Origin of the sequence: Nonomuraea turcica (genome assembly GCF_030718205.1) — a bacterium.
Classification (GTDB): Bacteria; Actinomycetota; Actinomycetes; order Streptosporangiales; family Streptosporangiaceae; genus Nonomuraea.
In genome coordinates this window covers 398,670-501,340 of the sequence record NZ_JAUZQF010000005.1, presented here as the reverse complement: position 1 = coordinate 501,340, position 102,671 = coordinate 398,670, and the positions used below count along the sequence as shown (strand labels likewise).

The window sequence follows — 102,671 nt, the reverse complement described above, 5'->3', positions numbered from 1 at the left end:
GCCCGGCCCAGGACGTCCACCCGGGATCCCCAATCGCCGGCCCGCACCCCGCTACGACGTTGGCAAGACCGTCAAACGCGGCCGCACTCTCGCAGCCCTACAACAATCCGGAGGATAAAGAACAAGCTAACGATCAGTGAGGAACTCCGTGGCCAGGGCGCCGGCCAGCGGGCGGCATTCCTGGAAGTAGGCGTGTCGCGCTCCCGGAAAGAGGTGCGTCCGGCTGTCCGGGATGCGCGAGGCGAGCAGCGGAGCATTGTTCGGCGGGGTGAGCCGGTCCTGGTCGCCGTGCAGGATCAGGGTGGGAGCGGAGATCTGAGGCAGCGCGTCCCAGGCGTCGTGCTCGTTGCTCGCGATGAGGTGGCCGCGTCGCGCGTGCGGGGGCATGCCCGGATCGCCGAGTGTCGTGTACGGGCCCGGATGCCCGGCCAGCCAGGCGGGTGTGTACATCAGGTGAAGGAGAGCCTCGCGGGCCGCGGCGAGATCGGGCTGGGCCAGGGCGCGGCGCACGCCGGCGTCGCGTTCGAGCGCGTGCGGGCCGCCGGGCGAGGTGCAGCCGAGGATCAGGCGTCCGACCCGGTCCGGATGGCGGATGGCAAGCCATTGGGCGACGCGTCCGCCCATGGACGTGCCGTAGACGTCCGCGCGGTCGATCCCCAGGTCGTCCAGGACCGCGATCACGTCATCGGCGAATACCCGCGTGGAGTAGGGCCCATCGGGCTTGCCGCTGTCACCGGTGCCGCGGTAGTCGAGGGTGATGGTGCTGTGAGTGGCGTGGAAGTCCTGGCGCACGCCGTCCCACCAGTGATGGTTGTTGGCCTGCCCGGCCAGGAGCACCAGCGGTCTGCCCACGCCGTGGCGCTGATAGGCCAGCACGGTGCCGTCCTGGGCACGGGCATGGGTATGCGGCAACTGCTCTGTGGTCATCGTGTGTCCTGGTCGGAGGTCAGGGAGCGTCGAGCACGCGCACGCGGGTCAGGGCTCACGGTCACGTCTCGGCAGGTCGTAGTACTCAAGGGTGGTCACCCCACGTCGGATCGCCACGAGCGCACGCCGCTCCGCGGCGACCCTGGCGTCGGCCCGCTCGAGCGTGATATCCACGGATTCGGCCGGTACGACGACCACGCCGTCCGCATCGCCGACCACGAGATCGCCGGGCCGGACGACGACGCCGCCGACGCGCACGGGAACGCCGAACCTGCCCGGGTGCTCCTTGCCCGTGCCGACCACCGTCACGTGACGGGCGAAGACGGGAAAGCCGAGCGCCGCCTGCTCGGCGACGTCGCGTACGCCACCGTCGAGGACGAGCCCGAGGATTCCGCGCTGCCTGGCGGCGACGGCCAGGATCTCGCCCCAGTGGCCGTGCGCCGCCGCCTGCAGGTCGGCCACCAGGATGCTGCCGGCCGGAGCAGTCGCCACGGCGCGGTGCAGTGCCAGGTTGTCGCCACCGATTCCCTGCACGGTGAAGGCCGGTCCAGCCAGCCGCGCTCCGGGCCAGACGGGGCGAAGGGCCGGGTCACAGGCGCGTCCGCGGGGAGAGGCCTCGTAGAGGGTCGCCGCGCTGTGCCCGCGTGCCGCGTCCGTCATGACCGCCTCCGCTGGAGGCGGTGATAGCCGAACATCTCGCGGGCCTCCCGTAGGCCGCTCCCCGCGCGTACGGCCGCCACGATCTGGTTCTCCACCTGCTCGATCCGTTCGGCGACCTCGGCGATGCGCTCCGCGACGGTGTAGGGGACGGCGACGGCGCCGTCGGCGTCGGCGCACACGATCGTGCCCGGGTGGATGTCCACGCCGGAGACGGCCAGCTGTTCGCCGACGGAGACGAGGCGCACCCGGTCCTTGCCCGTTCGCATGAACCGCCCGCGACTGAAGAGGGGGTAGCGGTGCGCGAGTGACGTCGCGACATCACGGCAGACCCCGTTGATCACGGTGCCGGCGACGCGGCGGACCGAGGCCACCTCGGTCATGATGCCGCCCCACACCGTGACGTCACTGCGGCCGTCGTTGTCGATGACGATCACGGACCCGGGTGGTACGTCGTCCAGGAAGTCGCCGACCGTGCCGCTGGTCGTGTCCATGGGCGCGTACCGTACGGTGAAAGCCGGCCCAGCCACGCGGAAATCGTTCGACAGCGGGGTGATGCCGGCGAGGGCGCCCGGGATGCCCTCCCGGTCGAGTGCGTCCGAGATCGCCGCCGTGGGCAGTCCGCGGAGCCGGCTCAGCACCGCCGCTTCCTGTTCGGTGGTCACTGTTTCTCCACCCCGGCCAGGCGAGCGTCCCGCATGGCCTGAGGCAACGGCGTTCCCGCCCGCACGTCCGCTTCGATCCTGGCTTCGCGAGCTCGCACGCGCCGGGCCTCGGCCAGGACCTCGGCCACCCGCTCGCGCGGAACGACGACGACACCGCCCTCATCCGCCATCACCACGTCGCCCGGCTCGACCATCACGTCACCGAGGCGGACCGGACCTCCAGCGGATTTCTGCCGCAGCCGGCCGCGAGCCGTCACGGGGGCCTGCGCTCGCGCGAACACGGGAAAGCCGAGCTCCCGTGCTTGATCGACATCCCGGCAGGCACCGTCCGTGACGACCCCTCGGATGGAGCGCAGTGCGGCGCCGACGCTCACGATGCCGCCCCACGACGAAACGTCGGTGCGGCCGGCGTTGGCGATCACCATGATGTTCTCGGCGCCCGCCACCGCGATCGCGTCCGTGAGGATGTGGGCACCGGCGTGTACTCCCGCAGTCGGCTCGAGCTCGACGGTCGCGGCGAATCCCGCGATCCTGGGCCTGCCCCACATCGGCGGCAGCCCGCCCTGCCCCGGCGGCAGGCCACAGTTGTCCAGAGCATCGGACACGGTCGCGCTGTCCAGCGCCGTGAACTGCTCCAACAGGTCGGCATTTCCGGTCATGCGCCCAGTCAACCAAGCCCGAGTCATATGCTGAAGGTCTGATTTCCTCTCAAAGTGATATGCGGAGCGACTGATGATCGAGGTTCGCGAGGCGCGCTACTTCCTAGCCGTGGCGCAGACGCTCCACTTCGGACGTGCCGCCGAGCTGCTCGGGATGTCGCAGCCGCCCCTGAGTCAGGCGATCCTGCAACTGGAACGCCGGCTCGGCGCGCTGCTGCTGGACCGTACGCACCGGAAGGTCGTACTCACCGAGACCGGCCGGGTGTTCGAAGGGGAGTGCCGCAACCTCGTCGCGGCCGCCAAGCGCGCTCACGAGGTGGCCGTCCAGGCGGAGGCGGGGCTGATGGGAACGCTGCGGATCGGCGTGGTGACCTCGGCACTGGGCGAGCCGCTGCTGAGCACGATCGGCACATTCCGGCGGATGCGGCCCCAGGTCGATCTGCAGGTCGTGGAAGTGGACACCCGCGTGGCCCGGGAACGTCTCCTGCAGCGCGACATCGACGTTGCCGTGGTCCGGCTCAGCACGCCGGTCCCGCACCTGCGCACGCAGGTTTGGCGCCGGGATTGCTTCGTCATCGCGCTGCCAGGTGACCATCCGGTCGTCGCCGAGACCACGGGCCCCGTCGATCTCGCACGATTCGCCGAGGAACCGTGGGTCTGGTTGACGCGCGACACCTCACCGGACTACTACGACCAGCTCATGGCGACCTGCCGCGGGGCCGGATTCAGCCCGGCCGCACGACACCTCGCGAACTCGATCACAACTCAGCTGGCGATGGTCGCCTGTGGCCTCGGCGTGACGCTGGTGCCGAACGTCGCGACCCGCTCCATCCCCGCGCCGGCCACGTACCGCCCCCTCACCAACCAGGCCGACCTGGTGGAGCTGTCGATCGTCACCCGGGACAGTCCGCACGAACCGTTGGTACGGGAGTTCCTGCGCATCGCCTCCGCGTACCCGCAGGGTTAAGACGTCATTCGTCTTGTTGGGAGAGTGAATCAGACTTTGAGTCTATGAGAGGCCTCTGGTGGACTGTCCCTGTGTCATCAGGAAGTGAACTCACGAACGAACACTTGAGTCTGCGCGTCGACGGCGTAGGCCTCGACGTCGCCACGGTCCGTCGCGGCGGCGCACTCGCCCCGGTTGTCTTCCTGCACGGATTCGGCTCGACAAAGGAGGACTACGTCGATTTCGCCCGCCAGGCCGCCCTCGTGGGGCGCCCGTTCCTCGCCTACGACGCACCGGGATGCGGGGAGACCTCCTGCGAGGACTTGTCGGCGATATCGATACCGTTCCTGGTGAAGACCGCCCAGGCGGTCCTGGAACGCGCGGGGATCCGGCGGTTTCACGTTGCCGGGCATTCCATGGGTGGCCTGACGGCATTGATGCTGGCACACCAGGATCCGGGCCGCGTCCTCAGCTTCATTGACATCGAGGGAAACCTCGCCTCGGAAGACTGCTTCCTGAGCCGGCAGATCGTCACGCATCCGGCGGGGGACGAGAGGTTTTTCGACGACTTCATCGAGCGGACTCGCCGGTCACCCTTCTCGTCCAGCGCCCTCTACGCGTCAGCCCTCCGCCATAAGGTACGTCCCGGTGCGGTACGCGGGATCTTCGAGTCGATGGTCCACCTGTCCGACCACGGTGACCTGATGGCGAAATTCCTTTCGCTCCCGTGCCCGCGGATGTTCATGTACGGCGAGCAGAGCTCCTCCCTGTCGTACCTGCCGAAACTGCACGCCAATGGTGTCGAGCTCGCGGAAATCCCGCACAGCGCTCACTTTCCGATGTACTCCAACCCCGTCGCGATGTGGGAACGGATCGCCAGGTGGCTTCTTCCGCGGCCGTCGCAGCCGTGTCGGCAGGGATCGACCTGGTAGAGGGCCCTTTTACCTGGGGGCGCGTGGGAGGACCATCCTGGCCGGGTTGACGAGGAGGAGGCCTGCGACGCCGACGATGGGGAGGAGGGTGAGCTGCCAGAGGCCGGCGCCATCCCAGCCGAGGGCGCCTACCAGGCGGGCGAACAGGAGGCCGGAGAAGGCGGCGGCCACGTAATAGGACAGGATGAACAGCCCGGCGCCGCGGCCGACGTGGTGCGGGCGGACGGCCCGCTGCATGGCGGTGGAGCAGTTGGTGAACAGGAAGCCGCTGGCGAACGTGCCCATGAGGAAGGACAGCAGATACTGGGCCTGCGCCGAGGTGGCGACCTGATACATCAGGTATGCGGTGGCCGAGGTGGCGACCATGGCGAACATCAGCAGGCGGGGCTGGTTGAGCCGGTCGCCCAGCCAGCCGGCCGGCAGGGCCATCATGGCGCCCAGTCCGCCCATGGACACGGCGAAGGCCGCCTGATCGGGGGCGAAGCCGAGCCCGTCGCGCAGGAAGGTGGGGTAGAGGCCGAGGTAGCCGTAGAAGACCAGCCCGGACACGGCGCACGCGATGCCCACGCCGAGGGTGTTGCGGTTGTAGGGGGAGGCCGGCACATGGTCGTAGGACGCGGCGTCGCGCTCGGTGGTCGTGCCGGTGACCGCCTCGGTCATCGTGCGCGACACCGTGGCCGCGATGAGCAGGCTCATGACGAGACCGGCGGCGGCGAACAGGAAGAACGGCGCCCGCCAGCTCCCCCAGCTGCCTGCCACCGACGAGCCGAGGAGCGGGCCGAGGAAGACGCCCAGGCCGAAGGCCACACCCACGACGCCGGCGGCCAGCGCGCGGCGGTGGAAGAAGAACGCCCCGATCACCGCGTACAGGACGGTGGCCTGGACGCCCTCACCGACCCCGGAAACCAGGCGGTAGACGCTCATGTCGACGAAGCCCGCGGCCAGCGGGATGGCCAGCGTGCCGAGCGAGTAGACGAGCACGCTGACGAGGATGATGGCCTTGCGTGAGAGCCGGTCGGCCAGATAGCCGGCCGGAGGGCCGGCGAGCGCGAGTCCCAGCGTGAAACCGGTGGCCAGCAGCCCGCCCTGGTCAAGGGAGAAGCCGAGCTCGGCCCGGATCTCCGGCAAGAGGGGATAGAAGATCTGCCGGTCCATCGCGTTGAGCATGTACGAGGCGCACAGGACCGCGAACCCGATCGCGATGGAGGCCTTCGTCACCTGCTGGGAGCTCACGGGGGAGGTGCCGCCTGGGGGACGGTCGGTGGCGCTGCTCATGGAGTGCTCCTAGGTGCTGGGGGAAGTGAGCCAGCGGCGGACAATCGTCCGTATGCCGGTCGCACGGCTGGCATCAGAATGATGTGCGGTGCGATTGCTGTCAAGAGTGGGGCAAGCGTGACGGTACGCAGCGTCACTACATTCGCGGACAGTCGTCCGTAGCATGGCGAGATGCCGGCCGAGCCGGCCACACGGTCGCGGGGGCGCCGAAAGCGCCAAGGAGCCGGATGGGACGTGGGGTCCCATCCGGCTCCGGACGCACGCCGCGAAGGAGCGGAGGTCAGAAGGCGAGCTGCCGCCAGTTCTTCACCTCGTCGGCGGTCAGCGTCCTGGCGATGATGGCGGCCCTGTCCAGCCCGCCGCTCAGTCGCTGGCCGCCGCCCTGGTCGGCGCCGAAGCGCAGCGGGCGCGAGGTGCAGCCGGTGATGCCGTCGGAGGTGGCCTGGCCGGTGGCCTTGCGCTCGCCGTTCACATAGGCGGTGAGGGCGCCGCCGCGGTCCAGGGTGACCACGAGGTCGATCCAGCGGCCGGTGGGCAGGGTGGTGTTCAGGGTGACGTTCACACCCGCGCCGATGAAGCGCAGCGTGTTGCTCGGGGTCACGTCGAGGAGCACGCCGTCCGTGCCGGGGTCACCGGACCGCTGGGAGTCGAACAGCCGGCGGTAGCCGCTGCCCGCGATCTTGACCTCGGCGGCGAAGGTCGCCTCGCGTACCAGTCCGAGTGTGGTGTCCGCGGTGGTCAGGTAGGTGGTGCCGTCGAGGACGAGCCCGCTGCCCGATGGGGCCGTGGCGTCGTACGCGGCGGCGCCGGTGACGGTGGCGTTGCGGCCGTTGCCCGAGGCGTCGGCGACCGTGCTGCCTTCCTGCGGGTCCCAGGCGACCAGGACCGAACCGCTCTCGGGCGGGGCGCAGGGTTCCAGGGCGAGCACGGCGGAGGCCGCGCCCTTCCAGGAGTCGCCGGTGACCGCCGTGGACAGCACCGCGCGGCGCGAGCCGTCGGCCGGTCCGGGCGTGACGGTGAAGGCGGCGGTACGCCTCTCGCCGGGCGCCACGGCCACCAGGTGGCGGGTGGCCGGCTCGACGGTCCAGCCCTGGGGCACGGTGAGCGTCACGGCGGCGGCGGGCACCGCACGCCGTCCGGTGGCGGTGACCGTGACCTGGGCCTCGAAGGCGGTGCCCGGCCTGGCCGTGGCGGGCGTCTTCAGGGCGACGGCCGCCTCGTTCTGGATCGTGTACGCCTTGCCCGCGCGGGCGTTCCAGCTCAAGGTGTCGCCGTCGCGGTGCGGGCCGACCTCGTGGCCCTGCTCGTGACGGTCGAGGAGTCGACCACCGCCGGAGGTCTCGGCGGGGCGGTCGCGGAGATCGTCGTCCGGCATCACCCGACGCGGGTCAGAATCCTCGGCCCCATCGTGGTCACGACCAGCGGCGGGCGAGCAGGCCACCCGGGGGTCACGGCGGTGTCCTCCGGCATCTCCACGATCCTGGCCGCATCTGGGTAGCGGAGCGACGCCGGCACGCCGAAGATGACGGTGGAGGCATGCGCGGTAGGGAGGAGGCGCTGTCGTGGCGCGGAATGAATCCGAGGGCGTGCGCCAGAAGAACGCAGCCGTTGTTCGGGCGATCGAGGGCCTGCTCGCGCAGGCGCAATCGCGGTCACGATGGAGCGACGACGCCCTCGATAGCGCGCGAGAAGCAGTCATCAAAAGCCGCGACTTGGTGTATCGCTCTGAGGAGCATGTGCCGCTCCTGGCGCGCAGCCTCCGCACCACGGCCCGGCTCCTTCTTCGACGGGACCGCGCGGTGGAAGCGTTGCCCCACGCACAAGAGGCGGTAGCGATCACCCGCCTGATGGGGGGCGCCCCCCTCATCGTGTCGCTGGCCTGTTTAGCAGAGGTCTTCGAAGCACTTCACCGCTACTCGGACGCTGCCGCGGCGATGAACGCGGCCGACGCAGCACGGACGACGAGAGACGCCCAGGCAGGTGGCGAGGCGGCGGCCGTCGTGTACATCCTCGGTGAGATGGACCGCGACCATGGGGGTGGCACTGACATCCGGAGCCCCGGCTCTCTCGATGTCCTGGACGCCGACACGTCGCCGCTGGAGATGTACCGCCACGGGGTGACCGCCTACGAGAATGGTGACCCCAGAACGGCAGGGGAATGGTGGCGACGTGTTGCCGACGCCGGCGACGCCGATGTCTCGCCGCGGGCGATGTATCGGCTCGGGCTGCTGGCGAACGAGAAGGCCGACGTGGAGACTGCTCGCCTCTGGTGGGATCGTGCTGCGGAGTCCGGCCACGCAGATGTCGCTCCTCAGGCGATAAGACTCCTCATAGGCGACGTACAAGCGCCCGCCACCTTCCTGGAAGGCATCCTGACGTCCTGGCTGCAGGAGCACCTCAGCGACCGGCCGTCGGCCGTGATCTACCTTGTGGACGAGTCTGGCTCGGACGAGGTTGAACGTGCCGCTGTCGGCGTGCTGCGCGCGTTCGGCATGGAGGTGGAGCAGCGGCTGCCGGAGATTCGCGGGTCATGGCTGCTGAGGCTGCGGCTGGCGGTCCGGGCATGGTCGGGCTCCGACGAGGCCAAGGCGCTCCTGGCGGAGCTCGAACATGCTGCTCGGGTGCGACTGCTCCATCAGCCGATCGCAGAGGTGGATGAGAAGAAGAGTGCCGCGGTCGCCGCGCTGATCACCGCGTTGGAGCCGCATCAGACGGCGGTCGTCATGCTGGGCTCCATCCTGATTTTGAAGGTGGACGGGGTGCTTGCCGTTCGCGACCTGTCCTCACGGGAGCTGGCGTTCATGGCACGCAACCCGGGCATGGTCAAAGACCCCGTCGCGCTGCTCTCGGGGTTGGACACGGTCGTCGGCGCGGAACGTGCGGTCTCACCTGCAGCACACGAGCCGGGCGTAGACGCCTGAGCAGGCCTGCCAGGGGTGCCCTCGGCTGGGGTATGTGGCGCTCGCACGCCACATACCCCAGCGCAGGTGCCGCTGCTAGGTGAAGGAGCGGGCCACCTTGCGCCAGTCCACGAACTTGAAGTTCGTGACCTCACGGTCGCCGTCCGGCGGGCTGTCGGCGCCATCGTGCACGACCAGCAGGCCCTTGGGGTAAGCGTGGCCGAGCGGGGCGCTGGTGGCCATCGCGCCGTCGCTGGCCTCGGCGCCGTCCGTGCGGTCGCCCGGGCCGACCCGGAACTGACCGAGGTAGGCGTTGCGTCCTGCGCGGTCGTAGACGGCGAAGGTGTCGTCCCCCTGGCTGGAGGCCAGCAGGTAGCCGCTGTCGCGGCCGGTCTCGTACACCGTCAGGCCCTCGGCGTCGGCCGCCAGGTGCTCGCCGCCGTAGCCGCGGTCCTGGCCGGGCACGCACTCCTCGGTCGCCGGGTCGTAGGTGTCCTGCCTGCCGTATTCCTTGACGCGGTCCATCAGGACCGGACGGCCGGTCAGGTCCGCGCGCAGGCGCCAGATGCCGACGTCCTCCTGCGCGGCGTACAGCACGTCGCGGTCCACGACCATGCCCTCGACCTGCGGGAGCTCGCCCGGCTCCAGGCAGGGCGTCCAGGTGGAGCCGTCAGGCAGGGCGAAGTTCGACGGCAGGTCGAGGGTGCGGACCTTGCGGTAGGTGACCTTGCCGCCGGGCGCGGCGACCAGCTCCAGCAGGCCGAGCCTGGTCTCGTGGCGGCGGCTGACCAGCACCTGCGTGCCGGTGACGGCCAGGCCGTAGGCGGTCTCGGCCGCGTCGACCTCCTCCTGGGTGCTGTTGAAGACGAACGGGACCGCGGGGTCGGTGACGTCGGTGAGCGGCGGCTGCCCCGCGGCGGCCTTCGCGGGGTCGATCGCGTAGACGCGCAGCTGGTCGCGCCCACGGTCGGAGGCCACGGCCAGGTCCACCTTCGCGCCTGTGGACAGGCGGAAGCCGCGGACGAGGTCGACGTTGTTGAGCCGGCCGGGCTCGTGGTCCGGGCCGGGCGGCGGCTGGGCGGGAAGGTGCTGGAGCTGGGCGCCGGACAGGGCGTAGGCGTACAGGCCGCCCTCCTTGGCGGTGGCGATCACGACGCTCTGCCCGGGACGCGTCGGGTGCACCCAGATCGCCGGGTCGTCGCCGTTGGCGTTGCCGCCCGCGTCGTCGTCGTACAGGGGCGGGGTCTCGGCGGTGGCGGTGACGGTCGCGACGCCGGGGGACAGGGGGGTGAGCAGCATCAGGACTGTGGTGAGGAGTGGTCGCACGATCACCTCCGTACGGTCGCCGCCTCACGTGAACGAGCGGTGTCGGTATTCGTCCTTATGTCTATACAAAGAGTTGATATTGAGGTACAACCAGACCAAGCCCGTTGGTCTTGGAGGTGTCCTGTGAGACGTACCCCGATCGTGCTGGCCCTGCTCGGCGCCCTCGCCGTGACCGGCTGTTCCTCTGGAGGCCAGAGCGCGCAGAGCGCCTCTCCCGCAACCTCGGTGGCCCCGCAGGCGGGTGGCGCCAGGTTCGCCGTCATCACCCACGGCGCGCCCGGCGACTCCTTCTGGGACGTGGTCAAGAACGGCGCCGAGGCCGCGGGCAAGCAGTACGGGGTGAGCGTCACCTATCAGGGCGACGGTGACCCCGCCAAGCAGTCGCAACTCATCGACCAGGCCGTCTCCGGGAAGGTGGACGGCGTCGTGGTCTCCATGGCCAACCCCGACGCGCTGAAGGAGGCCATCGGCAAGGCCGTCGCCGCGAAGATCCCGGTGGTGACCATCAACTCGGGCGCCGACTCCTCCAAGGCGGTCGGCGCCATCACGCACGTCGGCCAGTCGGAGGACGTGGCCGGGCGGGGCGCGGGGGAGCAGCTCAAGGCCGCCGGCGTCACCAAGCTGCTGTGCGTCATCCACGAGGCCGGCAACGTCGGTCTCGACCAGCGATGCAAGGGCGCCGAGGAGACCCTCGGCGGGACCGTCGAGCGGCTGCAGGTGGACGTGAGTAACCTGGCCGACGTGACCTCCAAGGTCACCGCCAAGCTCCAGTCGGACCAGCAGGTCAACGGCGTGTTGTCGCTTAACCCGGCCATCGCGATCGCCGCCAGGGACGCGATCAAGGACTCGGGGTCGCAGGCCAAGCTGGCGACGTTCGACCTGTCGGCCGACGTCGTGGACGCGATCAAGGCCGGTGAGGTCCTGTTCGCCGTGGACCAGCAGCAGTACCTGCAGGGCTACCTGCCGATCACCTTCCTCAACCTGTACAAGGCCAACCTCAACACCGTCGGCGGCGGCCTGCCGGTCAACACCGGGCCGGGGTTCGTGACCAAGGACAACGCCGAGCAGGTGGCCAAGCTGGCCGAGGCCGGCACCCGATGACGGTCACGGCCGACGAGCGGGTCGCCCAGGTCGGGCTGGCCCGCCGCCTGCTGATCCGGCCTGAGCTGGGCGCGGTCGTCGGCATGGTCGTGGTGTTCGTGTTCTTCGCCGCCCAGTCGCCGGTGTTCCGGTCGCCGGACGGCATCGCGAACTGGCTCGACCCGGCGGCCACGCTCGGCATCATGGCGGTCGCGGTCGCGTTGCTGATGATCGGCGGCGAGTTCGACCTGTCGGCAGGCGTGCTGACCGGCACGAGCGGCCTGATCCTGGTCACCCTGGCCACCCGCTTCGGGTTCAACGTGTGGATCGCCATGCTCGTCGGCCTGGTCGTGGCTCTGTCCGTCGGCCTCGCCAACGGGCTCGTCGTGACGCGGACCAAGCTGCCCAGCTTCATCGTCACGCTGGGCACGTTCCTGATGCTGCAGGGGATCAACCTCGGGGTCACGAAGGCCATCACCGGGACCGTGCAGGTCAGCGGCCTGCGCCGGGCCTCCGGGTTCGAGGGCGCGAACGCCGTCCTCGCCGGCACGATCCAGATCGGCGGGACGTCGTACCGGGTGGCGATCCTGTGGTGGATCCTGGTCACCGCGGTGGCGACCTGGGTGCTCATGCGGTCCAAGGCCGGCAACTGGATCTTCGCGGTGGGCGGCAACGAGCAGGCCGCCCGCGCGGTCGGCGTGCCTGCCGCCCGTACGAAGATCGCCCTGTTCATGACGACGGCGTTCGCGGCGTGGCTGGTCGGCTCGATCCTGGCGCTGCGTTACACCTCCGTGCAGGCCAATATCGGCATCGGGCAGGAGTTCATCTACATCATCGCGGCCGTGATCGGCGGCTGCCTGCTCACCGGCGGGTACGGCTCCGCCATCGGGGCCGCCATCGGCGCGGTCATCTTCGGCATGGCCGACAAGGGCATCGTGTTCCTGGGCTGGGACGCCGACTGGTTCACGTTCTTCCTGGGCGGGATGCTGCTGCTGGCGACGCTGGCCAACCGCCTGGTCCGGCGCTACGCCGAGGAGGTGCGGCATTGATCCTCGAGACCCGGGGCATCGGCAAGACGTTCGGCTCAGTGCTGGCGCTGCGCGAGGTGTCGATGGGCGTGGCGGCCGGGCAGGTCGTCTGCGTGCTCGGCGACAACGGCGCGGGCAAGTCCACGCTCATCAAGATCCTCTCCGGGGTGCACCAGCACGACGCGGGCACGCTGCTGGTGGACGGGGCGGAGGTGCGCTTCTCCAGCCCGCGCGACGCGCTCGACCGCGGCATCGCCACCGTCTACCAGGACCTGGCGATGATCCCGCTCATGTCGGTGTGGCGGAACTTCTTCCTCGGCTCCGAGCCGACCAAGGGCCTGGCCTTCGACGTGGCCCAGGCCCGCCGGGTGGCCCGCGAGGAGCTGAAGGCGATGGGCATCGACATCCGCGACGTCGACCAGCCGGTCGGCACGCTGTCCGGCGGGGAACGCCAGTCGGTGGCCATCGCCAGGGCCGTCCACTTCGGCGCCCGCGTGCTCATCCTCGACGAGCCCACCTCGGCGCTGGGCGTCAAGCAGGCGGGCGTGGTGCTGCGCTACATCGCCCGGGCCCGCGACCGGGGGCTCGGCGTGGTGTTCATCACCCACAACCCGCACCACGCCTACCCGGTGGGGGACCGGTTCCTGCTGCTCAACCGGGGGACCAGTATGGGCGAGTACGCCAAGGCCGACATCACGCCGCAGGCGCTGACCTCGCTCATGGCGGGAGGGGCGGAGCTGGAGGAACTGGCACACGAGCTGAAGCGACAATGACCGGATTTTGAGGGTTTCGGGCGATACATGGGAGGAGTTCGGAGGTACGAAGGGAGCTGACGCGAAAAGCCGGGGGGTCAGCTTTGATCTACAAAGTAAAGGCATCCGGCCTGTTGGTGGACGGGCCATTATTACCCAAGGCACGCCGAGGCCCGGAGGAGCAGATCCTCCGGGCCTGTGCCATGTCTCAGTGGTCCCTCAGCGAGGCGAGTCGTTGCTCTCCTCGTCCCCCGTGACGCTCACGCCGCCGCCCACCGCGACCGGACGGTCCTCGGAGGCGGGCAGCGCAGACCGGGGCAACATGGCGGCGACCTCCCGCGACAGGTGAGGATCGGCCCGGAAGGCCGCCGAGATGGCGGACTTCAACGCCGCGTGGCTGGGCACATCGTCAGGCTTCCCCTCGGCCACCGCCTCGATCACCGCCTTGGAGGAGGCGTCGCCGCGGCCGAACACGCGCTGCAGGATGCGGGCGCCGCGGGCGACGGGAGTGTCGGCGGCCAATTCGCTGGTCTTGGCCAGCACGCTCACGCCGTAGGCGCCGATCGCGGAGATGATGAAGGGCATGACGTCGTTCGCAGTGTCCATGGAGACGCTCCCCGAGGTCCTATCGAATGAACGCGATGGTAGCCCGGATGGTTCCGGCGGCGACGGCATTACTCTGTCGGATGTGCCTGCTCCGTACCTCACTCTCACCACCACCGTCGAACACGAGACCGAGGTGCGGCGATCGCGTTTCCTCTGCGCCGTTGCGCCCGCGCGCAGCGTGGCGGAGGCGGCGGCGTTCATCGCCGGGCGGCGGCGCGAATACGCCGACGCCACCCACAACTGCACCGCCTACGTCATCGGGCAGCGCATTCAGAAGGGCGACGACGACGGGGAGCCGGGCGGCACCGCGGGCACGCCGATGGTGCAGGCCCTGGTGGGGCGGGGGTTCAGCAACGTGGTGGCGGTGGTGACCCGCTATTTCGGCGGTGTGCTGCTGGGGGCGGGCGGGCTGGTGCGGGCCTACGGGTCGGCGGTGACGGAGACCCTGGACCGGGCCGAGCCGGTGCGGATGGTGCCGGCCAAGCGGGTCCGCGTCTCGGTGGCGCACGACCAGGCCGGGCGGGTGGAGAACGATCTGCGGGCCTCACGTTACGCGGTCGAGGACGTGGTGTACGCGAGCGACGTCACGTTCGCCGTCGCGGTGGGCGAGGACGAGGTGGCGACGTTCGCCGACTGGGTGGCCACGCTGACGGCCGGCCGGGCTCGGGTGGCCGTGGGCGAGGACGTCCACGTCCCCGCCTGAGCGGCGCCGGCCCGGCCCCTGAGCCGAGCTGGGCTCAGCCCTCCAGCGCGTACTGCATGACGCGGAACTTGGCCTGCGCCTCGGCCAGTTCGGCGGCCGGGTCGGAGTCGCCCATGATGCCGCCGCCGGCGAACAGGCGGGCGCGGCGGCCCTGGATGAGCCCCGAGCGCAGCGCGATGCCCCATTCGCCGTCGCCGTGGGCGTCGATCCAGCCGACCGGCCCGGCGTATCCGGCCCGGTCCATGCCCTCCAGCTCGCGGATGACCTTGATCGCGGTGTCGGTCGGGGTGCCGCCGACGGCCGCGGTGGGGTGCATGGCGGCGACCACGTCCAGCACCGACGCGCCGTCGGCCAGCCGGCCGCTGACGTGGCTGGCCAGGTGCTGGACGTTGGGCAGCATGAGCAGCTCGGGCTCGTCCGGGGTGGTGAGCGACGAGCATAGTGGGGCGAGGGTCTGGCGGACGGAGGCGATCGCGCATTCGTGCTCGTGCCGGTCCTTCGCCGAGGCGAGCAGCGCGGCCCCGCGGGCGACGTCGTCGGCCGGTCCGGTGCCGCGCGGGGTCGTGCCGGCCAGCACGAGCGACTCGATCTCCTGCCCGGTGCGCCGGATCAGCAGCTCGGGGGTGGCGCCGACCAGGCCCGCGACGGAGAACGTGTAGCACTCGGGGTAGCGGCGGGCCAGCCGGGCGAGCAGCAGCCGCACGTCGATGGGGCGTTCGGCGGTGGCGACGAGGTCGCGGGCGAGCACGACCTTCTCCAGCTCGCCGTCGCGGATGCGCTGGGCGGCGCGGGCCACGACATGCTCCCACTCGGGGGCGGAGAGGCTGCCGTCGCCGTAGCTGATGCGGCCGGGGTCGCGCAGGGGCGAGAAGGTCTGCAGCGGCGCTTCCCCGATGGTGGTCAGCCAGGCGTGGCCGTCGCGGCGGGCGAGCACCGCCTGCGGCACGACCAGGACCGAGCCGTCGGCGTCCTCGTCGAAGGTGAAGCTGCCGAAGGCGACGGGACCCGAGCCGGGGGTGCGGACGGCGTCGTCGACGTGCGCGTCGCCGAACACGCCGGCCAGCCACTGCCGTGCCCAGGCGAACCTGCCCGGCCCCGGCGGCACGGCGACCCTGGCGGCCTGGCCCCAGCCGACGAGTCCCTCGCCGTTCCTGATCCAGGCGTACGGCGCCGTGCTTGGCAGAGAGGCTAGCCCAGCCGACAGATTGCCGGGGTCGACCACGGGGGTGGTGCGAACCGGCAGCGGGCGGATTGTTCCGAGCGCGACACTCACTCAAGACATGCTATTCGCGACCTGAACATGTTCGACTCGGACCCCCGTGAATGGCACGTTACGGCCAGCGAACTCGGAAAAAACCGGACACCATGCGGGATTGGTCACAGCCTGATCATCTTCGGGCTGTCAAGCGGCCATATGAAGACGGTCCTGAAATGGCAGACCTTGCCTCGACGCCATAGTCCGCGCATGATCGGCTCTCTACCTTGGGGCCATGATCGCTCGCCTGGGCCCCATCCTCGCCGCGGCCGTCGTCCTGTCCGGTGCAGCTCCGGCGCAGGCCGCCGCGGAGCCCGTACCCGAGATCATGGTCGCGCTCGGCGACTCCGTCTCCAGCGGCTTCAACGCCTGCGGCTGGTACGTCTCCTGCACCTCCCGCTCGTGGTCGGCAGGTGACCACCGGGAGATCACCAGCCACTACCTCCGCCTGTCGAGGCTGTCTGGAACGCTCCACAAGCACAACCTCAACTACGCCGTCCCCGGCTCCACCAGCGCCGACCTGCTCGGCCAGGTGAAGAAGGCGGTCGCCGCCAAGGCCGACTACGTGACGATTCTCATAGGCGCCCAGGACGCGTGCGCGCGCACCGAGCAGGCCATGACTCCGGTGGCGACCTACCGGCAGCGCCTGGAGGCGGCGCTGGCCGAGCTGCGGGCCGGCATGCCCAGCGCACGGGTGCTCATCGCCAGCATCCCCGACCTGCGGCGGCTGTGGCAGGCGGGCCGGCGCAACCCGCTGGCCAGGACGTTCTGGACACTGGGCCGCATCTGCCCCACGATGCTGGCCAACCCGTCCTCCACCAAGCGGGCCGACACCGAGCGCCGCACCCGGGTGCGCGAGCGGGTGATCGCCTACAACCGGGCCGCCGCCCAGGCCTGCGCCGCCTACGGTCCCCGCTGCGACACCGACGGCGGCGCCGTGTTCACCTTTCCTTTCACCCTCGACCACGTCAGCAAGTGGGACTTCTTCCACCCGAGCGCGGCCGGGCAGCGGGCATTGGCCGAGCTGACGTTCACGAACGGCTTCGACTGGATCGACCCGCGTTAGCGGCACTGCGCCAGCATCGTCTTCTTGTCGGCCGCGGTGACCGGCACGTTGTACTTGAACGCGACCTGCGCGAAGCGAGTCACGTACGCGCAGCGGATGCGCCGCTGCGGCGGCAGCCAGCTCGCCGGCCCGGAGGCGTCCTTCTCCTCGTTGGCCTCGCCGTCGACCGGCAGCAGGTTGAGCGGGTCCTGGGCGAAGTCGAGCCGCTTGGACATGGGCCAGCGTGGCGCGCCCATGCGCCAGCCGTAGTTCAGCGGCACCACGTGGTCGACCTGCACCTCGTCGGCGTTGTCCTGGTGCCAGAAGATGGTCCTGCCCGTGTAGGGGTCGTCCAGGGTCATCGACACGACCTCGCAGGACGAGCCCTCCCGGTACGTCACGTCGCGGCCGTCGCGGGCCAGCAGGTCGTCGCGGGTGCGGCACCCGTTGCCCGCGTACGGCACGCCGGTCGCCGTGTCGGCCCAGTTCTCCCCGTACCGGGTGCGTTCGTAGCCGGTGTTGGGGCCTAAGCTCTTGACGCGCAGCCGCTGGATGAGGTCGCGCGCCTTGGCCTTGTCGGCGTCGGAGACGATGGGGGCCAGGCCGGGCAGCGTGCCGCTGACGTTGCCCAGCGGGCTGGCGGCGGTGGCCGGCGGGGTCTTGGTGGTGCCGACGAAGGAAACGACGATGACGGCTCCCGCGAGAAGGGCGATGGCGTCCTTCGTGCTCAACCGGTCCTCCGTGAGCTTGCCAGTTGTCTAGAGAAATTCCCGGCTTCCACCGTTTTGACACGGGGAGAGTTGTGTGACTGATCGACTCGGACGCCGATCTTCACGTTCCCGCGCAGCGCCGGTGACGGTCGCCCGCCTGGCGGGAGGCGGAGTTAACGTGTAATCCTGTAAGCAAAGGAGGGAAGCACGTGATGGCGGATCCCCTCGACGCCTACTCGCGCGTCGTCTCTTCCGTGGCGGCCGAGGTGCTGCCGAAGGTGGCCAGCGTGCGGGCCGGCCGGGGCAGCGGGTCCGCGGTGGTCTTCACCGCCGACGGGTTCCTGCTGACCAATGCGCACGTCGTCGGTTCCTCTCGTGCCGGCACGGTCGCGTTCGGCGACGGCACCTCGGGTGACTTCGTGGTGGTGGGTCGCGATCCGCTGTCGGATCTGGCCGTGATCAGGGCGCAGATGGCCACGCCGGCACCCGCCGTGCTCGGCGACAGCGACGAGCTGGTCGTCGGGCAGCTGGTGGTGGCCGTGGGCACGCCGCTCGGGCTGGCCGGGTCGGTGACGGCCGGGGTGGTGTCGGGGCTGGGCCGGTCGTTGCCCGCACGCAGCGGGTCCAACGTCCGGCTGATCGAGGACGTGATTCAGACCGACGCGGCGCTCAACCCGGGCAACTCCGGCGGGGCGCTGGCCGACTCGCGGGCGCGGGTGGTCGGGATCAACACGGCCGTGGCGGGGATCGGCGTGGGGCTGGCCGTGCCGATGAACAGCACGACCCGCTCCATCATCGCCGCGCTGATCAGGGACGGCCGGGTCCGGCGGGCGTTCCTCGGGCTGGTGACGTCGCCGGCGCCGCTGCCCGAGCAGCTGCGGCGGCGTACCGGGCAGGACGGGGCGCTGCGCGTGGTCGAGGTGGTGCCGGGCTCGCCCGCCGACCAGGCCGGGCTGCGGGCGGGCGACCTGGTGCTGAGCGCGGGCCGCAGCCCGGTGGGCGATGCGCAGAGCCTGCAGCGGCTGATGTTCGCCGACGCGATCGGGCGGCCGCTGCCGATCACCGTCTATCGCAACGGGGCGCTGGTCGACGTCATTGCCGAGCCGGTGGAGTTGACGGGCTCTGGAGTGTGAGGTCGGACTCGGACATGGTGCCGGACTCGGGCGCGTCGGACATGGTGCCGGACTCGGGCACGTCGGACATGGTGCCGGACTCGGGCTCGGCCGGTGGCTGGGGTCTGACGTAGGTTCCGTTCCGGCGGGCCAGGAGCTCGGCCAGCAGCGCGTCCCACTTCTGCCCGATCACGTCCGGGTCGTAGGTGTGCGCCGTCTCCAGCGCCCGCGCGGCCAGGTCCCTGCGCAGTTGCTCGTCCTCGATGACCCGGTTGATGGCCTCGGCCAGGTTGGCGTTGGTACGCGGCTTGACCAGCAGCCCGTCCACCTCGTGCGTGATCATCTCCTTGGGGCCGTGCGGGCTGTTGAAACTGACGATCGCCAGTCCCTTGGCCATGGCCTCGAGGATCGTCATCGGGAAGCCCTCGTGGCGGGAGCTGAGCACGTAAATGGAGGCCTTCTCGAGCTCGGCCCCCACGTCGGAGGTGGGGCCGGGCAGCTCGACCTTGCCCTCGAGCCCGGCGTCGATGATCTGCTGGCGCAGGTTGTCCTCCTGCGGGCCGGCGCCGAAGACCCGCAGCTTCCAGTCCGGGTGGGCGGCGGCGACGCTCTCCCAGGCGGTGATGAGCCGGTGGAAGCCCTTGATGCGGGTCAGGCGGCCGACCGCGATGGCGACCTTGGCGTCGAGCTTGGCCACGTCGCCCGACATGGGCGGCACGGCGTTGGGGATGCGTGCCAGCTTGCGAGGCTTCTTCGGCAGCGTCTCACGGTAGTCGCGCAGGTCGGCCTTGGTGAGGGTGACCAGGGCGTCGAGGCGGCGGTAGCGCCACTTGATGAGCTCCTGGATCGGCTCGGCCTGGGTGCGCAGCGCCACGTGCTCCTGCCCGATCGTGATGACGCCGGGCGGCGTCAACTGGGCCATCGCCAGGTTGAGCCCCGGCCGGGTGGCCATCAGCACGCCGCTGTCGAGGGAGCGGATGTAGCGGGCCAGCTTGAGGTCGGTCCACAGGTTGAAGCGGTGGAAGGCCGACTCCTCCTTGGGGATCAGCCTGCTGGGCAGCTTCGACAGCACCGCGCGCAGCGGGTCGGGGCTGGGATTGAGCCGGTCGTCGAGGAAGTGGAACCTGACCCGCGGGTCGATCGGGAAGAACGGCTCCTCGGCCTCCTTCAGGATGCTCACGATCTCCACGTCGTGCTCTTTGGCCAGATAGCTCGCCAGGTTGAACACGGTCCTGATCGTGCCGCCCATGCCGTAGGCGTGCAGCAGCAGGATGCGGATCCGCTGCGTGGAGGGCGGCGGCGCGTTGCGCGCCCTGCGCCGGTTGTACCCCCGATAGAGCCGGACCGCGGCCGACTTTCCCTTGCGTGCCAGTGCGCGCACCTGACATGTCCCCCTTTAGGACCAAGAAGTGAACAACACACGTGGCCGGCGACAAAAGTCATGCCTTTGCCACCGGCCATTGTCTCGCGTCGGCGGAGTGCACCGTTCATCCCCTATGCGCTTTCCCCACCTCTGATCGTTAGACGCCCGCTACGCACCTAAGGTTGCATTCGCGGCCTATGTGAGGGATCGGGAGTGTGCGGGGGTCGCTCGGCCAGCAGCTCGAGCGCGATGTCGATGGCCTGCTCCAGCTGCGTGTCCACGCCCCGCGCGTAGTCCTGCGGGGTGATGTCGACCTCGATGTCCGGGTCGGTGCCGTAGTTCTCCACCTGCCAGCCGACGTCGTCGAAGGCGAAGGAGAACTCCGGCTGCGTCGTCACGGTCCCATCGGCCAGCTGGTGCCGCGGCCAGATCCCGATGACCCCGCCCCACGTGCGCTTGCCGACCAGCGGGCCCAGCTTCAGCACCTTGAAGGTGTGGCTGAAGATGTCGCCGTCGGAGCCCGCCCATTCGTTGGTGATGGCCACCAGCGGACCACGCGGCGACTGCGGCGGGTACGGCTCCGTCGCCCCCCACCTCGGGTAGTCGTAGCCGAGCCGGCGCCGGGACAACTTCTCCAGCAGCAGCGCCGACACGTGCCCGCCGCCGTTGAACCGCACGTCCACGATGAGCGCGTGGCGGTCGTACTCGGCCAGGAACCCGCGGTGGAACTCGCCGAACCCGTCCGTCCCCATGTCGGGGACGTGCAGGTAGCCGACCCGGCCGGCGGAGCGCTGGTGGCATCGGGCGCGATTGAGGTTGACCCAGTCGCGATAGCGAGCCGGCTGCTCGTCGGCGATCGCCCGCACGGTGACCGTGAAGACCCGTTGCTCGCGGCGCAGGGTCAGCTCGACCTCCTCGCCGGCCTGGTTCACCAGGCGCTCGTTCGGCGTGGCCGCCGTGCCGATGGGCGCGCCGTTGATCGCCAGGACCGCGTCGCCCGGGCGTACGTCCACGCCGAGCCGGCGCAGCGGCGAGGTGGCCGCGGGATCCCACGGGTCGCCGGTGACGACGGCGCGGATGTGGTAGACGCCGTCGCGGTAGTCCCAGTCGACGCCGAGCTTGCCCTGGGTGTATTCGGGGCCGGGCCGGTATTCGCCGCCGCTCTCGTAGGCGTGGCTGGTGGCCAGCTCGCCGTGCAGCTCCCACAGCAGGTCGGAGAACTCGCCCCGGGTCGTGACCCGGTCCACCAGCGGATGGTAGCGGTCGTACACGGCCGGCCAGTCCACCCCCGCCATGTCCTCGCTCCAGAAGTTCTCCCGCTGCAGCCGCCATGCCTCGCGGAACATCTGCCGCCACTCCGTCTCCGGGCACACCGACACCTTGACGCGCGACAGGTCGACCCAGCCGCTCGCGCGCCCCGGGCGCTCGTCGTCCCCCTCCGGCGCCTCGCCGGCCTTGACCACCCGCAGCCTGGACCCCGCCCGGTACAGCAGTGTCTTGTGGTCGCGGCCCAGCTCGAAGTCGGTGACGCCGTCGGCGAAGGTCTCCTTCTTGCCCTTGGCGAGGTCGTACAGATGCAGCGTGTTCTCACCCTCCGGGTGGCTGGCGAGGATCAGCACCTTGCCCTTGAGCCCGGCCAGCCGCTCATAGCGGCCTTCGGCCAGGGGGAACGCCGTGACGCGGCGGGCCAGCCCGTCGACGTCCACATGCAGCGGTCCCGGCTCCTCGCCGTCGTCCTCGTCCTCCTTCTCCTCCAGCGGGCGCGGCTCGCGCACGAACGGGTCCGGCGCGTCCGCGCGCAGCGCCACCGCGTACGGGCGGGTGCCCAGCGGGAAGCCCAGGTCGAACTGGAGCTGGTCGTAGACGGGGGAGAAGGTCCGCTGGCCGATGAAGTACAGATAGCGGCCCCGCGGGTCGAACGCCGGCCGTGAATCCTTGAGCACCGGCTCGGTGGCCTGCACAGTCAGCCCCGTCTCCGGGTGGTGCAGCTTGATCGCGGTGGTCTGGGCGTTGAGCGGGGCCGCGTAGGCCAGCCACCGGCCGTCGTGCGACCAGGCCAGGTCCTCGGGCGAGCCGTGCGGGTTGGCCTCGACCAGGTCGGAGCGGCCCGTGACCAGGTCGAGCAGGTGCAGCTCGAGACGGTGGTTGACGATCGCCATCCGGTCGTGCGCCGGGTCGGGGACGAGGGCGTTGATCCGGCCCAGCCGGGCGACCTCCGTGCCGGGGCCGCCCTCGCCGCCCTCGAGGATCACCAGTTTCTCCTCGTCGCTGTCGTCGCTGGCCGCCGCGATCAGCCGCGCGCCGTCGTTGAGCCAGGTCAGGCACCGGTAGCGGACGCCGTCCTCCGCGCCGTGCTGGTGGACCGGGCCCTCCCAGTTCGCCATCGCGTACGCCTTGCCGCGCGCCGTGATCGCCAGCGCGCTGCCATCCGGACTCAGCGTGGCGTTGTCGAGGTAGTCGGCGGCCTCCACGAAGCGGCGGTTGCGCTGCGTGCGGGAGCTGGCCAGCCGCACGTCGAGCCGGCGCGGCCGCTCGCCGGGGTCCAGCAGGTACAGCTCCGCGCCCGCGTGGTAGACCAGCCGGTGCCCGTCGCCCGACAGGTTGCGCGCGTAGTAGTCGTCGTGGTGGGTGTGCTTGCGCAGGTCCTGGCCGCCGGGGTCGCAGGAGTAGACGTTGCCGACGCCCTCGTGGTCGGAGAGGAAGCACACCCGGCCGTCGCTCCAGCAGGGCGAGGCGAGGTTGCCGGGCAGCCTGATCAGCCGCCGGAACTCGCCCTCGCCGTCCGGGTCGATCCACAGGTCGCCGACGGTGCCGCCGCGGTAGCGCTTCCAGCGGGCGGGGTCGGCGGTGTTGCGGCCGAGCACGATCATGCCGCCGGGACCGTACGCGATCGAGTTCGCCGGGCCGTACGGCAGCCGCTCCGGCACCCCGCCGGGCGCCACCCGGTGCAGCCACTTACGGCCTTCGAACGGCTGGGCGGCGTCGCTGGCGTACAGGACGCGGCCCTCGGGGTCCCAGCCGGTCACCGTGCAGCGGGCGCCGTGGAAGGTCACCCGGCGGGCCGCGCCGCCGTCGGCCGGCATGACGTACACCTCTTCCGGGCCCTCCTCCCGGCCGACGAACGCCAGCTGGTCGCCGCGCGGCGAGATCCGCGGATAACCGGCCTCGGCGAGCCCGGCGGTCAGCCGGAAGGCCCGCCCGCCCTGGGCGGAGACCATCCACAGGTCGTCTTCGGCGGCGAAGACGACGACGTCGTGGAAGACGGCGGGGAAGCGCAGGTAGGCGGACATGGCAGCAGCTCCACGGTCGATCGGACAGCTAGGGGCGCCCCCCGGTTGTCCGATCATGTCACCCGGCGGGGGGGGGGGGGGGGGGGGGCCCCCCCCCCCGCCGGTTCCAGGTCATCCCTCGTCCGAGGGCTTCCTGGTCTCCTTCTTCGTCTCCTTGGCCTGCCTGCTGGTCTTGATGGCCTGTCGCTTCGACTTGCCCGACTTGGCGGCGGGTTTCTTCTTCGTGTCTGCCATGGGAATTCCCCCCTGTACGGACGAGGTGCCCAATTGGTACACCAAGCTCGTTAATACCCATCTAACGTCGAAAATCGACCGTCTAGCGGCGAAAAGCGACATACCGCCTATCTGGTGGGCCGGTCGCCGGCCGGCTCGGACCACCACACGCCCTCGCCGTGCGACAGGCCCGGCAGCCGCTGCTCGAACGCGTGCACCACGGCCGCCGGGATCTCACCCGTGATCACCCAGGTGTCCTCGCGTCGCGCCGTGCCGTCGAGCTCGCCGCCGAGCGCCGCCAGCGCGCCCGTCACCGCGCTGAACGCCTCCAGCGGGATCTCGACCTCGAAGCGATGGCACGGCTCGTACACCGTGGTGCCCGACCGGCGCAGCGCCCGCATGAGCACAAGCGGGGTGCGACCGCGGAAGTCGGCCGCGACGGTGGTCGGCGCGTCGTAGCCGGTCCTGGTCAGCGTGACCACGACGTCGGTGACCGGCCAGCCGTGCGGGCCGGCGCGCAGCGTCAGGCGTACGCTCTCCTCGATCGCCCGGTGGAAGGCCTGCGGCAGCGACCCGAGATCGACCTCCAGCCGGTAGCCGACGCCCGAGCCTGGCGCGGCCGGCTCCACCCGCAGGCCGACGGTCGCCATGAACGGGTTCGGGCCGTGCCGCTGGATCTCCTCGACGGCCTCGCCCGCGCCCGAAGGGCGCTCGAAGTAGACGGGCCGGCTCGGCTCGAACACCGCCTCGACGCCGAACTCCCTGGCCAGGGTCTCGCCGATGACCTCCTTCTGCACCTCCCCGTACAGCAGGACCGACGTCTCGCCACCCGCCAGCGTGCGCGTGCTGATCAACGGGTCCTGCTCGGCGAGGGTCACCAGAGCGGCATGCAGGCGGGGCTCGTGGCCGGGCACCCGGGGCCGCACGACCGTCTCCAGGCTGGGCGGGCTGAAGTGCGCCGTCCCGCCGGTGCGGGGTGGCTCGCCGACGTGGTCGCCGACGCGGATCTCCGGCACGCCCCACACCTTGACGATGTCGCCCGCCCTCGCCTGGCGCTGCTCCGGCGCGCCGGCGACGGTCAGCGCGGTCAGGCGGCCCTCGTAGGCGCCGCCGCGCTGCCGGGCGCGGTGGAAGGTGAGGTGCTCGCGCGGCCGCAGCACCCCGGCGCGTACCCGCAGGTAGGCGGCCTTCTCGCCGGACGGGGCGCGCTCGATCGCGAAGACGGTCGCCGTCCCTGGACGGTCGTCGTCGCCGTCCGGCCGGCGGACGGGCGGCAGCAGGCCGGCGATGGCGTCCAGGAGGTCGCCGACGCCCTGGCCCGTGATCGCCGATCCGTACACGACCGGATGCGCCACCCCGTCGGCGCACTGCCGGGCCAGTGCCGCGCGCACCTGCGCCAGGTCGGGGGTCTTGCCGTCGACGAGCGACTCCAGCAGCCCGTCGTCCCGCTCGGCCAGGACCTCGGCCGCCTCCTCCACCCGCTCGGCCGGCAGGCCGTGCGTGGTGGCGGCCGTGCGGCCGATGTCGCGCACGGTGTTCAGCGCGACGCTGTACGGCGAGAGCCGCCGGCGGATGTCGGCGAGCACCTCCCGCTCCCTGGCGCCCATCCGGTCGATCTTGTTCACGAAGATCAACGTGGGCAGGCGCATCTTGCGCAGGGTCGTCATCAGGACCCGGGTGTGCGGCTGGACGCCCTCGACGGCCGACAGCACCAGCACGGCGCCGTCAAGGACGCCGAGCGCCCGCTCCACCTCGGCCACGAAGTCGGCGTGGCCGGGCGTGTCCACCAGGTTGACCCGCAGGTCACCGAGGCGGAAAGAGGCGACGGCCGTGCGGATCGTGATGCCGCGCCGGCGTTCGATCTCGCCGGTGTCGGTCTGCGTGCTGCCGTCGTCGACGCTGCCGAGCCGGGGGATGACGCCGGTCTCGAACAGCAGCCGCTCAGTGAGACTGGTCTTGCCCGCGTCTACATGCGCGAGGATGCCGATGTTGAGGATGTGCATGGATGCTGGAGCCCTCGAGAACTCTCGTGCCAATGGGGCGCTGGGAGAATCCGGGGCGGCCTCGCATCACATGCTCCTGGTAGTCGGGCCTGCAGGTCCCGGCCATCGTGCCATCGATGGACTCGCGGATGCGAGCGATTTAAGCCCGGCGCGCGTGTCGGCCGTCGGCCCTCAAGGGGGACCGCCCGACCGGCCCGGGTGCCGGCCGGGCGGACGGCGTCACAGCAGGCGGAGCTGCTCCGGGGCCGGCGCGGCCGCGGCAGGGCGGGGTGGGAGGCGGCGGGCCATCGCCGGGGTGGCGCGGCCGACGCCGAAGCGCTCGGCCAGCTCCTTGACCTGCGACGTGATCCGTTGCTGGTAGGCCTTCGGCGCGTAGGCGCCCCGCCCGTAGAGCTCCAGGTAACGCGGCACCAGACGGGGGTGCTCCCGCGACAGCCAGGTCAGCCACCACTCCCGCGCCCCCGGCCGCAGGTGCAGCACGATCGGGGCGATGTGGGTGGCGCCCGCGTCGGCGATCTCCTTCACCGTACGTTCGAGCTGAGCGGGGGAGTCGGTGAGGTAGGGCAGGATCGGCGCCATCAGCACGCCGCACGCGATGCCGTTGTCGTTGAGCGTGGCGCAGACCTCCAGCCGCCGGCGCGGGTTGGGCGTGCCGGGCTCCACCGCCCGCCACATCTCCGGATCGACGAACCCGGCCGACACGTTGGCGCTCACCTCGGTCACGCCGGCCGCCTCGGTGAGCAGGTCGAGGTCGCGCAGGATCAGCGTGCCCTTGGTGAGGATCGAGAACGGGTTGGCGGCGTCGCGCAGCGCGGCCAGGATTCCGCGCATCAGCCGGTAGCGGCCCTCGGCACGCTGGTAACAGTCGACATTGGTGCCCATGGCGATGTGGTGGCCGCCCCAACGGGGCGAGGCGAGCTCCTTGCGGGCCAGCTCGGCGGCGTTGACCTTGACGACGATCTTGGAGTCGAAGTCCGCTCCGGCATCCAAATCCAGATACTCGTGCGTTTTTCGGGCAAAACAGTAAATGCAGCTATGGCTGCATCCGCGGTACGGGTTGATCGTGTACTCGAACGGCACCCGGCTTGCGGCCGGGACGCGGTTGACGATGGACCTGGCCCGGATCTCGTAGAAGGTCATGCCCGTGAACTCGGGCGTGTCGAAGGTGCGGGTGACCGCGCCGCGGGCGAAGAGCGGCGCGGCAGGATCGTCCTCGGCAGGCCCTGTCAGGCGCAGGTTGTCCCAGCGCATGACATGATTAGAACAAAAGTTCGAGCTTGATCGCAAATGGAAAAGAGGGTGCAATTACCTAGTCAGGCTGGGGCTAATGATCTTCATGGTTGGGCAGAAAGACGCCACAGAGCTTGCGTTCCGGAGGTGCACCCATGGCCTGGTCGCAGGACGAGGAGCGGATGCTGGCCCAGATCGAGCAGCACCTCGTCGAGGACGATCCGCGACTCGTCGCACGGCTGGAGTCGTTCAACGAGCGGGTCCGTCGCAGCGAGGCGAGGTCGACAGGGCAGTCCGAAGGCCGGCGACGGCCGCGCCGCTCGACGGTCATCATCCTGATCAGCTGGTTGCTCATCGCCACGCTGGTCGCCACTCTTCTGATCATGGTTCTCCGTCACGACGCCGCCGCGCTCGCCTTCGCGCTCTGAGCGTCACCCCGTCGTCCACGCGCGCTGGACGACGTCGTAGCCGATCACGGTGATCCCTTCTCGCCGCAGCAGCTCGCGCGCCTGGGGTGAGGTGAGGAACGCGTAGTCGCTCCGGCGGACCCGCCATCCGTGCGGATCGACCGTGCGCGACTCCTCGCCGCCCAGGGCGGGATGCACGGCCCACTCGCTCAGGCCCGGCGGCAGGTCACGCAGCCGCTGCGCGTACGCGGCCGCCTTGGCGTCCAGGTCCAGCGCGAAGCTGTCCAGGAAATCGTGGTCGAGGGCCGGCAGGCCGCGGGCGCCCAGCAGTGTGCGCGCGGGGTCCAGCCAGGCCCGCACCGCCAGGCCGTACTCGCCGGCCAGGGCCGCGGTCAGCTCGAACACGTCCTCGCGCCCGCCGTCGGCCAGGCAGTGCCAGTCCAGATGGACCGGCGTCAGCCCCGCGTCGAGCACAGCGTGAATCTGCGCGCGGAACTCGGTCTCGACCTCGTCGATCCTGGCGCGGGCGAGGAGTTCGGGGATGCGGTCTGGGGTGTGGAGCCGGCCCATCTCGTCGAGCAGCGACGGCACCTTCTCCCGGCCGCTGAGCGGCCCCCAGGGATGGCCTGGCAGCTCGCACACCAGGGTCAGGTGGATGCCGAAGGGGAGCTCCGGACGCTCGCGCAGGAGGCTCATGGCATGGTCCGCGGCGGGGCACGGCGTCATCAGGCTGCACGAGGCGGCGATCCCGTCCTCGATCGAGCGGACGACGGCCTCGTTGACGTCCCGGTACATGCCGAAGTCGTCGTTGTTGACGATCAGCAGGCGTGCGTCCGGCGGGAATCCCAGCAACGCGCTGGAGGATCGTGCAGGCATGCCCTCAGCGTGATCACCGTGAAGGATCTGCACAAACGATTTTCAGTGGAGCCCGCGCTTGCCCGGCGTCCAGAACGGCTTGACCTTGATCGATGTACGTGCCCAATTGCGCTCCCGTACGAGATAGTCCCTGATCATCTGGCACGTCCGTGCCTCACCGGCGAGGTAGGCGGCGCCGGCGTTGCCCGGGAGGGCCAGGGCGGCGACCGCGGCGAGCAGCGTCCGTGAGGAGGCGGCGGGCGCCCCTGCCCGATGCACCCGGTGCAGCTCGTGCAGCCCCGGCATGGGCGGATCGTGCTCGGGGGAGTCGCTCTCCAGCACGCCGTGCACACGCGCCCGCGGCCCCAGGGCGCGGATCATCGGGCCGAACGCCGCGCTCGCCGTCTCCTCGCCGGCGAACAGGTGGAACGGCGCCTCGTCGCGGGTGAAGAAATCGCCGCGCGGCCACCAGAAGGTCACCGGATCGCCGGGCGCCACCTCGCGCGCCCAGCGCAACCCGATGCCGTCCCCTCCGTACAGGTGCGCCCGCAGCTCCAGGCCCCGCCGGTCGGGATCCAGCTCCCAGATCGTGTACGTGCGCAGCGTGTCGGCGGGGCGCAGGATCCCCTGCACCGACAGCGGGTCGTTGAGCTGCACCCTGATGTGCTGGCCCGGCCGGTAGGGGAAGGCGATCGGCACGCCGGTCTCCAGGCGGATGCGGCGCATCGTGGGCGTGACGAGCTCGGCCTCGGTGACCGTCGCCGTCATGACGTACTTGGCGAAGGCGCCCGCGAGCGGATTGCGCGTCCTGCTCATCCCGAGATCTCCTTTATGCCAGTAAGTTTGTTTAGAGTCATTAAGGAAACATAGATGCTCTAGGATGTCAACGGACGTGTCGGGAAGGGAGAACGATGGTCGCGCAGGGCAGGCGTGCGAGAGTCCGGCAGGCGACGCTGGCGGAGATCCGCGCGACCGCGCGCAAGCTGCTGATCGAGCAGGGGTCGGCCGCCGTGACGATCAACGCCGTGGCCAGGGAGATGGGGATGAGCGGGCCGGCCCTCTACCACTACTACGCCGGTCACGAGGAGCTGGTCGGGGCGGTCACCGTGGACTTCATCCGCGAGCTGACCGAGGCCATGGAGACGGCGCGGGAGGCGTGCCCGCCGGGGGATCACGGCCGGCGGCTGCTGGCGACCTGCCGGGCGATGCGGACGTGGGCGATCACGCACCGGGCGGAGTTCGGCTGGGTGTTCGCCAGCCCGATCACCGGCGAGCGGCGGCCGGACTCCCCGCGCGAGCTGGCCGGCCACGACTTCGGGCAGGTCTTCCTGGAGGAGGTCGCGGCGTTGTGGAAGAGCCGGCCGTTCCCCGTGCCCGCCGAGCTGGACCCGTCCATCAGGGAGCAGCTTCGGGCGTACTCGGCCTCGCCCGGGCACGAGCTGCCCGTGGAGGCCGTGCACGTCGTCCTGTCGTGCTGGATCAGGCTGTACGGCCTGCTCTGCATGGAGGTGCTCAACCAGCTCGACTTCGCCTACACGGACCTGGAGCCGGTCTTCGAGGAGTGCCTGCGGGAGCTCGCCCCGAGGCTGGGACTCGACTACGAGGCCGCGACGTCCTGAACGCGCACGACCGGCTCGTGCCGCACCGGGAAGTTGACCGAGGAGGCGATGAAGCACGCCTTGTGGGCGTCGGCGTGCAGGCGGGTGGCGGTCTCGGCCATCTCCGGCGCGGCCACGGTGACCTCCGGGCGCAGGACGACCTCGGTGAAGTGGCCGCCGTCCGCGGTCTCGGCCATGGTGCCCACGGCGCGGTCGACGTACGCGGTGACCACGACGCCCGCCACCGAACACAGGTGCAGGAACCACAACATGTGGCACTGCGACAGCGAGCCGACCAGCAGCTGCTCAGGGTTCCAGCGCGCAGGGTCGCCGCGGAAGGCGGGGTCGGAGCTGCCCGGGAGGGTCGGCGGGCCGTCGGCCGACAGCTCGTGGTCGCGGCCGTAGTCGCGGTAGCCGCTGGTGCCGGTGCCCTTGTTGCCGGTCCAGGTCACGACCGTCGGGTAGGTGTGCAGGCGTGTCATGCGTGCTCTTCCTTGTCGCGTCGGGTGGTGGTGCGGGTGTCGAGGACGTGGGCGCGGGCGATGGCACCGGCGTCCTCGGGGCGCCCGCCGGCGATCGCGGTCACCAGCCGCTCGTGCTGAGCCGACACGTGCGCCGGCCGGGACGGCGGGACGAGCGAGTGCAGGGTGGACACCTGGATCTGGTCCCAGATCCGCTCCAGCGCCCGCAGGGCCATCGCGTTGCCCGCCAGCTCCGCGATCGTGCGGTGGAAGCGCCGGTTGAGCCGCACAGCGTCGGCGAGGCGTCCTTCGGCCGTGGCGGTCGCGGTCAGCGTCGCGACCTCGCGCAGCGCCCGCAGGTCCGCGGGGGCGATGCGGCCCTCGCGCTGGCGGGCGGCGGCCAGCTCGGCGGTGAGCGCCTCCAGCGCGGCCCGCACCTGGTAGGCCTCGTCCAGGTCGTCCGCTTCCAGCGCCACGACCACCACGCCGCGGCCGGCCGGGCGGACGAGGCCGTCGGCGGCCAGCATGCGCAGGGCCTCGCGCACCGGAGTACGGCTCATCTCCAGGGTCGCCGCGGCCTCCATCTCGGTGAGCCGCGCGCCGGGCGGGTAGGAGCCGTCGAGGATGAGCTCCCGCAGGCGGCTGCACGCGACGTCGGTCTGCATATGTGAAAGCTTTGCATACATTGCATGCAAAGTCGACTCGCTTGACCTCAAGCTTGGTTGAGTTCCTACGGTCGGGACCATGACGGAAAACGTGGTTATCCGAGCGGGACGCCGGGAGTGGGCCGGTCTTGCCGTGCTCATCCTGCCGACCCTGCTGCTGTCCATTGACGTGACCGTGCTGCATCTGGCCGTGCCGATGCTCAGCGCCGACCTGCGGCCCAGCGCGTCCCAGCTGTTGTGGATCAACGATGTGTACGGGTTCCTCATCGCAGGGTTCCTCATCACCATGGGCGCGATCGGTGACCGGATCGGGCGCAAGCGGCTGCTCTTGATCGGCGCGACCGCGTTCGCCGTGGCGTCGGCCCTGGCCGCGTACGCGCCGAGCGCCGGCCTGCTCATCGTCGCCCGCGGCCTGCTCGGCATCGCCGGCGCGACGCTGATGCCGTCCACGTTGTCGCTGATCCGCACCATGTTCCGCGACCCCGCCCAGCGGACGGTGGCCATCAGCCTCTGGATGACGGGCTTCACCGGCGGCATGGTGATCGGCCCGCTGGTGGGCGGAGCTTGCTGGAGAGCTTCTGGTGGGGGTCGGTGTTCCTGCTGGGCGTGCCGGTGATGGCGGTGCTGCTGGTGGCGGGGCCCTGGCTGCTGCCGGAGTACCGGGACCCGGCCCCGGGGCGGCTGGACCTGGTCAGTGTGGCGCTCTCGCTGGCCGCTGTCATCTCGGCCATCTACGGGATCAAGGAGATCGCCGCGTACGGGCCCGGCGCGGGGCCCGCGGCGGCCGTCGTGGCCGGTGTCGTCCTGGGTGCGGTGTTCGTCCGGCGGCAGCGGCGGCTGGCGGCCCCGCTGCTGGACCTGAAGTTGTTCGCCGAGCGCCGGTTCAGCGCCTCGCTGGGCGCTCTGATGCTGGTCATCCTGGTCGGGCCGGGGATCATGCTGCTGACGGCGCAGTACATGCAGCTGGTGGCCGGCCTGACGCCGCTGCAGGCGGGGCTGTGGTCGCTGCCGCAGGCCGCGTCGCTCGTTCTGGGATTCACGGCCGCGCCGGCGCTGGCCCGGCGGATCAGGCCCGCGTCGGTCATGGCCGGGGGTCTGGTGGTGTCCGCGGCCGGAATGGGCCTGCTGGCGGCCGCGAGCGGGACGTCGGGTCTGGCGTTCGTCGTGACCGCGCAGGTGCTGTTCTTCTTCGGCGCGGCGCCTCTCATGGTGCTGGGCACCGACATGGTCGTCGGGTCCGCCCCGCCCGAGCGCGCGGGGGCGGCCTCCGCCCTGTCGGAGACGGTGCAGGAGTTCGGCGGTGCTCTGGGGCTGGCGGTGTTCGGCTCGATCGCGGCGGCCGTGTACCGGGCGCGGATGACCGTGCCCGAGGGGGTGCCGGCCGGGATCGGTGAGGAGGCCCGCGACACGCTCGGGGCCGCGGCCGCCGCGGCCGCGCGGCTGTCCGATCCGGCCGCCACCGCGCTGCTCGACTCCGCGCGGGCCGCCTTCACCGGCTCCCTGCAGGTCACGGCTGTCGTGGGGGCGATTCTCGTGGCCTTCACGGCGGCTCTGACAGCCGTCGTCATGCGCCCGCTGTCTGCCGCGGCCCCGCCGGCCCAGCAGGAGCAGAAGGTGGATCAGACGGTCTGATCCGGACCCTTGCGCCCTCATGCTCGCATACGTATATTCGTAGACGAGTATTCGTGAGCGGGGGTGATGAGGGATGGCGAAGCGGCGGCCGGTTGCGAACCTGCTGGCTCTGGCCGTGCTGACCGTGGTCGTCCAGCGCCCCATGCACCCGTACGAGATGGCCTCGGTCCTGCGAGCACGCGGCAAGGACCAGGACATGCCGATCAAATGGGGATCCCTCTACACCGTCGTCCGCAACCTGGAGAAACACGGCCTGCTGGAGGCGGTGGAGAGCACCCGGCAGGGCGCCCGCCCCGAGCGGACCGTCTACCGCATCACCGACGCCGGGCGGGAGGAGGCCGAGGACTGGACCCGCGAGCTGCTGTCCACCCCGCGGCCCGAGCCCTCGTCCTTCGAGGCCGGCCTGTCGGTGATGGGCGGTCTCGGCCCCGGCGAGGTGGCGCCGCTGCTGCGGCAGCGGCTGGAGCTGCTGGAGCGGCGGATCGAGGCCGACCTGGCGGATCTGGAGCGGGAGCGGCGCGAGCTGCCGAGGCTGTTCCTGCTCGAATCCGAGTACGCCCTGGCGATGCGGGAGGCGGAGGCCGGTTGGGTGCGTTCGCTGCTGGCCGAGCTGGAGGCAGGCACGTTTCCCGGCCAGGACGCCTGGCGCGCCTATCGCGAGAGCGGCCGGCTGCCCGCCGACGTGGAGCACCTCGCGGAAAGGGGCCGGCCGAGCGAATGAAAGACCCGGCGGCGGGTGCTGGCACACCGGCCGCCGGGTGAGACCTCGTACCGAAAGAACCGCGGAGCGGACCCCGGCCACGAGATGGCACTGGCAACAATAGCCGGGCTCCCTCCACGGACCGAACCATGGGGAGCCATCATGATCACTCTCGACACCGTGACGTCGTCGAAGGACGGCACCACGATCACCTACCACCGGCTGGGCACCGGCCCGGGGCTCGTTCTCCTGCACGGGGCCATGCAGACCGGCCACAGCAACATCGAGCTGGCCCAGGCCCTGTCGACCGACTTCACCTGCTACGTCCCCGACCGCCGGGGCAGGGGCCGCAGCGGCCCGGCGGGCCCGGACTACGGCCTCCAGCGGGAGGTCGAGGACCTCGACGCGCTGCTCACGGTCACCGGCGCGCACCACGTCGCCGGCGTCAGCTCGGGCGCGATCATCGCGCTGCGCACCGCGCTCGCCCGGCCCGAGCTGCGCAAGGTCGTCGCCTTCGAGCCGCCGCTGGACATCGACGGCTCCAACCCGACCGGGTGGCTGGACCGCTTCGACCGGGAAATCGCCGCGGGCCGCATCCCGGCGGCGCTGGTCACCGGCATGCGCGCCACGCGGATGGGGCCACCGATCTTCAACGTCATGCCGCGAGCGTTACTGGAGCTGCTCACGGCCATGATGGTGAAAAACCAGGACAAGGCCGCCAACGGTGGGGAACCGACGTTCCGTGACCTGGCGCCGACACTGCACAACGACGCCCAGATCGTGGCGGAGACCTCCGGCGACCTGGAGGTCTACGGCGCGGTGAGTGCCGAGGTGCTGCTGCTCGGCGGCACGAAGAGCCCGGCGTACCTGAGGTCGGCGCTCACCGCGCTGCAGAGGGTGCTGCCGCGCGCCCGCCGCGTGGACATGGCCGGCCTCGACCACAGCGCCACCTCGAACGCCGCGATGCGGGGCAACCCGGAGCGGGTGGCGGAGGAGATCCGCCGTTTCCTCACAACCCCTTGAGGAACGCCGCCGCCACGGGGGCGGCCACCTTGCCGCCCCCGCCGCCGCCCTCCACGACCACCGCGAACGCCACATCCCCCTTGAACCCCACGAACCAGGCGTGGCTGTCGAGCTTCTCCCCGGTGCCGTATTCGGCCGTGCCGGTCTTGCCGTGCGTGCCGGCGGGCAGCCCCGCCGACTTGGCGGTGCCCTTGGTGACGACGGCCGCCATCATGGCGTGCAGCTGCTCCTTCACCCCGCCGGGCAGCTCCCGCTCGGTGGTCTTCTGCTTCAGCGAGGGCACCAGCGTCGGCGGCCGCCACGTGCCGTCGGCGATGGCGGCCGCCACCGAGGCCATCGACAGCGGGCTGGCGGTGATCCTGGCCTGCCCGAACGCCTCCGCCGCCAGCTCGGCGTCCGACTCCGCCCTGGGGAAGCTCGCCTTGGTGGCCGGCACCCCGATGGTGAGCGGCTGGTTGAAGCCCACACCCTCGGCCACGTCGAGCAGCTTGTCCGCGCCCAGCTTCGACTGGGCCAGCGGCGCGAACGTGGTGTTGCACGAGTGGGCGAAGGAGTCAAGGAACGACAGCGATCCGAACTCCTCCTTGTCCGAGTTGCGGATCTTCAGGCCGCCGACGGTGGCGTACATGGGGCACGTGACCGTGTCCTGCGGCGACACCCCGGCCGCGAGCAGCCCGATCGCGGTGACGGCCTTGAACGTCGAGCCCGGCGGATAGCGGCCGTCCAGCGCCCGGTTGAACCCGCCCTGGTTGTTGACCACGGCCAGGATCTCGCCGCTCGACGGCCTGATCGCCACCATCGACGTCGGCTTGTCCATGTCCTTGACCGCGCCCACCGCGGCCGCCTGCACGTGCGGGTCGAGCGTGGTCTGCAGCGGCTCGCCGGCTGCGCCCTCGATGGTCTTCAGCGTCTTGCCGCCGAGCTGGATGTCGGTCGCGGGCGTGCCGGCCAGCCGCTTCTGGAACGTCTCCTGCAGCCCGCCCCGGCCGACCGCTTGCCCCACCTTGTAGGCGGAGCCCAGCTTGGCCACATCCTTCTTGGTGGCCTTGTCCAGGTAGCCGACGAGCTGCTGCACCGACCCGCCCACCGTGCCGTCGTCGATGCGGCCGCCGTCGGCGTCGGTGATCTCGGCCCGCTGCGGCCAGCGCGTCTTGATGCCGAACGTCGCCCCGGCCGCCATCGACGGGTGCAGGGCCGCCGGATTCCAGTCGACCTTCCAGGTGCGGTCGGCCACGACCAGGTCGATGTGGCCGTCGTAGGACCAGTCGCCGATGTTCTTCAAGGTCAGGGTCGCGGTGTAGGGGACGCGCGCCATGTCGTCGCCTTCGGTGACCTTGCCCAGCCGGATCGAGGTCCGCTCCACCGACAGCGCCGTGCGCTGCTGGTCATAGCCGCCCAGCTGCTGCGCCGTGGCCAGTTCCTTGCCCATGGCGGGCCAGTCACCGGCCTGCCACGCGGCGGCGAAGCGCTGCGCGGTCTCCGCCGGGGTGCCCCGGGTGTGCAACACGTAGTAGGCGCCACCGGCCGCGGCGCCCACCGCGAGCACGGTGGCGCTGGACACGATCGCGATCGTACGGCCCCGCGCCACTGATCAGCCCCCTGATTGTCTAGCTCGACCCGTTGGATGCCTTGACGCTGGCAGCATAAACCGGGACGTACTCCTGCCCGGACAGCTTCTGGATCGCGGCCATGATCTCGTCGGTGACCCGGCGCCGGTCCTGGGCCTTGGCGTGGTCGCCGGTGAAACGCAGCGGCTCGCCGATGGTGATGCCGATCTTCGCCGGCCGCGGCACCGACGCGCCGACCGGCAGCACCTTCTCGGTGCCGCTGAGCGCCACCGGCAACACCGGCGCGCCCGTCTTGAGCGCCAGCCACGCCACCCCGACCTTGCCCCGGTAGAGCCGGCCGTCGGGGGAGCGGGTGCCCTCGGGGTGGATGCCGAACAGCTCGCCGCGCTCCAGCAGCGCGGCGGCCTCGTCGAGCATGGTCTGCGCGGCGTGGGCGCTCTCGCGGTCGATCGGCAGGCTGCCGCCGAGCTTCATGAAGAACCCGGAGACAGGGTTGCCGGAGAAGTATTCGTTCTTCGCAGTGAACGTCACGTGCCGCGGCAGCAGCGCGGGCAGCAGGAACGAATCCAGCATCGACAGGTGGTTGGCGGCCAGGATCGCGGGCCCGCTCCTCGGCACGTGCGCCGCACCGGAGATATGCGGCCGGCACATCGCGTGGGCGAGTGGTGCAGCGGCGAACTTGACCACTTGGTACAGCAACAGGCTCTCCTGGTTGATCGGGCGGTCGGCCACCCCACCATAAAGCAGGCGCCCCGCCGATGAGCGGAGCGCCTGGGAAAGCCGTTAGGCCGATGTGGCGGTCGCCTCCTCGGCGAGATGCACAACACGGCTCCAGCCGAACGGTATTCCGTGAAGGCGGTAATTTGCGGCCCGGGGGACACTAACCACATCGGCCACTCGATGCTAACGGACATCCGGGGGGTGCTATTCCATCCGCCCCCAAGAATTCGGTCAGGTTCTGGTCCAGTGCGGCTGGGGCACGTCGAAGACCCGCTGCTCGCGGCCCCGCAGCGCCACCTCGGCGAACTGCCACAGGATGGCCCCCGTCGGCGCGTGGATCACGATCGACGGTCCCAGCGGCATCTGCAGCTGCTCGCCCTCCCAGCGCGGCACTCCGGGCGCCAGGAACCGCTCCAGCGGCACCGCGTGCACCGAGGCCACCTCCCGCGGGTCGGCCACCGGCTCCTGCCGGCCACCGAACGCCACCACCGGCGTGATCACGAAGCCCGAGTCGGTGACGAAGTCGTCGAGCAGCCCGGCCACGTCCACCCCGGTGACGCCGGTCTCCTCGGCCAGCTCCCGCAGCGCCGCCTCGACCGGCAGCTCACCGTCGTCCAGCCGGCCGCCGGGCAGTGCCCACTGCCCGGCGTTGCGCCCCCTCGGCGCGCGCTTGATCAGCACCGTGTAGGGGACGCTCTCGGCGTCCTCCAGCACGCACACGGTGACGGCGGCCCGGCGTATCCCTCCGGCCGGCGGCACCTCGCGGCGGTCGAAGGCGGCCAGCCGGGCGGTGATCTGCGCACACAGCGCTTCCATGGGCGACGACAGCACGTTCTCAGGATCTCACGGTGCTCCCGCCGCGCCGTGGCAGGGCTCAGGGCGCCTCGCACGGCAGCGTCACGGTGACCCGCAGCCCGCCGTCCCGCCGTGCCACCGCCCCGACCTCGCCGCCGTGCGCCGCCACGATGGCCCGGACGATCGACAACCCCAGCCCCGACCCCTTGTACGAGCGCACCCGATCCCCCTGCATCCGGCTGAACGGCTCGAACAGGTCGTCCACCTCGTACGGCGGCACCGGCGGCCCGGTGTTCTCCACCGTGATCACCGCGGAGTCGCCCTCCTGCCGCAGCGCGAGCCAGATCTCCCCGTCGCGCACGTTGTACTTCGTGGCGTTCTCCAGCAGGTTGAACAGGCACCGCTCGAGGAAGAGCGGGTCCCCCTCGACGAGCACGGGCCGCAGGTCCTGGTGCAGCGTGACGGGCCGCTTGCGGGACTGCAGGTCGATCTGCTCCAGCACCGCCCGCACGACCTGCTCCAGGTCCACCGGCCGGCGCACGGTCAGCTCCTGCTCCGACTGCGCGAGCAGCAGCAATCCCTCGATGAGCCGCTCGTAGCGGGCGTTGGTGCCCAGCAGCGCCCTGGCCAGCGCCTTGAGGTCCTCCGAGGCGGCCGGCTCCTCCAGCGACACCTCCAGCACCGTACGGTTGATCGCCAGCGGCGTGCGCAGCTCGTGGGAGGCGTTGGCGATGAAGCGGCGCTGCGCGTCGAACACCCGGTGCAGCCGGCCCAGCATCGCGTCGAACGTGTCGGCCAGCCGCCTGACCTCGTCCGGCGGGCCGCCGAGCCCGATGCGCTCGTGCAGCGTGCTCTCCGACAGCCGCTGCGCGGTCTCGGTCACCCGTTCCAGCGGCCGCAGCGCCCGGTCGGCGACCACGTAACCGAGCACCAGCGCGACCACGCCGACCAGGATCATCACCAGCACGGACGAGTGCACCATCTGGCTGAGCACGTTGTCGGCCCGGTTCTCGATGTCGCCGACGAACCGGACCTCCTCCACCGCCGGGCGCCGCACGATCACGTCCGGAGGCGGGTTCACGATCTTGGCGGCCCCCATGACGAACTGCTGCTCCAACGCCTCGGCGAGGATCAGGTAGGTGAGCCAGAGCAGGATCGAGCCGGCCAGGATGAACAGCCCGCCGTACAGCAGCGTCAGCCGTAGCCGCAAGCGCCTGCTGCGCCACCAGGAGATCACAGGCGGTACCCCTTGCCTGGCACGTTCTGGATGGCCGGGGGCAGACCGAGCTTCTTGCGTAACGACGTGATCGTGACCCGCAGCGCGCCCGTCGTGGCGTCGGCGTACTCGTCCCACGCGCTCTTGCGCAGTTCGCCGGAGGTGACCAGCTCGCCGCCCGCCGACAGCAGCGCCCGCAGCACGTCGAACTCCTTGCGGTTCAGCGACACCGGCCGCCCGTCCCTGATGACCGTACGGCGGGCCGGGTCGAGCCTGATCCCGGCCCGCTCCAGCGGCGGCGCCGACGAGCGCGGCGCGCGCCGGGCCAGCGCCCTGATCCTGGCCACCAGCTCGGCGAACGCGAACGGCTTGACCAGGTAGTCGTCGGCGCCCAGCGCCAGCCCGTCCACCTTGTCGCGGATCTGGCCCGCCGCGGTCAGCATGAGCACCGGGCCGCCCCCGTTCTCGCGCAGCCGCCGGCACACGTCGTCGCCGTGCACCTCGGGCAGGTCCCGGTCGAGCACGACGACGTCGTAGTCGACGTACGCGGCCATGTCGAGGGCGTCCTGCCCGTCATAGGCCACGTCCACAGCGATCGCGTGCAGCCTCAGCCCGTGCGCGACCGCGTCCGCCAGCCGTTCCTCGTCCTCGACGACAAGCACCCGCATCGCCGCCCCCTCTCTCGGCCACGAGCGTGACGGATCACGTGTTAGCCGCGGGTAAGCGCAGTTCCTGCTGCTTGTGGCGGGCTGCTGGACGCAGCCCGCCATAAGGGCTTATCCGGTTTTAGCACCCGGTCGGCTGGAGTAGGGCCGCGCCGGGGGCGACGGACCCGCGGCGCTGAGGAGCGAAAACCATGACCCCAAGGTTGTTACTGGTCGCCGTCCCCCTCGCGCTGGCGCTGGCCGCGTGCGGTGGCACCGCGGCCAAGGACGACGGCGTCGCCAGCGCGAACGGCGGCGCCGCGTCCGCCGATCCCACGGCGTCCCCGTCGGCCAAGACGGACCCGCAGCAGGCGGCGCTGAAGTTCGCCAAGTGCATGCGCGAACACGGGGTCGACATGCCCGACCCCAAGATGGACGAGGGCGGCCTCCAGATCAGCCTCCCCCGTGGAGTGACCCCGGAGAAGGCCGAGAAAGCGCAGAAGGCGTGCGAGCACCTCATGGAGTCCGCCATACCGGAAGGCGAGAAGCCCAGCGCCGAGGACTACGACCAGATGGTCAAGTTCGCGCAGTGCATGCGGGAGCACGGGATCGACATGCCCGACCCCAAGCCGGGCGAGCCGATGCGCATCAAGATGCAGGGCGGCTCGAAGGAGAAGATGGACGCCGCGCACGAGGCCTGCAAGGAGCACGCACCGGGCGGCAAGGGCGGGTTCGTCAACCGCGGGGGCCAGCCGTGAGCAAGGGCCTCCTGCTGGGCGGCGGCGCCGTCCTGGCGGTCGCCGCCACGTGGACCGCGGTGGCGGTCTTGAGCGACGCCGGCACCGGCGCGGCCGCGCCGACCGCGTCCCCGGTGCCGGCGACCGCCGAGATCACCAGGCAGGACCTGGTGGAGACCAAGACCGTGAGCGGCTCGCTCACGTACGCGGGCGAGCGGCAGCTCACCTCCGGCGCCTCCGGCACCGTGACGTGGGTCGCGGGCCAGGGCACGGTGGTCCGCCGCGGCCGCCCGCTGCTCAAGGTCGACCGCAGGCCCCTGGTCCTCATGTACGGCAAACTCCCGCTGTACCGGACCCTGCAGCGCGGCATGTCCGACGGTCCCGACGTGGAGCAGCTCGAACGCAACCTCAAAGCGCTCGGCTACGGCGACTACCTGACGGTGGACGACCACTTCAGCTACGCCACCGCGCAGGCCGTCAAGGAGTGGCAGGAGGATCGCGGGCTGGCCGAGACCGGGCAGGTGGACGCCGCCCAGGTCGTGTTCCAGCCCGCCGCCGTCCGCGTCACCGAGGCCAAGGCCGAGGTCGGCGCCAAGACGGCGCCGGGGCAGCAGGTGCTCACCGTCAGCGGCATCCGCCGGCTCGTCCACGTCGACCTCGACACCGGCGATCAATCGCTGGCCCGCAAGGGCGCCAAGGTCAGCGTGACGCTGCCCGGCGGCGAGCAGGCGACCGGCACGATCACGTCGGTCGGCACGGTCGCCGAGACCTCCGGCCAGGACCAGGACGCGAGCACGACCATCGACGTCGACATCACGCTGACCACCACGCCCAAGACCAAGCTGGACCAGGCGCCGGTCGAGGTGGAGATGCAGAGCGAGCGGCACGAGAACGTGCTGGCCGTGCCCGTGGAGGCGCTGCTGGCGCTGCGCGAGGGCGGGTTCGGCGTCGAGGTCGTCGAGGGGCCGGCCACCAGGATCGTGGCGGTGGAGACCGGGGCGTTCGGCGGCGGGATGGTGGAGATCGAGGGCGCAGGGCTGGCCGAGGGCATGAAGGTCGGGGTGCCCGCCTCATGACCGCCATCGTGGAACTGGCCGGAGTGACCAAGACCTACCCCGGCGACGTGCACGCGCTGCGCGGGGTGGACCTGACCATCGCCCGTGGCGAGCTGCTCGCCATCATCGGCCCGTCCGGGTCCGGCAAATCGACCATGCTGCACATGATCGGCACGCTCGACCGGCCCACCACCGGCACCATACGCGTCGCCGGCCACGACGTCGCCGCCCTGTCCGACCGCGAGCTGTCGGCCCTGCGCTCGCGTCACATGGGCTTCGTCTTCCAGCAGTTCCACCTGGCGCCCGGCGTCAGCGCGCTGGACAACGTGGCCGACGGCCTGCTCTACACCGGCACGAACCGGCGCGCCCGCCGCGAGCGCGCCGCCGCGGCGCTGGAACGCGTCGGGCTCGGCCACCGGCTGCGGCACACACCGTCGGAGTTGTCCGGGGGCGAGCAGCAGCGGGTGGCGGTCGCCCGCGCGGTGGTCGGGGACCCGCCGCTGCTGCTGGCCGACGAACCCACCGGCAACCTGGACTCGAGGGCCGGCGCCGACGTGCTGTCCGTCCTGGCCGGCCTGCACGAGTCCGGCACCACGATCGCCGTGATCACCCACGACGCCGAGATCGCCGGCTGGTGCCACCGCCAGGTGCGCCTGCGCGACGGCCTGGTCGTCGATGGTCACGACCACGACGACCGGGGACCGGTCGAGCTGCTGAAGGGAGCCGGGCGATGAGGCGCCGCGACGGGCGGCCGGCAACGGGCGAACGGCTCGCCCCCGGGCGGCTCAGCCCCGGTGACGTGCTGCGGGTCGGGGCGGCCGGGCTGGGCGCCCGTCCCACCCGGGTGATCCTGTCCGCACTAGGCATCGCCATCGGCATCGCCACCATGATCGCCGTGATCGGGATCTCGTCGTCCTCCCGCGAGCAGCTCCTGCGCCAGCTCGACCGGCTCGGCACCAACCTGCTGACCGTCACCCCAGGCCGGACCATGTTCGGCGAGGACGCCAAACTCCCCACCACTGCGCTGGCCATGGTCCAGCGCATCGGCCCGGTCCGCACGGCGGCCGCCACGGGCAGCGTGGAGGCCAGCGTACGGCGCACCAACCACATCCCCGAGTCGGTCACCGGCGGCATCTCCGTCCAGGCGGCCAGCACCGGCCTGCTGGCCACGCTGGAGGGCGCCGTGGTGAAGGGCGCCTGGCTGAACGACGCCACCGCCGGACAGCCGGCCGTCGTGCTCGGCGCCGCGGCGGCCGAGCGGCTCGGGCTGGCCAGGACCGGCGTGCAGGTGTGGATGGGCGGGCGCTGGTTCACCGTGATCGGGATACTCGGACCGATGCCGCTCGCGCCGGAGATCGAACGCTCGGCCCTCGTCGGGTTCCCGGCCGCCGAGGAGCTGCTCGGGTTCGACGGCTACCCGACGACCATCTACGAACGTTCCTCCGACGAGTCCGTGGAGTCGGTGCGGGCGGTGCTGCCGCGGACGGTCAACCCGTCGAACCCCGAGGAGGTCTCGGTCAGCAGGCCGTCCGACGCGCTGGAGGCCAAGGCCGCCGCCGCGGGCGCGTTCACGAACCTGCTCCTGGGACTGGGCGCGGTCGCGCTGCTCGTGGGCGGGGTGGGCGTGGCCAACACCATGGTCATCTCGGTGCTGGAACGCCGCAAGGAGATCGGCCTGCGCCGCTCGCTCGGCGCCACCCGGGGCCAGGTGCGGCTGCAGTTCCTGTCGGAGTCGCTGCTGCTGTCGGCGCTCGGCGGGGTGGTGGGCGCGATGCTCGGCGCGCTGGCCACCGCGGGGTACGCCGTGTCACGGGACTGGCCGCCGGTGGTGCCGCCGTGGGCGATCGGCGGCGCGATCGCGGCGACCCTGCTCATCGGGACGGCCGCGGGCATCTACCCGGCCATGCGGGCGGCCCGCCTGTCGCCCACGGTCGCCCTGGCCACGACCTGAGCCGGCCCGCCTGTCGCCCACGCTCGCCCTCGCCACCACCTGAGCCGGCCTGGCCGGCGCTCCCGGCACGTTTCGGGGGTCACCGGCCGAGTGCCTCCTGGGCCGTGGCGCGCCGCGAGCGCAGGAACTCGCGCTCCGGCGTGGTCCCCACCAGGTCCAGCGCCCGGCCGTACTCCGCCACCGCCTCCTCCATGCGGCCCAGGCGGGTCAGCAGATCGGCGCGGGTGGCGGGCAGGAGGTGGTGCCGGGGCAACGCGTCGTCCAGGCCGGCGAGCAGGTCGAGGCCGCGCTCGGGCCCGTACGCCTCCGCCACGGCGACGGCCCGGTTCAGCCGCACCACGGCCGAGCCCGTCAGCAGCTCCAGCAGCTCGTACAGCTCGGCGATCTCGGTCCAGTCCGTGTCCTGCGGGCGGGCGGCCGCCGCGTGCTCGGCGGCGATGGCGGCCTGCAGCAGGTAAGGGCCGAGCGGACCGGGGGTCAGGACGGTCAGGCCCTCGGCGATCTCGTCCTGCCGCCACCGCGAACGGTCCTGATCGGGCAGGCGGACGAGCCGGCCGTCGGCGTCCACGCGGGCGTCCCTGCGGGCGTGGTGCAGCAGCATCAGTGCCAGCAGGGCGCGTACCTCGGTGTCGGCGGGCATCAGCTCGGCGAGCATCCGGGCCAGGGCGATGGCCTCGGCGGCCGGCTCGTCGCGGATCAGCCGCTCGCCCTCGGTCGCGGCGTACCCCTCCGTGAAGATCAGGTAGATGACCGCCAGCACCCCGTCGCGGCGCTCGGCCAGCTCCGCTTCCGACGGCACCCGGTACGGGATGCCCGCGTGGCTGATCTTCTTCTTGGCGCGGGTCAGCCTGGCCGCCATGGTCGTCTCGCTGACCAGGAACATGCGGGCGATCTGCCGCGTCGTGAGACCGCCGACGCAGCGCAGCGTCAGCGCCACCCTTGCCTCCATCGACAGCGCGGGATGGCAGCACGTGAAGATCAGCCGCAGCCGGTGGTCCGGCGGCGCCGGCCCCTCCTCGACGATCAGCAGCGGCAGCTTGCGCGCCGCGACCTCCGCCCGCCGCAACCGGTCCACCGCCCGCCGGCGCGCCGTCGTGAGCAGCCACGCCGGCGGATTGTCCGGCACCGGCGGCCACGCCGAGACCGCCGCGGTGAAGGCGTCCTGCAACGCCTCCTCGGCCAGGTCCAGATCGCGCAGCTCGGCGGTGAGCAGGGCGAGCAGGCGCGCCCATTGCCGCCGGTACGCCTGCTCGACCGCGTTCATCCGGTGTACTCGGCCACCGGCCGCACCTCGACGATCCGCTCCGGGCACTGCTTGGCCAGCTCGATCGCCTCGTCGAGGTCACGGGCCTCGATCAGGTAGAAGCCGCCCACCTGTTCGGTCGTCTCGACGAACGGCCCATCCGTGCGCAGCACCTCGCCGGCCTTCTTCCGCAGGCTGACCGCCCGGCCCGGCCCGGACAGCTCCTCCCCGTGCAGGTAGGCGCCACGCGACTTGAGCAGCTCGATGAAGGCGCCGTGGGCGGCGTACTGCTGCTCGGCCGGGCCCGGCCAGTCGTTCTCGTCGCCGTACATGAGCAGGACGTACCTCATGACGCCTCCTCAGGAACGGGGCGGATCTCGACGTCGGACGGCATCGCGGTGGCCAGCTCGATCGCCTCGTCCAGGTCCGCGGCCTCGACCACCATGTAGCCCGAGATCTGCTCGACGGTCTCGGCGTAAGGGCCGTCGGTGATCAGGATTCGGTCGCCGTCCTTCCTGATCGTGGTGGCGGTCGAGGAGTGGGCCAGCTCGTTGCCGTACAACCCGGCGCCCCGCTCCCTCAGGAGCCGGTCGAATTCGCCCCACTTCTCGTAGACGCGCTTGCGCTCTTCCGGTCCCGCCTCGGCCCAGGGGCGTTCGTCTCCCGCGACGAACAGCACGTACTTCATGGTTTCCTCCTCTTGGGTCGCAACCATGACGCACGACCCGGGCCGGAATCGACACCGCCTCGGAAACTCTTCCGAAAAATCAGGACACGATGGTCTCGAGGGCGAAGCTGAGGACGGTGCCGATGACCATGCCCACGCCGGCCGCCACGGCGGCCCACTTGCCCAGAGGCTCGCCCCTCGCATGGCCGACGACGCCCAGCACGATGCCGGCCAGGCCGAACAGGACCGGGGTGAACAGCACGGCCACCGCCGCGCAGACGAACCCGACGATCGACACGACCTGATCAATGGCACGCTGACCGGAGGGCGGACGTGGCGGCCGCTGCGCGCCGGCGTGCCGATCGTCGCCTCCGGGCGAGTCCTGGGGCGAGGTCACGGACGGCTCCTCTCGGCGGGAACCACATCACACACCGGAGCGGGCTGCCATGTCGAGCCGCGTCCGCCCATTTCAGGAGGCTTGTTTCTGACGGGTCAGCGGCGCCGGGAGCGGGCGCGGCGTGCCGGACCGGACGCGGTTTCGGCGGAGCAACATCAGCTGGGAGAGGCGAGGTGTAGCGTCTGGATTGCCCGAGCCGCGAGACTTGCCGCGCTGATGCACGGCGGAGGAGACGCGACATGCTCAGATGGACGGCGGCGGACGTCCCCGACCAGCACGGGCGCACGGTGATCGTCACTGGCGCGAACAGCGGACTCGGCGCGGAAACGACCCGTGTGCTGGCCCAGGCCGGCGCAAAGGTGATCATGGCGTGCCGCGACCCGGACAAGGCGCAGGCGGTGGCCGACGGGATCGACGGCGATACCGAGGTGCGCAGGCTCGACCTGGCCGCCCTGTCGTCGGTGCGGGCCTTTGCCGACGGCCTCGACGTCGACGTCGACGTGCTGATCAACAACGCGGGAGTCATGGCGGTGCCGAAAGGCACCACGGCGGACGGCTTCGAGCGGCACATCGGCACCAACCACCTGGGGCCGTTCGCGCTGACCGGCCTGCTGATCAACCACGTGCGCGAGCGGGTCGTCACCGTGTCCAGCGGCCTGCACGTGCTCGGCAGGATCCGCGGCGACCTGAACTGGGAGCGCCGCCGCTACCAGCGGTGGCTGGCCTACGCACAGTCCAAGCTGGCCAACCTGCTGTTCGCCTACGAGCTTCAACGAAGGCTGTCCGCGGCGGGACGGCGGATCATTTCGGTGGCGGCTCACCCCGGCGTCGCCGCCACCGAGGGGCAGCGCCGGGACACGTCGCTTCAGGGCAAGCTCCTCGCGGGCGGGCCCGCGCAGAGTGCGGAGATGGGCGCGCTGCCGATACTGTACGCGGCGACCGCGCCTGGCCTCGGAGGTGGCGCCTGCGTCGGGCCGGACGGGTTCATGCAGCGCAGCGGCCACCCGGCGCTGGTCCGCTCAAGCCGCGCCTCGCGCGACACCACGCTCGCCGCCCAGCTGTGGGAGCGGTCCGAACGCCTCACCGGTGTCCCCTACGTCATCGAACCGCTCTGACGTGAGCCGCGCGTACTGGTGTTGCCGGGCGAGGCGACGTTCCGGTCAGGCGAGGGGGCGGGCGGTGGGGAGGCGGAGGCGGTCGACGGCGTCGCGGCGGGTGCGTTCGGGGCGGCGGTCGTAGCGGGCCGTGGTGGCCGGGGACGAATGGCCGACCAGGGCCTGGGCCGTGGCCAGGTCCACTCCCGCGTCCAGCAGCTCGCCGATGAATGTGCGGCGGAAGTCGTGCGCCGTACGCCGCGCCGCTCCCGCCGCCCCCAGCCGCCGCGCCAGGATGTCGGCGATGCCCTGCCCGGTCAGGCCCACCGGACGGCCGTCGCGCTCCCGCACGCGCCCTGCCTTGCTGATCGGGCTGAACAACGCCCCCGGCATGGCCCCGCGGACCGCCAGCCACCGCTCGACCAGCCCGATCGCGTCGGTCGTCAGGTAGACCAGGCGCTCCTTGTCCCGTTTGCCGCGCACCCGCAGCGATCGCGCTCCCGGATCGTAGTCGGCCAGCGCGAGCCCGCCCAGCTCGGCCCGCCGGCAGCCGGTGGAGTACAGCACGGCGATCAGCGCCGCGTCCCGCACTCCGGCGGGCGAGTCGTCGCACGCGGACAGGGCCGCGCCGACCACCTCCGGCGGCACGTGGTGCCCGGTCGGCAGCCGGCTCTGCCGCACCGGAGCCAGGTCGGAGGCGCGGGCGAAGTCCTCGGCGCTGGTCTGCCCCAGCCGCCACGCCTCCTTCAGCACCCGGCGCAGCGCCACCAGGTGCTTGTTGACGTACGCCGCCGACCATCCCTGATCGGTGAGCATCGTACGGATGCGCACCGTGTGCTCGTAGCGCAGCAAATGCCACGGCTGCCCCGCGCCCGTGGCGGCGGCGTCGCCGGTGAGCAGGCGGGCCAGCCGGTCGAGGCAGCCGCGCATGGTGCGGCGCGACTCCGGGCTGGTCAGCGAGTCGAGGTAGACGTGGTAGGGGTCGCGCGCCGGCTCGACCGGCGGCGCCGCCAGATCGGGGACGGCAGGCAGGCTCACCCCGACGATCTTAGAGCGTCGACGCCTTCGAGGAGCCGGTCCACGTCGGAGTGGTCGTTGTAGTGCACCAGCCCGGCGCGCACCGCGCCGCCCGAGTCGCGGATGCCGAGCGCGCCGGTCAGCTCCCAGGCGTAGTTGTGCCCGTTCCAGACGTTCACCCGCAGCCCCGCCAGGTGCTCGGCAACCTGGCGCGGGGTGTGTCCGGCCACGGTGAAGTACGCGGTGGCGGTGCGCCTGGCCGGCTTGCCGTACACCGTGACGTGCGGCATCGTCTCCAGCCCCGCCAGCAGCACCGCGAACAGCTCCAGCTCGTGCTCCTCCGCCGCCGTCATCGAGGTGAGCAGGCGCTCGCGGCGGGTGCCGGCGCCCGGGACCATGGCCGCCAGGTGGTCGACGGCCGCCGTCACGCCTTCCAGGTCGGCGAACGCCGCCGTGCCCCGCTCGAACCGCTGCGGCACCGTGTCCGGCGACGAGGCCAGCTTGTCCGGCCGGAGCGTCTCCAGCAGCGCCGGGTCGGCCACCACCGCGCCGATGTGCGGGCCCGACCACTTGTAGGCGCTGGTGGCGTAGAAGTCGGCACCCAGTGCCCGCATGTCCACCGGGCCGTGCGGGGTGGCGTGCACGCCGTCCACGTACATCAGCGCGCCCGCCCGATGCGCCAGCTCGGCGATGGCGGGCACGTCGGGGCGGGTGCCCAGGATGTTGCTGGCCGCCGTCACCGCCACGACCCGGGTACGCTCGCCGATCAGGCTCGCGTACTGCTCGACCGGGAGCTCCCCGGTCACCGGGTCCACCTCGGCCCAGCGGACGGTCGCGCCGGTCTGGGTCCAGGGGCGGACGTTCGCGTCGTGGTCGAGCCTGGAGACCACCACCTCGTCGCCGGGGCCGGTGATCGCCCTGGCCAGGTTGTAGGTCAGGGTGGTCATGTTCGGGCCGAGGATCACGCCGCCGGGGTCGCCGCCGACCAGGTCGGCCACGGCCGCGCGGCAGGCGGCCACGATGGCGTCGGAGCGGTGACTGGCGGGGAAGGCGCCGCCCACGTTGCCGATCCCGCTGCGGTAGGCGTCGGAGATGGCCTCGATCACGGATCGGGGGGTTTGGGTGCCGGCCGCTCCGTCGAGGTAGGCGTAGCCGTCGGTCAGAGCGGGGTAAGAGGCGCGCACCGAATTAATGGGGAAAGGCATGATATGTAGATGCTCACCCTCCGCGACCTCAACCGTGCCACCTTGGCCCGGCAGCATCTCCTGGAACGTCGCAAAGGGGATGTTACCGACATCGTGCAGCGGCCTGCCGGCCGGGCTGCAGGCGCAGGAGCCGCGTCTTCCCTCGCTCTCGCGTCTCGCGGGGACTTCGTCGAGGTGGTTGATGGAGGTGAGCCCGAAGCGGGCACGCTGTCCCTTGAAGTGACGGGCGGAGTCTGATTGGTTCGGGGCGGAGGTGTCCCCATGCCGCAGCTTTCCGCCCTGGACGCGCAGTTCCTCCATTTCGAGACCGCGACGAACGTGGCCAACATCGCCGGCCTCGCCATCCTCGACGGCGACCTCAACCGTGCCGACCTGCAGGACCTGCTCGAACGACGGCTCCCGTACGTGCCCGCCCTGCGGCGCAAGCTGGCTCCGGTGCCCTTCGGTCTCGACCACCCGTACTGGATGGAGGAGGACGATCTCGACCTCGACTACCACGTACGCGAGATCGGCCTGCCGCCGCCCGGCGACGACCGGCAGCTCGCCGAGCAGGTCTCCCGCCTGCACGCCCGCCGCCTCGACCGGGGCCGCCCCCTGTGGGAGATCTACCTGATCCACGGCCTGTCCGGCGGTCGCATGGGCCTCTACACCAAGATCCACCATGCGGCCGTGGACGGGATCGGCGGCGCCGACGTGCTGGCCGCGCTGCTCGACGTCAGCCCCGAGCCCGCGCCGCCGCCCGCGGTCGAGCCCGAGCGGGACGAGCCGCCGCCCGGGCGGGCGGAGATGATGGCGCGCGGGCTGGCCAGGCTGGCGCTCAACCCTGCCCAGGCGGTGCGGTTCGCGGCGCGGGCGGTGCCGCACCTGGACGAGATCCCCGTCGTGTCCCGGCTCCCGGGCAGCCATCTCGTCTCCGGGCTCGCCCGCAAGCTCGCCGGCGCGGGGCAGGCGCCGGAGCTGCCGATGCTGCCCGCCCCCAGGACCCCGTTCAGCGGCCCCGTGTCCCAGCACCGGCGCTTCGCGTTCGTGTCGCTGCCGCTCGATGAGATCAAGCAGGTGCGCAAGGCGTTCGGGGTCACGGTCAACGACGTGGTCATGGCCGTGTGCGCGGGCGCGCTGCGCAGGTGGCTGGCCGCGCACGGCAGCCTGCCGAGCCGTCCGCTGGTGGCGGGGGTGCCGTTCTCGCTGCGGGAAGCAGGCGTCGAGGGGCGCGGCAACCAGGTGGCGATCATGACGGCCCCGCTCGCGGTGCACGTGGCCGACCCCGTCGCCCGGCTGCACCAGGTGCGGCAGGCCATGCACCGGATCAAGGACAGGTTCTCGCTGGCGCCCGCGCGCTGGCTGCGCGAGTTCAGCGAGTCGATGCCGGCCGCGCTCATGGGGCTGGCGTCGAGGTCGGCGTTCGGGCTGGTGGGGGAGACCGCCCCGCCGATCAACGTCATCGTCTCGAACGTGCCGGGCCCGCAGTTCCCCCTGTACGTGTGCGGCGGGCGGCTGCTGACCCACTACCCGGTCTCCGTGATCACGGACGTGAGCGGCGGCGTCAACATCACCGCGTTCTCCTACAACGGCTCGCTCGACATCGGCGTCGTCACCGACCGGCGCATGGTCCCTGACGCCTGGGAGCTGACCCGGCACCTGCGCGACGCCCTCCAGGAACTCCGCGAGGCCGAGGCGGCCTTGCCACACTGACCTCGAATCGCGGAACCAACCTTGCCGCATTGGTTCCTAGGCTGGACTCATGATCCTGAATCGCCGGGTGCTCAACCGCACCACGCTCGACCGCCAACTCCTGTTGCGCCGTGCCGACATGAAGCCCGTTCAGGCCATCGAACGGCTGGTCGCGGTGCAGGGGCAAGAGATCGACGCGCCGTACATCGGGCTGTGGACGCGCCTGGCCGCCTTCACCCAGGACGACCTGGCTGCGCTGCTGTACGGCAAGCAGGTGGTACGCGGATCGTTGCTGCGCGGGACCCAGCACCTGGCGCTGGCCGACGACTACGTGTGGATCCGGCCGCTGATGCAGGTGATCCTGTCCAGGGGCAGGCAAGCGGCCTTCGGACGGGTGACGCGCGGCGTGGACCTCGAGGAGCTGGCCCGGCTGGCGCGCGAGCACCTGGCCGGGCGTACGCTCACCCGTCCCCAGCTGCGCGACCTGCTGCGCGAGCGGTGGCCCGAGACGGATCCGATGGCGCTGAGCTGGTCGGCGCAACTGCTGCTGCCGATCGTGCACACGCCGCCGAACGGGATCTGGGGGAAGGGCGGGGCCACGCCGTTCACGCTGGCCGAGGAGTGGCTGGGGCGGCCGCTGGACGGCACCGCACCGGTGGAGCGGCTGGTGGAGCGGTATCTGGCCGCGTACGGGCCGGCGAGCGTGATGGACGTGCAGATGTGGTCGGGGCTGACGCGGCTGCGGGCGGTCGTGGAGGGCATGCCCCACTTACGGAAATATCAGGACACCGAGGGTCGCCTCCTCTACGACCTGCCCGACGCGCCGCTCGCCGAGGAGGATGTGCCCGCTCCCGTACGGTTCCTGCCCTGGTTCGACAACCTCGTCGTCGCCTATGCCGACCGCGGCCGCCTGATGACCGCCGAGCAACGCAAGGCGGTGTGCGTGGGCGCGGTCATCTACCCCACCTTCCTCGTCGACGGAACTGTCGGTGGCATGTGGGACCTTAAGGACGGCGTGCTGACGGTCGAGCCCTTCCACCCGCTGTCCGACGGCGTGATGGAGGAGCTGGCCGCCGAAGCGGCGCGCCTGATGGCCTTCGCGGGTGTCGAGGATGGGAGCATCGCATGGCTAGCGCCCAGGAGCTCTACGACGACCTAGTCGCCGAGCACCTCGCCAGGCCCGACGTGAGCATGGGGCGCATGCTCCACGCGGACGGGCTCAAGGTCGGGGGAAAGGCGTATGCGTTCTTCTCCCGGGACCGGGTCGTGCTCAAGCTGCCGGCCGCGCGGGCCGGGGAGCTGGTGGGTGAAGGGACGGCCGAGGTCCTGCGGATGGGGTCACGGCAGATGCGGGAATGGGTCGCGTTACGCGAGCCTGACGAGGTGGTGTGGCGGCGGCTGATGGCGGAGGCGGCGACCTACGTCGAGAGCCTGGGCCGCTGACGGGGCACGGCGTTTCAGGGGCTCTTGCGCCGCCTGCTCCACCGGCCCTTCGGCTCCCCCCCGGCGGCGTCATGGACCGACCCGGCCGCGTGGTGGTGCGCATGCCGGTGTTGCTGCGCCGTGTCGCGTGTGCCTGGCGCGGTGCCGCACCCTGTCGCGCGGGCGGTGCTGCGCTGTGTTGTGCGTGCTGGCGGTGCCGTGTCGTGTTGCGCGTGCCGATGGTGCCGTGTCGTGTTGCACGTGCCGGCGGTGCCCCATCGTGTTGCGCATACTGGCGGTGCTGCGTCACGTTGCTCGTGCTGGCGATGGTGCCGTGTTGCTCGTGCTGGCGGTGCCGCGCCGTGTCGCGTGTGCCGGCGTGGTGCCGCACCCTGTCGCGCGTGCTGGCGCGGTGCTGCGTCATGTCGTGGGTCCCGTCGCCAGGACTCGGCGCATGCGGAGCGCCATGGGCGACGGTTCGCGTGGCTCTATGGCGCACGCGCCTGCGCGGTGCCGGGCGCTCAAACGGCGAGCTCGAACGGTGAGGGTCGGGCGCTCAGAACGGCGAGCTCAAAACGGTGACGGCCGGGCGCTCAATACGGCGAGGGCCGGGTGCAGTGGCCTGAGGGCTCAGACGATGAGAGTCCGGAACGCGGCAGTGGGGAGTGGCGGGTCAGCGGCGGGCATACTCGCCGATGGCCGGTTCGAGGAGGGTGAAGACATGCTGGGCGGTTTCCGCGAGGGCGGCGGCGATCGTGTCGTCGTCATCCCCGGCCAGGGTGCGGCTCTGCAGCTCACGAAAGAGCAGCCGATCCGCCGCCGCGAGCTGCGCGGCCACGGCCCGTGCGGCGAGCCGACGGCCCCTGTCGTCCATGGCGGCCGCGGCGGCCGACGTGGCCAACGTAGCGGGGGTGGTCGGCGTGGCCGGGGTGTCCGTGGCGGGGGTGGCCAACGTGGCGGGGATGGCCGGGGTGACCGTGGCGAGGGTGGTCGGCGTGGCCTGGGTGGGCGGTTCGGTGGCGAGCTGGGCCGCGAGGGCTTCTTCGCGCTGGTCGTGGAGGTCGCGCAGGCGGGCGACCAGCGTCGGGCTGTCGGCGATCATCCGGGCGAAGTCCCACCCGGTGAAGCCGATGACCGGATCGCGCCGCTCCAGCGCCCCCAGGAATGCCCGCCGCACAGCATCCAGCGCCGATTCGCCCGGCGCGCGCCCCGCCACGGCTTCGGCCAGCCCCGCCACGAAGGCCTCGTGGTGGTCGAGCGCCAGATCCTCCTTCCGGGGGAAGTAGTTCGTCACCGTCATCTTCGCCACCCTGGCCGCGGCGGCGATGTCGGCGATCGTCGTCCGGTCGAAGCCACGTTCCAGGAACAGTTGGGTAGCGTGGTCAGAGATGGCCTGCCTGGTCTCTCGCTTCTTCTGTTCCCGCAAGCCCAAGGTGTCGATGCTCATAGCCACAGTCTTCCATAAATTTTTAGGTCCGACCTCATTTTAGGTTGACCAAGACGAAGGTTCAACCTAAAGTTAGGTGCGACCCAAACTTGGTGCGTCCATCCAACGCGAGCGAGGAGTGAGTTTTGTCCGAAGCAGCAGAGGTTCTCGAAGTGGACGACAACACTGCCGGCGGTGGCGGGACCGTCGGCGCGGACTCGGTCAAGACATACCTGAAGGAGATCGGGCGCGTCCCGTTGCTCACTGCCGAGCAGGAGATCGACCTGGCCAAGCGCATCGAGGCCGGCCTGTTCGCCAGGGAGCGGCTGGACACCGAGCCGGGGCTGACCGCCGAGCTGCGTGCCGATCTGGAGTGGATCGCCGACGACGGCGAGCGCGCCAGGAGCCGCATGCTGGAGGCCAACCTGCGGCTGGTGGTCTCCATCGCCAAGCGCTATACCGGCCGCGGCATGCTCTTCCTGGACCTGATCCAGGAGGGCAACCTGGGCCTGATCCGGACGATCGAGAAGTTCGATTACCGGCTCGGCTTCAAGTTCTCCACGTACGCGACCTGGTGGATCAAGCAGGCCATCACCCGGGCCATGGCCGACCAGGCCCGTACGATCCGCATCCCCGTCCACATGGTGGAGCTGATCAACAAGGTGGCACGGGTGCAGCGCCGCCTGCAGAGCGACCTCGGCCGCGAGCCCACCCCGGAGGAGATCGCCGCCGAGACCGAGCTGGAGGTGGCACGGGTCGTCGAGGTCCAGGGATACGGTCGTGAGCCGGTCTCCCTGAGCACGCCGCTGGGCGAGGAGGGCGACAGCGAGTTCGGCGACCTCATCGAGGACACCGAGGCCGTCTCCCCGGCCGACGCGGTCTCGTTCACCCTGCTCCAGCAGCAGCTCAACTCCCTGCTCGACCAGCTCTCCGAGCGGGAGGCGGGCGTGATCAGCCTGCGGTACGGCCTGGCCGACGGACAGCCGAGGACGCTGGACGAGATCGGCAAGGTCTACGGCGTCACTCGCGAACGCATCAGGCAGATCGAGGCCAAGACGATGTCCAAGCTTCGCCACCCGTCGCGTTCGCTGGCGCTGCGCGACTATCTCAGCTGATCTTCTCCGACGATCGGGTTGATGATCCGATTGAATGCCCCGGGTGCCGCACAAGTGATCAATTTGGGGGTGGCGGCACCTTTCTGGGGCGGCTGATTGGGGAATGTCCGCTGGTCGGGAGAAAAGCTGCGTAAACGAAAACCCAAGAGTGTCGCATGGGGCCTTTGACCGGCACGGCGGCTGGCCTAGATTCCAAGGGTGAAACGCACCCGCTCCAGTGTCGTCCACCAGGCGGCCTACGCGTTCAAGAATCCCCACAAGATTGCCCCCCATCTGCGGCGGCTGGCGCGTGACACGTGGTTCCGGCTGCGTACCCGCGATCATGTCGGCTACTACCGGGCGGTCATGAAGTCCGACACCGCGCGCGACCCCGAGGGAGCGGTCGGCTCGCACACCCACAAGCGCTGGCTGGCGCTCGGTCGCATGCAATTCGACTACCTCGTCGAACACGGGCTCAAGCCGGAATGCCGCATGCTGGAAATCGGCTGCGGCAACCTGCGCGCGGGGCATTTGTTCATCGACTACCTGCACGATGGAAACTACTACGGAATCGACATCTCGCCCGACATCCTCATGGCGGCGCAGGACACCATCGTCCGGCACGGCCTGCGCGACAAACTGCCGTATCTGACTCCGGTACGCGATCTGCGTTTCGCGTTCCTGCCCGACCGGCATTTCGACGTCGTGCACGCGCACAGCGTCTTCTCGCACTCGCCGCTGCACGTCATCGAGGAGTGCTTCGCGCACGTGGGCCGCGTCATGAAGCCGAACGCCTGGTTCGACTTCACCTTTGACCGGACCGAAGGCAAGGAGCACCAGGTCCTGCGCGAGGACTTCTACTACCGCACCGAGACGCTCGCGGCCCTGGCCGAGAAGCACGGATTCACGGCGACGTTCATGGAGGACTGGGAACGGTTGCCGCACAAGCAGTCCAAGATGCGTCTCACGAAGAAGACCGCCTCGTGAAAACGGAGTGCGCACGGGCGGGGCGGGTTTCTAAGGTTGGGGCGTGAGAGACGTACGGTCACTGCCCAAAGCCCACCTGCACGTGCACCTCGAAAGCACCGTACGCCCGGAGACGGCGCGCGAGCTGGGCGGATCGCGCGAGCCCGAGAACGGCTTCCAGAGCTTCAGGGAGTTCGGCGACGCGCGGGCCCGGGTGCGGGAGCTGCTGCGCACGGCCGAGCACTTCAGGCGGATCGCGGTGGAGTTCTGCGAGGACGAGGCCGCGCAGGGCACCCGCTACGTGGAGGTGACCTTCACCGCCGCCTCCCACGGCGAGCGGCTGGGGGCGCCGGAGATGCCGCTGGAGGCGGTGCTCGACGGGCTGACCGAGGGCGGGGCCAGGCACGGGATCGAATGGCGGGTGCTGCTCGACCACTCCAGGCGGCGGCCGGTCGAGCGGATGTGGCGCACACTCAAGCTAGCCACCCGCTACGACGCCGTCATCGGTCTGGGGCTGGCCGGCGACGAGGCCCACCCGCTCGCCCCGTTCGCGGCGGTGTGCGACGCAGCCAGGGACGCGGGGCTGCGTCTGACGCACCACGCGGGGGAGGCGGCCGGCGCGGCCAGCATCCGCGAGGCGCTCGACCTGGGGCACGCCGAGCGGCTCGGGCACGGGATCCGGGTGCTCGACGACGACACGCTGGTGGCGGAGGTGCGTGAGCGCGGGATCCCGCTGGAGGTCTGCCCCACTTCCAACGTCCTGCTCGGGTTCGTCCCCTCGCTCGCCGCCCACCCGCTGCCGCGGCTGCGGGCCGCCGGGCTGGCGGTCACCGTCAACACCGACGGGGAGACGTCGCTCGCCGACGAATACGCCCGCCTGCGCGACGTCTTCGGCTACGACGACCACGACCTGGCCGATCTGGCCCGGGCCTCGATCGAGGCGTCGTTCGCCCCCGAGCCGCTCAAGTCCCGCCTGCGTGCCGAGGTGGACGCCTGGCTCGAGCCGTCCCCGTGACCGACCGGCCTCCGCCCGGCGCCTGCCACGCCGCAGTCCCCGCCTGCCGAGGGGCGTTGCGACGGTGGAGGTCAGCCGCCCGCCCCCACCAAGGGCTGCCACGCAGAAGGTGACGCGCCCGCTGACGGTCGCGGTGCCGGAGTCGCTCATCCGTGCCCGCTGAGGCTTCGTTGCGCCGGAGGCCATGGTGCCCGCTGAACGTTCCGGACCCGGCCGCGCGCCGTCGGGTCAGAGGCGCTTGGCCGCCCGCCAAGATCGGTCATAGAGCGTGCCGTCGTCGAGCAGCGACGGCCCTCCCCGATCGCCCAAGGTCGGGCCGTCGACGACCTTGCGGCTGGACAGGAAGCGGTGCCCGCCGTCAGAGTCGATGCCCAGGTAGATACCCACATGGTCGATGTCGGCGCCGTCATCGGTGCTGGCATCCCAGAACAGCAGGTCACCCGGCTGCAGGCCGGCGTAGGAGCCGGGCTTGGCGGTGCCGCCGTCGGCCACGCCCACGCCGAGGGCGGAGGCGTGCATCTGCACGGCTCGTCGTGGCAGAGCGGTGCCTGCCGGGGTGCCGATCGCCATCGGGTAACCGCCGCGGTGGCCGTACACCATCCGGACGAATCCCGAACAGTCGAGCGCACCTTTCTGCTCCGGCTCGGCCCGATCCACCTTCTCGCCGTACGTCCAGTCCAGACCCAGGTAGTCGTTGAAGTCGGACCCCTCGTTGGGACCGTCCTCGCCGACCGGGCCGTAGTGGGCATCGCCGGCGTATCGCTGCCCCTCCTTGGTCTGGTCGCGTGCCCCTGTGATGTACTGCGTGGCGATCTCGAGCAGATCGTCCTGCGTGCTGCCGATGCTGGCGGACAGCCAGGAGGACGCCCAATCGGCCGACGGCGTCCAGGGCTCGGGGAGCAGGCGCACCCATGCTCGGGTCGAGACGGTGGCGTCAGTGGTGCTTTCGGCGAACTTACGTGGCGAGCCGTACAGAATCGCAGTACGGGCACGGGGAGTGAGCACCGCGCCGGCCCGCCCGTCCTTGTAGTAGATCGTCTGTCCGTGCTTGCCGGCGGCGTAGCCAGTGAAGGAACTGGCCGAACACGAGGCGCTGCCTGCGAACACGGCGGTGAAGCCGCTCCAGCCGTTGCTCACCTGGCGGCGCGCCTGCCACACGGGTGCGCCTGCCCGCGGGTCGGCGTGCCGTTCCCACCAGAGCCTGCCGCTGGGGTCCACCGCGTAGAAGACTCCGGCACCGGCGCCGGCCAGGTCGCGGTAGCCGCCCCAGCCTTCACCGGTCACCAGCCCGGTGCCGGTGCTGAAGGACGGACCGCCGCCTCCAGGGTCGGCGTGGCGGTACCACCGCATGTGTCCTTTGGCGTTGACGCCGAAGAGCACGCCATCGCCTCCGGTCATCAGTCGCGTGATCGCGTTCCATCCGGAGCGGATGACCTTGCCGCTGCCCTGGGCCCAGGTGCTGCCGCCCCGCACCGGCGACACATGCCGGTGCCAGTGCAGGTTTCCCTGCCTGTCCAGGGCGTAGAGCACGCCCGAGCCGTCGGTGGTCACCTCGACGTAGCCGCCCCAGCCTTGTCCGATCACCCTGCCGGAGCCCGGCGCCCACTGCTCGGCTCCGGTTGCCGCGCCGAGGTGCCGATACCACCGCAGGTAACCGGATCGGTCGACCGCATAGATCACGCCGTCCCTGCCGGAGACGATCGAGACGAAGCGCCCCCACCCATGGCCGACCTTCCCGCCGCTACCAGGCGCCCACGATGCGCCGCCGCCGGCGCCGTCGCGATGGCCGTGCCACGTCAGGTCCCCGCCCTGATCGACCCCGTAGAGCGGAACCGTGGGCTGGCAGGTCAACGGGGATGCGGCTGACGCCTGTCGCGCCGGCAGCGAGACCAGCAACGCCGCACCCACCACGGCCGCAGCTGCCGCGGCCCCGACCCGTCTACGAACCCCCGCCATAGCTGGAATGACTCCGATGACCCTTCGATCCTTGAGCAGACCGCTGCGAAGCGGCCATGTCCTGTCCTTGCTGTGTGGCCCTCACCAGCGAGGATAGGTGGCGATGCGGGGTGCACGTCTGATTCGGCCGTCATCCGCCGAGGAGGTGCAGCAGGATGCCGGCCGCCAGGACGGCGTAGGTGACCGCGGTGACGAAGGTCGTGGAGATCAGGGTGGGGACCACCGGTTGCCGGACCAGGTGGTAGGCGATCAGACCCGGTACGAGGAAGACGAGTGTCTCGTGACTGAGCAGCAGCGGGAACCGCCTGAGCAGGAAGGCGAACAGCGTCACCTGCAGGAAGATGCCGAGCATGAGGGCGCCGGCGAACAGCCGTTTGCCGTAAAGGATGACGAACCGTTGGACCACCACGGTGCCCGCCCAGGTGAGCGCCACGACACAGGCGATCATGATGATGCGGCGCCAGTCCTCGACGAGCGTGATCGCCAGCCCGGCAGGGCTGATCATTCCGCCCGGAGAGAGGTTGGTGGTCAGGTAGCAGATCAGGGCGAACAGCAGACCGATCGCGAACCCCAGGGCCGCCGTCTCGGGGGTCAGCACGGAGGTGGCGGGGCTCATCGGGCCGCTCCGGCCGGTGCGGCGGCGGTGAGCAAGTGCGCGAGCAGCCTTTCCCCCTGACCGTGGATGTTGCCGATGGCGACCACGGAGGCGTCGCTGTCGATGCGGGAGCAGATCTGGCTCCAGATCTGCTCGGGTTCGCGGTGAGGGCCGCCGAGGTCGACCAGTTCTCCGTTCCAGCCCGCGGGGAGTGCGGCGCGCGCGGATCGGGTGGGATGGCCGATGAGGAACAGCCTGGAGGTGCCGAGCTCCGGGACGATCTCGGCCATCTGGGCGTTGCGTTCGATGCGGTCCGGCCGGCAGTTGATGAGGGTGAGAATCGGCGGCCCGATGTGGCCGTGGTCGAGGAGCTGATGGAAGTTCATGACCGTGGAGCGGGGGTCGTTGGCGGCGAAGATGTTGGCGAAGCGCAGGGTCGCGCCCCGCACGTCGTACTTCTCGACTGTCAGAACGCCGGGGTCGAGTTGCATGGTGTACATGCCGTGCAGGGCGTCCCGGCGGGAGACGCCGACCTGGGCGGCCACCGTGAGCGCGATGGCGACGTTCTCAGGGAAGGCGAAGTGCCGGAACCCGGCCATCTCCTCCTCGCTCACCTCGCCGGCGTCGGCGACCAGGAGCCGGCAGTCGCGGCGCCCGGCCTCCTGCTGGAGCACCGTTCGGCGGTCACGTTCGGCGGTGACGCAGATGCCGCCGCGGGGCATCGTGCGCGACAATGACCGCGCGACGTCGTCCAGGGTGGGGCCCATCTCCGCCAGGTGGTCCTCCCGGACATTGCTCAGCACACCGATGGTGGAGCGGATGAGCTTGTCCTGGTAGGTCTCTTGCAACGGCGGCTTCACCGCCATGCACTCGATGACCAGCGCGTCCGGGTGCTCCGCGACAGCGCGGCGCACGATGCCGATCTGCTCGGCGATGTTGGCGATGCCGAACTTGCGATGCACCGGCTCCTCGCTGGCGTCCGTGTGGATGAAGCGCGCGGCGCTGCCGGTTGTCTTGGCGATCACGCGCAGCCTCCCGCCGCGCAGGGCTCCGGCGATCAGCCGGGTGATGGAGCTTTTGCCGCGGATGCCGTTGACCAGGACCCGCACCGGGATGCGGTCCAGGTTGGCGTCGTGCCGGCGTTGTTCCGCCACCCCGAGCACGAGGAGTACCAGCAGGGACAGGCTGAAGATCACATACAGATAGAGCATCTACACGTCCCCCGCCCCGAGTTGGGTGCGCTTGATCGTGTGCCCGATCAGCTCGCGTTCGTTGTGCCTGCGGTGCAAAATCCCGCGCGGGGGGCGCCCCGCGAGGATGTTTCTCGCGGGGCGCCGGAATGTGCCGGCGGGGTGAATCACCAGCGGCTACTTGCCTTCGTCACAGCGACTTGCAGTATGACAGCCTCCATCCGCCGTACTTGTAGCAGAACTTGCACCATTTGCCGTACCTCTCCTTCCAGCGGCACTTGACCGCGGCGGGTGCCGGCACGGCACGCTGTTCGACGGTCGTGCAGAGTGTGCCGGCGGCGCTGGCGGCTTGTGTCGTGATCGGGCCGCTGATCACGAGTGTGGACGCGGCCACGGCGGTGGCTACGAGGAGTCGCTTCAGCATGAGATCGCTCCCGATTGGAGGGGAGGAGTCCAGGACCGGCCTGGGACTCGCCGAAGCGTCGTGCACGGCTCCCGGGATTCACCATGACGGCGCCACGGTTTCCCGGGATATTCCATGACGGCGCTATGGACAATTCCCACCGTAGCGACGGCCGCCCGCTTGTTCTCCCCTGCAGCGGCAAAGGCCTTTTCTCTACAAAAAGCCATGTATCGCATTACGGGTGGGCGACCATTCGACATAGTCGGAAGTTCCGGCATTTCGAATCGGCCCGCTACGTGGTGTACGCGCAGCGACACGGATGCGCGTAACACCGCTGTAACCTGCGGCGATCCGGCCTTCCCTGGTCTGGTCACCGCAGCATCAGTATTTCGGAATGGCTGGAGAAAAGGGCGCGAGGTGACGGGCGACGCCCGGAGAGGCCCGCCGTGGGCGGGGCCACGGGGCGGCCAGAGATCCGTCCCAGTGGACGCCTGGTCAAGCACGCGCCATCAGGAGGATCCCTTGCTGCCACCGGTTCCCCGCCGCTCGGCAATGCGGCCTTCCGTCTTCCCCCGCCGGTCGATGATCGCGACCGGGCGGGGTCGTTACGGCGTGGCGCGCCGGATCACCGCCGCCCCCAAGGGTTCCAGCGCCACCTCCCCGGACACGGGCCGCCCGGTGAGCAGGTCCGTCCCCTCCCCTCCCACGGGGACGGACGCGCCCAGCTCGCCGCTGTGGTTGAGCAGGAACACGTACTCGTAAGCGTCGTCGCCCCGCACGGAGCACTCCACATGGGCGGGGACGCCCGCGAAGCGCCGGGGCACACCCGCCGCCTCCACCGTCTGCGCCACCAGCGCGTCGAAGGCGGCCTGCTCCAGCAGCGTCGCGACGTAGACGACCCGGCCGGCGCCGTACCAGTTCTCGACCACGGCGGCCCGGCCCTCCAGCAGCCCGTCGGCGTAGGTCGCCAGGGCCGTCCCGGTCTCCAAGTGCAGGTCCTCACGCCACCAGGTGGAAGCCGCGCGCCGCCCGTCGGCGAAGTCGACCGCGAACTCCTCGTGCGGCCGCGCCGGCCAGTACTCGTCGATCTTGGCGCCGATGAGCTCGCGGAACGCGCCGGGGTATCCGTTCGGCCGCACCCGGTTGTCGCCGTCGACCACGCCGGAGAAGAACGACATGAGCACCGTCCCGCCGTTGCGGGCGAACTCGGTGATGCGCCGCACGCCCTCCTCGTCGATCAGGTACGCGTTCGGCACCACCAGCACCTTGTACGAGTCCAGATCCGACCCGGCCGACACCACGTCCACCGGGTAGTGCCGCTCCCACAGGGGCGTGTAGTGCCGCATCACCGTGTCGGTGTAGCTGAAGTCGTTGCGCGGCAGGCCGAAGACCTCCTCCAGCCCCCACCAGCCGTCCCAGTCGAACAGGATCGCGATCTCCGACCGCGAGGTCGTGCCCGCCACCGGCGCCAGCAGCTTCAGCTCCCGCCCGAGGTCGGTGATCTCCCTGAACGTGCGAGAGCCGGGCCCGGAGTGCGGCACCATCGCCGAGTGGAAACGCTCCTGGCCCCCGCGGCTGGCCCGCCACTGGAAGAACATGACCGAGTCGGCGCCGCGCGCCATCGCCGCCAGCGAGCCGAGCCGCATCCGCCCCGGCTCCTTGACGACGTTGAGCTTCCACTGGCTGACGGCGCTGCTCGACTGCTCCATCAGCATCCACGGCTGCCCGCCCTTGAGGGAGCGGAACAGGTCGTAGTTGAAGGCCGCCGACACGTGTGAGTCGGGCTCGGCCGGGTTCGGGTAGATGTCGAGCGCGACCGCGTCCTCTTCCGGCGCCCACTTCCAGTAGTCGGCGTGGCGGAAGAACCGCATGAAGTTCGTCATGACCGGGAGGTCGTCGCGGAAGGAGCGCACGATGTCCCGCTCGGCGAGATAGCACTCCAGCAGCGCGTCGGAGGTGAAGCGCTTGAAGTCGAGGCGGCGAGTGGGGTTCATCCAGGTGCGGGGGATGTGCGGCACGTCGATCTGGTCCCAGTCGGTGTAGATCTGGCCCCAGAACCGGGTGGTCCACGCCTCGTTCAGCGCGTCGAGGTCGCCGTACTTGCGCTGCAGCCAGCGGCGGAAGTTGACCGCCGCGGCCTCGTTGTACGCCGTCGGCCCGTATTCGTTGCTGATGTGCCACATCGCCAGCGCCGGATGGAACGAATACCGCTCGGCGAGCTTGGTCGTGATGGTCGCCGCGTATTCCCGGTAGATCGGCGACGACGGGTCGTAGTGCAGCCGGTTCCCGAAACCGAACGGCTGCCCGTCCTCCCTGATCGGGAACACCTCGGGATGCAGATGGGTGAGCCAGACCGGCGGCGCCGCGGTGGGGGTGGCCAAATTGACGCTGATGCCGTTGTCGTGGAGGAGGTCCATGACCTCGTCCATCCACCCGAACTCGTACTTGCCCGGCTCGGGCTCCAGCGACGCCCACGCGAACACCCCGAGCGAAACGGTGTTGACGCCGGCCTCGCGCATGAGCCGGACGTCCTCCCGCCAGACGGCGGGCTCCCACTGCTCGGGGTTGTAGTCGCCGCCGAAGGCGAAACCTCTGACGCGGTTCCTGAACGCGTCCATGCGAGTCATCTCAACACTCCTGTCGATAGTTCGGGGCTCGCTCAGCGCCGGTCGATGGAGACGGTGGTCAGCCGCTGCTCGGCGCCGGTGATCTCGCGTACGGGGCCTGTCAGTGTCACGGTCCGCTCCGCCACGACGTCCGCGACCTAACACGTGCAGGCATACACCGTTCCTAGGGACTGAGCATGTGTTGCAGGTGCTCAGTCGAACGCTCCGAACGGTGTTGAGCGTTCTGGTCGCCCGCATTCTCACCGCGTCCGGGCGGCGCGGATCGTGTCCGTGGTCCGGGGATGCGGGGGCGGGGTCCTTCACGCCTACGGGCGCCCGGTCGGGCCTGGGCGGTCCGATGCCCCTGCTCATCGCTCCGGTGAGCAGGGGGCGGTGCCGTCCGTCGCCGGATCGGGTGCCCGAGGGCGCGTCTGCCGATCGCCACGGCGGCCGCGTCGTGGCGGGTGGTCGTGCGGGTCTTGGTAGTGAGTGGGGCCTGCCAGTGCTGGGCGCCCCATTTGGAGGTGTAGGCGGGGTCAGTGGCGATGATGGCGATGCTGGTGGCGTCGGCCATCGCGGTGAGCCGGGTGCGGAGCTTGCTGGTTGGCATGCCGGGGGTGAGGTGGCGGAAGCGTTTACGGCGGCCGTGCTTTTCCCGGGTCTTGTCAGCCTGAAAGTCGAGGTCTTCGATGGCGATGGCTTTCACGCCGCAGGTCTGGGCCCAAGGCAGGAGCCGGGTCAGCGCGTGGCGGACCTGGGCGTCGCGGTGGTCAGCGTTCCCGCTGAGGTCGTAGGGGAAGTGGCGGGGGTTGCCGATCGGGTTGCCGTGGACGTCCAGGCGCCAGGCCGCCAGGTGGCCGGCGTTGGTGTCCACGGCGATCACACCGTGCGCGAGCGCGGCCGACATAGGGATGGTCGGGGCCGGTGGGATCTGCCAGGAGGCGGTGATGTACCAGCGTCCGCGCTGCACATCCAGGTGGATGCGGTAGGCCACGGCACGGTTGGCTTCGACCCGGTCCCGCCATTGGGTGCCGCGGTGGGCGAAGGCTACCCGGGCGGTCAGGACGTAGCGGCCATGCGGGGCGTTGGCCAGGTGCGCCAGCGGGGCGGGCAGCCGGATCGACACCTCGCCATCCGGATCGATGCGGATCGTCTCATTGCCATACCGCTTGCCGGACTCGCCATCCGCAGCCAGGAACCAGCGCTCGACCTCCCATTTCTGCCGCCATTCGTCCTCGGTCAGGCCGGCGGCGTGCAGGTGGTGCCGGGTGCGGGCCAGGCGTTTGCCGCCCCGCACGATGCGCACGATCCCGGCCTGGTGGTCGGCCTTCTCCCGCCGCAGCCGGTCCTGCAGCACGCGCAGGCGGCGGCTCTTGGCGTGCCACTCCAGCCGCGAGCGGGATCCGCCTGGAGCCTTCCGGGTTCCCTTCTCTCCCACGGGAAGCGACAGCCGGTGCCGGATGGTGGCGATGGCGGCTTCCAGGTCGGCGATGTGCGCGGCCTGGCAGCGGCGGGCCAGCGCCCATTGATCGTGGCTGGCTTTGGTGATGGCCCCGGCCCACCGCGACGACGACAACGTGGTTAGCTCGCGTTTGCGGGCCGCCCACCTCTGGTGGTCGTGCTCCAGCCCATCGGCGCAGCGCGTCTTCAGATCACCAGAGGCAAGCGCGCCCAGATGCGCGCCCACCAGCCGCAGCACCTGCTCGTCCTCGGCCGTGAGATTCTTGAGCCGGTCACGAACGGCCACCCCGGATCGCTCGGAAACGACGAACGGCGCCTCGATCGGGCGCAGCTCAGCCATGCTGGGCACCCACCGGCCCGAGGCCGGCACGGCCCGCGGCCGGTCGGCGGGCGCAGCACACGACCGGCAACTGTCGATCATCACCGAACGGGCATGCCCGCATGACCTGTATCCGCCTCCCCTGCCTTCACATTGCGTGACGGTGACGATACCAAGAGTTTGCACTGTCGGTAGAACATACGCGCGATACACGTCAGGCAAGGTCATCCGCGGCCCGACCGGCAGGGATGGCCGTGATGCAACTGGCGGTACGCACGTGAGGGGAGTCGCTGCATGCGTATGCCGTCACGCTGGGACCCCTGCCATAACGCAACCAGAGGCACCTCAGGCACCTTTATGCACATTCAAGGGCCAGCCGCCCCTTACCCTCGGTGCTCCTTCGTTTCACCCTGGCGCTCCACCGCTTCGCGTCGGAAAGTTTCTGACTAGCTTTCCGAAAGATTACTGTGACATTGCCGAACCGTTACGGTAGGCTGCGGTCCTCAATCCTGTCAACAGTCCCCCTTGATTCAAAAAGAAGGCCGATTAGCCCAGTTCAGAGAGCTAATGGCTTTCACGTGATTTTCCGAAAGTTGTCACTCGCCGGTGTCAGCCCGGATGGCGGCACCGCTACAGCGGGAGGTTCTGTGCCCCGAGCGACGCTCGCCGACGTCGCGGCGGCCGCAGGAGTGTCGGTGCCGACGGTTTCCAAGGTTCTGAGCGGTAAGAAGCACGTCTCGGCCGCCACCAGGGACAAGGTCCTCGAAGCCGTCCGGGCCTTCGGCTACGAGACGCCGCGGCCGCCGAGCACGCCCCGGGTCGGCATGGTCGACCTGCTCATCGACGGGCTCGGCTCGCCGTGGGCGCAGGTCCTCATCAAGGGCGCGGAGCGGGCGGCGGCGCGATGGGGGTTCTCGCTCGTGGTGACCTCGTCCGCGCGGCCCGACTTCGACCTGCGGCGCTGGATCGGGATCTTGCGCAAGCGCGGCACCGACGGCATCGTGCTCGTGCTCTCCCGGCACCAGAAGGACGAGATCGCGGCCATCGGAGAGCTGCTGCACGTCCCCCTCGTGCTGCTGGATCCCGTCGGGCAGCGCGACCCGCGCATGTCCACGGTCGGGGCCACGAACTGGTCCGGCGGCGTCATGGCGACCACCCACCTGCTCGAGCTGGGGCACACCCGGGTGGGGTTCATCGGCGGGCCGCTCGACGTGCAGTGCACACTCGACCGATACGAGGGCTACCTGGCCGCGCACCGCACGTTCGGCATCGAGCCCGACCCCGCGCTGACCCGCTACGGCGACTTCCTCGTCTCCGGCGGCAAGCTGTTCGGCGCCGAACTGCTCGACCGCGACGACCCGCCCACCGCGATCTTCGCCGGATCCGACCTGCAGGCCGCGGGCGTCTACCAGGCGGCCGCCGAGCGCGGCGTCCGCATCCCCGGCGACCTGTCCGTGGTCGGGTTCGACGACTCGCCCCTGTGCGAGATGTTGTCGCCCCCGCTCACCACCGTGCGCCAGCCGCTCGACGACATGGCCAACGAGGCCGTACGGCTCATCTCCGAGGAGCTGACCCACCCGGGCGGGCCCGCGGGCACCCGCATCGAGCTGGCTACCACGCTCATCGTCCGCGCCAGCAGCGAGCACCGGTCCTCACTCCCCTGATTCTGTCGGTCCGGCCTGGTTTGCTGATCGGCGCGGGTGCACAAGATCGGCTTTTGAGAGGTGGGCGTTGGACACGGAGGAACGTTTCTGGGACATGGCGGAGGCGGCCTGGGCGCCCCTCGGCGCGGACGTCGGCCAGGCGCGACAGGCGCTCACGGACAGGAGTCCCGGTTCTGGCGCGGACGCCGTGCTCGCCGTCATCGACGAGGCACTGGAGGACTTCCTCGCCAACCTCGCGGCGAGCAGCCGGGATTTGTCGGCCGAGGAGCTGACGGACCTCGATCGGGTAGTCGAGCGGAAGCTCTACGACATCGACCGCGCGGACATCCACGCGATAACCGACGGCTCCGACGACGGCTTCCTGTACGCACGCGGCTTCATCGTCGCCATGGGCCGTGACTTCTACGCCGGCGTGCTCCGGGATCCGCGGCTGGCCGTGCTGGACGCCGAGTGCGAGGAGATGTGTTACTTCTTCGCCCACCTGCACGACGAGCGCTATGGGACCTACCCGGACACCGGCTCGGGAATCTCCCGCGAGTCTTGCTCGAACACCGCCGGCTGGCCCTCCTGACCCACGCGGAATTCCCCTGACCGAGGTGGGCACGTGCGCGAACGGGAAAGATCCTTGAACGAGCCCCCGAGATCAGGTCAGGAGACGAAGCGGTGGAGAACGAAGCGCGGGCGCTGCCGCTGGCCGGGATGCGGGTCGTCGAGCTGTCCAGCTACGTGGCGACGCCGCTGTGCGGGATGACGCTGGCTCAGCTGGGCGCGGACGTGATCAGGGTGGAGCCGGTCGGCGGCGCGGTCGACCGTACCCGGTGGCCGCTGGCCGCGAGTGGCACGAGCCTGTACTGGTCGGGGCTCAACAAGGGCAAGCGCGCCATCGAGGTGGACCTGTCACGCGAGGAGGGCCGCAGGCTCGTCGCCGACCTGGTGGTCCGGGCCGGGATCGTGGTCAGCAACGCGGACCGGTTCCGCGAGTTGTCGTACGAGGCGTTGCGGGCGCGCCGCCCCGACGTGATCCACGTGCTGCTCACCGGCCGCCGCGACGGCGGGGCCGCCGTGGACTACACCGTCCAGGCGGCCACCGGATTCCCCCTCCTGACCGGCCCGCCGGACACCGCGCAGCCGGTCAACAGCGTGGTGCCGACCTGGGACCTCGCCGCCGGGCTCTACCTGGCGGCCGGGCTGCTGGCCGCCGAACGGCACCGCCTGCTGACGGGCGAAGGGCAGCAGGTGCGTCTCGCGCTCGAGGACGTCGCCGTGGCGACCGCGGGCAATCTCGGCTACCTCGCCGAAGCCCAGCTGAGCACCTCACCCAGGGAACGCGACGGTAACCACGTCTACGGCACGTGCGGGCGGGATTTCGCCACCGCCGACGGCGGGCGGCTGATGATCGTCGCCCTCACGCCGCGGCACTGGCGGGACCTCCTCGCCGCAACCGGCCTCACCGACGTGATCGCCGCGCTTGCCGCTGCGCTCGGGGCCGACTTCACCGAGGAGTCGCAGCGCCACCGGCACCGCAAGGTGCTCGGCGAGCTGCTCGCCGGCTGGTTCGAGGCTCACACCCTGGCCGAGGTGGAGGCGGCGTTGCGTGACACCCGGGTGTTGTGGTCGGCGTACCGGAGCCTCGCGGAGCTCGCCGGCCTGCTGCCGGAGAACCCGCTGATGGCGCTGCTCCACCAGCCGGGCGTCGGCGATCACTGGGCGCCGGGAGCTCCCCTGATGATGGACGGGCGGCAGCCGCCTCCTGCGGCCGCGCCGCTGGTGGGGCAGCACACCGAGGAGGTGCTGCGCGGCGAGCTCGGCTTGTCCGCGCAGGACCTCGCCAAGCTGAGGGAGGACGGCATCATTCGCAGCGCGGGAAGCGGAGAACGACCATGAGCGCATTGACCCAGGACGAGCGGGACATCGTGGCCCTGACCGGTGCTTTCGTCGACGAGCGGGTCCGGCCGCGGGTGCGGGACTACGAGGCGGGGGACACCTACCCGGCCGAGTTCATCGATGAAACGAAGAAACTGGGCTTCTTCGGCCTGCTGGCACCCGCCGAATACGGCGGCGTGGATGTCAGCGCCACAGGAGCAGCGCGAACGGTACCTGCCACCGATGGCCGCCGGCACGCTCAGGGCCACGATGGCGCTCACCGAGCCGGGCGGCGCAGCGACCTGCAGGCCATGCGCACCGCCATGCAGGTGGCGAGATCCAGCGCAACGTCATCGCGGCGCAGCTGATCGCGCGCAACCCCATCACGTGAGCGAGAGAATCCGATGAGCTGGGCCCCGCACACCGTCACCACCGTCGAAACGGTCGAACCGCATCCCGTGGCGGCCCTGTCGGCGCTGTTCGACGACGGCATGCCCGTGATCGGTCCGGGAGACGCACTGCCGCCGTTGTGGCACTGGGTCGCGCTGGCCCGCTGGCCCGTCTCGTCCGTGCTCGGGGTGGACGGTCATCCTGCGCGCGGGTCGTTCCTGCCTCCGGTGGAGCTGCCGCGGCGCGTGTTCGCCGGCGGCGAGGTCGTCTTCCACGCTCCGCTCACGGTCGGCGCCATGGTCCGGCGCAAGTCGCGGGTGGAGTCGGTCACCGAGAAGTCCGGGCGTTCGGGCAGGCTGGTCGTGGTGGTCGTCGCCACCACGCTGTACGACGAGCGCGACCGGCTCGCGCTCGAGGAACGCCAGGACCTCATCTACCGCGACGCGGTGCCCGTCTCCTTCGCGGCGGACATCGAGATCCCGGCCGCCCTGGTTCCGGCCGGCGCGCCCTTGATCCGGGCGGGGGAGTGGGCGTGGGATCTCGCCACCGACCCGACCCTGCTGATGCGCTTCAGCGCCGCCACGGCGAACCCGCACCGCATCCACTACGACTGGCCGTACGCCACCCGCGTCGAGGGGTATCCGGGCCTGGCGGTGCATGGGCCGCTGATGACGATGGCCCTCGCCGAGGTGCTGCGGCTGGAGAAACATGACGCGCCGATCCTGCGCATGCGGCACCGGAACCGCAAACCCCTGTTCTGTGGTCAGGCCGCCCGACTGCGCCGGGTCGGTGCCGCCCCGCTCACGCTGGGCCTGTTCGGCGATGATTCCGGCGAGCCCTGCTCCACGTTGACGATCGAAGGGGCCTGCCATGCGTGAACCGGCCGCCCGCGAGGCCGTCCCCACCCGGCTGCGTCGCCGAGACCATCACCACGTACTCCGAGCCTGAGGATCGCCGACATGCAGCACAACGCCCGCGCCATCGTCGAGACGTTGCAGGCCGTCGTCGGCAAGGCCGCCGCGCACGTGCAGCCGGTCGACGAGCACCAGGCCGTCGCCTACGACGTGGCGTCGATGTCGTCGTCCGTCGCGGCCGCCGTGGCCCTGCTCGGCCATCAGGCCCACGCCCGCAGCCGTAGGGTCGGTGCCGGCGGCCTTGGTGCTGGCGGCCTTGGTCCGGGCGATCTGGACGACGATGGGGCCGAGGACGACCTGGCGTTGCTCTACGCCGCCGACGTCGCCGCCGAGCTCGCCGGCCGCATGACCGGACGGGAAGGCCTATGGGGTGTGGACCGGACCGCGCTGGACGGGATGGCCGCACACGTCGCCGCGGGACGGGATCCTGGCCTCCTGGAACGGGTGGCCGAGCGGGTCATGGCCACCGGCGAGGCGGGACCGCGACACCTGTCCGACGAGCTGCAGCTCGTCCGCACCGCCTTCCGCGAATTCGCCGCCGACCAGATCGCCCCGGCGGCCGGCCGCATACACCGCGACGACGAGGACATCCCCGACGCCATCATCGACGGCCTCGCCGACATGGGCTGCTTCGGGCTGTCGATCCCCGCCTCGTACGGCGGCTACGCCGAAGGCGGCGCCGACGAGCTGCTGAGCATGGTCGTGGTGACCGAAGAGCTCTCCCGCGCCTCGCTCGGGGCCGCGGGCTCGCTCATCACCCGCCCTGAGATCATCGGTGCCGCGATCGCCCGGGGCGGCACAGAGGAGCAGAAACGGCGCTGGCTACCCGCGATCGCGTCGGGGGAGCGGCTGTGCGCCGTCGCGGTGACCGAGCCCGACTGCGGGTCGGACGTCGCCGCCATCACCACCAGTGCGGTCAGGGACGGCGAGGAGTGGGTGCTGAACGGCGTCAAGACCTGGTGCACCTTCGCCGGCCGCGCCCACTACCTGCTCGTCCTCGCCCGCACCGACCCGGACCGCACCGCCGCCCACCGCGGGCTGTCGCTGTTCGTCGTCGAGAAACCGTCCTTCACCGGCCACACCTGGCACCTCACCCAAGAGGGCGGCGGGAGCGTCGAAGGGCGCGCCATCCGTACCCTCGGCTATCGCGGCATGCACTCCTTCGAGGTCGGGTTCGGCGGCTGGCGCGTGCCCGCCGCCGACCTGATCGGCCTGGACGACGGCCTCGGGCGCGGCTTCTACCTGCAGATGCGGTCGTTCGCCAACGCGCGCCTGCAAACCGCCGCCCGCGCCGTCGGCGTCATGCAGTCGGCGCTCGAACTGGCCGTGGACTACGCCCGGCAGCGGCCGGTCTTCGGCCGGTCGCTCGCGGACTACCAGCTCACCCGGGCCAAGATCGCCAGGATGGCGGCGCTGATCGCCGCGTGCCGCGCGTTCACGTTCGCGGCGGCGCGTGCAGTCGCGGCCGGCGACGGCGACCTCGAGGCCGCGCAGGTGAAGCAGGTCGCCTGCCGGGCGGCAGAGTGGGTCACCCGCGAAGCCCAGCAGCTGCACGGCGGCTACGGGTACGCCGAGGAGTACGCCGTCTCACGGCTGTTCGTGGACGCCCGCGTGCTGTCGATCTTCGAAGGCGCCGACGAGGTGCTCGCGCTCCGGGTCATCGCCCGCCGCCTGGCACAACCCTGACCTCATCCGATGTGCCCGAGTCCGGCACCGTGTCCGATGTGCCCGAGTCCGGCACCGTGTCCGATGTGCCCGAGTCCGGCACCGTGTCCGATGTGCCCGAGTCCGGCACCGTGTCCGATGTGCCCGAGTCCGTTACGCGCCCAGCACTCTGTCGAGTGCTTCCAGGAGGGCGGCACGCACTCGGGCGGGGTCGTCGAGGTCGAAGCCGACCACGAGCCCGTCTCTGAGCAGCAGGAGAATGTCGGCGGTCCGCTCCGCGTCGGGGTGGCCGTCGGCGGCCAGCAGGTCCCGGTAGAGGTCGCGGACCCAGCGGCGGTACTCGGCGATGGCCTGCCGCACGGGGTGACCGGGATCGGGATATTCGGCCGCCGTGTTGACGAAGGGACAGCCGCGGTAGGTGGGGCCGGCCCCGAACTCGCACATGAAGGCGAAAATGCCCATCAGCTTCTCGCGCGGAGAATCAGCCTGCATGGTGGCGGCCGCGGCGCGCTGTCGCGCGCTCTGCTCGGTCACGTACGCGCGGACAAGGTCGTCCTTGCTCGGGAAGTGCTTGTAGAAGGTCGCCTTGGCGACGTCCGCCTCCGCGATGATCCGGTCGATCCCGACCGTGTGCACGCCCTCCCGGTAGAACAGGCGCGCCGCGGTGTCGAGCACGCGGGTGCGCGCCGCACTCGGGCGACGGCCTTCCAACGTTTCTGCGCTCACGTGTTGACGATACCAGACAGACCTGTCTACTCTCATGGCATGTGGCAGACAGACAGGTCTGTTCATTAGGAAAGGGCATCGTCATGAGCATGTACATCGCCATCGCCACCTCCGCCGGGCGCGACGGCCGCGCGGTCTCCTCGGACGGACGGCTGGACGTCAAGCTGGCCCTGCAGAAGGAGCTGGGCGGCGACGGTGAGGGCACGAACCCCGAGCAGCTCTTCGCCGCCGGGTACGCGGCCTGCTTCGCTTCGGCGATGCGGCTGGTGGGCGCTCAGAAGAAGATCGACGTCTCGGACGCGTCGGTCACGGCCGAGATCGGCCTGTCGCCGAACGGCCAGGGCGGCTTCCAGCTCGAGGCCACGCTCCGGGTCGAGCTGCCCGACTCGATCGCCCCGGAGACGGCCCGTGAGCTCGTCGAGGCCACCCACCAGGTGTGCCCCTACTCCAACGCCACCCGCGGCAACATCCCGGTCAACCTGGTCGTGGAGTAGGGAAGACCATGTGCCGCTGGGTGACGCCGATGACGGCTCACTCAGCGGCCCTGGCTCGAAACTCGATCGGGACCGCTCATCATCGGCGCATCGTCTGGAGATGCGGAGGAGACATGGGCGGTCGCTTGTTCACATCCGAGTCCGTCACGGAGGGCCACCCCGACAAGATCGCCGACCAGATCAGCGACGCGATACTCGACGAGCTGCTGAGTGGCGACGCCACCAGCCGGGTCGCGGTCGAGACGCTGATCGCCACCGGCCAGGTGCACGTCGCGGGCGAGGTCACGACCAAGACCTACGCCGACATCCCGGCCATCGTCAGGAGGACGCTGCTGGAGATCGGGTACGACTCGTCGGCCAAGGGGTTCGACGGCGCCTCCTGCGGGGTGTCGGTGTCCATCGGCGCGCAGTCGCCCGACATAGCCCAGGGCGTCGACGACGCCTACGAGCACCGAGTGGGCGGCGACGGCGACGAGCTCGACCGGCAGGGCGCCGGAGACCAGGGTCTGATGTTCGGCTACGCCTGCCGGGACACGCCCGAGCTGATGCCGCTGCCGATCGCACTGGCCCATCGGCTTGCCCGGCGGCTGTCCGAGGTGCGCAAGAGCGGCGTCGTGCCGTACCTGCGGCCGGACGGCAAGACCCAGGTGACCGTCGAGTACGACGGCGACCGGCCGGTGCGGCTGGACACCATCGTCGTCTCCAGCCAGCACGCCGCCGGCGTCGACCTGGACGGCCTGCTCGTCCCCGACATCGCCGAGCACGTCGTGGCGCCCCTGCTGGCCGAGGTCGGCATCGAGACCGAGGGTTATCGCCTGCTGGTCAACCCGACCGGACGGTTCGAGATCGGCGGCCCGATGGGAGACGCGGGGCTGACCGGCCGCAAGATCATCGTCGACACCTACGGCGGGATGGCCCGGCACGGCGGCGGCGCCTTCTCCGGCAAGGACCCGTCCAAGGTGGACCGCTCGGCCGCGTACGCGATGCGGTGGGTGGCCAAGAACGTCGTGGCGGCGGGACTGGCCGACCGGTGCGAGGTGCAGGTGGCGTACGCGATCGGCAAGGCGCACCCCGTCGGACTGTTCGTCGAGACCTTCGGCACCGAGAAAACCGAGGTCGCGAAGATCCAGGACGCCGTGACCAAGGTGTTCGACCTCCGCCCCGCGGCGATCATCCGCGACCTGGATCTGCTGCGCCCGATCTACGCGCAGACCTCGGCCTACGGGCACTTCGGGCGCGAGGGCCTGTCCTGGGAGACCACCGACCGCGCCGACGCTCTCGGCAGGGCCGTGTGAAGGAGCTGGCGTCCATGAGCATCATCGTTACCGGTTCGATCGCGATGGATCATCTGATGACCTTCCCCGGCCGGATCACCGAGCAGCTCGTCAAGGACAAGCTCGACGCGGTGTCGCTGTCCTTCCTCGTCGACCGTCTCACCGTGCGCAGGGGTGGCGTCGGCGCCAACATCGCCTACGGCCTGGGCCAGCTCAACCTGTTCCCCATCCTGGTCGGCGCCGCGGGCCCCGACTTCGGCGACTACGGCAGATGGCTGCTCCAGCACGGGGTGGACGTCGAGTCGGTCAGGATCTCCGACAGCCATCACACGGCCCGCTTCTCCTGCACGACCGACCTCGATGGGAACCAGATCGCCTCGTTCTACCCCGGGGCGATGCGGGAGGCGGGGGAGATCGAGCTGGCCCCGGTCGTACGGCGCGTGGGCGGGTGCGAGCTGGTGATCGTCAGCCCGAACGAGCCGGCCGCCATGGCCCGCCACTCCGAGGAGTGCCGGGCCCGCGGATACCCGTTCGCCGCCGACCCCTCACAGCAACTCGCCCTGCTCGCCGCGGACGAGATCGTCTCGTTGCTGGATGGCGCACATTACCTGCTCACCAACGAGTACGAGCGGTCGCTGCTCCTGGGCAAGTGCGGCTGGTCGGAGAGGGACGTGCTGGAGCGGGTCGAGGTCTGGGTGACCACCCTGGCCGCCGACGGCGCACGCGTCGACCGGCGCGGCATGGAGCCGATCTTCGTGCCTGCGGTTCCGGTCAAGGAGCCGGTCGATCCGACCGGCGCGGGCGACGCGTTCCGCGCGGGGTTCTTCGCCGGGGTCGCCTGGGGATTCCCGCTGGAGCGCGCGGCTCAGGCCGGCTGCCTCATGGCCGCACTGGCGATCGAGTCGGTGGGCGGCCAGGGGTATGAGTTCCATCTCGAGACCGCGGTGGAGCGGGTGGCGGACACCTACGGGGGCGCGGCGGCCACCGAGCTCCAGCGGGTCGCGGAGGCGCAGGCCGAGGTCGCGCTGGGCAAGGTCCCCATGATGGCGCTGGTGTCGCCATGACGCACCTGACGATCCAGCGGAGCTCCTCGGTCCGGGAGCTGCTCGCGGCGGGCACTCCCTCCATCTCCTTCGAGTTCTTCCCGCCCAAGACCCCTCAGGGCGAACAGGCGCTCTGGCGGACGATCCGCGAGCTGGAGGCGGTGCGCCCGACGTTCGTCTCGGTCACGTACGGCGCCGGCGGATCGACCCGCGACCGCACCGTCGAGATCACCGAACGGCTCGCCGGCGACACGACGCTGCTGCCCGTGGCGCACCTGGTCGCGGTCGACCACTCGGTGGCCGAACTGCGTCACCTCGTCGGCCGGTTCGCGGCGGCGGGCGTGCGGAACCTCCTGGCGCTCCGCGGCGATCCGCCGGGCGGCGATCCCTTGGGGCAGTGGACCAGGCACCCCCAAGGGGTCGCCTACGCGGCCGACCTCGTCAGGCTGATCAAGGTCGCCGGGGACTTCTGCGTCGGCGTGGCCGCCTTCCCCTACCGCCATCCCCGCTCACCTGATGTCGAGAGTGACACCCGGCATTTCGTCGAGAAATGCCGGGCGGGCGCCGACTACGCCATTACCCAGATGTTCTTCCGGGTCGAGGACTATCTGAGGTTGAGAGACCGCGTCGCCGCCCGCGGCTGCGAAACCCCGATCATTCCCGGCATCATGCCGGTGACCCGGATGAGCACCATTGAAAGATCGGAGCAGCTCTCGGGCGCGCCATTCCCGCCCGAACTGGCCGCCGCGTTCGACCGGGTTGCCCACGATCCTGAGGCCGTGCGCCGGCTCGGTATCGATCACACGGTGGACATGTGCGTCAGGCTCCTGGACGAGGGCGTGCCGGGAATTCACTTCATGACCTTCAACACGTCGGCGGCGACGCTGGAGGTATGCCGGCGACTGGGAGTATGACAAGAGCTGTAAATCACCCTGACATTCTGTATCAGGCCTCGATCAAGCCTCGATCCGGCCTTGAGCGATCAGCGCCAGGATGCATCCACCCGTCGTCCGAGGGGCCGCCGATGATGCCTGCTGTTTCCGCTGGAAGAGCGCGGGCCTGAGGCCGGTGGCGTGTTTCCGGGAGTGCCGGGGGACAGGCGGGGGCGGCAGGCAGGCAGGGAGTCGGAGCGAGGGAGGTTGAGAGTGGATGAGGCGAGGTGGGTCAGTGCTCACGCCTTCTACCACGATGATCTCGACCAGCTGCTGGTGCACGCCGTGGCGCCGCTGGCCGCGGAGCTGACCGGGCGTGGGCTGGCGACGGACTTCTTCTTCCTGCGCTGCTGGGATGGGGGAAATCACCTCAGGCTTCGGATACTGCCCGAGCCGGCGGTCGAGCGGGGCGACGTCGAGACGGTGATCAGCGAACGACTCGGTGAATTCTTCGCCGCGCGGCCGTCCACGACAGCGGCCAGGCAGAAGGACTATGAGCGGATGGCGGCCCTGCTCGCGCGCCAGGAGCGGGTGTCGTCCTACTCCCGCAGCCTTTATCCCGACAACTCGCTGCTGCTCGTGCCGTACCGGCGGGAGCACGGGCGCCACAGGGACGGTCCGGCGGTCCGGGCGGTGGAGCGCCACTTCGTCGAGTCCAGCAGGCTTGCGTTGGACATGCTGGTGGACGGCCTCACGCCGGGCGAGCGGGCCACGGCCGCGTACGCGATGACGTGCATCGCCTGGTTCACCTCCGTCCCCGAGCCGCAGCGGCTGGCCGAGCTGGTCAGGGCCGCCGGCAGGAGCGCCGAGCACGTGGGCCTCCTCGACAAGGGCCGCGCACTCGAGTCCCAGCGGGAGCAGGCGATCACGCTGGCGAGGCGGATCCGGACAGCCGAAAACTCCGGAGCCCTCGCGACCTGGGCACGGTCCGTCACCGCGCTGCGTGAGACGCTGACGTCGCGGGAGGGGCGGCGCGATGCGGGCGGGAGCGCGTTCGCCGTCATGGACAGGTGCGCTCGCCTCCTGTGCAACCGGCTCGGTGTGCCCCTGGTCGAGGAGGAGTCCCTGCGCCACCTGGCGACCGAGGCCGTCGAGGCCCTGGCCAACGACGGGGCCACGGCATGACACGCGACTCGACGCCACAACCAGGGACTTTCCGACAAAGGTTGACACGCGACGGTTTGATGGACATGGTTTGACTCACGTGGCCATAAGTATCCAGACAGAAATCTGAAATTGGCTCATGTAAGACGGGGGCAGCACAGTTGTTGCACAGTCACTGGGTTGAGCCGCTGCGGATGGTTAAGTACGGGGTCAAACTATCCATTGGGGCGAATCGTGGGACGACTCGGGCCAAGCGGCGAGGTTCGATGGTTAGTGGCGGATTTGCTGGAGTCTTCCGTGGTGGAGGTCCGCACCGCATACGAGCAAGAGCTCAATAACGCGAATAGTTTACTTTTACGTAACCCGGAGTCCGCCGAGCAGGTGCTGGCGAGTTGTACCAGCATCGTCGCCGACGTGGTTGAAGGGCTGCGCGACTCCGCGCCCACGACGAGGGGCGAGGACATCAGCAGGGAGATCGCCGTCACGCGGGCGCGGCACGGCGTGCACCCGACCGAGTCGCTGCGCGCGGCCGAGATCCTCTTCGAGGTGGTGCTGCGCTGGGTCGACCAGCGCCTCGGACCGGAGCGTGAAGACGCGAGGGAGGCCCTGGTCGAGCTCTCGCTGCTGTTGAGCAAGAGCATCGCGCTGCGCATCCGGGAGGCGTCGAGCTGGTACGCGAGCTTCCTGCTGCAGGAGATCCATCGCGTGCAGTCCGACGAGCGCGCCAGGCTGGCCCGCGAGCTCCACGACAGGGTGAGCTACGGGGTGACGGTCGGCCACCGGAACCTGGAGAGCCTCCAGCGCCGCGGCCGGAACCTCGATCCGGAGACCGTCCGGCGTTGCGTCTCCATGGTCCAACTCGCCCTGGAGGAGGCCATCGAGGCGATCCGAAAGCTCATCGGCGATCTGCGCGTGTCGGAGTCGGTGCCCAGCCTGGAGAAGGCGCTGCACTCCTTCCTGTTCGAGGCCGAGCCCGTGAGCGCGGTGACGTCCGTGGTCGTCAACGGCGACGAGAGCTGGGTGGACCACCAGGTGCGGGACGAGGTGTTCCTGATCGTCAGGGAGGCACTGCGCAACGCCCTGGACCACAGCGGGGCCGGGCGGGTCCTGGTGCAGATCGACATCGCGCCGCACGAGCTCAGGGCCACGGTCGCCGACGACGGCACGGGCTTCGCCGCCACCGGCGCCAGTGACGGCGCCGGGCTGTCGATCATGGCGGAGCGGGCGGCCCTTCTCGGCGGGAACACGCTGGTCTCCAGCCGCATCGGCAAGGGCACGCGCGTGGAACTGACGGTTCCCCTGCTGAGGGACGGGAATGCCGGCACCTACTGATCAGATCACGGTCGTCATCGTCGATGACCACACGCTCTTCCGCGTCGGATTACGAGAGATCTTCCAGGACCAGGACGACATCGTGGTCGTGGGGGAGGCGGGTGACGGCGCCACCGCCGTCAAGCTGATCGCCGAGCTGCGGCCCGCCATCCTGCTGCTTGATGTGTCCCTGCCCGGGGAGGACGTCACCACCACGATGCGGGCCGTGAAGGCGGCCTCGCCCGGCACCCGGGTCGTCATCGTGAGCATGCAGGACGAGCCCAGGCTGATCCAGGAGCTCATCGCGCTCGGGGCGCGGGCCTACCTGCTGAAGAGCGCGAGCTGGCACGAGCTGATGGCGGCGGTCAGGATGGCGCACACCAGCTCCACCCGGGTCCTGCTGTCGATCTCCGCGGGGAGCGTGGCCGGAATGCGCGGCTCGGCCCGCGACGACCGGCCGCCGATCGGCGTGCTGTCCGCGCGGGAGATCGAGGTGCTCAGGCTCGCCTCGGCGGCCATGAGCAATGCGCAGATCGCCAGCAGGCTGCACCTCACCGAGGCGACCGTCAAACGCCACCTGCACAGCATCTTCACCAAGCTCGGCGCGGTGTCCAGGATCGACGCGGTGAGCAAGGCCATCTCGGCCTCGCTCATCCCGAGCTGGACCGACGAATGACCGGTAGCGCCTCCCCCCGGGGGGCGCTACCGCTCGGGTCGGTCAGCCGGCGAACTGCAGCTCGGGTCCGGTGTCCAGGCCGGTGGTCAGGATGGCCTGGTGCAGGTCCTGCAGCTCCCGGGAGGGGTCGATGCCGAGGTCCTGGTTGAGTATCGACCGCACGTTGCGATAGGCGTGCAGGGCCTCGCTGCGCCGTCCGCTCCGGCAGAGCGCCGAGATGAGCTGGGCATGGAACCATTCGTTGTGCGGATAGGTCGCGGCCAGCGCCTTGAGCTCGCCGACGAGCTCGCGATGCCGGCCGAGCAGGACGTCTGCCTGGATGCGCAGCTCCACAGCGCGCAGCCGCTCCTCTTCCCGGTGGACACGGTAGGCGCGCAGCAGCGATCCCTGGGAGACGTTGGCCAGGGGCGGCCCCGTCCACAGGTCGAGCGCCCTGCCGAGCTGCCGGGAGGCCTCAAGGTAGCGGCCCTCGGCCAGCGCCTTCCGCCCCTCGGCGAGCATGCGCTGGAAGACGTACGCGTCCAGTTGATCGCCGTCGACCTGCAGGACGTAGCCGAAGGGCTTGGTCACCAGCAGCTCCCCCGCGGGGGTGGCCAGCCTCTCCCGCTCAAGGGCCTTCCTGAGTTGGTAGATGTAGGTCTGAGCGGTGCTCTGTGCGGTCTTCGGCGGGTCCTCACCCCACAGCTCCTCGATCAAGGACTCGAACCCGACTATGCGATTGGCCCGGGAGAGTAACAAGGCGAGTACCTGGCAGACTTTGGGTGTTCTCGGAGTGAATTCTCGTTCCCCGTTCATCGCCGTCAGCGCGCCCAGAATCGTGAACCGAATCATTGGCACCTCATTCGTAGCGGAATGCCTGCACCTTAGATAGCGCGCCACGCCGGCGACAAGGCGGCCACATCGAAAGTGCGGCAGGCGGAGCCGGTGGTATTACATCTTCCGGCCGGAGAATGTAGTCCTTCCGGGCGGCGACGCCGCGTCGCCGGCTAACCTTGGCACTACACCTCTTTTCCGTTCACGGCCGCCGCGCATACGGTCCGGAGCATGGGGGACAACACACCGAACCGAAGCGCAGCCCTTCGCCGAATCCCAGCCACCGCGATTTCCGATCTCGGATTATGCCTGTCCGAGGCTCGCCCGATCGTCCAGATCATCTTCCTGTTCCGGTTCCTCACGGGAGCCGCGCTCGGCTACGCCGCGGGTGAGACCGACCTCGCCGCCGTCGGCTTCGGCGCGTTCACCTGGGAGTGCGCGGTCGTGTTCGTCTATCTCCTCAACGGGGCGACCGACGTGCTGGAGGACCGCATCAACGGCTCCCGCCGCCCCATCGCCTCCGGCGTCCTGCCCAGGCACGTCGCGCTCCGATACGTGCGGCTGACCGGCGTGGGGGCGCTGGCCGGGGGCATCGTCATGGGCTGGGAGTTCCTCGTGGCCGTCATCATCTTCATGCTGCTCGGCTACCTGTACTCCGCGCCGCCGTTCCAGCTCAAGAACAACCCCGGCGCGACGATCGCCGTGGCCGCGCTCGGCGGGCTGGTGACCTACCTGGCCGGGTCTGCCAGCGCCGCGTCCGGCGGCGGCCTGCCGGCGCTCGTCTGCGCGGGCGCGATGTCGCTGTGGATGGGCCTGGTCGGCGCCATCGCCAAGGACTTCGGTGACATCGACGGCGACCGCGCGGCGGGCCGCCGCACGATCGCCGTGCTGCTGGGCGACACTGCGGCGCGGCGGCTGGTCGGCCTGATCGCGCCGGCGCTCGGCGTGGCGTTCGTCCTCGCCGCCCTGCACGTGGCGCCGGTGCTCATCATGTCCGCCGTCGTGACCCTGCTGGGAGCGATCGTGGTGGCATGGTTCGCGCTGACCCCGGCCAGGGGTGACAGGAACGCCCGGCGCAGGCCGTACCGCGCCTTCATGACCACCCAGTACGGCTCGCATGCCGGGGTGGCGCTGGCCCTGACCGTGTGAGTGAGCACCGCCTCGGCCGGGCGTGGACGCGCCTCCACTCCGATCTGGATCGGTCCTGGAAGCCCGGCTCCTTCAATGTCGGCAACGGTCTCACGAAGCAGAGGTCAGATATGTCCGTCACACCGATCAGAGACAGTCACGAGATCCGGTGGGGTAAGTGCCCAGGATGCGGCCGCCTGCTGTACCTCAAGCGGCTGGCCCGCAATCTCCATGTCTGCCAGGAATGCTCGCACCACTGGCGGCTGACCGCCAGGCAACGCATCGGGATGCTGGCCGACGAAGGCAGCTTCACCGAGTTCGACCACGAGATCGCCACACCGGACGACCCCCTCGGCTTCGCCGACCGCCGGCCGTACGCCGAACGGCTGGAGGAGGCGAGGAGGGCGACCGGCGAACGCGAGGCGCTGGTCAGCGGCACCGCGCAGATCGGCGGGCACCCCGTGGTCCTGGCCGTCATGGAGTTCTCCTTCATGGGCGGCAGCATGGGCGGCGCCGTCGGCGAGCTGGTGACCCGGGCGGCCGAGCACGCCGAGCGGACCCGGCACCCGCTGATCGTGGTGTGCGCCTCTGGCGGGGCGCGCATGCAGGAGGGCGCGGTATCGCTGCTGCAGATGGCCAAGACCAGCCAGGCCTTCGCCCGCCTGGCGGAGGCCGGGGTGTTCTCGGTCTGCGTGCTCACCGATCCCACCTTCGGCGGTGTGTCGGCCTCGTTCGCCATGCTGGGCAGCGTCGTGGTGGCCGAGTCCGGGGCGCTGGTCGGGTTCGCCGGGCCCCGGGTGATCCAGCAGACCATCCGTCAGGAGCTGCCCCCCGGGTTCCAGAGCAGCGACTTCCTGCTCGAGCACGGGCTCGTCGACCGCGTCGTGCCGCGGGCCGACCTGCGCCCGCTGCTGATCAGGCTGCTGTCGCTGCACGCGCCGGCGGGCAGCGCGGACAAGCTCGCCGGGCCTCCCATCGTGCGCCGGCTGCCGGCCCCGGACGTCGATCCGTGGACGGTGGTGCAGCTGGCCAGGAACGCCGGGCGGCCGACCATGCTGGACTACCTGGAGGACGCGTTCGACGAGTTCGTCGAGCTGCACGGGGACCGCTGGTTCGCGGACGACCCGGCGATCGTCGGCGGGATCGCCAGGATCGGCGGACGCTCGGTCGTGGTCATCGGGCACCAGAAGGGCCACGACACCAAGGAGCTGGTGCACCGCAACTTCGGCATGCCGCACCCGGAGGGCTACCGCAAGGCGCTGCGGCTGTTCGACCACGCCGAGCGCTTCGGGCTGCCCGTGGTCACGCTGGTCGACACGCCCGGCGCGTACCCGGGAGTGGAGGCCGAGGAGCGGGGCCAGTCCACCGCGATCGCGCAGATGATCATGCGGGCCAGCCTGCTCGACGTCCCCATCGTCGCGGTGGTGACCGGCGAGGGCGGCAGCGGCGGCGCGCTGGCGCTGGCCACCTGCGACCGGCTGCTGATGCTGGAGAACAGCTTCTACTCGGTCATCAGCCCCGAGGGCTGCGCGGCCATCCTGTGGCGCACGGCGGACTCCGCCATCGCGGCCGCGACAGCGCTGAAGATCACCGCCACCGACCTGCTGGAGCTCGGCATCGCCGACGGCGTGGTGCCCGAGCCACCCGGCGGGGCGCACACCGACCCGGCCGCGGCGGCGGCCAACCTGCGCCGGGCCGTGCTGGAGCAGCTGGAAGAGCTCGCCGAGCTCGACGAGGCGACCCTGATCGCCACCCGATACCAGCGAATCCGGCGGGTCGGCAGCACCGAACACCTGCCTGAGGAGGCCTGGAGCGCATGAACGAGGAAGTCACCGGTGTCGAGGACCTGCGGGCGCTCTGGGCCGACGCCGCCGAGCTGGTCCGCAGCCAGCCGGGCAAGGTGCGCCGGATCGCGATCAGGGTCGTCGACCAGGTCGTCGAGATCGAGTGGCCGCAGGACGGCGAGCAGGCCGACGCCGGGCCGCGCCCGCCCAAGCCCGTCGTCGCCGCGACCGCGGAGCCGGTGGGGCAGGAGGAGGCCGCGGACAGCGCTCCCACGGGGCACGTGGTGACCGCGCCGCTGGTGGGGACCTTCTACCGGGCCCCGCAGCCGGGCGCCGCCCCGTTCGTCTCCGTCGGGGACGTCGTAGGCGTCGGTGAGACACTCGCGATCGTCGAGGCCATGAAGCTGATGAACAAGATCGACGCCGACGTGGCGGGCCGGATCGCCGAGATCTACCCGGCCGACGGCGAGCCGGTCCAGTACGACCAGCCGCTCGTGCGCATCGTGCCCGACGGCGACGCGGACTGACGGGGGCCGGTGTGTTCAGCAAACTCCTCATCGCCAACCGGGGCGAGATCGCCCTCCGCGTCGCCCGCGCCTGCCGCGAGCTGGGCATCGCCGTCGTCGCCGTGCACTCCACCGCGGACCGGGACTCGCCCGTGGTGCGCATGGCGGACCAGGCCGTGCACATCGGCCCGCCGCAGCCCAGCGCGAGCTACCTCAACATCGCCAACATCATCGAGGCCGCCCGCACCACCGGTGCCGACGCCATCCACCCCGGGTACGGCTTCCTGTCCGAGGATCCCGACTTCGCCGAGATCTGCGCACAGGAGGACCTGGTCTTCGTCGGTCCCCGCCCGGAGGTGATGCAGCAGCTCGGGAACAAGGCCACGGCGCGGGCGCTGATGGCCGAGGCGGGCCTGCCCATGCTGCCCGGCACGATCGAGCCCGTCAGATCCGTCAAGGAGGGCGAGGCGATCGCCGCCGAGATCGGCTACCCGGTCATCATCAAGGCCGCCGCGGGCGGCGGCGGGCGCGGGATGACGGTGGTCCACGATCCCAGGGAGTTCGCCGAGGCGTTCACCACGACTCAGGCGACCGCCCACGCGGTGTTCCGCGACCCCACCGTCTACGTGGAGCGCTACCTCACCGGAGCCCGGCACGTCGAGGTGCAGATCATGTGCGACCTCGACGGCGAGGGCGTGCACCTGGGCGAGCGCGACTGCTCGATCCAGCGCCGGCATCAGAAGCTGATCGAGGAGGCGCCCTGCACTCGGCTGGACGCGCGGGGGCGCGCGGAGATCGGGGAGCTGGCCCTGCGGGGCGCGCTGTCGGTCGGTTACAGCGGCGCGGGCACCATGGAGTTCCTCCTGGACGATCAGGGGCGCTTCTATTTCATGGAGATGAACACCCGGATCCAGGTCGAGCACCCGGTCACCGAGATGGTCACCGGCGTGGACCTGATCAAGGAGCAGATCAGGGTGGCCGCCGGGCTGCCGCTGTCGGTCAAACAGGAGGACGTCGTCCTCCACGGCGCGGCCATCGAGTGCCGCGTCAACGCCGAGGACCCGCGGCGCGGCTTCGCGCCCGCGCCCGGCCTGCTGGAGGTCTTCGAGCCGCCGGCGGGCCCGTGGACCAGAGTGGACTCGGGCTACACCGCCGGCATGCAGGTCAGCCCGTACTACGACTCGATGCTCGCCAAGCTCGTCGTGTGGGCCCCCACCAGGGACGAGGCGCTCGACCGCATGGACCGGGCGCTCGGGGAGTTCCGCATCGAGGGCCGCGGGGTCAGCACGACCCTCGGCTTCCACCGCGCGGTCATCGGCCACCCGATGTTCCGCGCCGGCACGCACGACCTGAAATTCCTGGAGCAATTCAACGCCGAGAACGGCGAATTCGATGGCCTATAACGACTCTGGATCGAGCCTTCGCCGGCCGCTCATAACGTCTACGCCATGAGGGAATTCACGTTAGCCGAATTCATCGAGCTCATGGAGACCCACGCGGGTGAGCCGGATGAAGGCCGACTGGACGACACCGTCATCGACGTTCTCTTCGAACAGCTCGGCTACGACTCCGTGGCCCTGCTCGAGGTTCTCAGCCAAATCAAGCATCAATACGGCATCGACCTCGCCGAAGAAATCCTGGGCGACGTGAAAACGCCCAGGCAGGCCCTGGACAAAATCAACGAGCTCATCAACGCCTAGGGAGGCACCCGGTGGCCACGCTCACCAACGACAAGGACCTCGTCCACAACGACCCCACCAGACTCCACGCCCAGCAGCTGCTGCTGCTGGCCTGCGGCGGCCGGCTCTCGCGCGTGGTCCACGTCCTCGCCGAGCTCGGGGTGGCGGACATCCTCTCCGACGGCCCGCTGCCGGTCGACGTCATCGCCAAGAAGGCGGGCGCGCACACCGACGCGCTGTACCGAATCCTGCGCAACGCCGCGTCCGTGGGCATCTTCGAGGAGGGCCCGGCCAAGGTCTTCCAGCTCACGCCGCTGGCCGACGGCCTGCGCTCGGACAACGGCGACGGTGTGCTGCCGCTCGTCAAGTACAACAACCTGGACCTGACGGCGCGGCCGTTCGACGAGATCATGCACAGCGTCCGCACCGGCGAGCCGGCCGTGGAGCGGGCGCTGGGCATGCCGTTCAACGTGTACCTCGAGAAGAACCCCGAGGTGGGGCTCTTCTTCGACGAGTTCATGTCCTTCTGGAGCCGTCAGTTCATCGAGGAGGAGCTGGAGCAGTACCACTTCGAGCGCTTCGCCAGCTTGGCCGACCTCGGCGGCGGCGACGGCTTCTTCCTCGCGCAGGTGCTGCGCCGCAACCCGCAGATGACGGCCTACCTGTTCGACTACCCGGACGTGGTGCGCAAGGCCGGGCAGGTGCTCGCCGACCACGGCGTCTCCGCCCGGGTCACCGTCGAGGGCGGCGACCTTACCCAGGCCGAGATCCCGGCCGGCTACGACGCGTACCTGCTCAAGGCCGTCCTGCACTGGATGTCGGACGAGAAGGCCGAGAACCTGCTGCGCAGGATCAGGGCGCAGATCGGCGAGACCGGCGCGCGGCTGCTGGTGTTCGACTCGGTGCTCGCGCCGGACAACAAGTGGGACCACGGCAAGTTCCTCGACGTGGACATGCTGGTGCTGTTCGGCGGGCGCGAGCGCAGCCTGGACGACTGGCGGACCCTGTTCGAGCGCTCGGGCTTCAAGCTGGTCCAGGAGCCGTCGGTTTACCACTGGACGCTCCTCGAGTGCGAGGCCGTGTGACCGCCATGACGACCGCGACCATCGATACGAACGCTCTTCGGCAGATCCTCACGGCCAACCTCGGCCTCGACGAGGACGTGCTGGACGACTCCTGGGACACCTCGCTCGCCGAGCTGGGCGTGGACTCCATCGGGGTGCTGGAGCTCCAGACGGTGATCGAGCAGAAGTACCGGGTGGCGCTCCCGGAGACGGCCGGGGAACTGAGCCCGGCCGAGATCTACGACCTTGTGGCGAATGGAGGATGACCATGGCCGGCAGCACCGACAACTCCGTCTGGATCGACGCGCCGTTCGACGTGGTGTGGAAGATCACCAACGACCTGCGCAACTGGCCCAGCCTGTTCACCGAGTACGCCTCCATCGACGTGCTCGAGGAGGAGGGCAACACGGCGACGTTCCGGCTGACCATGGTGCCCGACCCCGACGGCTCGATCTGGAGCTGGGTCAGCAAGCGCACCTGGGACAAGGCCGGCAAGCGCGCCGCGGCCCACCGCGTGGAGACGGGCCCCTTCGAGTACATGAAGATCTACTGGGACTACGCCGAGGAGAACGGCGGCACCCGGATGCGCTGGCAGCAGGAGTTCGCCGTCAAGCCGGAGGCCCCCTTCGACCTGGCTTCCATCACCGACCGCATCAACAAGAACACCAAGATCCAGATGGCGGTCATCAAGGAGAAGGTCGAGCAGGCGGCCGCCGCCTGACGCCGAGCGCGGGCCTTCGGCGGCTGCCCGCCGGAGGCCCCGGCAGGAGACTCCCATGACACTTGATCGCACCCTGTACGACTGGTTCGCCGCGGCCGCGGCCGCGCACCCCCAGGAGATCGCCCTCCAGACGGGCGGCGACACGCTCACCTACGCCGAGCTGGAGGCGCGGGCGGCCGGGCTGGCCGAGCGGATCGTCGAGGTCAACGGCGCGGCTCCGGCCACCGTTGCCCTGCACGCCACCCGCGCGGCCGGCACCTACGCCGGTTACCTCGCCGCCCAGCGCCTCGGCGCCGTGGTGGTGCCGCTCAACCCGGCCTGGCCGGCGGCGCGCAACGAAGAGATCGTCACCGCGGCGGGCGCGGACATCGTCCTCACGGACGGATCCGACGTCCTGCGACGGCCGGGCACGGCCGAGCTCCGCGACGGCGTCGCCTACATCCTGTTCACCTCCGGCTCGACGGGCACCCCGAAGGGGGTCCCCATCAGCCACGCCAACGTGTCCGCCTACCTGTCCTACGTGATCCCGCGCTACGAGCTGGGGCCGGGCTGCCGGGTCACGCAGACGTTCGACCTGACCTTCGACCTGTCCGTCTTCGACCTGTTCGCCACCTGGGGCTCGGGCGCCACGCTGGTCGTGCCCACCCGCGGCGACCTGCTGGCGCCCGCCCGGTTCGCCGCCCGTGAGGGCATCACCCACTGGTTTTCGGTGCCCTCCCTGGTGTCGGTGGCCATCCAGCTCGGACGCCTGCCGGAAGGCGCCATGCCGGCGCTGCGCTGGAGCCTGTTCTGCGGCGAGCGGCTCACCCTCGACCAGGCCCGCGCCTGGCGGGCGGCCGCGCCGAACTCCGTCATCGAGAACCTGTACGGCCCGACCGAGCTGACGCTGAGCTGCACCCAGTTCCGGCTCCCCGGCGAGGTGGAGAGCTGGCCCCGGCCGGCCAACGGCACGGTCCCGATCGGCACCCTTTACCCGGGGCACGAGGAACTGATCGTCGATGACGACGGCCTGCCCTCTGACCTGGGCGAGCTCTGCGTACGCGGTCCGCAGCGCTTCGCCGGATACCTGGACCCGGCCAGCAACAAGGGCAGGTTCGTCCGCTTCGACGGCACGCGGGCGATCGTCTGCGGCGACCTGCCGGCCGCCGGTCCCGACCTCTGGTACCGCACCGGCGACCTGGTGCGCAGACAGGACGGCGGGCTGCTCCACCTGGGCCGCCTGGACCACCAGGTGAAGATTCAGGGATACCGCGTCGAGCTCGGCGAGATCGAGACGATCCTGCGCGCCCAGCCGGGCGTCGTGGAGGCCGTGGTGGTGCCCATGTCGGGCGGCGACGGGCGTACCTGGCTGGCGGCCGTGCACACCGGCGCGGACGCGGACGGCGAGGCCGGGCTCCTGGCGGCCCTGCGCTCCCGCCTGCCGAACCACATGGTGCCGCGCTCCATCAGCCGGCTGGACCGGATGCCGCTCAACACCAACGGCAAGATCGACCGCTCTGTCATCATCAAGCTCCTGGAGGACGGAAATGCAGCGGGCACTCCTCGTCATGAAAATGAGCCCGAGCGACGCGCCGCACGTAGCGCAGGCATTCGCTGATCACGACCGCTCGTCGCTGCCCACCGATATCGGGGCCGTGCGCCGCACACTGTTCAGCTACCACGGTCTGTACTTCCACCTGGTCGAGGCCCCCGACGACCTCGACGGCGACCTCATGGACCGGATCTACGCCTGGCGCGGGCACCCGGTCTTCGCCGAGACCGCCGAGCGTGTCAAGCCCTACCTGACGCCCTACCTGCCGACGTGGCAGGGGCCCAGGGACTCCCGGGCCACCGAGTTCTACTGCTGGGAAGCGGAGTGATCATGGATCGTAAGCAGCTCTTCGGCATGATGAAGGCGTACCAGCAGACGAGCCTGCTGCGCGCCGCCGTCAAGCTGAACGTCTTCGAGCACCTGGCGGGCGGTCCCGTCACCCCCGACGAGGTGGGCCGCGGCGTCGGCGCCGACGCGCGGGGCGCCCGGATCCTGCTGAGCGCGCTGGCCGCCGTGCGCCTCGTCGAGTCCGACGGCACCCGCTTCTGGCTCTCCGACGAGCACGCCGACCTGCTGGTCCCCGGCCGCCCCGACTACGCGGGCGGCATGGTGAACGTCTTCGCCAGCGACTGGGAGTGGGACGCGCACAAGCGCATCGCCGACGCCGTACGGCACGGCGGCACGGTGCTCGCCGAGAACGCGGAGACCGCCGAGTACGAGTTCTGGGAGGACTTCGCCCGCTACGCCAACGTGGTCGCGGAGCCGACGGCCGACCTGCTCGCCGATGCGCTCCAGCCGTGGGCGGTCGGCCGGGACGAGCTGAAGGTGCTCGACGTGGCCTGCGGCCACGGCATCTACGGCTACACCGTGGCCAGGCGCTACGAGCAGGCCCGCGTGTGGTCCCTGGACTGGCCGAACGTGCTGGACGAGGCGCACAAGCACGCGGTCAGGCTGGGCGTGGCCGACCGGGTCGAGCGCATCCCCGGCGACATGTTCGAGACCCCGCTCGGCGGGCCGTACGACCTGGTGCTGGTCACGAACGTGCTGCACCACTTCTCCGCCGAGCGCGCCGCCGACCTGCTGGCGCGGACCGCGTCCGCGCTCAAGCCGGATGGCAGGCTGGGCATCGTGGGCTTCACCACCTCGGGCAAGACGCCCGCGGAAGACCCCGCGCCCTACCTGTTCGACCTGCTCATGCTCGCCTGGACCACCCAGGGCGAGGTTCACTCGGCGGAGACGTACGAGCAGCTGCTGGCCAAGGCGGGACTGGAGATCACCTCCAACGAACCCGTGGCCAAGCCGGGCATCGACTTCCACGTGCTGCTGGCCAAGCGGGCGGCGTGATGGCCAACAAGATCTCGTTGACGGACGTCACGCCGACCAGGCGCTTCGGCTGCGACATCCGGGCCCTGCTGACCCCCAACTCTGTCGGCTCCACCTCGGGCTTCCTCGGCACGATGAACCTGGCGCCCGGGGAGATCGTGGCCGCGCACTACCACCCCTACTCCGACGAGTACTGGTTCGTCGCCGAGGGCCGGCTGTCGGTCCGCATCGACGGCGAGGAACTCCCCGCCGCGCAGGGCGATGCGTTGTTCGTGCCGCGCGGCAAGGAACACCGGATCGAGAACACCGGCGACGAGCCGGCGCTGGTGGTCTTCCACATCGCGCCGCTCGCCCCCAGCCCGGAGCTGGGGCACGTGGACGTCGAGCCGATGCCCTTCCCGGCCGCGCCCCCGCCATCAGTGGGAGGATGATCGTGAAAAGAGCAGTCATCACCGGGATCGGCATGTGCGTTCCCGGTGGGGTCGGTCGCAAGGAGTTCTGGGAGTTCATCACCTCGGGCCGGACCGCCACCCGGCCGATCTCGCTGTTCGATGCCAGCCGGTTCCGCTCGCGCATCGCGGCAGAGGTCGACTGGGACCCGATCGCCGAGGGCTTCACCGAGCACGAGGTGGCCAAGTTCGACCGGGTGCTGCAGTTCGCGCTCTACTCCCTGCGTGAGGCGCTGGACGACAGTGGCCTGAGCGTGCAGCCCGTCGCCCCCGAGCGGATCGGCGTGGCCGTCGGCACCGCGATCGGCGCCACCATGAGCCTGGACCGGCAGTACGCGGCCACCAGCCACACGGGCGAGCGCTGGCTGGTGGACCACACCCGCGCCGACCCGTGGATCTTCGACTACTTCGTGCCCAGCTCGATGGCCAGGGAGATCGCCTGGCGGGCGGGCGCTGAGGGGCCGGCCACCGTGGTCTCGACCGGCTGCACGTCGGGCATGGACTCGATCGGATACGCCCTGGAGCTGATCAGGGAGGGCACGTCCGACGTCGTGATCACCGGCGCGTCCGACGCCCCGATCTCCCCGATCACCTCGGCCTGCTTCGACGCCATCAAGGCCACAACCCCGCGCAACGACGACCCGGAGCGGGCCTGCCGCCCGTTCGACATCACCCGCAACGGCTTCGTGCTGGGCGAGGGCGCGGCCATCGTGGTGCTGGAGGAGTACGAGCACGCCGTACGGCGAGGCGCGCACATCTACGCCGAGGTCGCCGGCTTCGCCACCCGGTGCAACGCCTACCACATGACCGGCCTGCGGCCCGACGGCGCGGAGATGGCCGAGGCGATCACCGTGTCCATGGGCCAGGCCCGGGTCAACCCGGAGGACTTCGGCTACATCAGCGCCCACGGCTCCGGTACCAAGCAGAACGACCTGCACGAGACCGCGGCGTTCAAGACGTCGCTCGGCGCCGCCGCCTACGGTGTGCCGATCAGCTCGATCAAGGCGGCGATCGGCCATGCGCTCGGCTCGGTCGGCTCCATCGAGCTGGCCACCTGCGCGCTGGCCATCGAGCACGGCGTGGTGCCGCCCACGGCCACCCTGCACGACCCCGACCCGGAGTGCGACCTGGACTACATCCCCCGGACGGCCAGGGAGGCGCGCGTCGACGTCGCGCTCAGCGTGGCCAGTGGCTTCGGCGGCTTCCAGAGCGCGGCGGTGCTGCGCGGCCCGAGGAGCTGGTCGGCATGAGCGGCGCCACCCAGACAGCCACCAGGACCGTCGTCACCGGCCTGGGCGTGGTGGCCCCCAACGGCGTGGGCCTGGACGCGTACTGGGACGCGACGCTCACCGGGCGCAGTGGGCTGCGCCGCCTCACCCGCTTCGACCCGTCGCAGTACCCCGTGCAGCACGGCGGCGAGGTGCTGGACTTCACGCCCAGGCCGGCCGTGCCCGGGCGGCTGATGCCGCAGACCGACCGGGTCACCCAGTTCTCGCTGGCCGCGACCGGGTGGGCGCTGGACGACGCCGCCCTCGACCTCGCCGCGCTGGGTCTCTACGACGTGGGCATCGTCACCTCCAACGCCTGCGGCGGCTACGAGTTCGGCCATCGGGAGCTGCAGAAGCTGTGGAGCGACGGCCCGCACCGGGTCAGCGCGTACCAGTCGTTCGCCTGGTTCTACGCGGTGAACACTGGCCAGCTCTCGATCCGGCACAACGTCCGCGGACACAGCTCCGTGGTCGTCACCGAGCAGGCGGGCGGCCTCGACGCGCTCAACCACGCGCGCCGCCTGCTGCGCAACGGCACACTCAAGGTGGCGATCGCGGGGGGCATGGAGGCGCCGCTGTGCCCGTGGGGGCTGACCGGGCAGATCCCGACCGGCCGGCTCAGCCGTGCGGGCGCCTACCTCCCCTTCCACCGCGCCGCGTCCGGCTACCTGCCGGGCGAGGGCGGGGCCATGCTCACCATCGAGGACGCGGAGGGCGCGCGGAGCCGCGGCGCCCACGTGTACGGCGAACTGGCCGGATACGCCGCCACCTTCGACCCGGCGCCGGGCACGGGGCGCCCGTCGGCGCTGCCGCGGGCCATCCGCGGGGCGCTCGACGACGCCCGGCTGGAGCCGGCCGACGTCGACGTGGTCCTGGCCGACGCGGGCGGGCTTCCCGAGCTCGACACGACGGAGGCCCGGGCGATCAGCGAGGTCTTCGGCCCGCGTGGCGTGCCCGTGGCCGCGCCCAAGAGCCTCACCGGCCGCCTCTACTCGGGCGGCGGGCCGCTGGACGTGACCACCGCCCTGCTGATGATCCGGGACGGCGTGATCCCCGCGGTGCCCTATGAGAGCGACATTCCCGACGAGTACGAGATCGATCTGGTCGCCGGGGAGCCTCGGCGGCACCCGGTGCGCAACACCCTCGTCATCGCCCGCGGGAACGGGGGCTTCAATTCCGCCCTCGTGGTCCGGGCCGCCTAACTAAGGAGTCGTCATGGCAGACAGAGAAGTTTCCGTCCTGGTCGTCGGGGGCGGGCTGAACGGATTGGCGTCGGCCCTCTTCCTGAGCCAGCAGGGCGTGGACGTCCACCTGGTCGAGCGCAACGACAAGACGGCGCAGCTGCTGCGCGCGGCGGGCGTCAGCGCCCGCACCATGGAGTTGTTCCACAGCGTCGGGCTGGAGCCGGAGATCCGCGAGCGCGGCCTGCGGCTGATCCCCGGTGAGCACTGGACCGAGCCCCACTCGCCGGTCGACCTGCTGCCGCGGGCCATCCTGGGCGCCAAGCGGCTGTCCGACATCGGCAACGGCCGCGCCTTCGTCATGGAGGAGGGCACGGTCGAGGTGGCCGACGCCAGCCCCATGGAGCCCGCCTGGTGCGGCCAGGACCGGCTGGAGCCGATGATGATCCGCGAGGCCGTTCAGCGCGGCGCGCGGATCGAGTTCGGCACCGAGATGGTGTCCTACGAGCAGGACGCCGACGGCGTGACCGCCGTGGTGCGCACCCTGGCCACCGGTGCCGAGCAGCGGATCAGGGCCCGCTACCTGATCGCCGCCGACGGCGTGACCAGCCCCATCCGCGAGTCCCTGGGCATCACCAGGTCGGGCAACGGCACCATCGGCCACGTGCTGAGCATCCTGTTCGAGGCCGACCTGGACTCGGTGGTGGAGGGCCGCAGGTTCCTCATCGCGTACCTGCTCAACGAGGCCGCGGGGCTGCTGCACCGGTTCGACGAGACCCGCTGGGTCTTCGGCCTGTTCTTCGACCCCGAGCGGCACGCCGAGGCGGAGACGTCCAAGGACAAGGCGCTGGAGCTGCTGCGCACCGCGCTCGGCGAGCCGGACCTGCCCATCGACATCCAGCTCGTCAACCGCTGGCGGCTGGCCCACGACGTCGCCGACACCTACCGGTCCGGCCGGATCTTCCTCGTCGGCGACGCCTGCCACGTGCACCCTCCGGCGGGCGGCTACGGGGCCAACTCCGGCATGCAGGACGCCCACAACCTCGCCTGGAAGCTCGCCGCGGTGCTGCGCGGCTGGGCCGGCGAGAGCCTGCTCGACAGCTACGAGCAGGAGCGGCACCCGGTGGGCAAGGCGACCGCCGACCAGGCCTGGATCCGCCAGACCACCCGCAGCGAGGGCGACGGCGGGCACCCCGACCTGCGCAACTCCACCGTGATCAGCACCGGCTACCGCTACCCCGAGGGCGCGTTCGTCGGCGAGAAGGGCGGCGAGGCCCTGGAGACGGAGCTGCGCATCGACGGCCGTCCCGGGCTGCGGGTGCCGCACGTCTGGCTGGAGCGCGAGGGCGCCAAGGTGTCCACGGTAGAGCTGGCGACGGACACGTTCGTGCTGCTGGCCGCGCCCGACGGTGCCTCCTGGGCCGACGCCGCCACGGCCGCGGCCGGCGCACTCGGCATCCCGCTGTCCGCGTACCGGATCGGCACCGACCTCGCGGACGCCGAGGGCAGGTTCCTCCAGGTCACCGGCCTCACCCCGCAGGGGGCGCTGCTGGTGCGGCCGGACGGCTTCGTCGCCTGGCGCTCGCCCGGCGCCGCAGGGGAGCCGCGCGTCCTGCTCCAGGACGTGCTCGAGCAGATCACCGCACGGGCTTAGGCGCGCGCGATGGCGACCATCACGACGGACGAGAAGCACTACACGCTGATCAACATCTTCCGGGTGACCCCGGAGAACCAGCGGCGCATGTACGACATCATCCTCGACGCCACCGACGTGATCACCAAGTTCCCCGGATACGTGTCGGCGAACGTGCACCTCAGCGACGACGGCACCCGGGTGGTGAACTACGCGCAGTGGCGTACCAAGGAGGACTTCGACGCCATGCGCGCGCATCCCAGCGTCCAGGAGCACTTCGCGGCCTGCCGGGCGCTGGCCGATATCGAGCCGATCTTCTGCCACGTGGAGTACACGCACGAGGCCTGATGTTAAAGTGGACTCAACCAACTGGTTGGTGGAGTCTCGCGGAGGTGGGGTCATGAGCACGGGAAGCCGACGGCAGGCACTGGTGGAGGCCGCCTTCCACTGCGTCGCGTCCCGAGGTTTCGAAGGGCTCCGCCTCCGCGAGGTCGCCAAGGAGGTCGGCATCGACCACTCGACCGTCCACCACTACTTCCCGACCAAGGAAGACCTGGTGGCCGCGGTGGTCGACCACGCCACCCGCCAGTTCTGGAAGACGATGCCGCCCCAGCCCAGCGCCGCCGCCACGATCAGGCATCACCTGGCGGTGCTGGCCGACATGATCCGCACCCGTCCCGAGTTGTTCGCGGTGCTGCGCGAGCTGGACCTGCGGGCCGCCAGGGACGCGCGCATCAGGGAGATCGTCGCGAGCAACGAGCGCGGCTGGCACGACGCCCTGCGCGAGGTGCTCGCGGAGGCGGCGCCCGGCGCCGACGCGAAGGCGACGGCCGACCTCGTCATCTCCGTGGCCCGCGGCGTCAGTCTCGCCCCGGATCTGGCGCCCGCTGTTTTCGCACAGCTCGAACTGTTGCTCGACCTGACCGACTGACGCCTGACAAAGGAGTGCACCGTGCCGGCGGATGCGATCGTCTACGCACGGCTTCAGTTCGCGCTGACCGCCGTCGCGCACTGGCTGTTCGTAGCCCTCACGCTGGGCCTCGTCACCTACGTCGTGATCATCCAAACCATGTGGACGGTCACCGGAAACCCCCGTTACGAGCGGATGACCCGATTCTTCGGCCAGCTCTACCTCATCAACTACGCGCTCGGCATCGCCACGGGCATCGTGATGGAGTTCCAGTTCGGGCTGAACTGGAGCGGGCTGACCAAGGTCACCGGCAGCGTCTTCGGCGCACCACTGGCGATCGAGACGCTCGTGGCGTTCTTCCTGGAGTCGACCTTCCTCGGCATCTGGATCTTCGGCTGGAACCGCCTCGGCAAGCGGCTGCACCTGGCGATGATCTGGCTCACCGCCATCACCGCCTGGATGTCGGTCTTCTGGGTCCTGATGGCCAACTCGTTCCTGCAGCACCCCGTCGGGCACGCCTCCGCCGCGAACGGGCGGCTGGTGCTGGCGGACTTCGCCGAGTTCGTCGGCAACCCGAACTTCTGGCATGCCATCCCGCACGCGGCGGCGGCGGCGATCACCACCGGCACGTTCTTCGTCGCCGGCGTCAGCGCCTGGCACCTCAGGCGGCTGCCCGAGGGTCACGAGGACCGGGCCGCGTTCCTGCTCCTGCTGCGCATGGCCGTCTACATCGCGCCGTTCTTCGTGTTCGTCACCGCCTTCATGGGCGGACAACTGCTCGACGTCATCAACGTGGAGCAGCCCATCAAGGGCGCACTGGCCGACAACGACCTCGCTTTAGCGGCCCGGCTGCAGGAAGAGATGGTCGCCAAACACGGTCCCGGTGAATACATCCCGGTCCACGAGTTCATCTACATCACCCGCACGGTCATGATCTGGTCGGCCATCACCCTGCAGGCCGTGTCCGTCATCACCGCGCTCATGACCATCAAGATCTCGCTGCTGCTCACCCGGTTCGCCTGGCTGCTGAGGGTGTTCCCGTGGCTGATCCCCGTGCCGTTCCTCGCGGCCACCGCGGGCTGGCTGTTCCGGGAGGTGGGCCGCCAGCCGTGGGCCGTCTACGAGATCCTCAAGACCGAGGACGCGATCAGCCCCGGGCTGACCAGCGGCGTGCTGCTGACCTCCCTCATCGTCTTCACCCTGGTCGTTGGGGCACTGGCCGTCACCGACTGGCGGCTGCTGGCGAAGTTCGCCCGGCGCGGGCCCGACGCCGCCCAGCTGGGCTCCCAGGGCCAGGAGACGGACACTGACGAAGAAGAAGAGCTCGCGATCACCGGAGGTCGGCTGTGACCTGGCACGCTGCTTGGCTCGTCCTCACCGGGCTGATGTTCGCCGGATACCTCCTCACCGAGGGGCGCAGCATCGGCATCGGGCTCATCCTGCCTGTGCTGGGCAGGAGCGACCGCGACAGGGACGCCGTCGTCGACACGATCGGGCCGTACTTCCTCGGCAACGAGGTGTGGATCGTCTCCGTGGTGGGCCTGCTCATCGGCGGCTTCCCGGTCTTCGAGGGGACGTTGCTGTCCGGGCTCTTCCCGCTCTTCGCCGCGTTCGCGCTGGGCATGGTGGTGCGCGGCGCTTCCTTCCACTTCCGCCGCCGCCACCCGTCGCCGCGCTGGCGGCGCGGTTGGGCCGCCGCCATCACCGCCGCCAGCCTCGTGATCGCGCTGGCACTCGGCGCGATCGCCGCCGCGCTGCTCCACGCCCTGCCGCTGCGGCCGGACGGGGTGCTGCCGCTGACCGCCGGGGTGCTGTTCACCCCGTTCGGGCTGGCCTGCGCGCTCACCTCCATGCTGTTCTTCGCGCTGCGTGGGGCGGCGTTCGCGGCGACCAGGACCCGGGGGCCGCTCGCCGAGCGGGCCATCGGGCTCGCCAGCCTGCTCACCCGGCTCGCCCTGGCCGGCGCGGCGATCTCCTTCGGCGTGGGCCTGCTGGCCGCCGACGTGCGGGCCTCCGTGCAGCAGCCGATCGTCGTGTGGGTGCTGGCCGGCGTCGTCGCCGTGGCGCTCGTGGTGTGCGACGTCTTCGCGATGCGGGCCGCGCCCCGGCGCGCGCTCGCCCTGTCGGGAGTCGTCCTGCTCGCCGCCGCGGCCGCCGTCGCCGTCGGCCGCCTGCCGTACCTGCTCGTCTCCCGGTACGGCGACTCGGCCGGCATGACGGTGGCCGAGGGCAGCGCGGATCCGATCGTGCTGGCGCCGCTGTTCTGGGTCGTGGCCGTGCTGGTCCCGTTGCTCGCCGCCCTCCAGTGGTGGGCGGGCCGTCTCTATCGCACCGCCAGGGCCACCGGCGCGCGCGCCTACTTCTAGGTGGAGGAGCAGATCATGACCGTGCAGCTTCAGGACGTGACCGACGCGCGGGCGCTGCTCTGGTCGGGCCGCGACGAGGCCGAGTGGGAGTCGGGGCGGCGGCGGCTGGCAGAACGGCTGGCAGAGCGACCGGTTACGGCGGCGGAGTTCGCCGCCGTCGCCGGCGAGTGGAACGCCTGTGAGCGCGGCGACGGCCCGGTGCGCGGCGCGATCGTCGCGGCGGACGCGGAGGCCGCGCTGGCGGCCCTGCCGGGCGCGCGGCCGTCCGCGGCGCTGCGGCGGCCGGTCGCGCTGCTCTTCCCCGGGCAGGGTGCGCAGCACCGCCGGATGGCCGCCGGCCTGTACGGTTTCGAGCCCGTCTTCACCGCCGCGATGGACGAGCTGTTCGACCTGCTCGGTCCCGACGGGCAGGAGGTACGGGCCGACTGGCTCGCCGCCGAGCCCCGGGTCCCCGTGGACGAGGTGTCGCGGGCCCAGCCGCTGCTGCTCGGCGTCGGCCACGCGCTGGCGCGAACGCTGATCGGCTGGGGGCTGCGGCCTGGGGCGTTGCTCGGGCACAGCGTGGGGGAGACCGTCGCCGCGGTGGTGGCGGGGGTGTTCTCCCTGGAGGACGCGGTGGCCACGATGCGGCACCGCGTCGCGGCCGCCGCCTCTCAGCCGCCCGGTGGCATGCTGGCGGTCGGCGCCGCCGCCGAGGCGCTCGCCCCCTACCTGCGGGGCTCTGTCGTGGTGGGGGCGGTCAACTCGCCCCGGCAGACAGTGCTCGCCGGTCTGGCCGCGGAGCTGGGCGCCGTCGCCGACGACCTGCGGGAGGCCGGGTTCATGGTGGTCCCCGTGCCGTCGCCGCTGGGCTTCCACAGTCCGGCCGTGGACGAGCTGGCCAGGAGTGGGCTCGAGGTGCTCGGCCGCGTCACGTACAGCCCACCGGGGCTGCCGCTCTACTCCGCGTACACGTGCGCTCCGCTCACCGCGGAGCAGGCCGGCGACCCGTGGTTCTGGGCCAGGCAGGTGGCCGCCCCCGTGCTGTTCTGGCCGGCGCTCGACCGGCTGCTGAACGACGGCGACTTCCTCCTCGTCGAGGCGGGGCCGTCGCAGGGTCTCATCACCGCCTGCCGCCGCCACCGGTCGGTGATCAAGAAGAAGAGCGACGTGGCGGCCTTCCTGCCCGCCCGCCCGGGCCCGGAGGAGGCCGACAGAGCCGCCCTGCTGACGGCCGCGGCGCGGATCTGGACAGAAGGGCACGACATCACGCCGTGGTGACCCCCGCCAGGTAGGGGGCGGCGCTGCCCGCCGCCACGCGGGGCACCTCCCGCACCCCGAGGATCGCGAGCGCCGCGGCGTGCCCGTCTCGCTGCGGCAGGTCCGTGAGCGCCACCCGGAGCAGCGGGCGCCCGCGGAAGCCGAGCAGGCGCGCGGGCTGATCGGGAGGGGAGACGATCACGTGTGACATGGGCACGCGCAGCCCGTCACCGGTGGCCTTCAGCACGGCCTCCTTGCGCGTCCAGTAGGCGATGAATCCGGCCACGGGGTCGGCCGTGCGCCCCAGCGCCTCGGCTTCGACGTCCGCGAGCGCCGCCTCCACCAGCGCCGTGCTCCGTTCGGCGACGCGCTCCACGTCGATGCCCACGGGCCCCACGCCGCTGATCGCCACAGCCACCCAGCGGCCGGAGTGAGACACCGAGACGTGCAGCTCGTCGCCGGGCAGGCGCGGCTTGCCGTGCGGGCGGGCACAGGCCGGGCAGTCGCGACGCAGCGGCACGCCGGCGGCAGGCACGCCCAGGCGCCTGCCGAGCATGATCCTGGTGATCGCACAGCCCAGCATGAAACGGTCGCGGTCCGCCGGGGCACGGTACTTGCCCTTGCGGAGCCGTTCCACGGGGTCGAGGAGCTCCTCATGCCAGGGCCGCACCTCGCCGAGCTCGGCCCACCACACCTCGCAGGTCATCCGGCTCGGTCCGGGAGCGCGGCGGCCAGGCCGTCGAGCAGCAGCTTCAGGCCGAAACGGAAGCACTCCCCGCACGGGGCGTCCGGCGCCGAGGCACGGCGGGAATGGCGTCCTTCCGGCGCGTGCCGGCACGCGGCAAGGCTGGGGTGACGCCCGTCCGGTGCGTGCTGGTACGCGGCGTCGGCGATCGCGTACAGCAGCAGCCGGGTCAGCGCCGCGGCGCGGGTCGCCTCCGGCAGACCAGCCACACGCATGATCGCGAGCATGCCCTCCCTGACGCGCACCCCCTGCGGGCACACCGGAGACTCCAGCGCGGCTCGCGCCACGCCCGGATCGACCAGCAGCGCCTCGCGCAGCCCGGCGGTCGCCTCCTCCAGCTGCTCCCGCCAGCGCCGCGGGTCCGCGTCGGGCACGCGGACCCCGGCCAGAACGCCCTCGAGCGTGATCGGGGGCCTGCGGGGCGGGGTCGTGCGCGGAGGCCACCAGGCGGGCAGGCGGGCCGCCGTCGGCAGCAGGTCGGTTTCCATCGGCTCACTCCGCTCAGTCACTCGCCCTCTACTGTGCAGCGCCACGACCGAGAATCGATTGAGGACCGATGGAGCGTCCCGCCCGTGCGCCGGGGTTCCGGGGCACGGGCGGGGGAGTGGGTGTGTCAGTCCCTGGAGGGAGCGACCGTGATCTTGTCGATGGCCGGGGCGTACTGGGAGCGGAGGAGCACTCCCGGGAAGGTCTCCGACGCGTAGGTCTTGCCGTCGAAGTTGGGCAGTTCCTCGGCGGAGAACCGCACCGTGTTCTCGCCCTTCTGCAACTGCACCGGGACCGTGAGCTCCCAGAAGTTGTTCTCGTGGAAGGAGTGCGGGAACAGGACGCGCTGCGGGGCGGCGCCGTTCACCGAGATGTCGGCGTGCCTGGCGAGCGGGTCCGGGTTGTAGTGCGTCGCGGGCGACTGCTCCGGGTTGGAGTAGCGGACGCGCATCGCGTACGTGCCCGGCTTGTCCGCCTGGACGGTGAAGGTGAGCGTGTTGGCGTTGCCCGGCGTGCCGCCGACCCCGGTGACCGCGGCCTTGCCACTGGCCAGGGAGAGCTGCGCCGCCTTGGCCGTGCCGGCCAGCTGGGCGGACTCCGCCTCGTAGGCGGTGCCGGGCAGCGCGTCGGCGGCCGGGCGCACCTCCAGCCGGTCGACGAGCGCCGTGCCGGACGCGCCGGTGACCGTGACCTTGTTGATGCCGCCCGACAGCGACACCGTCCTGGTGGAGCCGTCGCGCCGGGCGTCCTCCATCACCTCGATGCCGTTGACGGATATCGTCGCCTGGCCCGAGCCGAGCAGCTTGAGGTCGAGGACGGCCGCGGCGTCCCGGGCGGAGTAGACCCAGAACGTCACCGACTTCCCGCGGTCGGCCGCCACGACCCCCGAGCCGCCGACGCCGTCGCCCTTGACGTCGTAGGCGATGCGGGCCCCGCCCAGGTCGGCCAGTTCGGCCTCGTAGATCGAGGTCGCCGCGGCCGGGTTGGCCAGCGACAGCCGAATCCGGTCGACGAGCGCGTCGCCCTTGGTCGCCTTGGCGCCGTCGAGGCTCCGCGCGGCCAGGGAGATCACGTGCTTGCCCGCCTTGAGCTCCACAGTGGTGTCGGCGTGGTCCCACACGACCCACTTGTAGCCGAGGGGCAGGAACAGCTCCTGCTCGGCGGCGCCGTCCACGCGGACGAAGACGTTCGTGGGCCCCTGCTCGCGCACCCGGTCGAAGGTGTTGAGCGAGTTGGCGAAGACGCTCAGGTCGTAGCGGCCGTCCTGCGGGACCTCGACGGTGAAGTCAAGCACCCCGTCGGAGCCGGTCCGCAGCCCGCCGACGTTGTAACGGCCGGAGGTGTAGAACTTCGACACGTCCGAAGGCGAGCCCTCGGGGCCGTTGCGGCTGTAGCCGCCGCCGGTGTACTTGGCGTCCTCGGCCTCGTACGACTGCTCCCACAGCTTGGGCGCGGGCGCCGTCACCGTGCCCGCGCCCTCGGGGCTGAGCACGATCTCGTACGCCGACGACTCCTTCAGCCGCGGCAGGCCGCCGCTGCCGAAGTCGAACGCCACGGTGCCGTTCTCGACCTTGACGTCACGCTCGGCGATGATCGCCGGCTGCGCCGAGTCGCCGATCTGCCCCGTCCACGGGATCTCGCGGATCCAGGCGTGCACGGTGTCGCCAAACACGCCGGTGGGGACGTTCTCGAAGCGGATGTGCCCGGCGCTGGTCGCGCCGCCGAAGATCGCCCGGGCCTGCTTCTTGGCCGGGTCGAGCGTGGCGACGCCCTGCAGGGTGTAGTTCTGCCCCGGGAACGGCGGCGTGACCTGCACGGTGTGCCCGCTCATGCCGCCGTAGGCGTTGAGCAGCCACCACTGGCCGTTGGCGCGGTTGGCCTGCACGGCGGAGTCGGACAGGTTGCCGTCGATGTTCCAGTACGCGATGTCGGCGTCCACCTTCGACTCCTCGATGGCCGACACCCACTGGATCATCTGGCCGGGGACCGAGGTGTGGTAGTTGAAGGCGTACTCGTTGATGTTGATCGGCAGCTTCTTCCCGGCGTACTCGGTGCCGGCGAAGACCTCGGCCTCCCAGCCGCGGTAGCGCTTGACGCTCTGCCGCACCTGCTCGGGGTGGCTGAGCTCGTGCCAGGTCATCACCTCGGGCACGGTGTCCGCCTGGACGGCGTGCTGCAGGAAGCCCTTCACCTGGGCGTACAGCACGCTGGTGTTGGGTCCGGCGATGCGCGCCTCCGGCATCTTGCCCTTGATCAGCGCGTAGACCTCGTCCCACGCCTTGAAGTAGTCCGTCGGGTCGTTGAGCCAGCTCTTGCGGTTGTAGCTCCACTCACCGGTGCCGAACATGTTGCCCTCGGGCTCGTTGAACGGCACGAAGACGATGTTGTCCTGATATTTCGGGTCAAGCTGAAGGACCTGGTCGACCTGCTTGGCGATCTTCTCCTTGAACAGGTCGAGCTTCTCCTGCGGCGTGCTGCCCGGCCACTGGTACGGGAAGCCGCGGTGGATGTCGGTCATGTAGATGTACACGTCGCCATTGGTGCTGTCGGCCAGCGGCTTGACCACTTCGAGGGCGTCGGCCCCCGGGTGCTGCGGGCCGTCCTGGGCCTTGGTCGAGACCGTGCGCAGGCGCATGCCCTCGATCAGGTTGTTCGTCGGCACCCCGGGCCCATACAGGCCGTAGAGCGTGCCGGACGCGCCGCCGTGGAAGGCGCCGGTGTCCTTGGCCAGGTCGATGACGAGCTGGCCCTCGCGGATCACCGTGACGTTGGCGGTGACGGGCCGCCCGCCCGCCGTGCCCGTCACGGTGAACGTCCCGGCCTTGGCGTAGTCCTCGGGGTTCACCTGCGCCCAGGTGATGGCCAGGTCGCGGTCATAGCCGTCGGAGAAGGTGGCGCGGACCGCGGCCGGCAGGGACGGCGCGGTGCCGATGAACGTCCGCACCGCGAAGGCGTCCTGGGTCAGGCCGGTCGGGGTGGGGACCTGGCCGCCGGTGAGGGCGGCGACCTGCTCGGCCGTCAGCGCCGCGCCGTAGACGCGGAAGTCGTCGATCGCGCCGTCGAACAGCGGGTCCGGATAGAACGAGCGGCCGATGAAGCCGGCGGACGTCGTGGCGGCGTCGATCAGCTGCGCGGCCGTCACGTTCGTGGCGGCGGAGGCGACGGCGGCGCCGTCGAGGTAGGTGGTGACGCGCTTGGCGGCCGTGTCGAGGGTGACCGTCAGCGTCTTCCACGCGTTCGCCGGTAGCGGGGCATAGCCCGTGACCTGGGCCTCGCCGCCCGCCGACGAGGCGGTGACGGCCGTGCGCAGGCGGCCGTCGCCGTTGTACGGCGTGGTG

The 102,671-nt window shown here is 70.7% G+C and carries 99 protein-coding genes and 2 pseudogenes (1 of these 101 only partly in view); 59 read left to right on the top strand and 42 right to left on the bottom strand.

Features of this window, described 5'->3' with window-relative positions:
* Positions 1–126: 126 nt before the first annotated feature.
* Genes Q9G87_RS16665 through Q9G87_RS16650 form a run of 4 tightly spaced genes read right to left on the bottom strand, consistent with a single transcriptional unit; the run spans position 127 to position 2,908 of the window.
* On the bottom strand, positions 127–927 hold the full coding sequence (locus Q9G87_RS16665) for an alpha/beta fold hydrolase (protein ID WP_305917261.1): 801 nt from the start codon (positions 925–927) through the stop codon (positions 127–129).
* 48 nt (positions 928–975) lie between these two features.
* Positions 976–1,587 carry an RraA family protein gene (locus tag Q9G87_RS16660; protein WP_305917260.1) on the bottom strand — a complete coding sequence of 204 codons (612 nt, stop codon included), beginning with the start codon at positions 1,585–1,587 and terminating at the stop codon, positions 976–978.
* Positions 1,584–2,249, bottom strand: coding sequence for an RraA family protein (locus tag Q9G87_RS16655; protein WP_305917259.1), 666 nt, complete (start codon positions 2,247–2,249; stop codon positions 1,584–1,586). Before Q9G87_RS16655 ends, Q9G87_RS16660 begins: the two co-directional genes overlap by 4 nt.
* On the bottom strand, positions 2,246–2,908 hold the full coding sequence (locus Q9G87_RS16650) for an RraA family protein (RefSeq protein WP_305917258.1): 663 nt from the start codon (positions 2,906–2,908) through the stop codon (positions 2,246–2,248). Before Q9G87_RS16650 ends, Q9G87_RS16655 begins: the two co-directional genes overlap by 4 nt.
* Positions 2,909–2,981: 73 nt before the next feature.
* Between Q9G87_RS16650 and Q9G87_RS16645 the strand changes: the two genes are divergently transcribed.
* Both Q9G87_RS16645 and Q9G87_RS16640 read left to right on the top strand, forming a co-directional pair.
* Complete coding sequence (locus Q9G87_RS16645) at positions 2,982–3,875, top strand: LysR substrate-binding domain-containing protein (protein ID WP_305917257.1); 894 nt, start codon at positions 2,982–2,984, stop codon at positions 3,873–3,875.
* Positions 3,876–3,919: 44 nt separating this feature from the next.
* Entirely contained in the window at positions 3,920–4,786 is an 867-nt protein-coding gene (locus tag Q9G87_RS16640) for an alpha/beta fold hydrolase (protein WP_305917256.1), read from the top strand.
* A gap of 9 nt (positions 4,787–4,795) precedes the next feature.
* Here the strand turns inward: Q9G87_RS16640 and Q9G87_RS16635 are convergent, their stop codons facing one another.
* Together Q9G87_RS16635 and Q9G87_RS16630 are read right to left on the bottom strand one after the other, a co-directional pair.
* Entirely contained in the window at positions 4,796–6,061 is a 1,266-nt protein-coding gene (locus tag Q9G87_RS16635; protein ID WP_305917255.1) for an MFS transporter, read from the bottom strand.
* 280 nt (positions 6,062–6,341) lie between these two features.
* On the bottom strand, positions 6,342–7,325 hold the full coding sequence (locus Q9G87_RS16630; RefSeq protein ID WP_305917254.1) for a LamG-like jellyroll fold domain-containing protein: 984 nt from the start codon (positions 7,323–7,325) through the stop codon (positions 6,342–6,344).
* A 15-nt stretch (positions 7,326–7,340) separates the two neighbouring features.
* Here Q9G87_RS16630 and Q9G87_RS16625 point away from each other — a divergent pair, with 15 nt between their 5' ends.
* On the top strand, positions 7,341–7,559 hold the full coding sequence (locus Q9G87_RS16625) for a hypothetical protein (RefSeq protein ID WP_305917253.1): 219 nt from the start codon (positions 7,341–7,343) through the stop codon (positions 7,557–7,559).
* A gap of 64 nt (positions 7,560–7,623) precedes the next feature.
* Positions 7,624–8,982 carry an SEL1-like repeat protein gene (locus Q9G87_RS16620; protein WP_305917252.1) on the top strand — a complete coding sequence of 453 codons (1,359 nt, stop codon included), beginning with the start codon at positions 7,624–7,626 and terminating at the stop codon, positions 8,980–8,982.
* 75 nt (positions 8,983–9,057) lie between these two features.
* On the opposite strand, the gene Q9G87_RS16615 is transcribed toward Q9G87_RS16620, so the two are convergent.
* Positions 9,058–10,287: a phytase gene (locus Q9G87_RS16615; RefSeq protein ID WP_305917251.1), complete on the bottom strand. Its 1,230-nt coding sequence runs from the start codon at positions 10,285–10,287 to the stop codon at positions 9,058–9,060.
* Positions 10,288–10,410: 123 nt separating this feature from the next.
* Between Q9G87_RS16615 and Q9G87_RS16610 the strand changes: the two genes are divergently transcribed.
* The 3 genes from Q9G87_RS16610 to Q9G87_RS16600 are packed head-to-tail and all read left to right on the top strand — an operon-like array spanning position 10,411 to position 13,168.
* Positions 10,411–11,388: a sugar ABC transporter substrate-binding protein gene (locus tag Q9G87_RS16610; RefSeq protein ID WP_305917250.1), complete on the top strand. Its 978-nt coding sequence runs from the start codon at positions 10,411–10,413 to the stop codon at positions 11,386–11,388.
* On the top strand, positions 11,385–12,416 hold the full coding sequence (locus Q9G87_RS16605; RefSeq protein WP_305917249.1) for an ABC transporter permease: 1,032 nt from the start codon (positions 11,385–11,387) through the stop codon (positions 12,414–12,416). Before Q9G87_RS16610 ends, Q9G87_RS16605 begins: the two co-directional genes overlap by 4 nt.
* On the top strand, positions 12,413–13,168 hold the full coding sequence (locus Q9G87_RS16600; RefSeq protein WP_305917248.1) for an ATP-binding cassette domain-containing protein: 756 nt from the start codon (positions 12,413–12,415) through the stop codon (positions 13,166–13,168). The genes Q9G87_RS16605 and Q9G87_RS16600 overlap by 4 nt, the downstream gene beginning before the upstream one ends.
* 198 nt (positions 13,169–13,366) lie before the next feature.
* On the opposite strand, the gene Q9G87_RS16595 is transcribed toward Q9G87_RS16600, so the two are convergent.
* Entirely contained in the window at positions 13,367–13,753 is a 387-nt protein-coding gene (locus tag Q9G87_RS16595) for a hypothetical protein (protein WP_305917247.1), read from the bottom strand.
* Positions 13,754–13,835: 82 nt separating this feature from the next.
* Between Q9G87_RS16595 and Q9G87_RS16590 the strand changes: the two genes are divergently transcribed.
* Positions 13,836–14,456 (top strand): IMPACT family protein, encoded by a 621-nt coding sequence (locus Q9G87_RS16590; protein WP_305917246.1) that lies wholly within the window; start codon positions 13,836–13,838, stop codon positions 14,454–14,456.
* 34 nt (positions 14,457–14,490) lie between these two features.
* Here Q9G87_RS16590 and Q9G87_RS16585 read toward each other — a convergent pair whose 3' ends face one another.
* Entirely contained in the window at positions 14,491–15,729 is a 1,239-nt protein-coding gene (locus Q9G87_RS16585) for an isochorismate synthase (protein ID WP_305917245.1), read from the bottom strand.
* 217 nt (positions 15,730–15,946) lie between these two features.
* Here Q9G87_RS16585 and Q9G87_RS16580 point away from each other — a divergent pair, with 217 nt between their 5' ends.
* Complete coding sequence (locus tag Q9G87_RS16580) at positions 15,947–16,777, top strand: SGNH/GDSL hydrolase family protein (RefSeq protein ID WP_305917244.1); 831 nt, start codon at positions 15,947–15,949, stop codon at positions 16,775–16,777.
* Here the strand turns inward: Q9G87_RS16580 and Q9G87_RS16575 are convergent.
* Positions 16,774–17,487 carry an HNH endonuclease family protein gene (locus Q9G87_RS16575; RefSeq protein WP_305917243.1) on the bottom strand — a complete coding sequence of 238 codons (714 nt, stop codon included), beginning with the start codon at positions 17,485–17,487 and terminating at the stop codon, positions 16,774–16,776. The two genes, Q9G87_RS16580 and Q9G87_RS16575, sit on opposite strands and share 4 nt — an antisense overlap.
* A gap of 191 nt (positions 17,488–17,678) precedes the next feature.
* Here Q9G87_RS16575 and Q9G87_RS16570 point away from each other — a divergent pair, with 191 nt between their 5' ends.
* Positions 17,679–18,599: a S1C family serine protease gene (locus tag Q9G87_RS16570; protein WP_305917277.1), complete on the top strand. Its 921-nt coding sequence runs from the start codon at positions 17,679–17,681 to the stop codon at positions 18,597–18,599.
* Here Q9G87_RS16570 and Q9G87_RS16565 read toward each other — a convergent pair.
* The 5 genes from Q9G87_RS16565 to Q9G87_RS16545 all read right to left on the bottom strand — a co-directional run bounded on the left by Q9G87_RS16565 (position 18,559) and on the right by Q9G87_RS16545 (position 26,698).
* A complete protein-coding gene (locus tag Q9G87_RS16565; RefSeq protein ID WP_305917242.1) occupies positions 18,559–19,959 on the bottom strand; it encodes a glycosyltransferase family 4 protein in 1,401 nt (466 codons plus the stop codon). The two genes, Q9G87_RS16570 and Q9G87_RS16565, sit on opposite strands and share 41 nt — an antisense overlap.
* Before the next feature lie 158 nt (positions 19,960–20,117).
* Positions 20,118–23,231 carry a S41 family peptidase gene (locus Q9G87_RS16560; RefSeq protein ID WP_305917241.1) on the bottom strand — a complete coding sequence of 1,038 codons (3,114 nt, stop codon included), beginning with the start codon at positions 23,229–23,231 and terminating at the stop codon, positions 20,118–20,120.
* A gap of 111 nt (positions 23,232–23,342) precedes the next feature.
* Complete coding sequence (locus Q9G87_RS16555; protein WP_281287126.1) at positions 23,343–23,465, bottom strand: hypothetical protein; 123 nt, start codon at positions 23,463–23,465, stop codon at positions 23,343–23,345.
* Positions 23,466–23,572: 107 nt separating this feature from the next.
* Positions 23,573–25,447, bottom strand: coding sequence for an elongation factor G (locus Q9G87_RS16550; protein ID WP_305917240.1), 1,875 nt, complete (start codon positions 25,445–25,447; stop codon positions 23,573–23,575).
* Positions 25,448–25,666: 219 nt separating this feature from the next.
* Positions 25,667–26,698, bottom strand: coding sequence for an Rv2578c family radical SAM protein (locus Q9G87_RS16545; protein WP_305917239.1), 1,032 nt, complete (start codon positions 26,696–26,698; stop codon positions 25,667–25,669).
* A 134-nt stretch (positions 26,699–26,832) separates the two neighbouring features.
* Here Q9G87_RS16545 and Q9G87_RS16540 point away from each other — a divergent pair, with 134 nt between their 5' ends.
* Positions 26,833–27,105 (top strand): DUF3040 domain-containing protein, encoded by a 273-nt coding sequence (locus Q9G87_RS16540; protein ID WP_305917238.1) that lies wholly within the window; start codon positions 26,833–26,835, stop codon positions 27,103–27,105.
* A 3-nt stretch (positions 27,106–27,108) separates the two neighbouring features.
* Here the strand turns inward: Q9G87_RS16540 and Q9G87_RS16535 are convergent, their stop codons facing one another.
* The gene (locus Q9G87_RS16535) at positions 27,109–27,960 is read right to left on the bottom strand and encodes a polysaccharide deacetylase family protein (protein ID WP_305917237.1); all 852 of its coding nucleotides are present in this window, start codon (positions 27,958–27,960) and stop codon (positions 27,109–27,111) included.
* Positions 27,961–28,002: 42 nt separating this feature from the next.
* A complete protein-coding gene (locus tag Q9G87_RS16530; protein ID WP_305917236.1) occupies positions 28,003–28,755 on the bottom strand; it encodes a siderophore-interacting protein in 753 nt (250 codons plus the stop codon).
* Positions 28,756–28,850: 95 nt separating this feature from the next.
* On the opposite strand from Q9G87_RS16530, the gene Q9G87_RS16525 reads away from it, so the two are divergent.
* Positions 28,851–29,558, top strand: coding sequence for a TetR/AcrR family transcriptional regulator (locus tag Q9G87_RS16525; protein WP_305917235.1), 708 nt, complete (start codon positions 28,851–28,853; stop codon positions 29,556–29,558).
* Here Q9G87_RS16525 and Q9G87_RS16520 read toward each other — a convergent pair.
* Complete coding sequence (locus Q9G87_RS16520; protein ID WP_305917234.1) at positions 29,537–30,019, bottom strand: OsmC family protein; 483 nt, start codon at positions 30,017–30,019, stop codon at positions 29,537–29,539. The genes Q9G87_RS16525 and Q9G87_RS16520 overlap by 22 nt on opposite strands.
* Positions 30,016–30,663 carry a GntR family transcriptional regulator gene (locus tag Q9G87_RS16515; RefSeq protein ID WP_305917233.1) on the bottom strand — a complete coding sequence of 216 codons (648 nt, stop codon included), beginning with the start codon at positions 30,661–30,663 and terminating at the stop codon, positions 30,016–30,018. Before Q9G87_RS16515 ends, Q9G87_RS16520 begins: the two co-directional genes overlap by 4 nt.
* Positions 30,664–30,742: 79 nt before the next feature.
* On the opposite strand from Q9G87_RS16515, the pseudogene Q9G87_RS16505 reads away from it, so the two are divergent.
* From Q9G87_RS16505 to Q9G87_RS16495, 3 genes and pseudogenes are all read left to right on the top strand, one after another.
* A pseudogene (locus tag Q9G87_RS16505) lies at positions 30,743–32,295 on the top strand (MFS transporter).
* 73 nt (positions 32,296–32,368) lie between these two features.
* Positions 32,369–33,016 carry a PadR family transcriptional regulator gene (locus tag Q9G87_RS16500; protein ID WP_305917230.1) on the top strand — a complete coding sequence of 216 codons (648 nt, stop codon included), beginning with the start codon at positions 32,369–32,371 and terminating at the stop codon, positions 33,014–33,016.
* A 141-nt stretch (positions 33,017–33,157) separates the two neighbouring features.
* Positions 33,158–34,018, top strand: a complete 861-nt coding sequence (locus Q9G87_RS16495) for an alpha/beta fold hydrolase (RefSeq protein WP_305917229.1) — start codon at positions 33,158–33,160, stop codon at positions 34,016–34,018.
* Here Q9G87_RS16495 and Q9G87_RS16490 read toward each other — a convergent pair.
* The 5 genes from Q9G87_RS16490 to Q9G87_RS16470 all read right to left on the bottom strand — a co-directional run bounded on the left by Q9G87_RS16490 (position 34,005) and on the right by Q9G87_RS16470 (position 38,985).
* Entirely contained in the window at positions 34,005–35,579 is a 1,575-nt protein-coding gene (locus Q9G87_RS16490; RefSeq protein WP_305917228.1) for a penicillin-binding transpeptidase domain-containing protein, read from the bottom strand. The two genes, Q9G87_RS16495 and Q9G87_RS16490, sit on opposite strands and share 14 nt — an antisense overlap.
* 46 nt (positions 35,580–35,625) lie before the next feature.
* Positions 35,626–36,318: a lysophospholipid acyltransferase family protein gene (locus Q9G87_RS16485; RefSeq protein ID WP_305917227.1), complete on the bottom strand. Its 693-nt coding sequence runs from the start codon at positions 36,316–36,318 to the stop codon at positions 35,626–35,628.
* Positions 36,319–36,537: 219 nt separating this feature from the next.
* The gene (locus Q9G87_RS16480) at positions 36,538–37,137 is read right to left on the bottom strand and encodes an NUDIX hydrolase (protein WP_305917226.1); all 600 of its coding nucleotides are present in this window, start codon (positions 37,135–37,137) and stop codon (positions 36,538–36,540) included.
* A 43-nt stretch (positions 37,138–37,180) separates the two neighbouring features.
* Complete coding sequence (locus Q9G87_RS16475; RefSeq protein ID WP_305917225.1) at positions 37,181–38,338, bottom strand: sensor histidine kinase; 1,158 nt, start codon at positions 38,336–38,338, stop codon at positions 37,181–37,183.
* Positions 38,335–38,985, bottom strand: a complete 651-nt coding sequence (locus Q9G87_RS16470; RefSeq protein ID WP_305917224.1) for a response regulator transcription factor — start codon at positions 38,983–38,985, stop codon at positions 38,335–38,337. Before Q9G87_RS16470 ends, Q9G87_RS16475 begins: the two co-directional genes overlap by 4 nt.
* A 188-nt stretch (positions 38,986–39,173) precedes the next feature.
* Between Q9G87_RS16470 and Q9G87_RS16465 the strand changes: the two genes are divergently transcribed.
* From Q9G87_RS16465 to Q9G87_RS16450, 4 genes are read left to right on the top strand one after another with little or no spacing between them, the layout of a single operon-like run.
* Positions 39,174–39,719 carry a hypothetical protein gene (locus Q9G87_RS16465; RefSeq protein WP_305917223.1) on the top strand — a complete coding sequence of 182 codons (546 nt, stop codon included), beginning with the start codon at positions 39,174–39,176 and terminating at the stop codon, positions 39,717–39,719.
* Positions 39,716–40,774 (top strand): efflux RND transporter periplasmic adaptor subunit, encoded by a 1,059-nt coding sequence (locus Q9G87_RS16460; RefSeq protein ID WP_305917222.1) that lies wholly within the window; start codon positions 39,716–39,718, stop codon positions 40,772–40,774. The genes Q9G87_RS16465 and Q9G87_RS16460 overlap by 4 nt, the downstream gene beginning before the upstream one ends.
* Positions 40,771–41,487 (top strand): ABC transporter ATP-binding protein, encoded by a 717-nt coding sequence (locus Q9G87_RS16455; RefSeq protein ID WP_305917221.1) that lies wholly within the window; start codon positions 40,771–40,773, stop codon positions 41,485–41,487. The genes Q9G87_RS16460 and Q9G87_RS16455 overlap by 4 nt, the downstream gene beginning before the upstream one ends.
* The gene (locus Q9G87_RS16450) at positions 41,484–42,704 is read left to right on the top strand and encodes an ABC transporter permease (protein WP_305917220.1); all 1,221 of its coding nucleotides are present in this window, start codon (positions 41,484–41,486) and stop codon (positions 42,702–42,704) included. The genes Q9G87_RS16455 and Q9G87_RS16450 overlap by 4 nt, the downstream gene beginning before the upstream one ends.
* A 79-nt stretch (positions 42,705–42,783) precedes the next feature.
* Here Q9G87_RS16450 and Q9G87_RS16445 read toward each other — a convergent pair whose 3' ends face one another.
* From Q9G87_RS16445 to Q9G87_RS16430, 4 genes are all read right to left on the bottom strand, one after another.
* A complete protein-coding gene (locus Q9G87_RS16445) occupies positions 42,784–43,968 on the bottom strand; it encodes an RNA polymerase sigma factor (RefSeq protein ID WP_305917219.1) in 1,185 nt (394 codons plus the stop codon).
* A complete protein-coding gene (locus tag Q9G87_RS16440) occupies positions 43,965–44,297 on the bottom strand; it encodes a YciI family protein (RefSeq protein WP_305917218.1) in 333 nt (110 codons plus the stop codon). Before Q9G87_RS16440 ends, Q9G87_RS16445 begins: the two co-directional genes overlap by 4 nt.
* Complete coding sequence (locus Q9G87_RS16435; protein ID WP_305917217.1) at positions 44,294–44,635, bottom strand: YciI family protein; 342 nt, start codon at positions 44,633–44,635, stop codon at positions 44,294–44,296. The genes Q9G87_RS16440 and Q9G87_RS16435 overlap by 4 nt, the downstream gene beginning before the upstream one ends.
* 79 nt (positions 44,636–44,714) lie before the next feature.
* Positions 44,715–45,011, bottom strand: a complete 297-nt coding sequence (locus Q9G87_RS16430) for a hypothetical protein (protein WP_305917216.1) — start codon at positions 45,009–45,011, stop codon at positions 44,715–44,717.
* 239 nt (positions 45,012–45,250) lie between these two features.
* Here Q9G87_RS16430 and Q9G87_RS16425 point away from each other — a divergent pair, with 239 nt between their 5' ends.
* Positions 45,251–46,126 (top strand): oxidoreductase, encoded by an 876-nt coding sequence (locus Q9G87_RS16425; RefSeq protein WP_305917215.1) that lies wholly within the window; start codon positions 45,251–45,253, stop codon positions 46,124–46,126.
* A 45-nt stretch (positions 46,127–46,171) separates the two neighbouring features.
* Here the strand turns inward: Q9G87_RS16425 and Q9G87_RS16420 are convergent, their stop codons facing one another.
* Complete coding sequence (locus tag Q9G87_RS16420; protein WP_305917214.1) at positions 46,172–47,143, bottom strand: tyrosine-type recombinase/integrase; 972 nt, start codon at positions 47,141–47,143, stop codon at positions 46,172–46,174.
* On the bottom strand, positions 47,140–48,327 hold the full coding sequence (locus Q9G87_RS16415) for a cysteine desulfurase-like protein (RefSeq protein WP_305917213.1): 1,188 nt from the start codon (positions 48,325–48,327) through the stop codon (positions 47,140–47,142). Before Q9G87_RS16415 ends, Q9G87_RS16420 begins: the two co-directional genes overlap by 4 nt.
* A gap of 261 nt (positions 48,328–48,588) precedes the next feature.
* Here Q9G87_RS16415 and Q9G87_RS16410 point away from each other — a divergent pair, with 261 nt between their 5' ends.
* From Q9G87_RS16410 to Q9G87_RS16400, 3 genes are read left to right on the top strand one after another with little or no spacing between them, the layout of a single operon-like run.
* Positions 48,589–50,019, top strand: coding sequence for a WS/DGAT/MGAT family O-acyltransferase (locus Q9G87_RS16410; protein ID WP_305917212.1), 1,431 nt, complete (start codon positions 48,589–48,591; stop codon positions 50,017–50,019).
* Between the two features lie 49 nt (positions 50,020–50,068).
* Positions 50,069–51,157 carry a winged helix DNA-binding domain-containing protein gene (locus Q9G87_RS16405; protein ID WP_305917211.1) on the top strand — a complete coding sequence of 363 codons (1,089 nt, stop codon included), beginning with the start codon at positions 50,069–50,071 and terminating at the stop codon, positions 51,155–51,157.
* Complete coding sequence (locus Q9G87_RS16400) at positions 51,124–51,441, top strand: hypothetical protein (protein ID WP_305917210.1); 318 nt, start codon at positions 51,124–51,126, stop codon at positions 51,439–51,441. The genes Q9G87_RS16405 and Q9G87_RS16400 overlap by 34 nt, the downstream gene beginning before the upstream one ends.
* Positions 51,442–52,093: 652 nt before the next feature.
* Here Q9G87_RS16400 and Q9G87_RS16395 read toward each other — a convergent pair.
* Positions 52,094–52,867: a TetR/AcrR family transcriptional regulator gene (locus tag Q9G87_RS16395; protein WP_305917209.1), complete on the bottom strand. Its 774-nt coding sequence runs from the start codon at positions 52,865–52,867 to the stop codon at positions 52,094–52,096.
* Positions 52,868–53,010: 143 nt separating this feature from the next.
* On the opposite strand from Q9G87_RS16395, the pseudogene Q9G87_RS16390 reads away from it, so the two are divergent.
* The 3 genes and pseudogenes from Q9G87_RS16390 to add all read left to right on the top strand — a co-directional run.
* Positions 53,011–53,961: pseudogene (locus Q9G87_RS16390) on the top strand (RNA polymerase sigma factor); the annotation flags it as partial.
* A gap of 198 nt (positions 53,962–54,159) precedes the next feature.
* Complete coding sequence (locus Q9G87_RS16385; protein WP_305917208.1) at positions 54,160–54,927, top strand: class I SAM-dependent methyltransferase; 768 nt, start codon at positions 54,160–54,162, stop codon at positions 54,925–54,927.
* A gap of 43 nt (positions 54,928–54,970) precedes the next feature.
* Positions 54,971–55,921 (top strand): adenosine deaminase, encoded by a 951-nt coding sequence (gene add / locus Q9G87_RS16380; RefSeq protein ID WP_305917207.1) that lies wholly within the window; start codon positions 54,971–54,973, stop codon positions 55,919–55,921.
* A 228-nt stretch (positions 55,922–56,149) separates the two neighbouring features.
* Here add and Q9G87_RS16375 read toward each other — a convergent pair whose 3' ends face one another.
* The 6 genes from Q9G87_RS16375 to Q9G87_RS16350 form a co-directional block, all read right to left on the bottom strand.
* A complete protein-coding gene (locus Q9G87_RS16375) occupies positions 56,150–57,877 on the bottom strand; it encodes a tachylectin-related carbohydrate-binding protein (RefSeq protein WP_305917206.1) in 1,728 nt (575 codons plus the stop codon).
* Between the two features lie 130 nt (positions 57,878–58,007).
* The gene (locus Q9G87_RS16370) at positions 58,008–58,493 is read right to left on the bottom strand and encodes a poly-gamma-glutamate biosynthesis protein PgsC/CapC (RefSeq protein ID WP_305917205.1); all 486 of its coding nucleotides are present in this window, start codon (positions 58,491–58,493) and stop codon (positions 58,008–58,010) included.
* Positions 58,490–59,683: a poly-gamma-glutamate synthase PgsB gene (gene pgsB / locus Q9G87_RS16365; RefSeq protein ID WP_305917204.1), complete on the bottom strand. Its 1,194-nt coding sequence runs from the start codon at positions 59,681–59,683 to the stop codon at positions 58,490–58,492. The genes Q9G87_RS16370 and pgsB overlap by 4 nt, the downstream gene beginning before the upstream one ends.
* 169 nt (positions 59,684–59,852) lie before the next feature.
* Entirely contained in the window at positions 59,853–60,086 is a 234-nt protein-coding gene (locus Q9G87_RS16360; protein WP_305917203.1) for a hypothetical protein, read from the bottom strand.
* Between the two features lie 584 nt (positions 60,087–60,670).
* The gene (locus Q9G87_RS16355) at positions 60,671–62,692 is read right to left on the bottom strand and encodes a beta-galactosidase (protein ID WP_305917202.1); all 2,022 of its coding nucleotides are present in this window, start codon (positions 62,690–62,692) and stop codon (positions 60,671–60,673) included.
* 163 nt (positions 62,693–62,855) lie between these two features.
* Entirely contained in the window at positions 62,856–64,472 is a 1,617-nt protein-coding gene (locus tag Q9G87_RS16350; RefSeq protein ID WP_305917201.1) for a transposase, read from the bottom strand.
* Between the two features lie 626 nt (positions 64,473–65,098).
* On the opposite strand from Q9G87_RS16350, the gene Q9G87_RS16345 reads away from it, so the two are divergent.
* From Q9G87_RS16345 to Q9G87_RS16320, 6 genes are all read left to right on the top strand, one after another.
* Complete coding sequence (locus Q9G87_RS16345; RefSeq protein ID WP_305917200.1) at positions 65,099–66,115, top strand: LacI family DNA-binding transcriptional regulator; 1,017 nt, start codon at positions 65,099–65,101, stop codon at positions 66,113–66,115.
* A gap of 67 nt (positions 66,116–66,182) precedes the next feature.
* Positions 66,183–66,686, top strand: coding sequence for a DUF4240 domain-containing protein (locus Q9G87_RS16340; RefSeq protein WP_305917199.1), 504 nt, complete (start codon positions 66,183–66,185; stop codon positions 66,684–66,686).
* Between the two features lie 92 nt (positions 66,687–66,778).
* The gene (locus Q9G87_RS16335) at positions 66,779–67,999 is read left to right on the top strand and encodes a CoA transferase (RefSeq protein WP_305917198.1); all 1,221 of its coding nucleotides are present in this window, start codon (positions 66,779–66,781) and stop codon (positions 67,997–67,999) included.
* Positions 67,996–68,346, top strand: a complete 351-nt coding sequence (locus Q9G87_RS16330; protein ID WP_305917197.1) for an acyl-CoA dehydrogenase family protein — start codon at positions 67,996–67,998, stop codon at positions 68,344–68,346. The genes Q9G87_RS16335 and Q9G87_RS16330 overlap by 4 nt, the downstream gene beginning before the upstream one ends.
* A 36-nt stretch (positions 68,347–68,382) precedes the next feature.
* Positions 68,383–69,246, top strand: a complete 864-nt coding sequence (locus Q9G87_RS16325) for an FAS1-like dehydratase domain-containing protein (protein WP_305917196.1) — start codon at positions 68,383–68,385, stop codon at positions 69,244–69,246.
* Between the two features lie 81 nt (positions 69,247–69,327).
* Positions 69,328–70,968 (top strand): acyl-CoA dehydrogenase family protein, encoded by a 1,641-nt coding sequence (locus Q9G87_RS16320; RefSeq protein ID WP_305917195.1) that lies wholly within the window; start codon positions 69,328–69,330, stop codon positions 70,966–70,968.
* A gap of 132 nt (positions 70,969–71,100) precedes the next feature.
* On the opposite strand, the gene Q9G87_RS16315 is transcribed toward Q9G87_RS16320, so the two are convergent.
* Complete coding sequence (locus Q9G87_RS16315; RefSeq protein ID WP_305917194.1) at positions 71,101–71,673, bottom strand: TetR/AcrR family transcriptional regulator; 573 nt, start codon at positions 71,671–71,673, stop codon at positions 71,101–71,103.
* 83 nt (positions 71,674–71,756) lie between these two features.
* Here Q9G87_RS16315 and Q9G87_RS16310 point away from each other — a divergent pair, with 83 nt between their 5' ends.
* The 7 genes from Q9G87_RS16310 to Q9G87_RS16280 all read left to right on the top strand — a co-directional run bounded on the left by Q9G87_RS16310 (position 71,757) and on the right by Q9G87_RS16280 (position 78,507).
* On the top strand, positions 71,757–72,167 hold the full coding sequence (locus Q9G87_RS16310) for an organic hydroperoxide resistance protein (RefSeq protein ID WP_305917193.1): 411 nt from the start codon (positions 71,757–71,759) through the stop codon (positions 72,165–72,167).
* A gap of 113 nt (positions 72,168–72,280) precedes the next feature.
* Positions 72,281–73,462, top strand: coding sequence for a methionine adenosyltransferase (metK, locus tag Q9G87_RS16305; RefSeq protein WP_305917192.1), 1,182 nt, complete (start codon positions 72,281–72,283; stop codon positions 73,460–73,462).
* 14 nt (positions 73,463–73,476) lie between these two features.
* A complete protein-coding gene (locus Q9G87_RS16300; protein WP_305917191.1) occupies positions 73,477–74,505 on the top strand; it encodes a carbohydrate kinase family protein in 1,029 nt (342 codons plus the stop codon).
* The gene (gene metF / locus Q9G87_RS16295) at positions 74,502–75,398 is read left to right on the top strand and encodes a methylenetetrahydrofolate reductase [NAD(P)H] (protein ID WP_305917190.1); all 897 of its coding nucleotides are present in this window, start codon (positions 74,502–74,504) and stop codon (positions 75,396–75,398) included. Before Q9G87_RS16300 ends, metF begins: the two co-directional genes overlap by 4 nt.
* A 231-nt stretch (positions 75,399–75,629) precedes the next feature.
* Complete coding sequence (locus Q9G87_RS16290) at positions 75,630–76,541, top strand: lantibiotic dehydratase C-terminal domain-containing protein (RefSeq protein WP_305917189.1); 912 nt, start codon at positions 75,630–75,632, stop codon at positions 76,539–76,541.
* 276 nt (positions 76,542–76,817) lie between these two features.
* Positions 76,818–77,852: a sensor histidine kinase gene (locus Q9G87_RS16285; protein WP_305917188.1), complete on the top strand. Its 1,035-nt coding sequence runs from the start codon at positions 76,818–76,820 to the stop codon at positions 77,850–77,852.
* On the top strand, positions 77,836–78,507 hold the full coding sequence (locus Q9G87_RS16280; RefSeq protein ID WP_305917187.1) for a response regulator: 672 nt from the start codon (positions 77,836–77,838) through the stop codon (positions 78,505–78,507). The genes Q9G87_RS16285 and Q9G87_RS16280 overlap by 17 nt, the downstream gene beginning before the upstream one ends.
* Positions 78,508–78,549: 42 nt before the next feature.
* Here the strand turns inward: Q9G87_RS16280 and Q9G87_RS16275 are convergent, their stop codons facing one another.
* Complete coding sequence (locus tag Q9G87_RS16275) at positions 78,550–79,302, bottom strand: AfsR/SARP family transcriptional regulator (protein WP_305917276.1); 753 nt, start codon at positions 79,300–79,302, stop codon at positions 78,550–78,552.
* Positions 79,303–79,551: 249 nt separating this feature from the next.
* Here Q9G87_RS16275 and Q9G87_RS16270 point away from each other — a divergent pair, with 249 nt between their 5' ends.
* From Q9G87_RS16270 to Q9G87_RS16175, 20 genes are all read left to right on the top strand, one after another.
* Positions 79,552–80,469 (top strand): UbiA family prenyltransferase, encoded by a 918-nt coding sequence (locus Q9G87_RS16270; protein WP_305917186.1) that lies wholly within the window; start codon positions 79,552–79,554, stop codon positions 80,467–80,469.
* A gap of 110 nt (positions 80,470–80,579) precedes the next feature.
* On the top strand, positions 80,580–82,268 hold the full coding sequence (locus tag Q9G87_RS16265) for an acetyl-CoA carboxylase carboxyltransferase subunit alpha (protein WP_305917185.1): 1,689 nt from the start codon (positions 80,580–80,582) through the stop codon (positions 82,266–82,268).
* On the top strand, positions 82,265–82,759 hold the full coding sequence (locus Q9G87_RS16260) for an acetyl-CoA carboxylase biotin carboxyl carrier protein (RefSeq protein ID WP_305917184.1): 495 nt from the start codon (positions 82,265–82,267) through the stop codon (positions 82,757–82,759). The genes Q9G87_RS16265 and Q9G87_RS16260 overlap by 4 nt, the downstream gene beginning before the upstream one ends.
* 11 nt (positions 82,760–82,770) lie before the next feature.
* Positions 82,771–84,141, top strand: a complete 1,371-nt coding sequence (accC, locus tag Q9G87_RS16255) for an acetyl-CoA carboxylase biotin carboxylase subunit (RefSeq protein WP_305917183.1) — start codon at positions 82,771–82,773, stop codon at positions 84,139–84,141.
* A 45-nt stretch (positions 84,142–84,186) separates the two neighbouring features.
* A complete protein-coding gene (locus tag Q9G87_RS16250; protein ID WP_305917182.1) occupies positions 84,187–84,438 on the top strand; it encodes an acyl carrier protein in 252 nt (83 codons plus the stop codon).
* 11 nt (positions 84,439–84,449) lie between these two features.
* The gene (locus Q9G87_RS16245; RefSeq protein ID WP_305917181.1) at positions 84,450–85,502 is read left to right on the top strand and encodes a methyltransferase; all 1,053 of its coding nucleotides are present in this window, start codon (positions 84,450–84,452) and stop codon (positions 85,500–85,502) included.
* A 5-nt stretch (positions 85,503–85,507) separates the two neighbouring features.
* Positions 85,508–85,747 (top strand): acyl carrier protein, encoded by a 240-nt coding sequence (locus Q9G87_RS16240; RefSeq protein WP_305917180.1) that lies wholly within the window; start codon positions 85,508–85,510, stop codon positions 85,745–85,747.
* A gap of 2 nt (positions 85,748–85,749) precedes the next feature.
* The gene (locus Q9G87_RS16235; RefSeq protein WP_305917179.1) at positions 85,750–86,202 is read left to right on the top strand and encodes an SRPBCC family protein; all 453 of its coding nucleotides are present in this window, start codon (positions 85,750–85,752) and stop codon (positions 86,200–86,202) included.
* Between the two features lie 55 nt (positions 86,203–86,257).
* Positions 86,258–87,799, top strand: a complete 1,542-nt coding sequence (locus Q9G87_RS16230) for an AMP-binding protein (protein ID WP_305917178.1) — start codon at positions 86,258–86,260, stop codon at positions 87,797–87,799.
* Entirely contained in the window at positions 87,756–88,061 is a 306-nt protein-coding gene (locus Q9G87_RS16225; protein ID WP_305917177.1) for a TcmI family type II polyketide cyclase, read from the top strand. Before Q9G87_RS16230 ends, Q9G87_RS16225 begins: the two co-directional genes overlap by 44 nt.
* Positions 88,062–88,063: 2 nt before the next feature.
* Entirely contained in the window at positions 88,064–89,077 is a 1,014-nt protein-coding gene (locus tag Q9G87_RS16220; protein WP_305917176.1) for a methyltransferase, read from the top strand.
* A complete protein-coding gene (locus Q9G87_RS16215) occupies positions 89,077–89,487 on the top strand; it encodes a cupin domain-containing protein (RefSeq protein WP_305917175.1) in 411 nt (136 codons plus the stop codon). The genes Q9G87_RS16220 and Q9G87_RS16215 overlap by 1 nt, the downstream gene beginning before the upstream one ends.
* On the top strand, positions 89,484–90,755 hold the full coding sequence (locus tag Q9G87_RS16210; RefSeq protein WP_371825778.1) for a beta-ketoacyl-[acyl-carrier-protein] synthase family protein: 1,272 nt from the start codon (positions 89,484–89,486) through the stop codon (positions 90,753–90,755). The genes Q9G87_RS16215 and Q9G87_RS16210 overlap by 4 nt, the downstream gene beginning before the upstream one ends.
* Positions 90,752–91,975, top strand: a complete 1,224-nt coding sequence (locus Q9G87_RS16205) for a ketosynthase chain-length factor (protein WP_305917174.1) — start codon at positions 90,752–90,754, stop codon at positions 91,973–91,975. The genes Q9G87_RS16210 and Q9G87_RS16205 overlap by 4 nt, the downstream gene beginning before the upstream one ends.
* A gap of 13 nt (positions 91,976–91,988) precedes the next feature.
* Positions 91,989–93,608, top strand: coding sequence for an FAD-dependent oxidoreductase (locus Q9G87_RS16200; RefSeq protein ID WP_305917173.1), 1,620 nt, complete (start codon positions 91,989–91,991; stop codon positions 93,606–93,608).
* A 9-nt stretch (positions 93,609–93,617) separates the two neighbouring features.
* Positions 93,618–93,935, top strand: a complete 318-nt coding sequence (locus Q9G87_RS16195) for an antibiotic biosynthesis monooxygenase family protein (RefSeq protein WP_305917172.1) — start codon at positions 93,618–93,620, stop codon at positions 93,933–93,935.
* A 52-nt stretch (positions 93,936–93,987) separates the two neighbouring features.
* Positions 93,988–94,518, top strand: coding sequence for a TetR/AcrR family transcriptional regulator (locus Q9G87_RS16190; RefSeq protein ID WP_305917171.1), 531 nt, complete (start codon positions 93,988–93,990; stop codon positions 94,516–94,518).
* A gap of 21 nt (positions 94,519–94,539) precedes the next feature.
* On the top strand, positions 94,540–95,847 hold the full coding sequence (locus Q9G87_RS16185) for a cytochrome ubiquinol oxidase subunit I (RefSeq protein WP_305917170.1): 1,308 nt from the start codon (positions 94,540–94,542) through the stop codon (positions 95,845–95,847).
* Positions 95,844–96,863, top strand: coding sequence for a cytochrome d ubiquinol oxidase subunit II (locus Q9G87_RS16180; protein ID WP_305917169.1), 1,020 nt, complete (start codon positions 95,844–95,846; stop codon positions 96,861–96,863). The genes Q9G87_RS16185 and Q9G87_RS16180 overlap by 4 nt, the downstream gene beginning before the upstream one ends.
* 15 nt (positions 96,864–96,878) lie before the next feature.
* Entirely contained in the window at positions 96,879–98,123 is a 1,245-nt protein-coding gene (locus tag Q9G87_RS16175; protein ID WP_305917168.1) for an acyltransferase domain-containing protein, read from the top strand.
* Here Q9G87_RS16175 and Q9G87_RS16170 read toward each other — a convergent pair.
* From Q9G87_RS16170 to Q9G87_RS16160, 3 genes are all read right to left on the bottom strand, one after another.
* Positions 98,110–98,808, bottom strand: a complete 699-nt coding sequence (locus Q9G87_RS16170) for a 4'-phosphopantetheinyl transferase family protein (RefSeq protein ID WP_305917167.1) — start codon at positions 98,806–98,808, stop codon at positions 98,110–98,112. The genes Q9G87_RS16175 and Q9G87_RS16170 overlap by 14 nt on opposite strands.
* Entirely contained in the window at positions 98,805–99,335 is a 531-nt protein-coding gene (locus Q9G87_RS16165) for a TetR/AcrR family transcriptional regulator C-terminal domain-containing protein (protein WP_305917166.1), read from the bottom strand. The genes Q9G87_RS16170 and Q9G87_RS16165 overlap by 4 nt, the downstream gene beginning before the upstream one ends.
* A 125-nt stretch (positions 99,336–99,460) precedes the next feature.
* On the bottom strand, positions 99,461–102,671 hold the 3' portion of the coding sequence (locus Q9G87_RS16160; RefSeq protein ID WP_305917165.1) for a LamG-like jellyroll fold domain-containing protein. 422 nt of this gene lie beyond the right edge of the window; 3,211 of the gene's 3,633 nt are visible here — the last part of the coding sequence; its start codon lies off the right edge, out of view — the gene reads right to left on this strand; the stop codon is at positions 99,461–99,463.

Bases quoted from the DNA above. Each gene is read 5' to 3' on its own strand.
- Q9G87_RS16665 (WP_305917261.1), bottom strand. From the start codon at position 927: ATGACCACAGAGCAGTTGCCGCATACCCATGCCCGTGCCCAGGACGGC.
- Q9G87_RS16660 (WP_305917260.1), bottom strand. From the start codon at position 1,587: ATGACGGACGCGGCACGCGGGCACAGCGCGGCGACCCTCTACGAGGCC.
- Q9G87_RS16650 (WP_305917258.1), bottom strand. From the start codon at position 2,908: ATGACCGGAAATGCCGACCTGTTGGAGCAGTTCACGGCGCTGGACAGC.
- Q9G87_RS16645 (WP_305917257.1), top strand. From the start codon at position 2,982: ATGATCGAGGTTCGCGAGGCGCGCTACTTCCTAGCCGTGGCGCAGACG.
- Q9G87_RS16640 (WP_305917256.1), top strand. From the start codon at position 3,920: ATGAGAGGCCTCTGGTGGACTGTCCCTGTGTCATCAGGAAGTGAACTC.
- Q9G87_RS16635 (WP_305917255.1), bottom strand. From the start codon at position 6,061: ATGAGCAGCGCCACCGACCGTCCCCCAGGCGGCACCTCCCCCGTGAGC.
- Q9G87_RS16605 (WP_305917249.1), top strand. From the start codon at position 11,385: ATGACGGTCACGGCCGACGAGCGGGTCGCCCAGGTCGGGCTGGCCCGC.
- Q9G87_RS16595 (WP_305917247.1), bottom strand. From the start codon at position 13,753: ATGGACACTGCGAACGACGTCATGCCCTTCATCATCTCCGCGATCGGC.
- Q9G87_RS16580 (WP_305917244.1), top strand. From the start codon at position 15,947: ATGATCGCTCGCCTGGGCCCCATCCTCGCCGCGGCCGTCGTCCTGTCC.
- Q9G87_RS16570 (WP_305917277.1), top strand. From the start codon at position 17,679: ATGGCGGATCCCCTCGACGCCTACTCGCGCGTCGTCTCTTCCGTGGCG.
- Q9G87_RS16560 (WP_305917241.1), bottom strand. From the start codon at position 23,231: ATGTCCGCCTACCTGCGCTTCCCCGCCGTCTTCCACGACGTCGTCGTC.
- Q9G87_RS16555 (WP_281287126.1), bottom strand. From the start codon at position 23,465: ATGGCAGACACGAAGAAGAAACCCGCCGCCAAGTCGGGCAAGTCGAAG.
- Q9G87_RS16550 (WP_305917240.1), bottom strand. From the start codon at position 25,447: ATGCACATCCTCAACATCGGCATCCTCGCGCATGTAGACGCGGGCAAG.
- Q9G87_RS16545 (WP_305917239.1), bottom strand. From the start codon at position 26,698: ATGCGCTGGGACAACCTGCGCCTGACAGGGCCTGCCGAGGACGATCCT.
- Q9G87_RS16540 (WP_305917238.1), top strand. From the start codon at position 26,833: ATGGCCTGGTCGCAGGACGAGGAGCGGATGCTGGCCCAGATCGAGCAG.
- Q9G87_RS16535 (WP_305917237.1), bottom strand. From the start codon at position 27,960: ATGCCTGCACGATCCTCCAGCGCGTTGCTGGGATTCCCGCCGGACGCA.
- Q9G87_RS16530 (WP_305917236.1), bottom strand. From the start codon at position 28,755: ATGAGCAGGACGCGCAATCCGCTCGCGGGCGCCTTCGCCAAGTACGTC.
- Q9G87_RS16525 (WP_305917235.1), top strand. From the start codon at position 28,851: ATGGTCGCGCAGGGCAGGCGTGCGAGAGTCCGGCAGGCGACGCTGGCG.
- Q9G87_RS16520 (WP_305917234.1), bottom strand. From the start codon at position 30,019: ATGACACGCCTGCACACCTACCCGACGGTCGTGACCTGGACCGGCAAC.
- Q9G87_RS16515 (WP_305917233.1), bottom strand. From the start codon at position 30,663: ATGCAGACCGACGTCGCGTGCAGCCGCCTGCGGGAGCTCATCCTCGAC.
- Q9G87_RS16500 (WP_305917230.1), top strand. From the start codon at position 32,369: ATGGCGAAGCGGCGGCCGGTTGCGAACCTGCTGGCTCTGGCCGTGCTG.
- Q9G87_RS16495 (WP_305917229.1), top strand. From the start codon at position 33,158: ATGATCACTCTCGACACCGTGACGTCGTCGAAGGACGGCACCACGATC.
- Q9G87_RS16470 (WP_305917224.1), bottom strand. From the start codon at position 38,985: ATGCGGGTGCTTGTCGTCGAGGACGAGGAACGGCTGGCGGACGCGGTC.
- Q9G87_RS16465 (WP_305917223.1), top strand. From the start codon at position 39,174: ATGACCCCAAGGTTGTTACTGGTCGCCGTCCCCCTCGCGCTGGCGCTG.
- Q9G87_RS16455 (WP_305917221.1), top strand. From the start codon at position 40,771: ATGACCGCCATCGTGGAACTGGCCGGAGTGACCAAGACCTACCCCGGC.
- Q9G87_RS16450 (WP_305917220.1), top strand. From the start codon at position 41,484: ATGAGGCGCCGCGACGGGCGGCCGGCAACGGGCGAACGGCTCGCCCCC.
- Q9G87_RS16445 (WP_305917219.1), bottom strand. From the start codon at position 43,968: ATGAACGCGGTCGAGCAGGCGTACCGGCGGCAATGGGCGCGCCTGCTC.
- Q9G87_RS16440 (WP_305917218.1), bottom strand. From the start codon at position 44,297: ATGAGGTACGTCCTGCTCATGTACGGCGACGAGAACGACTGGCCGGGC.
- Q9G87_RS16435 (WP_305917217.1), bottom strand. From the start codon at position 44,635: ATGAAGTACGTGCTGTTCGTCGCGGGAGACGAACGCCCCTGGGCCGAG.
- Q9G87_RS16425 (WP_305917215.1), top strand. From the start codon at position 45,251: ATGCTCAGATGGACGGCGGCGGACGTCCCCGACCAGCACGGGCGCACG.
- Q9G87_RS16415 (WP_305917213.1), bottom strand. From the start codon at position 48,327: ATGCCTTTCCCCATTAATTCGGTGCGCGCCTCTTACCCCGCTCTGACC.
- Q9G87_RS16410 (WP_305917212.1), top strand. From the start codon at position 48,589: ATGCCGCAGCTTTCCGCCCTGGACGCGCAGTTCCTCCATTTCGAGACC.
- Q9G87_RS16405 (WP_305917211.1), top strand. From the start codon at position 50,069: ATGATCCTGAATCGCCGGGTGCTCAACCGCACCACGCTCGACCGCCAA.
- Q9G87_RS16400 (WP_305917210.1), top strand. From the start codon at position 51,124: ATGGCTAGCGCCCAGGAGCTCTACGACGACCTAGTCGCCGAGCACCTC.
- Q9G87_RS16395 (WP_305917209.1), bottom strand. From the start codon at position 52,867: ATGAGCATCGACACCTTGGGCTTGCGGGAACAGAAGAAGCGAGAGACC.
- Q9G87_RS16375 (WP_305917206.1), bottom strand. From the start codon at position 57,877: ATGGCGGGGGTTCGTAGACGGGTCGGGGCCGCGGCAGCTGCGGCCGTG.
- Q9G87_RS16370 (WP_305917205.1), bottom strand. From the start codon at position 58,493: ATGAGCCCCGCCACCTCCGTGCTGACCCCCGAGACGGCGGCCCTGGGG.
- pgsB (WP_305917204.1), bottom strand. From the start codon at position 59,683: ATGCTCTATCTGTATGTGATCTTCAGCCTGTCCCTGCTGGTACTCCTC.
- Q9G87_RS16360 (WP_305917203.1), bottom strand. From the start codon at position 60,086: ATGCTGAAGCGACTCCTCGTAGCCACCGCCGTGGCCGCGTCCACACTC.
- Q9G87_RS16355 (WP_305917202.1), bottom strand. From the start codon at position 62,692: ATGACTCGCATGGACGCGTTCAGGAACCGCGTCAGAGGTTTCGCCTTC.
- Q9G87_RS16350 (WP_305917201.1), bottom strand. From the start codon at position 64,472: ATGGCTGAGCTGCGCCCGATCGAGGCGCCGTTCGTCGTTTCCGAGCGA.
- Q9G87_RS16330 (WP_305917197.1), top strand. From the start codon at position 67,996: ATGAGCGCATTGACCCAGGACGAGCGGGACATCGTGGCCCTGACCGGT.
- Q9G87_RS16325 (WP_305917196.1), top strand. From the start codon at position 68,383: ATGAGCTGGGCCCCGCACACCGTCACCACCGTCGAAACGGTCGAACCG.
- Q9G87_RS16320 (WP_305917195.1), top strand. From the start codon at position 69,328: ATGCAGCACAACGCCCGCGCCATCGTCGAGACGTTGCAGGCCGTCGTC.
- Q9G87_RS16310 (WP_305917193.1), top strand. From the start codon at position 71,757: ATGAGCATGTACATCGCCATCGCCACCTCCGCCGGGCGCGACGGCCGC.
- metK (WP_305917192.1), top strand. From the start codon at position 72,281: ATGGGCGGTCGCTTGTTCACATCCGAGTCCGTCACGGAGGGCCACCCC.
- Q9G87_RS16300 (WP_305917191.1), top strand. From the start codon at position 73,477: ATGAGCATCATCGTTACCGGTTCGATCGCGATGGATCATCTGATGACC.
- metF (WP_305917190.1), top strand. From the start codon at position 74,502: ATGACGCACCTGACGATCCAGCGGAGCTCCTCGGTCCGGGAGCTGCTC.
- Q9G87_RS16280 (WP_305917187.1), top strand. From the start codon at position 77,836: ATGCCGGCACCTACTGATCAGATCACGGTCGTCATCGTCGATGACCAC.
- Q9G87_RS16275 (WP_305917276.1), bottom strand. From the start codon at position 79,302: ATGAACGGGGAACGAGAATTCACTCCGAGAACACCCAAAGTCTGCCAG.
- Q9G87_RS16270 (WP_305917186.1), top strand. From the start codon at position 79,552: ATGGGGGACAACACACCGAACCGAAGCGCAGCCCTTCGCCGAATCCCA.
- Q9G87_RS16265 (WP_305917185.1), top strand. From the start codon at position 80,580: ATGTCCGTCACACCGATCAGAGACAGTCACGAGATCCGGTGGGGTAAG.
- Q9G87_RS16260 (WP_305917184.1), top strand. From the start codon at position 82,265: ATGAACGAGGAAGTCACCGGTGTCGAGGACCTGCGGGCGCTCTGGGCC.
- Q9G87_RS16250 (WP_305917182.1), top strand. From the start codon at position 84,187: ATGAGGGAATTCACGTTAGCCGAATTCATCGAGCTCATGGAGACCCAC.
- Q9G87_RS16240 (WP_305917180.1), top strand. From the start codon at position 85,508: ATGACGACCGCGACCATCGATACGAACGCTCTTCGGCAGATCCTCACG.
- Q9G87_RS16235 (WP_305917179.1), top strand. From the start codon at position 85,750: ATGGCCGGCAGCACCGACAACTCCGTCTGGATCGACGCGCCGTTCGAC.
- Q9G87_RS16230 (WP_305917178.1), top strand. From the start codon at position 86,258: ATGACACTTGATCGCACCCTGTACGACTGGTTCGCCGCGGCCGCGGCC.
- Q9G87_RS16225 (WP_305917177.1), top strand. From the start codon at position 87,756: ATGAGCCCGAGCGACGCGCCGCACGTAGCGCAGGCATTCGCTGATCAC.
- Q9G87_RS16220 (WP_305917176.1), top strand. From the start codon at position 88,064: ATGGATCGTAAGCAGCTCTTCGGCATGATGAAGGCGTACCAGCAGACG.
- Q9G87_RS16215 (WP_305917175.1), top strand. From the start codon at position 89,077: ATGGCCAACAAGATCTCGTTGACGGACGTCACGCCGACCAGGCGCTTC.
- Q9G87_RS16210 (WP_371825778.1), top strand. From the start codon at position 89,484: ATGATCGTGAAAAGAGCAGTCATCACCGGGATCGGCATGTGCGTTCCC.
- Q9G87_RS16205 (WP_305917174.1), top strand. From the start codon at position 90,752: ATGAGCGGCGCCACCCAGACAGCCACCAGGACCGTCGTCACCGGCCTG.
- Q9G87_RS16200 (WP_305917173.1), top strand. From the start codon at position 91,989: ATGGCAGACAGAGAAGTTTCCGTCCTGGTCGTCGGGGGCGGGCTGAAC.
- Q9G87_RS16195 (WP_305917172.1), top strand. From the start codon at position 93,618: ATGGCGACCATCACGACGGACGAGAAGCACTACACGCTGATCAACATC.
- Q9G87_RS16190 (WP_305917171.1), top strand. From the start codon at position 93,988: ATGAGCACGGGAAGCCGACGGCAGGCACTGGTGGAGGCCGCCTTCCAC.
- Q9G87_RS16175 (WP_305917168.1), top strand. From the start codon at position 96,879: ATGACCGTGCAGCTTCAGGACGTGACCGACGCGCGGGCGCTGCTCTGG.
- Q9G87_RS16170 (WP_305917167.1), bottom strand. From the start codon at position 98,808: ATGACCTGCGAGGTGTGGTGGGCCGAGCTCGGCGAGGTGCGGCCCTGG.
- Q9G87_RS16165 (WP_305917166.1), bottom strand. From the start codon at position 99,335: ATGGAAACCGACCTGCTGCCGACGGCGGCCCGCCTGCCCGCCTGGTGG.